The following is a 115,343-nucleotide window of genomic DNA, read 5'->3' as shown; positions in this document are numbered from 1 at the left end:
AGCATTCATAGAGAAACTAATAAGGGAGATAACAAGAATTATATATTTTTTCATGGATTAATTTTTTTTATAAAATTACTAAATACTTTAGTTATTTGGGTTACCAAATGAGGAAAATAATTTTAGAGCTAAATGATTTTAAATTTGCCAATCGTTTTATCGAAAGTAATAGCTTCATTTTGAAACAATTCGTTAAAAACATTTTGTTCAATTAAATTACAAGGCTGATCTTTTACTAGTTTATTAGGTGTTAAAACAATCATTTCATCACACAATTGAATGGCTAAATCAATATCATGAGTAGAATATAAAATTGTTTTATTCGTTTCTTGAGTAAGTTTTTTTAAAAGTTTTATTAAGGAAACTTTATGTAATAAATCGAGATGTGTGGTAGGTTCGTCTAAAATAATGATAGCCGTATCTTGTGCTAAAGCTCTTGTTATTAAAGCTTTTTGAAGTTGACCATCACTTATTTCATAATGTTTTTTGTCTATAAAACTTTCTATTCCAGTTAATGCAATAGCATGATCAATTTTTTCTTTATCTTCATTTGTTAAGGTACCTAACCAATTGGTATACGGTTGTCTGCCAAGAGCCACAATTTCATAAACCGTTAAATTACTTGGTGGCAAATGTTCGGTTAAAACAATGCTTAATTCTTGCGCTAATAAGTTGGGATTGTAATTTTTTAGCGGCTTACCCTGTAATATTATTTCCCCTTTTAAAGGAGGAATAATACCTGTTAGTGTTTTTAATAGTGTGGATTTACCTATACCATTAGCACCAATAAGTGCTACCAATTGGCCTGCTTCTAACTGAATATTGCAACATTCAATAATGGTTTTAGCTTCATTTTTATGCGTGTAACCGATAGATAAATTGGTACTATATAAAACAGTAGGTGTCATTGAAAAAGACTAATTGTTGTTTTGCAAAGTTAAAGGTTTTTAAAGATATATGATATTATCTGGTCTTGTAGTGTTATTATGATTTATAATTAAATCATAATAATCCTCAATTAATACACGTGCAACAGAGACTTCTTTTTCAAATAAGAAAGTTGAAATACTTTTTTCCATATTTTCATCTGCGTCTAAAAGAATTTGAATTCTATTTTTAATTTCTGAGAGCTCTTCTTCTGTAATTGGGAATGCATGCCTAGGTACAGTTAAGGTAAGTCCGAATGCTAAATCTTCAGCAGAAGTATAACCCCAATATTCATAGATATCTTCTTTATCAATTTCTTTATCAATTAAAAGATTAATCTGATCTATTATATCATCCATTTTTTTTACATTAAAATCATCGAAAGCCTCATCAAATTTTGAGAGGAGATCTAATACTTTTGGGAATAATTGTTCCGATTTTTCAATATTGGGTTCTAGTTCTTTCCTAAATTTCATAAGTAATAGTTAGTTTACTTTTTAAGTATTTTCTATAACTATAAATTTAATCAAATGAATGAGTATAAATAATTAGTTAGTATAACAAATATAATTTGTTTAATCAAAACTATAGTTTAACGCGAAAGAAAAAATGGAGATGAACAAAGTTACTTAATCATTTTTTAGGTTGGTAATAAAGAATAATAGCTCCATTTGTAAAAGTTTTGTGTTTTACTAAATTAAAAACCATGCGTTCGTTGATGTTTTCAAATAAGGATAAACCTTTACCTTCAACCATTGGATGAATGCAAAGTTGGAGTTCATCAATTAAATTTAGTTGTAAAAGTGCAATTATCAAACTGCGACTTCCAACAAGAATAGCTTTTCCAGATTGTTTTTTTAACGCAATTACTTCTTCTTTTAAATTATTTTGTGATAAGGAAGCACTTTTCCAATTGATTTCTTTAAGCGTATTTGAAAAAACAATTTTTGGAATGGTATCAATAGCCAGCGCAAATTCATTCATAGTTTTTTCTTCGGATGGATTTTCTAAAATAGTTTGCCAATACGTCATTAACTCATAGGTTTTTCTACCATAAAGAATGGCATCCCCTTTTTGTAATAGTTCCGTATAATGCATATGTATTGCTTCATCAGGAATTCCTGCTGTATGATCGCAAATACCGTCTATGGTCATGTTAAGCGCTCCAATTATTTTTCTCATAAATACGGTATTGTTTTTATATTTCTTTCTTGGCGGTTACAACTGTATGGATATCGAATTCGGTTTCTGAAATTTTATATGGCACTTTAAAAATTGTAATTTCATTAAATTTAGAGTTACTAAGTTGCGTTTTTACATTTTCCAAATCATGATAATAAAAAAATACACGACCACCATTTCCCACTTTAAATTCTGATTTTTCAGATTCCCCTTCTACAAAACTTAAATAGAGTAACCCCTTTTCGTTTAATAAATTGTAAGCATTAGTTATAAGTTCGGTTGTATCTTTAGGTGACAAATACGGTAAGCAAAACCCCACAACAATACCATCAAACTTTTCTTCAAGAGTAGAAATTGCTCTCGAGTCCATAACTTCAAATTTTGCAGTCGGATTATTTTGTTTGGCTAATTCAATCATGTTGGGAGCAATATCAATGCCAAAAATTTCAAAATCAGGTCTTTTGGTTAACAAATACTTTGTGATATTTCCAGGACCACAACCTATTTCCAAAAGTTTTGATTTAGGATTCTTAATGGCATTACAGATGTAATCGTAGGTATCGTTGTAAATGTCTAAATCCATAAACTTATCTTGATAGAGCGCTGCAATATTATTCCATGTTTGATAGGTTTCTTTGTATTTGTCCATGAGTTGCATTGTATTTGTTTTAAAAATACATTTTTATTTGTAAAATAGAATAATTTGTAGGGTATTATTCCTTAATCTCTTGCAGGAATAATTTGTTTGTCCAATAGGTTTCCATTTTTATCAAAAGCCAATAAATAGGTTGCTTTGCTTAAGTCTACAGGTACTTCCAGTTTTTTGCCAGATGTAACTATTGTTGTAAAATACGGTATTTTTTTGCTGTAATCGTATGGGTTTTTAATTTCATTTCCCAAGAGCAAAGCGATTTGAATATCAGTCTTTGTATTATTTTGGTATTCATAGGCACTAAAAGGATCTTCAATTGGTTCTTTTGTATTGTTATTTAATACTAAGTAATCCACAGCATTCCATCGGGTATCTTTAAAATTTTTACTATTGAGGATTCCATAGTTGTAATCAATTTCATTTCTGTAAGCATTTAAATGAGTTTGGCTGATGGTTAGAGGATCAATTTGGTATTTATTTTTAAAAACAGTAGCCATCCATTCTTTTCCTTGACTAGTTGGTTTTTCTAAGATATGATCAATTCCTGCAAGTACGACAACTTTCGCATTTGGGTCGATTAAAAAGCTTTTGTTGTAGATGTTTTCGGCTTGACCTACTTCTCGGTCTTGATTAGTGTCCGTATTTTCGTAAGCGATAAATCGAAAGTCTAATGCTTTCGCTTTTCGAATGAGATTTGAAAAATTTTGTTCACTGGTATAAAAACCAGTTTCTAAAGTAGGATAGGAGTTGGGTACATTTAAAAGGCTATCTTGTTTTGTGTTTAACGCTTCCAAAGCCAAATAGTGGTAACCAATGGCTTTTAGTTTTTCCAATACATCTGAAACCAATTTTCTATGATTTGGATAAAAATGATTTTCATTAATCATTATCATGCGATGTTTTTTGGCTTCTTGAAGTATAGTATCCAAAGCTTGCGCATTATAAACTGTTTTTTCTTTAATCGTTTTAACAACTGTATCGTTGGGTTTAAATCTGGATTCGAGTTGACTTAAATACGTATTGTAAAGCTTATTTTTCCCTAGAAAGGAAGAAAAAGTCAATTGCATTTGAAGTTTTGACCATTCTTCTTGTTTATCATAAGAAGGAAAATCACTAATTTCTTGAAGTGCGGTATAAAATTTATTGGAAAGCTGGTATTTTTGTACAACATCAAAAATGGTTTGAATTTGCTTTCTATAGGTAGGTCCTACTTCAAGACTTTTAAAACAATTTTTCAAATCTATTTCCAAGGTTTTCTTGGCATTTTTTTCAAGAGCGTTACCAATAAAACGAATGGTTTGATTTTCTACTAAAGTATCAAAAACCACTAGCTCTTTGGAATAGTTGGAAAGTTTGTTTTCTGAAACCGTTACAAAATATTCGTAAGGAGGATCATTGGTGCTGCCATAAATTAAAACAGGATCAGCTAGTTTAATTTTTGAATTGCGAATGCGCTTTTTTAATTCTTTTGTGTCGGTTACATAAGAAATATCTGCAGGAGTTTTAAAGTAGAGTTGTAAAGAATCATTTTGTATATGAATGCTATAATTCCTGATATAATGATTTTGTTCAAAATACGGGCTTATTTTTGGGGTACAACTTATGATAACTAAAAATAGGATTGCGTAAACTATTTGTTTCATGTTTTTATTTTTAAATCCTTACCAATGTAGATTTAATTTCTGTTTTATTACAAATATATTCAAATTGCTAATAGCTTTTAAAAGATAAATAACAGGGGATTTCAAGAAAAAATATAACTTTTATAATATCACAGCCATTTTTTAATTATGCATTTGTAATACTCCTTGAAATAAAGTTTCTTTCCAGATTTTAATAGCGTGGTGTAATTGAAGAAATAGAATTTCTTCTTTAGATTGGAATAGTTTTTCATCAGTCCAATGTGAACTCATATTTATTGAAAACGGATTGATTGGATGATTAATTGTGTAAGTATCTTCGGAAATACCTTCTGGACTATATTGTTCAGATTTACTAGTATATAATTGTTTTAAAGAAACATTTGGAAAAGAATTAAAAGCCTTGATAATTTGAAGTATATTTTCAGGTAATAAGTTGCTTTGGTAAAAGGAAAACAATCGATTTTTTACGAATGGTTTATACCAAAACAATTTCACTTCAAAACCATAATTTTGATCGATAAATATGTCCAGCATATGTGGTATTTCACTCCAGTTTGGTTTAAAATGATAGTGTAATAGATATTTTGAATTTAATTTTTTACCACCTGATTCAAAATATTTAGTAGTATCACAATATTCTTCTTGTGTCATTTTTTTGGTTTATAATTTTTGTACTCTTTGATAAATTACAACTTGTTTTAGCAATAGAAATAGTAATAATAGTTTTTATTCCATTTTTTTCATTTCCATTATAATTCCAGTTTCGTCTAAGTTAAATAGTATTTTACCATTAGTTTCTTTGACAAATATTCCCATTATTGAATAGTGGTTTGTTTCATTACCAATTAGTAAACATTGTTTTGCCTTTTCAAGTTTCCATTTAGTTCCATTAGTCATTTCAGTTATCATTCCGAATAGTTCAGATTGAGACGTTGTGGTAAGTTCGAAATTTCCGTTTGGATTAAAAGTGAAAGTTGCATTTTCAAACCCTTTAAACAAAGGAGCTAATTCAGGTTTTGTTGATTTTACAATTAGTTTTACAACTTTCCATTTTCCGTGTATATTCTTTTCTGTTAAAGACTGTCCAAATACAGAGGAACTTAAGGAAGCTAAAAATAGTACGATTAAAAAATTTTTCATATAAAATTTAAATTGTTTATAAATTTTTAGGGTTAAAAATAGGCGCATGAATCAAAATCAAGTCGTAGCAAATATAAAATAAACTTTTGGTTACTAGAGACAGGATCACAAATTGCAAACTGGTGAAGTAATTTTTAAAAATTTTCTGGGACTAACTATTATTTAAAACTTCTATTAGCAGCAGGTTTTTTCATTCTACACTAAACCCATATTCGTTACCGCCATTTTTTGAACATGGTACAAAAAATTTTTCCGGTAATCCATTTTCAAGATTAATAAAAAAATCTTTTCGCATAATACAATCTTTTGAATTTTCCCAAACCAAATTTTTATTTTGTGTTATTCTATCAGGTAATTCCTCAGGCATACCAACATAATATTTTCCGACATATTTGTTTTTCATATCATAAATTTTGATATTGCTAGTTCCTTTACAAGTAGAATTTGATTGAAATACGTAAAATGAATTTAGAATTTTATATTCTTTTCCATTTTTTGTTTTTATACTTCCTAAGTATTTGATTGTAGTTTTGTTGCAGTCTTTTAATTTAGTTAAATCATAAACATAGCTTTTTCCAACTACATTTTTTCTTAGAGCTTTAAGTTCTAAGGTTTCTATTTGAGTATTTTCTAAATTTGAGTTTACATGTATCGTAAATGAACTTAGCAAGACTAAGAAAATAATAAGTTTTATATAACGAATTTTTGTCATAAATTTGGTATGTACCTGCAATTACTATAGGCATTGTTGTGCATAGTTTTTTCAATCATTTAATAATTCCTCTATTGGTTTATTAAGAACTTTCGAAATTCTAAATCTGTTGAATCTCATTAAAAATATAGGATATAAATTTACGAGTATGTTTGTTAAAAAAAATAATACTGCTGTGACAAATAATTCCTTAAGTATACAGAATGCAACTACAACGAACAATATAAATAAAGATACCAAATGCGCAATTTCACCAGCAATTGTATCCTTAAAATATTTTTTCAATTCAGTTTGGTTTTTCCTTTTTATCGTCACAGTTTTCGTGTTTTTAATTTTTCCAATTAATTCAAAAGGTGTTATACTTTTAAAATAATCTACTCCAAGAGTTTGGTATAATTCACCATTGAGTTCAATTTTTTTAGGTTTTAAATACCAATACAAGAAATTCATCTTTAATTTCATTTATTGAATTCAGAAATTTGTTTTTAGATTAAGCATAACGTTTCGTGGCTAAAAAAAGTGGCTTTTATCAAGAACAAGCCATCACAAATATAAGCTTATTTTAGAAAATTCGGAGAAACGAGTGCAAAGTGCAAACTGGTGCAACAATTTTCGGAATAGTACTGAACTAGCCATTACTTGTAACCGCTTTTGTAAGCTGGTTTTCTATAAAGTTTCAGTTATTTTTTCGTATTCAGTTGAATTTAATAAGTAGTTATATTCACCTTCAATTTTCGAGATTTTTTTAGTTTTCACTTTTCCCTTTGGTCTTAAAATTATTACTTTCTGTGCGTTTTGTCTTTCACACCAATCAAACAAAGATTTTTTTAAAGTATTTTTATTATCCCAAACATAAACGTTTCCAAATGATTTTTCAATTATTCCAATTTCGTCAAATTCATATTCTTTGTTACTAAAATACTCTTTGCTACATTTCAAGATTAAATCGCCATCTTCAGCTTTCTCTTTTACATAAACTAAATCACCATATTTATCTTCGTCAAACATTAAATATAAACCATAAAAAATAAAGCCAACTATTAAGGTAATTGATAATAATATGATTGCAATAATGGTTTTCTTTTTAGCACTCATTTTTAAACTTGCTTACAACGCTTCGTATAAACGTCAGTTATAGGAGTAAAGTTTCTAATTTTTGGTTAAGAACAGAAGTTAGCAATTCCGAGTGGATTCTAGTCAGCCCTGAGGTTGTCGAAGGGTAGTCGATTCCGCCGTAATTGCGGTTATACATTGTTAGGCATTATGTTATTTTCCATTTAGATATCTTTTGGCATCACGTAAATTCATTTCCGTTTCGTTTACAGTTTGTCCAGACCGGTTTTTATTAAACACAGATTCGTCAAGTCGGTCAAGTCCGATTAATATTTGAAAAACTGCTATTCCATTTTCGTTTTCCAATTCTGTTCGCAACCACTTTTTATATTCCGCTATCAAATTGCGATTTCCGATTTTTGATAAACTCCAATATCCGCTAACTCGCTCTTCCTCGGTTTTATAAATTCCAGCGTTTAGTCCGTCGACAATTATCTGTTCTAAATCAGACGGTTTGTATTCGGTCAGTATTGATTCTGCAATTATTTCTTTTTCAAAGTCCGAGTGTGAATTTCCGTTCGCTTTTTCAAAAATAAATGCAGCTTCAGTAAACTGTTCGTTTGTTAATTTAAGTTCTGTTTTCAATTCGATATAGCGATTTTCTTAAATAGTGCACACGTTATGCCGCTTGTGGCAGTTGCGTAAATTTAGCCTAAAAATTTACAATTACAAAACTCCTCATGGAATTTTCGGAGACCCGAGCACAGAGTGCGAACTGACGAAGTAAAATTCCGAACACAAGCCAAGCCTAGCAATTGCAACAAACGGCTGTTAGGCAACTTTATTTCAATGTGCTTTTGGCATTAATAAACTTAATCCATAAAAATAAATTATTCCAATAATTAAAATTGCGATAAAATTTAATTTTAAAGTTTTACTTTTAAAGTCAGACCAGATAGTTTTTAATTTTTCTTTTTCAGAAATGACAACTTTTGTATTGGCTAAAAAATCACCAATTCTCCTTTCAGGATTATATAATGCAACAATAACTTCTAAAGGCCAAGCAATTGCTATTGTTAAATTTCGTACAAAGCATTGTAATTCATTTGCTGCTTTTCCAGTTTTTCGATTTATAATTTGATATCCTAAAAGTCGTTTTGCAGGACTTTTTGCATTGAAAAAATCTTTATTGATATATACAAATATCAACAAAAAGAAAATTATGAAAAAAGTTCGGTTTTCAAATTCTAATATTCCGCTTATCATTAGAATCATGGGTATAAACATTATAGGAACTATAAATATACACATAAGAATATGATCCAAAAGCATACTCAAGATCCTATGAAATATTGGATTTATTCTTGAAAGTTTATTAACTTCTTTGTGTAAAATTCCTTTATATTCAGTATCGTTCATTTAATGTTTGCTAACGGTTTGGCTATGGGAGGTTGCGAACTTCGGAACCGTAGACTTTCTGCTAATATAGAATTTCTTGCGGGAGAAAAATGTGATTTTTGCACATTTTTCGCAATCTCGCAAAACCGCTGTTAGCAGTAGTTTTTTTGGAATGTTCCGTAAGTTAAAATAATTGCTTAATGTCTGAAAATATTATCGAAAGAAAGAAAATTGCTAATAACGAAAAAAAGACATGACCGAGAAAGTATCTCATATGTTTTCTAGAATTGCTTTCTTTTTCTTTATGACTTTTCCAGCTAAAATATAAGCCGAAAGGAGCTAATATAATCATTCCTAAGATTGGAAAACCTATGATAAAGTCTAAAATAAAGTATTGTTCCCTAATCAAAGGTTTTAAAATTAAGACGGTCAAAAAACTTACTAAAAGGCCATAGCTATATATTCGATAGATTTTTATTGATTTACTTAAGTATCGATATTTTTGTAATTCAAGTTCAGACATTTTAATATCATTTAGTTTGGTTTAAAATTACTGCTAATGTTTTGCGGCTACAAGTATTGGCGTAAACCAGCACCAAGCCATAACAAATATAAACTTATTTTAGAAAATTCGGAGACACGAGCACAAAGTGCGAATTGGTGCAACAATTTTCGGAATAGTACTTACCTATCCATTACTTGTAATCGTTGTTAGCAGTAGGTTTATTTCTTTAATTTGGATTCAATTAATAATAAAATATTTTCGTAGTTTTCTTCTCCAGCTTCTTCTTTTCCAATTATATATGGTTCGTAATTTTTTGTAAATAGAAATATATTATCTTCTATGATATTATACGTTAAAAAATCTGTCCAATTAAAATCTCGTTCATTATTGTAATCTTTGTATTTGAATTCAGTTTCCGTAAATTCTAAAATAACTTTTGGATTTTGAGTATAAATTGATACAATATTGTCTTGTTCAAAAACTAAGTTTTTTAAAACTTTCCTGTTCTTAAAATAAAATATAAAATATGGGATTAATACTCCTAACGCAAAAACAATAAGTGCGTAACCAAAATTTTGTCCGTTTATTATTGAGCAAATTCCGATAATTAATAAAACAAAACCTAAATAATGTGAATTTTTATAATATTCTACATTTTTACCAAAGCCAGAATTATAAAGTAATTCCATTTGTTTACGGTAAATACTTTCATTAAAGTTTAATTCAAGTTTCATTTCTATGAAGGTTTTTCAAAACTTACTGCTAACGGTCTGCCGCTTGCTCTCAGTGGCGTTGCACCAGCACCAAGCCATTACAAATATAACAAAACATTCCATCCAGCAGCGGATTTTCCTACGGAAAATCCGGAAGTAACCATTGAAGTAAACCGCTGTTGTGCATAGGTTTTATTTTTTCATAAGATTTAATGTAGCATCAAATTCTTCTTTTCGGTTAGATTTTACATTTCCATAAATTATTGAAAACCCATTGTATTTCTCTTCTCTTGCAAATTCATTTTCTTTTACAATTTCTTGTTTATGAAATTCTACATCTCCACACAAAATTGACAGATAACTCTTGTCGGGATAAATGTAAGTTTGTATGAAGCCTTCATCAATCTCAAGTCGGTCTGGAGTACTCCATCCTTTTGGTAACATTAACTCAATTGTCTTTCCGTTGCAATCTGATACATAAGTTTTTTCAAGTAAAATATTAATATTATTTTCCTGAGCAATTAAGCTATTTGAGTAAAATATAAAAGTGACAAATGTAAATATGATTATTCTCATTTAATACCAAATATGATTTTTGTACTTTTTTAGGCTTGTGCACAACGGTCCTTGGCTAGCTGATGTTGTGGTGTTTTGTTACTAGCCAACCCAAATATACGAATACTTTCAGATTTTCGGAGAAAATTCGGAAGTAGGCAAGAAGCCACAATAATAGCTAACCAATGTTAACGTCTGGCTTTTGTTGGTAGTTTATAATTTTCAATTCTATCTTCGATATATATATATTTATTTTTTTCAATTCTACAATCTGAACTTCCTAAATATCCAAAATTTCCAAAGTGTAAATACGCATAATGATGAAAATTAGGTATTTTAAAATATAATGTAGATGTTTTGACAATTATAGTGTCAGTTTTCAAAAAGTATTCAAATGGGATTTTAAATGTCTTGTAAGTTCCATCTGAGCTGCTATATTCGGGAATGAATGTTTCTTTTTCTTCTATTATTTTGTTTTCTCTGATTAAGTAAAAATTAATTCTTTCTAATTCATTAGTTTTAAACTCATCGAAAGTAATTGTCGGCTGTTCAGTTATAGCTTTAATTGTATCACATATTTTTGATAGTTTAATTTCGTCAATTTCTGCCTTTTTAGTTTTGTCGGATTGATTTAAAAAAAATACTCCAATGAATATTGATACTGTTAAAACAAATAACATGAAAATAATTATACACCCTTTTTTTAGCATGAGTTTTCTTTTAAGCTTGCTGCTAACGTTTTGCAGCTAGCCTTAGTGGCGGCGATTCAAGACTAACATTAACAAATATAAAATTATTTTGGTTACCTGCAGTTTTTTCGAAGGAAAAACCAAGCCCGAGCCATTGAGGCTAACTGCTGTTACCACACGTTTTTAATTAATTAATATTTCTTCCTCTATAATCTCACCAAGACTATCGATCACATAAATAGCTTTTAATTCTCCATCCTCTGTATAAGATTTTATTTTTCCAATTGGTTTGTCAATGTTCCAATTTCCCTCAACAGATAATTTCCCATTTTTATAATATTCTCTATAGAGTCCTTTCATTTCTCCATTCTCGAAGTTATTTTGTCCAGCAACATTACCATTTTCCCAATAAGTAGTCATAAATCCGTGTTTCAAACCATTTAAAGAACTTCCTTTATTCATTAATTGTCCATTTGGATAATAATTTTTGACTAAACCATTTAGAACACCTCTTATATAATCAGCTTCCTGTTCCAATTGTCCTGATTCATAATAGTATTTCCAAGTTCCTATTTCTTTTCCTTTCTCATAGTTTCCTTGTGAAGCTATTTTTCCATTGGTGAAATATTGTTTCCAAAATCCATCTTTTTCTCCTTCAAACATTTTTCCTTTTGACATTAATTCGCCAGATTCATGATAAAATTTCCAGTCACCAGTTTGTCTTCCGCCTTTATAATCTCCTTCGCTTTTTATATTTCCATTTACGTAATATAATTTCCAATAACCTGTTTCTAAACCTCCAATCTTTAGAATACTTCCTTCTTTTTCAATTTTAGTTTTTTCTTTGTCGTAAAAGATCTTCACAGTTTCTATTTTTCCTATTTCCTTTTTACAGGACGTTGTAATCAAAATTATAAATATTATATAAGCTGAATATATTCTCATTTTTTTTGAAATGTGTGGTAACGTTCCGTGGTTTGTAAAAGTTGCGACGATTAATTACTGATGATACCAAAGTTAAAATTACTTTTTGAATTTTCGAAGAAAATTCGGGACAAACCCAAGCCTAGCAATTGTTATAAACTGCTGTTAGGCACTGTTAATTTCTGATTTGTAATTCGCCTTCTTTTATTTGAGAAAAATTTGTTCCATATTTCTTTTCAGTTAATATTAAACCTGCAACCTTTGGATTATAATTAACTTTTCTCTTCATACGAATCGCAACAACGCCATTTTTTGCATTTCCACCAAATAGAGTTGAAGCTTTCTCCTTTTCTATAACTTCAATTGATTCAATCTTTTCAACGTCTAAAATTTCGTTTATAAATTCTAACACGAGTTTGCTTTCTATTATGTCAAGTTTATATAAATATTGTCCATCAACAATATAGACTTTTGAGTATGGTTTCAAGTTTTCTCTTCCTAAAGCTGTGAACACTATATCTTTTTTGTCAAACTTAATCGTATCTAAATAAATCTCACTTTTGAGGTTTTCTAAAACTTGTTTTTTTTCAAGCTTTTGACCAACCATACAAATAGGAAAGAAAAATAAAATAGTTAATATTGTTTTTAGCATTTTCGTGTGTTAATAGTGCCTAACGTTCCGGCGCTTGGCGAGGTTGCAAACTTCGGAACCGATTATTTTCTGTTAAAGATAAAATTTCTTGCGAAAAGTAAAAGTGAATTTACTACAAAATTCGCAATCTTGCCAAACGCCTGTTAGCCACAGTTTTTATTCTTCTTTTGTTAGTCGGTCAAGTTCTTTAAGTAAAGTTGGAATCCTAAATTCTCCATCCATATTTTGTATTTTCTGTACAGCATCTTTAAGTTCAATTCCAATGGCTGTAATAAATAGAGGTTTTTTACTTTCCCCTCTTAAAAGACTCTTTTTGTTTTTCTCAATTGTTGCAAAATTTGTTTTGGCAACACCTATAACAGGAATTTTACGATCTAATTTTTCATATAGATAACCACCCAAACCAAATTTATTTTCATCATTCAAATAAACAAATCCATCAACTATAATTACTTCAATATTCTTTAAATCATATTTATTGAGTAAACTAATGATACAAGGCAATTCTCTTTTGTAGAATTCACCTGGGATATATTCTTCAATATTGTCTGTTATTTCAGTTTGAAATTTATAATTGCTATCATTCCAATCAGTAAATTCAACACAAACAGTTTTTGCTTTGTTATCAAAGTAATATGTGTCAAATGCTAAAATCATTCTCTTTTTACTTCTCTTAATTTTGGGCCATTTTCATCATAAATATATATTTCCCATAATACGTAATCAAAACCCGTTTTATCATCATATCGATATGGTATTATAAAATCGTCTTTGCGTTCTTCATTGGTTGGGAGTTCAATACAATCCAAATCCAAATCATAATTTAAATTCCAACCTAAAAACTTTTGATATTCAATAATTCCTTTTTCTGTAATTTCGATAATTTCCTTCTGATAATTTATAAAATAAATAATTCGCCTTTTAATATCTTCCCAATCTATAAACTCTTTATTATCAAACGAGAATTCAAAGTTTTTGTTATTTATATTGATTTCGCCAAACCATCCACCAACTGAATCGTTTTTAAAAATAATTGTTTGTTTATTTTTGATTTCAAGTTTCATTTAAAATTACGGCTAACGGTTTGCCGCTTGTAGCAGTTGCGTAAATTTAAGCCAAAAGATTACAAGTACAAAACTCCTCGTGGAATTTCCGGAGACCCGAGCACAGAGTGCGAACTGACGAAGTAAAATTCCGAACACAAGCCAGGTCTAGCAATTGCTACAAACGGCTGTTATGCAACGGTTTTTCTTAAGTTTCTATTCATGAAGTAAATTCCAAAAATCAAACCAACAAAGCCTCCAATATATCCAAAGTTATGAATTGATCCTACATTTATGAAGCTTTGAATGTTTTCTGTTTGTTCTGGAATATACCAATTAATTTTTTCAGCGTTTAAAAATAAAAAACCATAAATGAAACCTAAAATTCCAAAAATGAATGTAATTCCAATATTTAAGAAAATTGAATTTAAAGTTATTTTTAATGTTTTTTTCGAATCGTGAAATAAAGAAATTATTGCGTAAATAACACCTAGAATGAGACCTACCCACCAAGTTGCCAAATATCCAATTATTCCAACTTTCAACCTTTCGTTAGATAAGTTCCAATTATTTATTCCAAATTGTTCGAATTTGAATAATGTATAATATTCATTAGAAATAGAATATGTTATTTGGTCATGAAGTATTCCATATAATCCAGCAATAAAAATTGAATAAAATATTATCAAAAAGAAGTTTAAAACCTTTCTCATTTATTATGATTTGAGTTTAGTTAATTGTCAATTTCTTGAAATTTAATTTATATAGATCAAGAATGATAAAAGAACCTATTAATAATGAGCTAACCCCAAGAATTGTTGTCAATTCATTAGCAAGTTCAATAAATTGTAGGATAATTGAACATAACCATATTATGAAAATATTTATACTAAATATTCCGCTTAATATATAAAAGAAATTTATTTTTAATGGATTTGAATTAATTTTTCTAAAATAAAAATACGCTCTTATTAATAATAATAATGAACCAAATACGACATTAAAAATTTGACTATAAACAAAATCAATTAGTAAACCAAATCCATTAAAAATTCCTTTCTCTTCACTTAAATAACCAAAAAATAAATATAGTGTCCATATATTTATTAGTATAAAACTTATTGTAGAGTATTTAAAATTTTTTTCTGTCATACTATAAATTAGGTTCTGTTTTATAAACTGTTGCATAACTTGTTTATATGTCTGACTTCGTCAGACCTATACAACAACCATTTGTTAGATAGGTCTGAAAACAGTCAGACTTTTTTCTTACCCAAAAATAATAATTATCTATTACAAATCATCAAAAGGGCTTTTTATTTGTTCTAGACTTTTTGTGCTTACATGAGTATATATTTCCGTTGTTCTACTACTATTATGACCAAGCAATTCTTGTATGTATCTTAAATCGGTACCGCTTTCTAATAAATGAGTCGCATAACTATGTCGCAACCAATGCAAGGTGACAGGTTTTGAAATTTTAGTTTTCTGCAATGTTTGTTTTAAAACACTTTGTAAACTCTTTTCAGAATATTTAACACCTTTATTTTGTCCTTCAAACAGCCAAACCATAGGTTTGTATTGTACATAATAGACTCGTAGCATTTCTAAAATTTTGTTAGACAAAGGTACAATGCGGTCTTTTTTTCCTTTACTTTGTCTAATGAGCACAATACCTCTTTTGGAATCAATATCTGTAGGTTTTAAATGCAATAATTCGCTACGTCTTAAACCGCAACTGTAAATCATTGAGAGCATTGCTTTATGTTTTAGATTGCTAGGTGCTTCTAAAATGAATTTTATTTCTTCCTTACTCAAAACATTAGGCAATACTTTTTCTCGTTTCGGACGATGAATTTTATCAATAATCAATACTTCATTACGTATGGTTTTAAAATATAATTTGATTGCATTTACAATCTGATTTTGATAGGAAGTGGAAAATTTGTTTTTTAGAATGTGTTCATTGGTAAACCATATGACATCGTCATTCGTAATTTCTGAAACAGTTTTGTGAGTATAAAACGTTAAAAACGATTTTAGTGCATCTGCATAAGTTTTAATGGTATTTTCACTATACCTTTTCGCTTGTAACCATTGTTTAAATTTTTCTAATTGCCGAATGCCTTCCTCCGATAGAATTGGAGTTGGAGGTATTTTAAAATGTGCTCTGTTTGCTATAGTATCAGGCAAATGCCAATATTTTTTAGAAGCACTCCAAGTTGCTCCTTTAAAAGTTTTAATACGTTCAATTAAACGTACGTCTTTATCAAAAAATACAGCAATACGAGGTATTCCTTTGTGAGTAATTAATTTGGCTTTCCAATACATTTTGTGTGGCTTATATACTTTCAAAAATACTATTATTTACTTATATATTTTAAAAAAAGCTTTTGTTTTAAAAATAAAACCAAACACCATCAACCATCAACTAACCCGTAACCTCAACAACTTCCATAACACCTTTCGATATCGTATAAAAACTACCATTTATTTCTTGAAAAAAGCGCCCAATAGCTACAACAATACATGAATCGTAATCGGGTAGTACTGGTACAGCTATCTCTATTTCTCCTGAAAAACTACGCTCTAGTACTACTTTTTCACTTTGTACAAACGAAAATTCCCCATTTGCATCAACTAAAACATAGCGTAAAACCAATTCCATTTGGCTGGCTACTGTACCCATAAATAAAGGAGTAGCGTTGAAATGAGGTACCTGGAACCCAATATGCTCATCAAAAGTATAGGCTTGTTGCAACAAACTTTGTAAAGAACCGTTTTGGGTAAGTACATAACCACGCAATAAATCGCGACCAATAGCTGTAGTTAAACCTTTCGCAATAGTGCGTTGCCCTCTTACTGAAATAGGATCAAAAGCTTTCAATTGAGTAAACACGCGCACCAACCGCTGATGTAACTTACCATCTTTTAAAAGCTGTAAATAGGGTTGGAGCATTTGCTTAAAAGTAGCCACCGCTTGCATACATTCTTTAAATTCCGAACTGTTCTCTCGCACACGCACCATAGAGGCTTTGGTCTTTATGGCTTCTCCATTAAAACCGCCTCCCGCAGTACGCACCACTTATTTGCCATCTAAAAGATAAAATGTTAATCCTTGTAAGGTTCCTGTTAATTGTACAATGCCTTTTCCTTTTGCCATAATAAAGTCGCTTAAAAGTCTAAGATACTAAATATTTATTATAAATGTATATTAAATATATGATAAGTATATAGCTAGTATATGGTAAGGTTATAGTAACTATATAGTGAGTATAAGTGCAATAAAAATGCTGGGTAAGTGTACAGTAACAGTACATTATGTCGTGTGAATAACGGAGTAAAGTTAGCGAAATGAAAACTAAAAAAAGGAATATAAAGAGGGGTTACCCAATTCTTTTTTTGCGTACCAAAAGCCAAACCACTATGGGGGCTCCTATAATGGAAGTAATGGCATTGATGGGTAAGGTAATATCATTTCCAGGTAATTGGGCTACTATATCACAAAACAATAACACGATGGCTCCTAATAAAGAGGTGCTCCAAAACAAGATAAAATGATTGCTGGTTTGAAACAACAACTTGGCCATATGAGGTACCGCTAACCCAATAAAGGCTATTGGACCCACAAAAGCTGTTATGCTACCAGCTAAAATACTCGTAGCAAATAAAATGATATACCGGGTGCGCTTAAAATTAACGCCTAAACTGCTCGCATAACGTTCTCCTAATAATAAGGCATCCAAAGGTTTGATGACTAAAAAACTAAGGCTTATCCCAATACAGGTTATAATGGCTAAAAAACTAACGTTGGACCAACTCAAATTGCCCAAACTGCCCATCTGCCAAAAAGTGTATTTCTGTAATTGCTCGGCTGTGGTAAAATAGGAAAGTACCGAAACGATAGCGCTAGTTATACTTCCAAACATTAAGCCTACAATCAAAATAGACATGGTGTCTTTTAACCGTTCTGAAACTAATAACACAGCCAGTAATACTAAAGAACTGCCTATTCCAGAAGCCAATACTAATCCTAATGATGAGGTAAATACTTTGGAAAGCCCTAAAGGTAAAATACCCGCTCCTAAAACTACCATAGCTACACCCAAACTGGCTCCCGAACTCAACCCTAAAACATAAGGTCCTGCTAAAGGATTTCGAAATAATGTTTGCATCAATAAGCCACTAATGGATAAGGCAATACCCACTAAAATAGCGGTGATCGCTTTGGGTAATCGAAAGTTTACTATAATATAATCCCACGAAGTTTTTGAAGTAGCATTACCCATCAACGCTTGGGCTACTTCTTTAAAAGGGATCTTAATCGAACCTAAACTGATATTCAATAGGGTTAAAAATACTAAAACCAGTACTAAACAAATCAATAATATGGTAAACTTCTTGGTCACTTTAGTCTAATTTTTTGGCAAAGGTAAAGGTATAATCGGGTAAAACCGTAGGATGAAAAATTTTAATATAATCTTTTAAAACTAAATCGGGTCGGCTAGGTGCAGTCTCATAATAAATTGTGCCTCCAGTAGCTCCTTTTTGACTTTCAAAGGAATATACATTTTTTTTCTGAAAAGCATCAAACTTGGCATAATGATGATTCTCTTCTAAAAGTTGATCCAAACTCATAATCGCTCCATTGGTAATCCACACATCGGCATGTGCTGCCGTATCAAATACACTTTCAAAACTTAAGGGTTCACTTCCCATACCGGCTAAGTCTTTCCATAAATAATCGGCTTTAGCATCTTGTAGAAACTGAGCAATCCAACTATTTCCTCTGGCTACAAACCATTGGTCTTTGTACAACGATCCATACAATACTTTTTGTTCGGCAGCCAAGTCTTTTACTAGGGTAAGGGTTTGTTTGTAATTATTTGCAATGGAGTTAAAGATAGCGTCGCCTTCTTTTTCTTTTCCTAATAGGGCTGCATAAAACTTAATCCACTCGGCTTTACCTAATGGAGATTGCTCCATCCAATCGCCTTGAAAGAATACTTTTAAACCGTTAGAAGTCAGTTTATCAACCATAGGATTGGTGTTGTCTACTCCAAAGGTTACGATGGCATCAGGTTGCATATCAAAAAGTAATTCAATATTTAAACTTTCATTCTGTCCCACATCTCTTACTTTGCCACTGTCAATTAAAGCTCTAGTTTTTGTTGACGAAATATAATCGGTATGCGGAAATCCAATAAGTTTCGTTTCACTGTCTAACATTTCTAAAAACGGAATAATCGTAGTGGATGTAACGACTAATTTTTGTAAGGGAACTGTAACCGTTGTAAATACCTGTAGACTATCTGGCACTACACTGTTTGGCTGTTTTAAAATATAGGTAAAGGCTTTTTCGGCTTTTGGCCAAGGATTCAAAACTTTTACCACACTATAGCCTTCGTATTTGTAAATGGCTAAACCACTAGCATATTGAATTTCATTTTTAGGAGCTTGGCTAACAACAGATGTTTTTTTAGTAGTTTCTTTACAACCCAATAGCAAAAAAGGAAGTAACAATAGAAGTCTATAAGCGAATTTCATGTGGTTTTTTTGTTTGCACAAATGTATGAAAAATTCTACGCTTCCATTTTATTAAAATTTAGAAACACTATCTTTACGACATGAATACCGTAAGAGAAAAAACATGTGCACAATGCCAAACTGCTTTTGATTGTGGCAATTTATCAGAAACAATCAAATGCTGGTGTAATGATTTACCGCCTATTTTTTCTCTAGACAATCATTCCGACTGTTTGTGTCCCAATTGTTTGAAACAAGCAACTATTACAAAAATAAACGAATATGTAGCTACCATAACTCCTGAAAATAGTAAAACCAATAAGGCAAAAGACTTGCCCAAAACCACGCATTTAGTGGAAGATATTGACTACTATCTGGAAAATGGAAAATATGTGTTTACCAAATGGTTTCACCTCAAAAGAGGTACTTGCTGTGGTAATGGATGCAGACACTGTCCCTATTAATTAGAAATTATGAATTACGAGTCCTACTAAATAATATAAAACACAACAACTGAAACAACTAGTCACTAATTATTAACTACTAATCACTAATTACTAAAATGATATACTTAATAACAGGAGGGGAACGTTCTGGAAAAAGCGGATACGGACAAAACCTTGCCTTATCTTTATCTGAAAATCCAATGTATGTAGCTACCGCTAGAAATTGGGACGGTGATTTTCAAAAAAGAATAGATCGTCATCAAAAAGACAGAGACGAACATTGGATTAACATTGAAAAAGAGAAACACTTAAGCGAAATAGATTTTTCTGAAAAAGTAGCTCTAATCGATTGTGTCACACTTTGGTTAACCAATTTCTTTGTCGATACTAAAAATGATGTAGAGGCTTGTCTAGAACTAGCTAAAAAAGAAATTGAGCTCATCTTGAAACAAAAAGATATCACGGTCATTATTATTACGAATGAAATCGGAATGGGAGTGCATGCTGCTACACACATAGGAAGAAAATTCACCGAGTTACAAGGTTGGATGAATCAGTATTTAGCAAAAAAAGCAGATAAAGTAGTCTTAATGGTTTCTGGAATTCCAGTGCCAATAAAATAAAATACATGAAAGTTTTAAGTTCGTGGAGTGGAGGTAAAGACAGTTGCTATGCTTTAATGAAAGCAGTGCAACAAGGATTACAACCTACAGCGCTCCTCAATATGATGAATGAAAACGGTAAAGTATCACGCTCGCATGGTATACCGTTAGCTATTTTAGAACAACAGGCTGCTCAAATGCATTTGCCTTTAGTGGCGGTGCCAGCCTCATGGTCACAGTACGAAGAAAATTATATTGCTACTTTACATCAAATAAAAGAGAAATATGCTATTGAAGGAGTCGTTTTTGGTGACATTGATTTGGAACCACATCGAGAATGGGAAGAAAAGGTGTGTGCTGCGGCCAACATAAAAGCGTTTTTACCTTTGTGGCAACAAGAGAGGATTCTTTTAGTAGATGAAATGATAGATAACGGGATTGAAACACTAATTGTTTCTTGTAATTTACAAATGGGAGAAGAGTATTTAGGAAAGATACTTACCAAAGAATTAGCTTTGGAATTACAACAAAACGGGATTGATCCATGTGGAGAAAATGGGGAGTTTCATACCTTAGTAATCGATTGTCCTTTATTTGAAAATAAAATTCAATTACCTAGTTTTAAAGTGAAAACCTATGAAAAGTATTGTTTTATAGTTTGGAATGACTAACATTAGATATGATAAATTACAATCGTGATTTTTCATCAATTCGAGTGTTTTTTATTGAAAGAAATGAAATAAAAAATGTATCAGAACAATTGAAACAAAGATTACTATGTATTAAAAATAGAGAGTTAATTCCTCGTCAGTTCGAGTGTTTTTTATTGAAAGAAATGAAATAAAAAATGTATCGAGAACCCATAACAAGATTTTAAAAGCAGTAATGAGAGATTTATATGACATTATAACATCAAGAAGAGATACCCGTCATTTTACTAGAGATGCCGTTCCTGAGGAAGTACTTGACCAAGCAATTGAAGCAGGACATCATGCTCCTTCTGTTGGGTTAACCGATGCAACGCGCTATTATATCATCAAAACAGCTGAAATTAAAAAGCAAATCAAAGCCTTGTTTCTAGCATACCATGAAAAAGCGGCTGAAGCAACAGATACCAAAGCTCAAAAAGAAGCCTATCTTAACCTAAAATTAGAAGCTATTGAGGAAGCTCCTGTTGGAATGGTGATAGCTTACGATCGTTCGGTCTTAAACGCTTTTACCATTGGAACAGTAGGAAGTAATGAGGCAATTAAGTTTAGTGCAGTATGTGCCGCTCAAAATATCTGGTTATCCCTAACGGAACAAGGTTATTCTATGGGTTGGGTTTCTATTCTAAATTATTATGATTTCAAAACCTTATTGAATATACCAGAACATATCGAGCCATTAGGGTATTTTTGTATTGGTAAACCCGCTACCGATTATGGGAAACAACCCATGCTCCAACAATTGCACTGGAAAGATAAAAGTAGGGTTGCCAATGTAATACACATTAAGGATAGCAAACCTATACCCCAAACAAATGGAGTTAAGAATACCGTTGTCACATCGTCAAAGGAAGCGCTAAAAAACCAATTGCAATACAAAATAGATCAGAAAACCAAACCAGAAGGAGCATTAGGTCTTTTAGAAAAACTGGCCTTACAAATAGGACTAGTCTTTGAAACTGATACACCTCAAATAATTGAACCGCACATTGTAGTCTTTGCAGCGGATCACGGGATTGCCAATCATGGAGTTAGTGCATATCCGCAAGAAGTAACCCGACAAATGATTGCGAATTTCTTAGAAGGTGGTGCCGCAATTAATGTTTTTTGTAACCAACATAATATCGCTTTGGAAATTGTAGATGCAGGGGTAAATTATGACTTTCCTACAAATACAAAACTAGTAAATAAAAAAATTGCAAAAGGCACTCAGTCCTTTTTACACACGGCAGCCATGAGTCCTAAAGAAAAAGATTGGTGTTTTCAAAGAGGCGCTGAGGTGGTGAACCAAATCCACACAAATGGTTCTAATTGTATTGGTTTTGGGGAAATGGGTATTGGTAATACTTCAACAGCTTCAATATTGATGGCAATGCTAACGCCTTTTCCAATTGATGCCTGTGTTGGCCAAGGAACAGGAGTAGCTAATGAAAAACTAAAGAGTAAGTTGGCTATTCTTTCAAAAGCCATTCAAAACTATAAAGGAACAACTGATTTAGAGGCGATTATCACTTATTTTGGTGGTTTTGAAATCTTGCAAATGGCGGGTGGTATGTTGCAAGCCTATCACAACAAAATGCTCGTCTTAGTAGACGGATTTATTTCTAGTGTAGCCTATTTAATTGCTTTTAAAATGAACCCAGCTATTAAAGAGAACGCTATTTTTTGTCATTGTTCAGAAGAAAAAGCACACAAAGTATTATTAGAATATTTACAAGTAACTCCTATTTTGCAGCTACAAATGCGATTGGGTGAGGGTAGTGGTTGTGCCGTAGCTTACCCAATCATCCAATCCGCAGTAGCCTTCTTAAATGAAATGGCTAGTTTTGAAAGTGCAGGAGTAAGTAATAAATAATTTAGACATTTAAATGAAAAAAGAAATCGCTATATTTTTTACAGCAGTTATGTTTTATACTAGAATTCCTTGTCCTAAAAATATAACGCACAATCCTGATTATTTAAACAAAGCCACACGTTATTTTCCTTTAATTGGATGGATAGTTGGTACTATTTCCGGATTTGTATTTTATGGGTTTTCCCAAATCGTGTCAGTTTCTATATCGGTTATCTTAAGTATGATAGCTGGTATTTTGGTAACAGGAGCCTTTCATGAAGACGGTTTTGCTGATGTATGTGATGGTTTTGGTGGTGGTTGGACCAAAGAAAAAATATTAAAGATAATGAAAGATAGTGCTATTGGTGCTTATGGTGCCATTGGAATACTACTTTTATTGCTTTTAAAATATGTTGCGCTTGTAGAGGTGCTGACTTCTCAAACCAATCTAATTCGTATTCTGTTTCTTTTTATTGCTGCTCACGCCATGAGTCGATGGGCTGCGGCTACGATTATCTTTACACACGACTATGTTCGGGAAGATGAACTAAGTAAAAGCAAACCTATTGCCAAAGCCTTTACTTGGAAAGAAGTAGTCGGTTCGGCTTTTTGGGGTTTACTTCCTTTAGTGTATTGGGTGTCTATAAATTATAAGATAGTTTTTATTCTTTTACCTGTATTCACTTTTAGAGGACATTTAGCACGCTATTTTAAAAAGTGGATTGGTGGTTATACAGGAGATTGTTTAGGTGCTACCCAACAAGTATGTGAAGTGGTTTTTTATATTTCGTTATTAGTAATATGGAGATTTATTTAGTTAGACATACAGAAACTGTCTGTGAAAAAGGAATTTGTTATGGGCAAGCCGATGTAGCTTTACGAGAGCCTTATTTGCAAGAGTTTGAAAAGATAAAACAAAAACTTCCTTTACAAGATAAAATTCCTATTTTTTCAAGTCCGTTAAAAAGATGTACCCAATTAGCTGATTTTCTTTCAAATGGTAATTTTCAAATAGATGCTCGTCTCATGGAAATGCATTTTGGAGATTGGGAATTACACTCTTGGGATGAAATACCTAAAGAACCACTTAATCATTGGATGGAAGACTTTGTTTCAGTTCAAGTGCCTAATGGAGAGTCATTTGTTTTACTATACAAAAGAGTGCTTTCTTTTATAGAAGACTTAAAGAGAAAAGATATTAAAAAAGCCATTATTATTACCCATGCGGGTGTGATTCGAAGTTTTTTATGTTACCAACAAAATTTACCGTTACAAGATGCTTTTCAAAATAAGTGTAACTTTGGTGCAGTTTTTAAAATAATATTGAGATAAAATGAATACAGATTCAAGAGAATTTATGGCAGCCGTATATACCATTATTGCTTTTCATGTAATTGTTGGAGTTGTCCTTTTGATTAGAAAAATGAGAAAAAAGAAGTAAAAAACAATTTTCTTTGGTATAAATAAAAAAGAAAGATTGATTTTGATTTCTTATTTAGGAAATAGTTAAAAAATACCTACATTTGCACGCGAATTTTGGTTGTTGTCTAGAAAAGTCGAAACAACATTAAAAGGGAATTAGGTGAAATACCTAAGCTGTACCCGCAACTGTAAGCTACTATGCTTGTTATTATCTACATTACCACTGTTGGATAATTTAGAATTTAGAGTTTAGAACTTAGAAAGTTTTTTACATCAGCATTCTAAATTGAAACGGGAAGGTCAATAACAAGACGCAAGCCAGGAGACCTGCCTTTATTCAATGAGTAACAAACTTTCGGGAAAAAAAGTTTGAGTATGGGTAAATTCTGTGCTTTTCTCCCTTTTATTAAAAATTATTTATTAACTAAAATGAACGCAACGTTTATGAAATGGAGTGCTTGTGCAGCATTCTTAACCTCACTTTCTTATGCACAAGAAATTGATACTTTAAAAGTAACCAATTTAAAAGAAGTAGTTGTTTCTGATACCAAATTTGAACAACAAAAAGAAAAATCAGGTAAAATTATTGATGTAATTTCTGCAAAAGATTTAGAAGCAAGAAAAGGGCAATCTGTGGCTCAAGTATTAAATCAAGTAGCTGGGCTAGAAATTAATGGAAGCAATAGCGCTGCTGGTAAAAACTTAGAATATTACATTAGAGGTGGAAGAAGTCGTCAGGTTTTAATTGTAATTGATGGAAATCCGGTGAATGATGCCACATCTATAGCGTCTATTTATGATTTACGATTATTACCCGTAGAACAAATTGAAAAAATAGAAGTGTTAAAAGGATCTTCCAGTGTTTTATATGGTTCTGGTGCAGCTACAGGAGTTATCAGTATTACTACGAAAAAAGCAAGTAAAAAAGGATTAAGTGGTACGGCTTATTTTAACGTTGGTACACAAAACACAACAGAAAAGACCAACTTATATGGGCAAGAGTTCAATCAAGGATTTGCAATAAACGCTAAAACAAGTAAGTTTAATTTCAATACGGCTTTGAATAGTACTGAAGTGGACGGAATTAGTGAAGCAAAAGGAACTAATTTTGAAAGAGATCCTTTTTCTAGAATCAATTTAAATCAAAAAATAGGATTTAAAGCTTCAGACAAACTAAACGTAGAATCATTTGTAAATTACGATAAATTCAGATCAAGTTATGATGCAGGTGCTTTTCAAGATTCTGAATTTAACAAATATACAGCAGATCAGGTTAGAGTTGGTTTGAAGCCTCAATACAAATACAATAAAGGAGAAATCTATTTGAATACCGCTTTTGCTAATTTAGAGCGTTATTACGATTCCTATAGCACTTGGACCATGTCTTTAGATGAAATATATTATAAATCAAGAACTGTGAATGCAGATTTAGTAAATAAATTAGAGGTATCAGAAGGCATACACTTAATTACAGGTGTGCAATCGCAATTTATGGATATGTATCAAACAGGTGCATGGGGTGAAGTAGATAATAGAGCGACTAAATTTAATGTAATTGACCCTTATTTTACGGCAGTTTATAATAGTGATTTTGGTTTGAATGTAAATGCGGGTGCGCGTTTAAATATTCACAGCGAATATGGAAGCAATTTAGTTTATAATGTAAACCCTTCTTTTTATTTAGAAGATTACAAGTTGAGAGTATTATCTTCTTTTAGCACTGCTTATATTACTCCTACTTTGTACCAATTGTATTCTGCTTATGGAAATTTAGATTTAAAACCAGAAGAAGATAAAACCGTTGAAGTAGGTTTTGAAAAAGGTTTTTTTGATAATAAATTCGTAATTAATGCTGTTGGATTTTATAGAGAAGAAGTAAATAAAATTGATTTTATTTCTCTAAATGTAGCACCTTGGGGGCAATATCAAAATATAGAGGATAAAATTAATGCCAAAGGAATCGAATCCAATTTTACTTATGTTCCATTCGAAAAAATAAAGGTAACGGCTAATTATACCTTTACTCAGGTGGAAACCAATGTAAGTCAACTGCAATTAATACCCAAACACAAAATCAATGCAGGTTTTGATTATGCTGTAACTCCAAAATTAACTTGGACAGCACAATATCAATATACAGATGATAAAATTGATTTATTTTATAATTCCTCAAGTTTTTCAAATGATGAGGTTGTTTTAAAATCGTATCAAACCATACATTCAACCCTCTCTTATAAGCTGAATAAGCATGTATCTTTCTTTGGGAATGTAACCAATTTACTAGATATAGATTTTACAGAAAAATATGGTTATTCTACTAGAGGTAGAAACTTTAAATTAGGATTGAACTTACAATTCTAATACATTTGTTTTAAACTTAGTTAAAGAAAAACGCTCCATTCGGAGCGTTTTTTATTTCTATTACTTGAAATCGGGAACTTGATCTAAATACATTTCATCTCTAAAAGGCAGTATCGATTTGGTGTCCTTAACATATTCAAATTGATGTTCTGGTTGAGAAATGCTAAAGCGTCCATTGGTATCAATATAATTTAAAGTCGTTTCTAATAACGGATCACTGGTTTCTCCTAAAACGCCTAAATTCCCTAAATCTTCTAATTGATTCACATCAGCTGGTAATCCATTTACATAATCACTAAAATCATTTTTATTTGCAATTTTCAAAACAATAGGTTGCATCGCATATTTATGAGTAGGATTAACATTCTCTTTTCTAAATGTTGGGGAATCATAAACGGTAATAGAGCCTACGTTTTTCCCTGTAGTGGCATCACCAATTTGGGTCACATTGATATGAGCATCTAAACCATTTATAACCAATTCACTAGCAGAAGCCGTTCTTTTAGATGTAATGACATATAATTTATCAAGATTTAAACTTTGTAAACCAGCTCCATTTCCTAAAGTTGTGGTAAATCGATTTAATAAATCTTCTGGATCAAAAAGAGCTTGTAGTTTGTAATTCCATTGTTGTTTGGCAAAAATAGCATCGTTAAATTGCCCAGTAATCATACTGGCTAGTCTAGTAGCTGTATTTACAGAACCACCAGAATTATATCTCAAATCTAGGACAAGATGCGTAATGCCTTCTGAAGCAAAATAAACAAAGGCGTCATTTAATTCAGACTCATACTGCGAATAAAAACCATTATACATTAAATAGCCTATTTTTTTAGTACCAATGGTAAACGTTTTTTTGATATGAACAGGATTTTCTGAGAAAGCAGTTTTGGTAAGCGACACCGAATTTCCGTTGGGAGTAATATTACCATTATCATAATCGGCTAAATTTAAGGTATAGGTGTCATTAGATAATAAACTACTATAATTGGTATTGGTTAAGGGAGTCCCATTAACAGCATAAAAAATGTCACCTCTTTGGATGTTTTTTGTAGCTGCATCAGAATTAGGTAATATATACCTTACCCAACCAAAAACTTCTGTAGTACTACCACTTTTATAACGCAATTCATAATCTACTCCATTGTTCTTTTGAGTTCCTGATAAGGCTTGTTCTAAGAGGGTGTAATCAGAAAAAAGCACACTAAAGCGATCGGTTTGAGAATCCACTAATAAATGGTCAAATAAATCTTGGGGTGCTGAATATGTACTTAAAAATGCTTGAAAATCACCATCAGAAGCAAAGCGGTTGTCTGCTAAATCAGGGGAGTCTTCTAGCCAATAATAATGTTGGTTTAAGCCTTTCCATATAAATTCATTTACAGATCGACTCTGTGGAAAATCATCAAAGTCATCTTTGCAGCTTAGTACTGCAATACCTAAAAATAACAATCCTGAAAATAAAACAATTTTCTTTTTCATACTAACAATTTGTTTATTAATAGTGAGGTAATCATTTAAAATAATAAAATATTATTCAATAACGATACCTTTTCATAGCTCATAAATAATAGTAAATAAAAATAGGGTTATTTTTTAATGTAACAAAATTAATTTACATTCGTCTTTACTTTAAACCAAGCTAATCAAAATGAAACAACAGGAGTTTTTACAAATTATATCTCCTTTTAAAGACAAGATTTTTAGGGTAGCTAAACGGTTGTTAGTTAGTATTGAAGAAGCTGAAGATGCCACGCAAGAAGTTTTAGTTCGACTGTGGAATAAAAATGAAGGACTTCAGAAATACAATAGTGTTGAAGCCTTAGCAATGACAATGACTAAAAACTATTGTTTAGACCAATTAAAATCAAAAAGGGCATCAAATTTGCAATTAGTACATAGTAATTACGGAGATCATTCTCCTGGTATTGACAAGCAAATTGAAGATAGAGATAGTTGGAACTGGGTAGAAAAAATTATTAATGATTTACCAGAACAACAAAAGATAATCATCCAAATGAGAGATGTAGAAGAATATGAATTTAACGAAATAGCTTCTTTTCTCGATATGAATGAAACAGCAGTAAGAGTAGCGCTTTCAAGAGCTAGAAAAACGATTAGAGAGAAGTTATTAGAAAAGCATAGTTATGGAATTAAAAGCAGTTGAAATAGCAATAGAAAAATATTTGGAGGGCACTTCAAGTATCCAAGAAGAAAAACAATTAAAGGCCTATTTTTCTTCTAATGAAATAGCACCACATTTGGTTCAGTACAAGCCATTGTTTAGCTATTTTGAATACCAAAAGAGTGAGCAATTTACTAAAGCACTACCATTACAAACTCAAAAACAATCGTATGTGAAATGGATAGGCGTTGCAGCGGCAGTTGCTGTTCTTTTAGGAACCATGCATTATTTTTATAGTGAAGAATCAAATACTGATTTAGGAACGTATACCGATCCAGAAGAAGCATTTGTAGAAACACAAAAAGCATTGGAAATGCTCTCTGAAGAAGTGAATCAAGGAGTCGAGAGTGTAGCCATTTTAAAAGAGTATGATAAAACAACAAAAACAATTTTTAAATAAAAAGAAAATGAGAAATTTAATTTTAAGTATAGTATTTATTGCCTTTACATCGGTGACCTTTTCACAGTCCATTTTTGATAAATATGAAGATAAGGATAATGTAACTACGGTTATAGTGAACAAGAAAATGTTTGAGTTAATGAGTAAAGTAAAGGTAGATGTTAAAGATTCAGAAGCACAACAATATATGGATTTGTTGAAAAAATTAGAGAATCTAAAAGTATTCATGACAGGTGATGTTAAATTGGCTGGTGATATGAAAAGTACCGTAACCAGTTATTTGAAATCAAATCCATTGGAAGAATTAATGCGTGTAAATGATGATGGTAAAAAAGTTAATATTTATGTAAAATCAGGTGCTTCAGCTAATATTGTAAAAGAATTATTAATGTTTATCGAATCACCTGGTGATAAAGACAATCAAGCTATTGTATTGTCGTTAACAGGGAATTTTAATTTAGATGAAATTTCTGCGCTTACAGAAAAAATGAATTTGCCAGGTGGTAAAGAATTAAAGAAAGCATCTAAAAAATAAAATGTAGTCAATAACTTTGCTATAACAGATAACAATGTGTTTGTAATGAAATACATTGTTGTCTTTTAAAATTATAAAAAATGAAATCATATATAGTGTTACTACTTAGTTTGTTCTTATTTAGTTGTAATAATGAACCAAGTTTACAAAAATATTTTGTTGAAAATTCTGAGTCTTCTGACTTTATTGCTGTGGATTTAGGGTCTTCGGTAATTAATACAGAAAAAATGACCTTATCTCAAGAAGATAAAGATGCCTTACAGTCTTTTGAAAAGATGAACATCATTGCGTTTAAGAAAGATTCTTTAAATGATGCAAAATACCAAACAGAAAGTCAAAAAGTAAAGTCGCTTTTAAAAGATGAAAAGTATCAAGAATTAATGCGAATGGGTTCTGGAAGTAATGGAGGTGCTATTTATTTCGTAGGAGAGGAAGAACACATTGATGAGTTTGTACTTTTTGCAACGGGAAAAGAAACAGGTTTTGCTGTTGTGCGTATTTTAGGGAATGATATGAATCCAAGTTATATTGTGAATCTAATGGGGCTTCTCCAAAAAGCTGAGGTAGATTTAGAACAATTAAAGCCTTTACAAGGTTTTATGAGATAATTTAATATATTAAATTATAAATAAAAAAAGTCCCTAATGGGACTTTTTTTATGTTTTCAAGTGACCATGATCAGATTCGAACTGACACGTCTTGCGACACCACCCCCTCAAGATGGCGAGTCTACCAATTCCTCCACATGGCCCAAAACAAAAAAAGCTATTCGAAGAACGAATAACTTTTTTAGTGACCTGGCTGGGGCTCGAACCCAGGACCCCATCATTAAAAGTGATGTGCTCTACCAACTGAGCTACCAAGTCGAATGCATTAAGGAATAAAATTAGTGACCTGGCTGGGGCTCGAACCCAGGACCCCATCATTAAAAGTGATGTGCTCTACCAACTGAGCTACCAAGTCATTTTGTTTCCTTGAATGCGGGTGCAAATATATTAACTAAAATTTATTTTCCAATGGTTTTTTCTTATAAATTTGTCTTTTTTTTAATATTATTTTTTAACTGCTTAATTTTAAAGGAATTATTAAATCATGAAAATAATTTTAGTGGGTTATATGGGTTCAGGTAAATCGACAATAGGTAAAGAATTATCCAAAATTGTAGGAATTCCCTTTTATGATTTAGATGAAATCATTGAAGAAACAGAAAAAGAGAGCATAAAAAATATTTTTAAAAGGAAAGGAGAAATCTACTTTAGAAAAATTGAAAGTATTCTTTTTAGAAATTTTGTAAATAATAATGAAAGCTTTATTTTGGCTTTAGGTGGAGGAACTCCATGTTATGCAAATAATCATGAAATCTTACAACAAAACAGCGTGCAATCGTTTTATTTAAAAGGTTCTGTGAGTACTTTAACGAATCGATTATTGAAAGAAAAAGAAAATCGTCCATTAATCGCTAATTTGACAGAAGCTGAATTAGATGACTATATCAAAAAACATCTTTTTGATAGAAGCTATTATTATCTTCAATCCAAAGAAGTGGTTTCAATCGATGCTAAGAATGTTGAAGTAATTGTAAAAGAGCTACAAGAAAGATTAACTTAAATAGGCATAGCTATTTTCTTCTTCAAAAACAACATGTATGTGTTCCTGTAAAGAAGTAGAGAGTGATAATCCTTTAAAATCTGCTTTTACAGGGTATTTTTTATGATTTCGGTCAACTAAAACGGCAGTTTTAAACTTTCGTAAAGGAACTTCTAAAAAATGTTTTACACCGTAAATTAAAGTGGTTCCTGAATTTAATACATCGTCCACTAGAATTATAGATTTATTAGCGTAAACGGAACTCGAAATCGAAGTGGTAATTGCTTCCTGCGGATTTTGTTTATTGAGATGCACTTCACACAAAATAACATTTAAATCCGATATTTTTTTTAACTCAAATGCAATTTTTTCTGCTAGAATATATCCGTTTTTTGTAATCCCAGCAATAATAACTTCCTTTTCATCAACAAAGGTTTCAAAAATTTGATAACTAATACGTTTTATTTTATGTTCAATTTCTTGATGTGTTAAAATGATATTTTGCATGGGTGTTATTTTTTTTCAAAGATAAAAAAGAGTTCTCTACCAGCACGAGGTTTTATAGAATTATATGCTTTTTCTATTTTTTTGATACTAAATTTTTCAGAAAAAAGAGATAGGTATTCTTCTTTACTACCTCCAAATGGTGGTCCCTCTTGAGTTAAAGGGAAATCGAACAATAAACCGACTATTTTTCCTTTGGGAAAAAGTAAAGAATGCATTTTAGAGACATAGTTTTTTCTCATTTCTGGATCCAAAGCACAAAAAAAAGTTTGCTCTATGATAATGTCATATTGGGAATCGTGAGCAAAAAAATCTCCTAATAGAATTTTTTCAATCAATTGTGGATATTTAGATTGTAGTTTTTGAATAGGTTGATCAGCAATATCAATCACCCAAACATTGGTAAAACCATGTTCAACTAAATAATCAAATTCATGCCCATTACCTACTCCTGGAATTAAAATTTTTAAATTTTTATCGGTAATTTGATCAACATATTCTTTCAAAGGTTGGGTTATTGAACCTGTGTCCCAACCGGTATCATCATTCTGATATCTGTTTTTCCAATATTCTTTATTCAATAGCATCATCAAAATCAATATCATTAGTGTAATCGTCTATATCTCTTCGATCTTTTTTAGTGGGTCTACCTTCTCCTTTAGCACGGTAATATTCTTTGCTTAATTTTAGCATTTCTAAATGAGCAAACGCTTCATCTGGAGTGGTGTCTTTACGGTAAACATCAACTAATTTCGCTCCCACACGGCTTTGAGGAATATCTAAAATAGTCAATTGATAATTGATTTGGTCTTTACGTAAAACTATTTTATCGGTGGCATACACTTCTCTTGAAGCTTTAGCTACTTGACCGTTTACGCTAACATGCCCTTTTTTAATAGCTTCTGCAGCCATATTACGTGTTTTAAAATATCGCGTACACCATAAAAATTTATCTACTCTCATTAGATTCAAAAATCAATGTTAATTTTTGTACAAAAATAAAGGAAAATTGTATCTTGCGACTCAAATTTTATGAAAATGAAGAATATTTTAAGAATTATTATTTTTTTAGTTTTAGTAGGTGGAACGATTTCTTGTAAGAAAGATGATGGCGCTTCAAATGAAGTTGTTTTAAGAGATAGGCAAGAAGTTTATGATGAAGATATTTTAGAAATAGAAGCGTACTTAAAAGATAATTATTTAGAATTGGATGCTAATTTAAATGCAACTGTAAAAAAAATTGATGCAGGTCAAACTTCTATTTGGGATGATACCGCTTACCCAGTTCAATTCATAACGGTTAAAAATGATGTAAGAACTTCAAATTTTACTGATGGTGTTTCTGCAGATGTGGTAGATTATAAATTGTACTACATTGTGTTAAATGAAGGAGGAGGAGTTAATCCTACTCATGTGGATTCTGTTTTTACGGCTTACAAAGGATGGAATTTAAGTAATGAAGTTTTCGACCAAAACAATCAAGGTATTTGGTTTACTTATCCTCAAACGACAGCTTTTGACCCACTTTCAATTTCTGGTTATAGACAAGTGTTGACTAAGATAAAGACAGAAGAATCTTCTTCTTTAAATGGCAATGGAGTAGTTGTTCATCAAAATTACGGTAACGTTATTGTGTTTATACCTTCAGGGTTGGCTTATTTTAATGGTGTAATTGGTGGGGCAAGTTATAGTCCGCTTGCTTTTCAAATTAAATTATTCTACAGGAAAGAAAATGACCATGATCGCGATAGAATTAAAAGTAATAATGAAGATTTAAACGGAGATGGAGATTTTTATAATGATGATTCAGATGGAGACAAAATACCTAATTTTCTAGATATTGATGATGATGGTGATGGTGTAGTGACAAAAACAGAGATTAAAAAGCCTATTGGGGAATCTGGGATATTAGCTTATTATCCATTTAATCCAATTGCTGATGATCCTTCAACGACTAATATAGATGAAACAGAATTAAAAGCAATTCCAAGTTGTTCAGGTGATTATACAACTCCAACTAGATTAAGAAAACATCTAGATCCTTCCTGTCAGTAAAGGTTAAATCATATAAATATAAAAATGGCTCAATGTAAATTGAGCCATTTTTGTTTTAAATAAATTATTTAGATAATTATTTTCTATTTATAGCTTTTTTAGCAGCTTTAATTATAGCGTCGGCATTTAAACCATATTTTTCCATTAATTGAGCAGGAGTTCCACTTTCACCAAAACTGTCATTTACAGCTACAAATTCTTGTGGAGCAGGATTGTTTAATACTAAAGTTCTAGAAACACTTTCTCCTAAACCTCCTAAAACATTGTGTTCTTCAGCTGTTACAATACAACCTGTTTTAGCAACCGATTTTAAAATTGCTTCTTCATCTAATGGTTTTATAGTGTGAATATTGATCACTTCTGCTGAAATACCTTGCTCTTCTAATTTTTCAGCTGCAATTAATGCTTCCCAAACCAAATGTCCAGTTGCTACTATAGTTACATCAGAACCTTCATTTAAAAGAATTGCTTTTCCAATTACGAAAGGTTCATTTTCTGGAGTGAAATTAGCAACACTTGGTCTTCCAAAACGTAAATAAACAGGTCCGTGGTGGTCTGCAATTGCAATAGTTGCTGCCTTAGTTTGGTTGTAATCACAAGGATTAATTACGACCATGCCAGGCAACATTTTCATTAAACCAATATCTTCTAAAATTTGATGCGTTGCACCATCTTCTCCTAAAGTTAAACCAGCGTGAGATGCACAGATTTTTACGTTTTTATCGGAATAAGCAATAGATTGACGAATTTGGTCGTACACTCTACCTGTTGAGAAATTAGCAAATGTACCTGTAAAAGGAATTTTTCCACCAATTGTTAAACCAGCAGCAATTCCCATCATATTGGCTTCTGCAATTCCTACTTGAAAGAAACGTTCTGGGTGATTTTTTTTGAAATCATCCATTTTTAAAGAACCAATTAAATCTGCGCAAAGTGCCACTACATTTTCATTTTTTTGACCTAATTCAGTTAGTCCTGCGCCAAATCCTGAACGAGTGTCTTTATTTCCTGTATTTGTATATTTTTTCATTTTAATTTTGCTGTATGCTGTAAATGGTATAAATAAGTTGTACTGCTTATCTATATAAAACTTACATTATTAATAATCACCTAAAGTTTCTGGGTTTTGTGCTAAAGCATTTGCTAATTGCTCGTCATTTGGAGCTTTGCCATGCCATGCATGTGTATGCATCATAAAATCTACTCCGTTACCCATTTCAGTATGTAATAAAACACATACAGGTTTTCCTTTACCTGTTCTTGATTTTGCATCTGTCATTCCGGCAATAATGGCATCAATATTGTTCCCTTCTTTAATATCTAGGACATCCCAGCCAAAAGCTTCAAATTTAGCTTTCACACTTCCCATGTTCAAAACTTCATCAGTAGAGCCATCGATTTGTTGTCCATTAAGATCAACAGTTGCAATTATATTGTCTACTTTTTTAGCAGCTGCATACATAATAGCTTCCCAATTTTGCCCCTCTTGTAGTTCTCCATCACCTAAAAGTGCATATACTAAATTTAAATCTTTATTTAGTTTTTTTGCTTGAGCAGCACCTAATGCAACACTTAATCCTTGTCCTAATGATCCAGAAGCCATTCGAATTCCTGGTAAGCCTTCATGCGTAGTTGGATGGCCTTGTAATCTCGAGTTTAATAATCTAAAAGTGGCTAATTCGCTAACTGGAAAATAACCGCTTCTAGCTAAAACACTGTAAAAAACTGGTGAAATATGTCCGTTTGAAAGGAAGAAAACATCCTCGTTTTTGCCATCCATATCGAAGCCTTCTTTTCGATTCATAAGATGTTGATAGAGGGTTACAAAAAATTCTGTACAGCCTAATGATCCTCCAGGATGGCCTGAATTTACAGCATGTACCATTCGTAAAATGTCTCTTCTTACTTGAACTGTTAATTCTTGTAGTTGTTGTGTGTTTGGTTTCATTTTTAATGTTAAAATTTAAAAGCACAAATATAAGTAGATTATTATTATTAATTTCAAGAGAATAGAGAGGACTTTTCAAAAGTTATCTACAATAAAATGCAACTTATAGTGTTGAAAAATAGGATTATAGTCTTTGTTGTTCAATTAGTTAATTCTTAAAATAGCATATTTTAAAATACAATATAAGGCTCTAAAACCATCTTTCCATGATATTTTCTTGCCTTCTTGATAAGTTCTGCCATAATAAGAAATACCTACTTCATATATTCTAATATTGGATATTCGCGCAATTTTTGCAGTAATTTCTGGCTCAAAGCCAAATCTTTTTTCTCTTAAATGCATGTTTTTGAGGATTTCAGATCTAAAAATTTTATAACAAGTTTCCATATCTGTTAAATTGAGATTGGTAAACATATTGGAGACAAAAGTTAAAAATTTATTTCCAATGGTGTGCCAAAAGAATAAAATTCGGTGGGGTTTTCCTCCTATAAATCGTGAGCCATAAACTACATCAGCAAAACCTTCAACTATAGGTTTTAAAAGTATATTGTACTCTTGTGGATCATATTCTAGGTCGGCATCCTGAATAATGATATAAGTACCTGTAGCTTTTTGTATTCCTGTGTGTAAGGCAGCTCCCTTACCCATATTGTTCTCATGGGTATAATATTGAAGTGTTACCTCAGGATTTTGCTCTTTATAATTTTGAATGACGCGTTCTGTATTGTCTGAGGAACAATCATTCACAATAATAATTTCCTTCTCTATGGAACCTAGTAAGTAAACATCTTTAATTTTATCTAAAATAAGATGAATGGTGTGCTCTTCATTGTATGCCGGAATAATAATGGATAGTTTTTCCATTTTTTATTGATCTATTTGGATTAAATATCGGTAATTTAAAACCTCTTTTCTCTTATTTTCTAATAAAAAATTGAGTTTTAAAATGGTGATACGATATTGATTAAATGTTTTTTTTGAAATTATTTTCAAATTGGAATTTTCGATGTCTTTTAAATCTTCTTCATTAACATAGAGCCAAATCTTTTCGTTGTACTTTTTTAATTTCTCTTTATCTATAACTTTGTTAAATGGGTTTTGGGAATAAAAATTAAATAGATGTGAAGGTTTATTATATAACGCTACTTTTTCTAAAGGATGATTTTCTTTCATCCATTTTGCGGCCATAGCATCCGATTGGAAAGTGACTAATTTTGGATAAAATATAAAGGACATAAATACATTTAAAATAAGTACGGGACTAATGTATTGTATGATAAAATCTTCTGGTTTTTTTCTAAAAAAGAAAAGAATGAGTATTTGTAATAGTATTAGAATAATTATTAAATAATAATTTTCTTTAAAAAAAAGAATAGGATATATAATAAGGAGTGCCAAAATTATATAGCCGAAAATTACATTCACTACAATCCAATTTTTCATGCTTTTTATTGAAATTTTGGATAGATATTCAGCAACTAAAATAGCTGCAAAAGGGAAGGTCACAAAAACATAATGTGGTAATTTGTATTTAGATAGTGATAAAAAGAAAAATAAAGCGGTAAAACCAACAAAACTGATAATTTCAGGACTTGCTTTTTTATCAAAAAATAATTGTTTTATCTTAAAGTATACTGCAAATAGTAAAGGAAAAAACCATGGGAAAAAGTCCCATAGACTAGTTCCTATAAAGAAATGCCAAGGAGTATTGTTGTTCCAAATATTTTCTCCAGTAATTCTTCCGAAACTTTGCAACCAATAAAAGAAATACAATCCTTTTTGTCCTTTGATTCCATTTGTGATTTTATCGGGTTGTAAATCAAATTGATGGTACAAACCATAAGACATGGGAAATAATACTAAAGCGATAATAAGTACTACTAGAAGCCATTGAAATGAAAATAGTTGTTTCCATTCTTTTTTGTAAATAAGATGTATGCCAACAGGAAATAATATGGCAACCAATCCAATTGGGCCTTTCGCTAACATAGCAAATCCTATAAATAGAGAAGCAAAAATGAGATGTTTTATTTTTCCAAAAGAGAAATACAGTCCAAATAACCAACAACTAATAATAACACAAGAGGTTAAAATGGCGTCTGTTCGTACATCATTGGTCATTAAAAAATAAGCTTGAGAAGTTGCTAATATAAGTAAGGCATATTTGGCTATTTTTAGAGTATAATAAAGGATACAAAAGCGGTATAAAGCATACAAGGAAAACAGTAAAAATAGAAAAGAAGGTAGTTTGTAAGCAAAATTTGAACTACCAAATATCTTTATACTAGCACTTGAGAGCCAAAACAATAATGGAGGTTTATCTAAATAATCCTTTCCAAATTCTTTGACTTCTAAATAGGAATTGGTTTGAGCCATTTCAGCTGAAATTCCTGCATATTGTGCTGCATCTACAGCCATAACATCTAAAAACAAGTTGTGTATATATACAACGAATATCGTTAGAAGAATGATTTTTTCAAATTTGGTAAACGACTTCAAAAAAGAAAACATAAAATACAATTGTTATGTTGCAAAGAAACAAATAAAAAAAGGATTGTATTTTATGTTTTTTGAATTTTACTTTAATTAAAATTTATGAAAGAAATTCTTTATAAGCTTTCACCTTCTTTAAGAACGCGAATTAATTTTTTATTTACGAATTCATCAATACCTAACGGTGACATTTCTCTTCCATAACCAGATTTTTTGGTTCCACCAAATGGAAGTTCCACCGAAGATTTAGTTGGATGATTAATAAAAACCATTCCAGAATCAATTTGATGCGCAATTTCCTTCCCTTTTTCAATATCTTTAGTAAATACAGAACCTCCTAAACCAAATTCAGTATCATTCGCTAAAGCTATGGCTTCTTCTACGGTTTTCACAACATAAAAACTAGCAACTGGTCCAAAAAGCTCTTCTTTATAGATTTTCATTTTTGGCGTTATATGACTAATAATGGTAGGCTCTATAAAAGCTCCTTTTTGGTTCGCTCTTTTTCCACCAATTTCAATTTTAGCACCTTCTGATACAGCAGTTTCTACTTGTTTTAAGATAGTTTCAAGTGCATCTTCACTAGATAAAGGACCTAATTCAGTATCAGTATCTAAAGGGTTTCCAAGTTTTAACTTGCCCATGGCAGCTTTAAATTGAGTTAAAAATTCGGAAGCTATTTTTTCCATCACAATAAATCGTTTGGCAGCAATACAGCTTTGTCCGTTGTTAACTGTTCTTCCTTTTATAGCTAAAGAAACGGTTCTTTCGATATCGGCATCTTCTAAAACAATAAATGGATCACTTCCACCTAACTCTAATACCGATTTTTTAATATATTTTCCTGCCATCATGGCTAATTCAGATCCTGCTTTTTCACTTCCTGTTAAAGAGGCTCCTTGAATACGTTTATCAGCAATAAGTTTAGTCACTTTCGAACCTCTTACAAATAAATTGATATATATTCCTTCAGGTGCACCAGCTTCTTTGAAAATATCTTCAATAGCTTTCGCACATTGAGGTACAATTGAGGCATGTTTTAATACAATGGTATTCCCAATCATTATATTTGGTGCAGCAAATCGCGCAACTTGATAAAATGGAAAGTTCCATGGTTCAACCCCTAATAAAACACCAATTGGAGACTTTTTTATATAAGCTTCACCTGAATCAACCTGTATTTTTTCATCTTTCAAGAATGCTTCTCCATGTTTAGCATAATATTCAAATATAGAAGCTGCATAATCAATTTCACTTTCAGCTTGTGCTAAAAGTTTTCCCATTTCTAAGGTAATTAATTTGGATAATTCTGTTTTTTTGGAACGTAAAATAGCCCCTACTTTGTTCAAAATAGTGGCTCTTTCATCGTAACTGGTTGTTTTCCATTTTAAAAAAGTGGAATGTGCTTTTTCAAGTGCATGATCAATTTGTTCATTAGTCATTTCGTCAAATGTTTTTAAAACTTCTAATGAAAAAGGATTGATTGATTTTATTGACATCATTAATTAGTTTTATTTAGTGTCAGCTTGACTATAGTAATTGTTTTCTTCGTCTTCACTTCCAATGGCTTCTTGTTGATCATCTAAGGAAGCTCCTGGAACATCTAAATCAGAACCTAAAGCTACAGTTTTATCAACAGGTTGAGGATTTTTTTTAACTTTAGAAGTGTCTTCTGGATCCACATCTATTTCTTTTTTGTCTTGATTAAAGATGTCTTCAGATGCAGGGTAATTCAAATCTTTTAAATTAGACTCAATTTCATTTTCTTTTGGATTTTTTATATTTTTCATGATAGAATATTTAAATAAGTTTATCACAAAGTTCCTACTTTTTTAAGTTTTTTAAGTTACATATTTTTTGTCAAATCTTCTATAATTATGATGTGATTTCTGTTTATATCTGTTAAATAATAGTATAAATTATAAATCTTAGTTTGGAAAACAATTATATTTGCCCTGTAAAATTTTTATATGAAGTTTGAATTATTAAGTAAAGACCCAAAAAGTAAAGCAAGAGCTGGAAAAATTACAACTGATCATGGTGTTATTGAGACACCTATTTTTATGCCAGTTGGAACAGTAGCATCGGTGAAAGGGGTGCACCAAAGAGAATTAAAAAACGATATTAATCCAGATATTATTTTAGGGAATACCTATCATTTATATTTACGACCACAAACAGATATTTTAGAAAAAGCTGGAGGTTTGCATAAGTTTATGAATTGGGATAGAAATATTTTAACCGATTCAGGTGGTTATCAAGTATATTCACTGTCTTCGAATAGGAAAATTAAAGAAGAAGGTGTGAAATTTAAATCTCATATTGATGGTTCCTATCATTTCTTTTCTCCTGAAAATGTAATGGAAATTCAACGTACTATTGGAGCAGATATTATTATGGCTTTTGACGAATGTACACCATACCCCTGTGATTACCGATATGCGAAACGTTCGATGCACATGACGCATCGTTGGTTAGACAGATGTATTACTCATTTAGATAAGTTGCCTTTTAAATATGGGTATGAACAAACTTTTTTTCCAATAGTTCAAGGAAGCACATATAAAGACTTGCGAGAACAATCTGCTGAATATATAGCGAATGCTGGTGCACAAGGAAATGCTATTGGAGGATTATCTGTAGGAGAACCAGCTGAAGAGATGTATGCCATGACTGAAGTTGTTACTGCAATTTTACCTGAAGAGAAACCAAGGTATTTAATGGGAGTTGGTACACCCATAAATATTCTAGAAAATATAGCCTTAGGAATCGATATGTTCGATTGTGTAATGCCAACCAGAAACGCTAGAAATGGAATGTTATTTACGGCAAACGGTTCCATCAATATTAAAAATAAAAAATGGGAGGCTGATTTTTCACCCATTGATGAAATGGGACATACTTGGGTAGATTTAGAATATTCAAAAGCCTATTTAAGACACTTATTTGCTGCTAATGAATTTTTAGGAAAGCAAATTGCAACCATTCATAATTTAGGGTTCTATATGTGGTTAGTTCGTGAAGCGAGAAGACAAATTCTTGCGGGTACTTTTAGAGAATGGAAAGATAAGATGGTTATTCAAATGAGTCAACGATTATAAAGCAAATTACAAAATGAAATTAATAGACAAATATATTTTAAAACGTTATTTGGTTACATTTTCTGTAATGTTACTTTTATTCATTCCAATTGGGATTGTTATTGATGTTTCAGAAAAAGTAAACAGAATGATTGAAAGGAAAGCTCCTTTTAATGAAATTGTTGTCTATTATGGGGATTTTATAGTTTATTTTGCTAATTTATTATTTCCAATTTTTCTTTTTTTATCGGTTATTTGGTTCACTTCTAAGTTGGCGAATAATACTGAAATTATTGCCATTTTAAGTTCTGGCATCTCTTTTCAGCGTTTTTTGCGTCCTTTTCTAATGGGAGCAACCATTGTTTGTATTTTCGCTTTATTAATGGGATTTTTCTTAGTTCCTAAAGCTAGTAAAGGTTTTTTAGATTTTAGAAATACTTATTTGAGGGGAAATAGTTATAAAACAATGGAAACCCAAGATATATTTAGACAAATTGGTGATGGAGAATATATTTATATTAGTAATTATAATTTTTTGTCTAAAACAGGATTTAATTTTACATATGAAAAATTTAAAGGGAATAAGCTCATAGAAAAAATTACATCTAATCGTATTAAATATGATGAAAAGACTAAAAAATATTCACTTTTTAATTATTTAAAGCGAACGGTTGGTCAAAATAATGACAAATTAGAAGCTTTAGATAAAAAAGAGGTGCAATTTAGCTTTGAACCTGACGAATTAACGCCCGTGTTTTACATTGCAGAAACGATGACAATTGGTGAGCTCTATACTTTTATAAATAAAGAGAAAGAAAAAGGGAATACTAGGATTAATGCGTATTTAGTAGTTTTATATAAAAAGTACAGTTTGCCTGTTTCTGCCTTTATTTTAACGATTATTGCTGTAGCCGTATCTTCAATGAAAAGAAGAGGAGGAATGGGTGTTAATTTAGCTATTGGAATAGTAATTGCATTTACATTTATATTTTTTGATAAAGTTTTTGGTACAATAGCTGAAAATTCTGATTTTTCTCCATTATTAGCGGTTTGGATACCGAATATAGTATTTGGTACATTAGCCTTTTATTTATTACGCAATGCAAAAAGGTAACTATTTAAAAAATTACTTACATCTTCATTTAATTGTATTTATTTGGGGATTTACGGCTATATTGGGAAAGTTAATCTCTCTAAAAGCTTTAGATTTAGTGTGGTATCGTATGTTTTTTGCGACAATTTTTATAATACTATTTATCGTATTTAAAAAGCAAGCTTTAAAGGTTCCTCTAAAAACTTTTATAGGATTTGCAGTGTCAGGAATAATAATTGCGGCCCATTGGTTTACTTTTTATGAAGCTATAAAAGTATCTAATATTTCGATCACTTTAGCCTGTTTATCTACAGGAGCATTCTTTGCTTCTCTAATCGAACCTATTTTATATAAAAGAAAGGTGGTGGGTTATGAAGTCTTATTTGGAATCATAACAGTAATAGGTTTGAGTATTATTTTTGAAGTTGAAACGCAATATAAAACAGGTATATATCTTGCTGTAACATCCGCTTTTTTATCAGCACTTTTTTCAGTAATTAATGGTAAATATGCAAAAGAATATGATGCTAATATTATTTCTTTTTATGAATTAGGTGTTGGAGTATTATTTTTGAGCTGTATTATGTTGTTTACTCAAAAGTTTGATACCGCATTTTTTTCTTTATCTACTAAAGATTTAATTTGGTTACTGGTACTTTCATCAATATGTACTGCTTATGCTTTTTCGGCTTCTGTTAAAGTAATGAAAGTCATAAGTCCTTTTACGGTTATGTTGACCATTAACTTAGAGCCGATTTATGGTATAATTTTAGCGTTACTTATATTTAGTGATTCCGAACATATGAATTCTATGTTTTATGTAGGCGCCTCTATTATTTTGGCAACAGTTATTGCTAATGGTGTTGTTAAAAATTATAAAAAAAGAAAACTAAATCAACGTCAATACAACGTTAATTAATTTGAATATTTTATCTTTGTAAAGACAAACGAAACCCAAAATTTAGTCCAATGGAATATTTAGATTTTGAATTACCTATCAAAGAACTTGAAGACCAGTTAGATAAATGTGTTATCATAGGTCAAGAATCTGAAGTTGATGTTACGCAAACATGCAAGCAGATTGAAAAAAAATTAGAAGAAACTAAGAAGAATATATATAAAAATTTGACAGCATGGCAACGTGTTCAAATGTCAAGACACCCTAATCGTCCGTATACTATGGATCATATTAAGGCATTATGTGGTGATACCTTCTTAGAGCTTTTCGGAGACCGTGCTTTTAAAGATGATAAAGCAATGGTTGGTGGTTTAGGAAAAATTAATGGTCAATCGTATATGATTATTGGCCAACAAAAAGGATATAATACTAAAACACGTCAATATCGTAATTTTGGAATGGCAAATCCAGAAGGCTATCGAAAAGCATTGCGACTGATGAAGATGGCTGAAAAATTTGGAATACCTGTAGTTACTTTAGTAGACACTCCAGGTGCTTATCCAGGATTAGAAGCTGAAGAAAGAGGTCAAGGTGAGGCTATTGCTAGAAACATTTTAGAAATGATTCGTCTTAAAGTACCAATTATTACAGTTATTGTAGGTGAAGGTGCTTCAGGTGGTGCTTTAGGGATTGGTGTAGGAGACAAAGTATTTATGCTTGAAAATACATGGTATTCTGTAATTTCTCCAGAATCTTGTTCGTCTATCTTATGGAGAAGTTGGGAGTATAAAGAGCAAGCTGCAGAAGCTTTGAAGTTGACGGCAACTGATATGAAAAAACAAAAATTGATTGATGATATTATTCCAGAACCTCTAGGAGGAGCTCATCATGATAGAGAAACTACTTTTAAAACAGTAGAAAAATATATTACAAAAGCGTATAATGAATTGAAAGAGTTATCAACAGAAGATTTGATTATGCAGCGTATGGATAAATATAGCAAAATGGGAGAATTTAAAGAATAATTCATTTCCAATTGAAATTTTAAGTCCGAAGCTTAAGGGTTTCGGATTTTTTTTGTGTTATAAACAAAAATAACAAGGTTATGAACAGGTTTTTAACACTAGACTATTAACAAATAGAAATTGAAATAATTAAATTTTGGTTAACTTCGCGCTATGGAAAATATCAGAAAGAGTAGCCCATTAAAAGTGGATAAAACCACGATAATCAACTTGGAGAAAGGGAAACTTCCTCCTCAAGCTGTTGATTTAGAAGAGGCTGTAATAGGTGCTATGATGATTGATAAGAAAGGAGTTGATGAGGTAATTGATATTTTGCAACCCGATGCCTTTTACAAAGAATCACATAAACATATTTTTGAAGCTATTGTAGAATTATTTAATGATACTCAGCCTATTGATTTATTAACTGTATCCGCACAGTTAAAGAAAAATGGTAAATTGGAATTGGCTGGAGGGGATTTTTATTTAATTCAACTAACTCAAAAAATATCTTCTTCTGCTCACATTGAATTTCATTCGAGAATTATTTTGCAGAAATTTATTCAAAGAAGTTTGATCAAAATTTCAAGTGAAATTATTGAAGAGTCTTATGATGAAACTACAGATGTATTCGACTTGTTGGATAAAGCAGAATCTAAATTATATGAAGTAACACAAGGAAACATCAAAAGGAGTTCAGAAACGGCTCAAAGTTTGGTTATTCAAGCCAAAAAAAGAATTGAAGAAATTGCAGGCAAAGAAGGTCTTAGTGGTGTGCCTACTGGTTTTCATGACTTAGATAAATTAACTTCAGGATGGCAACCTTCCGATTTAATTATTGTTGCAGCTCGTCCTGGTATGGGTAAAACCGCTTTTACACTATCTATGGCTCGAAATATGGCTATCGATTATGGTGCGCCAGTTGCATTTTTTTCTTTAGAAATGTCTTCTGTGCAGTTGATTACTCGTTTGATTTCTTCTGAAACCGGATTGTCTTCTGAAAAATTAAGAACTGGTAAATTAGAAAAACATGAATGGGAACAATTATCTATAAAAGTAAAAGATTTAGAAAAGGCACCTTTGTATATAGATGACACACCTTCATTATCTATTTTTGATTTACGTGCCAAAGCCAGACGTTTGGCTTCTCAGTACGGTATTAAAATGATAGTTATTGATTACCTTCAATTGATGACTGCTGGAGGAAATGGAAAAGGAGGAGGAAATCGGGAGCAAGAAATTTCTACTATTTCTAGAAACTTAAAAGCTTTAGCAAAAGAATTAAATGTTCCAGTCATTGCTTTATCTCAGTTATCTCGTGCAGTTGAAACACGTGGTTCAAGTAAAAGACCCTTACTTTCTGATTTAAGAGAATCCGGAGCTATCGAGCAAGATGCGGATATAGTATCATTCATTTATCGACCAGAATATTATAAAATTGATGAGTGGGATGATGAAGAACGAACTCCAACTCAAGGTCAGGCTGAATTTATTGTAGCTAAGCACAGAAATGGAGGATTGGATAATATCCGATTGAAATTTGTGGGGAATTTGGGTAAATTTGACAATCTTGATGATTTCAGTTCGCCTTTTGACGAATTGCCTTCTAAAATGAATTTGGATGATCAAAATCCATTTGCAACTCCTAATCTTCCATCACCAAATGATGCTTTTGGAAGTAGTTTTAATTCCGATGATGATGATTCTGATGTTCCTTTTTAATGAGAAAAGGAGAATAGAAAAGAATATGCTATATAAAAAAAGAGGTTTCCATTTTGAAACCTCTTTTTTATTCTTTTTCCTTTAATTTCTCTTTAGTTGAAAATTGAAATTAGATACTGTATAATTACCATGTAAGCTGTTTTTGGGAGTATCCTCAATTTTTAAATTTGGATTATAGTCCCAAATTGAACAATGTATATTGCAACCTAATCGAGATAAGTATAATTGAGTTGAAAGTGTTTGGTAACCTTCAGCAGTTATTTCAACAGTCACTTTTTCAATTACTTTTTTATCTACAGTTGAAAAACCAGTCTTAATTTCATAAGAACCGTTTTTTGATTCTATAGTTTCTTTAAATGAGAACAATCGGTTTTTATTTACTTTAGTTTTCATAGAAACCCCTTGAATCGTTTCTAAAGTTTCAACATCTATAAAGTTTCCTTTTAAAATGATTTCACTATCATTAAAAATTAAAGGAGACAAGTCTATGGAATTACGTTCTACTTCATTTTCTTTTTCAAATGAATATAAATTAGATCCAGATAATAAAAGTGACCCAGTTGTAAAGGCACTCATTTTCTTAACAAAATTTCTTCTTTCCATAATGTTTGAATTGGTTATTAATGCAGTAATACTAAAAAAAATAAAAAAAGGGTTGCTACGAAAATTCGTAACAACCGCTTTTTAAATTTTCATAAGTTAAAAGTAATCATTATTTTTTAATTATAAGTCTCTGAGCCTTAATTTGATTGCTCGATAAACCTTTGATAAAATAGATGCCATCTGCTAAATTCTCTACATTGATAATGTTTTCAATATTTAAATTTAGATTGAATGTTTTCATGGTTTGACCTAATTGGTTTACAATAACAAATTCACCACTTGTATTGGTTTTAATAATTACCAATCCGTTTGTTGGGTTTGGATAAATCGTAAACTGAGTTTCATTTTCAAATGCTTTAGTGTCTAAAGCTGTAACAGTATAACAAGCAGATTCTACTGTACATCCATTGAAAGTGATTACAACTTTATAATCTCCAAGGCTTGAAGGTATAAAATCTTGATTGGTTTCACCATTTAATAGTGTATTTGGACATTCATACCATTGGTATGTCATACCAGCATCTGTAGCATTTGCTGTTAGAATTCCTGTTGTGTTTTCAGAAATTGTATTGTCAATTGCTGTTGGTTGCGTAATTGTAAAGTTTTGAGAAGTGGTACAACCGTTAGCGTCCGTTACGGTACACGTCCAAGTTCCAGCTGTCAATCCTGTTACTGAAGTTGTCCCGTCACCAATAGGATTACCAGGTGTCCAATTATAAGTATAACCACCAGCACCACCAGTTGCAACATTTACAGCTGCCGCACCATTAGCACCGCCATTACAAGCAACATTCGTTTGTGAAGCTGGAGTTAATGATAAAGCTGTTGGTTGTGTAATTGTAAAGTTTTGAGAAGTGGTACAACCGTTAGCGTCCGTTACGGTACACGTCCAAGTACCTGCTGTTAATCCTGTTACAGAAGGAGTCCCATCACCTGTTGGGTTACCAGGCGTCCAATTATAAGTATATCCACCAGCACCGCCAGTTGCAGTATTCACAGCTGCAGCACCGTTAGCACCTCCGTTACATGCTACATTCGTTTGAGAAGAAGGAGTTAATGATAAAGCAGTTGGTTGCGTAATTGTAAAGTTTACCGAAGTAGTACAAGCATTTGCATCTGTTACGGTACACGTCCAAGTTCCAGCAGTTAATCCGGTTACAGAAGGAGTGCCGTCACCCGTTGGGTTACCTGGAGTCCAATTATAAGTATATCCACCAGCACCGCCAGTTGCAGTATTCACAGCTGCTGCACCATTAGCACCTCCGTTACATGCTACATTCGTTTGAGAAGAAGGAGTTAACGATAAAGCAGTAGGTTGCGTAATTGTAAAGTTTTGTGAAGCAGTACATCCATTAGCGTCAGTAACGGTACAGGTCCAAGTTCCAGCTGTCAATCCTGTTACTGAAGTTGTCCCGTCACCAATAGGATTACCAGGTGTCCAATTATAAGTATAACCACCAGCACCACCAGTTGCAACATTTACAGCTGCCGCACCATTAGCACCGCCATTACAAGCAACATTCGTTTGTGAAGCTGGAGTTAATGATAAAGCTGTTGGTTGCGTAATTGTAAAGTTTTGAGAAGTGGTACAACCGTTAGCGTCCGTTACGGTACATGTCCAAGTTCCTGCCGTTAAACCTGTAACAGAAGTTGTCCCGTCACCAATAGGATTACCAGGCGTCCAATTATAAGTATAACCACCAGCACCACCAGTTGCAGCATTTACAGCTGCCGCACCATTAGCACCACCATTACAAGCAACATTCGTTTGAGAAGCTGGAGTTAATGATAAAGCTGTAGGTTGTGTAATTGTAAAGTTCTGTGAAGCTGTACAGCCGTTTGCATCCGTTACGGTACATGTCCAAGTTCCAGCTGTTAATCCTGTTACAGAAGTGGTTCCATCACCCGTCGGGTTACCTGGTGTCCAATTATATGTATAAGGTCCCACACCACCAGTTGCAACGTTTACCGATGCCGCACCATTAGCACCACCATTACAAGCAACATTTGTTTGTGAAGAAGGTGTAAGAGATACTGTGCTAACATTAATAGTTATAGATCCACAACTTCCAGGGGTTACACAACCACCTTCACCTCTAACATAATAGGTTGTACTTGGTCCTGTTGGAGTAACCACAAAAGTAGAAGTAGCAGTAGTTCCAACTAAACTTCCGCCGCAAGAACCAGTATATATTGCCCATTGTGTAGCATCATTTAAAGTACCTGTAATATTTAAAGTAGTAGAAGCACTATTACATACTGGATTCGCAGATGCTGCTAAAGTTGGTACAGTTGGATTAGTACATACTGGAGCTTCAAATAAACGAAAATTATCAAATGCAATTTCTTCACTACCACCATTAGTAAATACTCGAATTCTAAGGTTAAGAATTGTTCCTGTTGCAGGAATTGTTTTTGTAAATTCTCCAAATGAAGTAGTAAGGATTGTTCCTTCTCCGATTTCATCTCCACTTAGCTCTTCAGCAAGTGATTTATTATTTACTCCTGTACCTACACTGTTGTTAGCAAAAAACCGAATCAATGGTACATAAGGACCACCATCGATTTGGTATTCAACAATAATATAATCGGAATGAGTAAATCCAAATGCAAGTGATTCAAAAGCTGCATTTTGATTATTTGCTGCAAATAAACCTTTAAATGACAAGCCTGTTTTTCCTGAAATATTAATATTTGTGAAATCAATTTGTTGTTCTTCATTACCTGACCCAAAAGCTCCGTCATTATCTTCTGCTGCCCAGAATTTACTACCTTCTTGACCTGAATAACTTCCAAAGAAAAGGTCAATATCACTATTAGTCACTCTTGCAAAATAAGATGGGTAAGGTGTTGAAAAAACTCCACCGCCATCATTTTCAGGTGTACGAGTACCACTGCTAGGGGCACCTACATCTTCAAATGTATCGCTCCAAAACTGAGTTTGTGCATTTCCTTCCCAAGATAGAAAAGAAATCATAAATAAGAGTAAAGTAATTTTTTGTTTCATATTAGTCATTTTTGTGTTAATTTTTATACAAATATAGTGTTTAATTAAATGCTAAATTCATCAGATTTAATTTTCTATGTAATTGTTTTACAGTTTGTATGCCTTCTTGTGTTTGTAATATTGTAACCGCAATTTGTTTATTATCTACTGTGGCAATACAAATTTCATTTTCATCTAAAATTTCAATTATTGTTCCTGGTCGATTTTGATTAGATGATTTATTGATAATTCTAGCATCTATTAATTTTGCTGGATTTCCAATAAAAGTGGTGTCTGCGCCCGTATTCCATGGATTGCATGCATTTATTAAAGCAACTATTTCCGCAGCATCCATTCTTTTCCAGTTGATATAAGTGTCAGATAAAGTTGGTTTTTCATAATAATAAGCAACATCTTCATCTTGAACAATCCGAGGAATTGAATTAGCAAATTGAAGCATATTTGCCATATTAAGAGCTACTTGCCCAACCCTATTACTTAATTTAACAGTTAAACTACCATAGGTTTCATTCTCGTTAATGAGAATAGGATCATTAAAAATAATATCACCTTCATCAAAATTTGCGTTCATGAAATGAGCGCATATAGCAGTATGACTTTCTTGATTTTTTAGGACTTCAAAAATAGGCATAACCCCTCTATATTGAGGTAATGGACCTGGATGGAAATTGATGAATTTTTCAGTTCCGTATGCTAAAACATCTTCTGGAATTAAAAATGGAAAGGATATGGAAAAAATAAAATCTGGCTTAATTTCATGTATCCAATCTTTCATTTGCCCTATTTTAGCTTTGTTTGGAAAATGCTTGAATTTTATTTGATTATTAGCACATTCATTTTCTAATGCATCAACTATATTTTCAGAAGCTTTTCCAATAGCTACTCCATGTAGAAATTTTTCAAAAGCTAATAATTGTAAAGCTGGAAAAGCAAATCTCCCACCACATAACAATACTATTTTTACATTATTTTCCATATTATATACAAGTATAACTATTGTACCAAGCCGAGTTTATGTTTTCTAATTGGAAAGAGGCTAATTTCTCAAATTCTTCTTTGTAATTTGTAATTTCTTTTTCTATTTCAATATCACAATAGCCGTTTTTGTCAACTACTTTGGCTTCAAATAAAGGACTTAAAGTTGTGTTTGTTTTTTGATCAAAGGAAATTATCCCTCTTGGAGTTTTAAATTCAAAATCTTTTAAAGCGGAAGAAATTTCGTTTAAGTTCGCCTTATGAATATCTAATAAAGAAATTATTTTTTCGACTATCGCTGCGCTTTCCCAACTGATAAGAGAAAATAAATTTGGTGTTTTACCTTTTGCTTCTAAAGCTTCAATGAAATGTTGGTTATGCGAATTTTTAATTTTTTTTGACCAAGCCGTAATTCCTTTGATGTGTTCACTTGCAAATTCTGCTTTTTCGAGCATGGTTTCTTCCATTCCAAATGGAGTTAAATAAATTGGTAAATTCTTATTTTTAAATTTTTTATTAATTTCGGCAAAATACCATTGTACAAAATCTCCGCTAAAGATGGATAATAGGGTTGTATTTGGAAATTGATCTAAATGTGTAGCCAATGGATCCATGTTAAAATCATCTTCTCTATAACCCGTTGCATGATTAAAAACGATTTTTCCATTACTATCTTCGAAACTTTTACTAATACTATAGGTGTGTAGATAACCGCCATCATAATATCCTGTAATTAACGCACCTTGATTATATCCCTCTCTGATGGCTTTTTGTGCTGATAATCGAGCACCTAGAGAATTGTGTAAGGAGTGGTAAATGATATTAGGACAAGTTGGCCATTCAAGGGGTAAGTTGGCACCTGCATCAAGTACTATTAATATTTTATTTGCGGCTAAAAATAATGGCCTTAATAGCTCTGCAGTTCGATGACCAATGTAAGCTACAACTAAGCTAACATTTTCTTCTAATAATAGTTTTTCTGCAGCACGATAGCATTGTTGCTTATCTGCTCCAAAACCAATATTTTCAGTAATAATTTGATATTCTTTTTTTTCTAAATTTTCTAAACCCGATTGAAGACCTTGAAAAATATCAAAGCTAATGGTTTGATAGTAAGTTGATCTTGGTAAAAGGATTCCAATTTTTTGCATTTTGTTCTTATATTTATAAAGGAAACATCATAATCTTAATAATGTTTCCTTTATTTTTTAAAATTTATATTTGATTTAGTTTCTACTTGGAAAAATTCCTACGGTTGCAATTGAATAATTTATCGTTAAATAAGGATTCATGATACTAAAAGGAATATTAGAACCAGTTATATCCGTTGTGCCAGATACTTGTGTTCCTCCCATAAAAATATTTGGAGAAGCAACTGGGCTGTAAGAATCTGATCCAGTTACTGCAGGATAATTTCCGCTTGGAGATTGTTCTTCACCTAATCCTGAACTTGCTTGAATTTTAACATTTACATTGGTTAAAGTATGCATGTGAGCAGGAAGATTAGATGATATAAGAGTCACTGTATTATGTCCGCTCCTTTCACCAATTGAATAATCAGGTAGACCAGGCCCTTGTCCTTGTCCAATAGGCATTCTACCTTGTAAATCTGGAAGAGCAAAAGTGGTTTGTCCATTACCTCCATAGGTTGTACCAATTAATGAAAATAAAGCTGTGTTTTGAGCGATTGAAAGGATTTGACCAGCGCAAAGCATGTATCCTCTAGGTGCAAAATAAAATCCAAAAATTTTAATTTCTCCTATGAAAGGTTCTGTAGACATAATATTTATATTTTAAAGTTATACTCAATTGAATTAATTCCTGCTAGGGAAAATTCCGTATATAGCAATAGAATAATTAATAGTTAAGTATGGATTTTGAATATTTACTGGAATATTAGAACCAGTTATATCTGTTGTTCCTGATACTTGTGTTCCACCCATGAACACATTTGCTGTGGAAACTGGACTATAAGAATCTATTGCTGTTACTGCTGGAAAATTTCCATTAGGATTTTGTTCTTCAGCTAAATTAGTGGCTGCTTTAATTTTTACTTGCATAGAATTTAAAGTATGCACGTGTGCTGGAATATTTGATGTTAAAAGCGTCACATTCGTTGTTCCGGATAATTGCCCCATAGTATAATTTGGTAAACCAGGTCCTTGGCCTTGACCAATTGGCATTCTTCCTCTTAAATCGGGTAAAGCGAAAGTGGTTTGCCCGTTACCTCCATAAGTAGTTCCCATTAAAGAAAACAAAGCAGTGTTTTGAGCGATTGACAAGATTTGACCCATGCATAATTGATAACTCTGAGGTGCAAAATTAAATCCGAAAATTTTGATTTCTCCAATAAAAGGTTCTGTTGACATAATTGTAAAAATTTAATAGTTAATAATATTTTTACTAAAGTAATCAAAATTTGAATAGGTTTATACTTACAAAAATTCATTTTCTTAACACTTTGCTAAATTATAGCATTCTTGTAAACCCTATACCCGTAAAAATACCTGTTTTGTGATTTAGGTAATTATTTATAACTTTTTAATTCTAAATTTGTCTTTAAACAAATAACTTAAAATTTTTTATTATGGCAAATGAGTTACCACAAGACGTGATTACATTAGAAACCGCTCAAGAATGGGCTTCTAACTGGAACAATCAAGGGGCAAGTTTCTTATCTAAGAATGCATTAAAAGCTTTTTTAATTCCAGCAGAAGATGTACAAGGAATTATTAGTGATGATAAAACCTATCACATTAGAGGCTATTTAGGTCTTGAACAAAAAACGGATGGAACTTTAGAACCTCATATGATGGTTGTAGGAGTTGATAGTAATCAAAATGATATGATTGACTACGAAAATGGTTATTATATTTATGATTTTACAAGCCCATGTCCAAATACATGTAATACAACTGCTCCATTTATTAATTCTGCAAAATAATTTTGTTAGATTTATTAATACATATAGGGAATTTGCTTCTAGGTATTAACTTTATTTTATTTTTTATAAAAATGAAGAAAATATCTAGAGCAATCCTTGTATTTACTTTGTATTTATTATGTATTTTAATTATACAAATTACATCCGTTTATTTAAGAAGTCAATCTATAAATAATCTTTATTTATCTCATTATTATTTTATTCTTCAATTCATATTTTTAAGTATTTTCTATTTAGAAATCATTAATAATACTTTTCAAAGAAAAGTAATTAAAATTTCGGTACCTATTTGTTTAATTTCACTGACTGTTCAATATTATTTTAATCATGATTTACTAGTCAAATTTAATTTATTCGAAATTTTTATTACTTCTTTTTTAATTATCATTTTTTCGATGTTTCATTTTTATAATATTTTAAATGAAAAGAGGAAATATTATTATTTAAACACTGGAATACTACTATATTTGTTTGGTAGTACAGTACTGTTTATTTCTGGTAATTTAATTACAAGATTGGATTTGGCTCCTAGCAAAATTGTATGGATATTAAATTCACTTTTATACATTGTGTATCAGTTTTTTATATTATTAGAATGGAGAGAAATTTTTTTAAATAAAGAAAAATCAAATTATGATAAATGATAGAGAACTAGTCTTGGCAATAGTTTATACTTTTATCGCTTTCATTTTGTTAACGGTTTCCATTTTAGTTTTTTTCTATTATTCAAGAAAAAAAATTATTCAAAAAGAAATTGAAAAAAAAGATTTAGAGATTACGTATCAAAAGGAAATGCTTAATGCGGCTATACTTACTCAAGAAAAAGAAAGAAAAAGAATAGCAAGAGATTTGCATGACGATATTAGTTCAAAAATTAATATTATTTCTTTAAATAGCCATTTTTTAACAGCGCCTAGTTTATCAGAAATAGAGATACATGAAATAACTTCTAATATAATTGAGGTTTCAGCTAAAGTATTAGAAAGTACAAGGAGAATTTCACATGATTTATTGCCTCCTATATTTGAAGAATTTGGAATTCATGTTGCTATCGAAGAACTTTGTTGTAATTATACAAAATCGAAAGAATTGATCATCAATTATAAAAACGAATACCAACAAGAAATATTTAATGAAATTGAAACCAAAAATCATTTGCACCTTTTTAGAATTATTCAAGAACTTGTAAATAATTCCATTAAACATGGTCATGCTTCAAAAATTGATATTGTATTGGAAAAAAAGAAAAATAAAAGAATTTTAAAATATACAGATAACGGTAAGGGGTTTGATTTAGAAAATAGTACCGTTAAAAAAGGATTAGGAATGAAGAACATCGAAAGTAGAGTAGAATTTTTAAATGGAAATTTTAAAATGAATAGTGCTATTGACCAAGGAGTACAAATACATTTAAACTTTTAAAAATCAAATTTTGTTAAGAAACATACTTTTAACAAAGCTAAATTTAAAATCTATCTGCAAATGAAAACTATAAAAATTATTCTAACAGATGATGAACTTCTTTTTAGAAAAGGAATTCTATTTATGTTGGAACGTGAAAAAAATATTGAAATTGTTTTTGAAGCTTCAAATGGGGAAGAATTGGTTACCTATTTGAATGAAAACCAAGATAATTTACCCGATATTATTCTTATGGATTTGAAAATGCCCATGTTAAATGGAGTAGAAGCCACTAAGAAGATTCATAAAAAATTTCCAGGTGTCAAAATTATTGCTTTAACAAGTTACGACACAAAGCCATTTATTATTAATATGATTCAAGAAGGAGCTTCTTCTTATTTAATCAAAAATGCTTCTCCCAAAGAAATGGTCTTTACAATTAATGAAGTAGCTTCTAAAGGTTTTTATTACAATGATTTAATTATGAATATTATTCATGAAGGACTTATTTTTGGTACCAAGAAGACAAAAAGCACCTTCGATGAAGAATATTTAACTACTCGAGAGAAAGAGGTTCTGGAATTAATTTGTGAACAATTAAGTACGAATGAAATTGCTGAAAAATTATTTATTAGTCCGAGAACAGTTGATGGACATAGAAATAACCTTTTGTTAAAGACAGAATCTAAAAATATTGCTGGTTTAGTAGTCTATGCTATCCAAAATAAAATCGTTACTCTTAAAAATATAACCAATAAAATTTAGAAACGGTATTACCCTCTAATTTTGATTTGCTTTATAGTGTTTTATCATACTTTTAACCTCTTTACAAATAGTATTTAGTATCTTTGAAAAAACTATTTTAAATTGAAAAAATATTTTTGCTTACTATTTTTATTGTTGTCTTTTTCTACAAAGGCTTCATTTATATTAATACCTATGGAAGCAGAAGGTCAGCAAAATCACCTTAAAGCTTATGGTATAACCTACTGGGCATTGGATAAAAATTATAAAGCCAGTTGGTTATTAAATTATCGTGGTGGTTCTTTTTTATTACCAGATGATACTTCAATTAGAAGAGAATGTCAAATAAGAGGAGTTACATTTGAAATACTATCAGATGCTGCCGCAAATGCTATCTTAGAAGAAATTAGTAGTCCTTCTCAAAATATGGAAACGGTAGTTTTAGAAAAAGCACCTAAAATTGCTGTATACACACCAAAAGGGAAACAACCATGGGATGATGCAGTAACTATGGTCTTAACTTATGCTGAAATACCTTATACAGAAATTTATGATGAAGAGGTGCTAACAGATCAACTGGTTTTGTATGACTGGTTACATCTACATCATGAAGATTTCACAGGGCAATATGGGAAGTTTTTTGGAATGTATCGTAATGCACCTTGGTATATCGAACAAAAAAAACAAGCGGAAGATTTAGCTAAAAAAATGGGTTACAGCAAAGTGTCAGAAGAAAAGTTAGCTGTTGCTATTAAAATTCGCGACTATGTTATAGGTGGAGGATTCATGTTTGCGATGTGTTCTGCAACTGAAACTTTTGATATTGCTCTTGCTGCTGAAGGTGTTGATATTTGCGAACCAATGTTTGACGGAGATGCCAGTACATCTAATTATCAAGCCAAAATTGATTACAATAATGCTTTTGCATTTAAAGATTTTATATTGGAAAGACAACCAACAATATATGAGTTTTCAGATATTGACACTTCTAAAGACAGAAATAATAATAATAGAAAAGTCCCTTTTGAAAAAGATTATTTTACTTTGATGGATTTTTCAGCAAAATGGGATCCTATTCCAACAATGCTTTGTCAAAATCATACCCAACTTGTAAAAGGTTTTATGGGACAAACAACTGCTTTTGCTGAGCATACGGTTAAAGCCAATGTTTTAGTACTAGGTGAATGTAAGATTAATGGAGAAGCTAGATACATCCATGGAACAAAAGGAAAGGGAATGTTTACTTTTTATGGAGGACATGACCCTGAAGACTATCAACATCATGTGGGAGATGCTCCAACAGTTTTAGACTTGCACCCTACTTCACCAGGATACCGACTGATTTTAAATAATGTATTGTTTCCTGCTGCAAGAAAGAAAAAACAAAAAACCTAATGTTTCATTACAAGTTTATAATATGAATGGTAGAGAAATGATGAACAGTAAATTATCTGAAATTACTAATACTGGAACATTTCTAATTTAAAAACAGGAGTATATGTTTTGCAATAGCTTCTGAAGAAGGAGCAACCACTCAAAAAGTAGTAAAAAAAGTAAGAGGAAAGTTTTTCAAAACAGGTTTCAATTATTAGAAGCCTTTTTTTATTCCCAAAGAATAATCGCCCAATTTTCTCTTTGTTCTTCAGTTAAAAATGTCCAAGCAATAAAACGACTTATTTTATTTCCTTGTTCCATTTCAATAGTCTTAACTTCGAGAGCATTTACTTTTTTCAAATGATTGTAAAAAGGCTTTAGATTTTCTTTTTTTGAAACCAAAGAAGTAAACCAAAGACATTGTTTCTTAAAATGAGCACTTTCATAAATCATATTGGTAACAAATGCAAGTTCGCCACCTTCTGTCCATAATTCATTATTTTGACCACTAAAATTTAAGACCGGTTTGCCTTCTTTGGCTTTGCCAAGATTTCTTAGTTTTCTTCGAGTACCTTTAGTTGCTTCTTCTCTCGAATTATGAAAAGGAGGGTTGCAAATTACAAAATCAAATCGATCATTTTCTAATATGCTATTTTTAAAAATATTTCTTTTGTTGGATTGTATTCTTAATATAACATCCTTCTGTAAAGACTCATTTTTTTCAACAATTTGAGCACACGATTTTAATGAAGGAACATCGGTTTCTGTTCCTACAAATTGCCAGCCGTATTCTGAATTTCCTATGATAGGATAAATGCAATTGGCACCTACACCAATATCTAGACCTTTAATATTTCTGCCAGTTGGTATTTTTCCTTTATAGGATGTTGCTAGTAAATCTGCTAAATAATGAATATAATCTGCTCTGCCAGGAATGGGCGGACAAAGATTTGTTTTTGGGAAATCCCAAAAATGAACCTTATAATACGTTAATAAAAGACTTTTATTTAAAGCTTTGACAGCATCAGGAAGCGAAAAGTCAATTGTTTCCTTTCCATACGCATTGATAAAAACATAATCTTTTAATTTAGGATATGTGGCTATTAGTTCCTCAAAAACATAACCTTTATTATGTTTGTTTCTAGGATGTAATTGTTTTTTTGTTTCCAATGGTAAATTGTAAATAATTTAAAGTATAATTTTAGATTCTAAGGAACCTAATTCTTTGAAAAGATCTTTTGTATTTAAATCGATAAAACGAATCCCTTTACTATAGGTAAATGGAAATTTTTCTTCGGTAACATCCATTTCTTCAGTCATGGTGTTGTTTATTCTAATTTTCACAAGATCATTATCTACTAGATATTCTCTTTCAATTTGCGCTCCAGCACCTGCATCATAAGTGGAAAAATGATGTAGTACTAAATCATCATTACGTACTATAAAGTCTAAAAAGGTATTACCACACGGTCCATAACAATACAAATTAATTTTAATATGTTGTTTGTCAATTTTTATTTCTTTAGAACTATTGGTATGTGCATTCGTAAAATAATATTCTTCTGTAATAATAGAGCGATTATGAGCCATCAAAGTATAATTTGTACTATTATTTCTAAAGACTAAGATACTTTCTGATGGTTTCATGCTTGTTTGATCTTGTATAATAGCTACTGCATCCTCTAAAGTATCATTGTCTAATTTTCCAAATGCCACATGAAGTATTTCTATTTTTTTTCCTTCAAATTCATTTTGAATAAGTGTCAATAGTTTTTGAGGTATTTTAAGCTGAACCGTATCTCTTACGGTAATTTCAACTTCTTGGTTTGAAATGGTATCAATAGTGATTTCAGTAAAACTATCAGGAGTAGGAGTTGTAGTTTCTTTTTTGCAACTAATTAAAAGTATTAGAAAAAGAAAAATTGAAAGTAACTTTTTCATTTTTTATTCAAATATAAACAAAAATCCCAATCAAAAGATTGGGATTTCTATATAAGTAAGATAAACTGGTTTGACGTATTATTTAATTTTTTTAACGATAGCTGCAAAAGCTTCTTGGTGATTCATCGCTAAATCTGCAAGAACTTTACGGTTCAATTCGATGTTGTTAGCTTTGATTTTACCCATGAATTGAGAATAACTCATTCCGTGTAATCTTGCACCTGCGTTGATACGCATAATCCATAAAGCACGGAAATTTCTCTTTTTTTGCTTTCTGTCACGGTAAGCATAAGCCATTGCTTTTTCTACCGCGTTTTTAGCTACTGTCCAAACGTTTTTACGTCTTCCAAAGAATCCTTTGGCTTGTTTTAATATTCTTTTTCTTCTAGCTCTACTAGCTACTCTATTTTTTGCTCTTGGCATAATTTTAAATGTTTTTTGTAGTAAGGCGGTTTTTTAACACTTTTGAATTGTAATTTCAATTCGCCCACTCCAGGGTTATTAATTTATTTTAACCTAAACAACGAATTAAATAATATTCAATTGTTGTTTAATACTTTTCTCATCTGTCTTGTGAACCAAAGTAGAATGAGTTAAAGCTAATTTACGCTTTTTAGATTTTTTAGTCAAAATGTGACTCTTAAAAGCATGCTTTCTTTTAATTTTTCCAGAACCAGTAACTTTGAATCGTTTCTTAGCACTAGATTTTGTTTTCATTTTAGGCATTTTCTTCCTGTATTTAATTTATCTTACTTATTATTTTTTTGAGTTGGCAAAGCTAACTCTTTATCTTTATAATTAGTCATGTAATAACTAATTAATTTAATAACATTTTATTTTGCCTTTTTCTTTGAAGCTAAATACATAATCATACGCTTACCTTCTAATACAGGTAATTGTTCCACTTTTCCATACTCTTCTAATTCTTGTGCTAAACGCAGTAAAAGAATTTGTCCTTGTTCCTTATAAATAATTGAACGTCCTTTGAAGAATACAAAAGCCTTTAATTTGGCTCCATCTTGTAAAAACTTAATGGCATTTTTCTTTTTGAACTCGTAATCATGCTCATCGGTTTGTGGTCCAAAGCGAATCTCTTTAATAACAACTTGAGATGATTTCGCTTTAAGCATTTTTTCACGTTTCTTTTGTTCATAAAGAAACTTACCATAATCCATTAATTTACAAACTGGAGGCTCAGCATTTGGAGAAATCTCCACTAAATCTACTTCTTGCTCTTCTGCAAGACGTAATGCTTCATTAATTTTGTAAATACCTGGTTCGATGTTTTCACCTACTAAACGTACTTCTGGTACACGAATTAAATTGTTAATTCGATGTGCTGATTTCTTTTCTTCGCGAGGTTTGAAACCTCTGTTGTTTCTAATTGCTATGGCTTTAAAAATTTAAGTTAAACTTAGAATTGTTTTAATGTTTTGTTTATTTCTTCTGTAACTAAGGCTGCAAAGGCATCAATAGTCATAGTTGTATTAGATTTTCCATCGTCTCCATGACGTCTTACAGAAATTGTACCATTTTTCTCTTCTTCTTCTCCTACAATTAACATGAAGGGATACTTTTGCGTTTCTGCTTCACGAATCTTTTTACCAATAGTTTCGTTTCTATTATCTAATAGGGCGCGAATTTCGTGATTTTCTAGCAAATTTAAAACTTTTTCGGCATATTTTTCATATTTCTCACTCAAAGACAAGATAATAGCTTGCTCAGGCATCAACCAAATAGGGAAATTTCCTGCCGTATGCTCTAATAAAATTGCAATAAATCGTTCCATACTACCAAAAGGCGCACGGTGAATCATTACAGGTCGGTGTAATTCGTTATCGCTACCTTTATATGTTAATTCAAAACGTTCAGGTAAATTATAATCTACTTGAATCGTACCTAATTGCCAACTTCTGCCTAACGCATCTTTAACCATAAAGTCTAATTTCGGACCATAAAATGCAGCTTCACCAGGTTCAATTACATAATTTAAACCTTTATCTCTTGCAGCACTAATGATTGCATTTTCTGCCTTCTCCCAGTTTTCTACACTTCCTATATACTTGTCAGGGTTGTCTAAATCTCTCACAGAAACTTGAGCTGTAAAATTTTCAAATCCTAAAGAACCAAAAACATAAAGTACTAAATCAATTACATTTTTAAACTCAGCATCTAATTGATCTGGTGTACAAAAAATATGGGCATCATCTTGTGTAAATCCTCTTACACGAGTTAATCCGTGTAATTCTCCACTTTGCTCATATCGGTAAACAGTTCCAAATTCTGCATAACGTTTTGGTAAGTCTTTATAAGACCATGGACGCGCATTGTAAATTTCACAATGATGCGGACAATTCATTGGTTTTAATAAAAACTCTTCTCCTTCAGCTGGTGTATGAATCGGTTGAAAACTATCGGCTCCATATTTAGCATAATGACCAGAAGTGACATATAATTCTTTTTGACCAATATGTGGAGTAACCACTTGTTCGTAACCCGCTTTTTTTTGTGCTTTTTTCAAAAATTGCTCTAAACGATCACGTAAGGCAGCTCCTTTTGGTAACCATAAAGGCAAGCCTTGTCCTACCTTTTGGGAAAAATGAAATAATTCTAATTCTTTTCCTAGTTTTCTGTGATCTCTTTTTTTAGCTTCTTCTAATAATTGAAGATATTCCGTTAAATCTTTTTGCTTAGGAAATGAAATTCCATATACACGTGTCAATTGTTTGTTTTTTTCATTTCCTCTCCAATAAGCACCTGCTACAGAAAGAATTTTCATAGCTTTAATAATTCCCGTATTTGGAATATGGCCACCTCTACATAAATCTGTAAAAGTAGCATGATCACAAAAGGTAATTGTCCCATCTTCTAAATTCTCAATCAATTCGGTCTTAAATTCATTGTCCTTATATATAGCTAGAGCTTCTGCTTTGGAAACAGAACGCATTTTAAATTCATGCTTTTCTCTCGAAATTTCTAAAACACGATCTTCTATTTTCTTAAAATCAGCATCTGTAATTTTTTTATCTCCAAAATCCACATCATAATAAAATCCATTATCAATTGCTGGACCAATCGTTAATTTTATTCCAGGATACAACTCTTCAAGCGCTTGAGCCATAACGTGTGAAGTGGAATGCCAAAATGCTTTTTTGCCTTCTTCGTTATTCCAAGTATATAGTACAAGAGAACCATCGGTGGTTAGTGGAGTAGAGGTTTCAACGGTTGTACCATTAAACGCAGCTGAAATTACATTTCTTGCTAAACCTTCGCTTATACTCAAAGCGACATCCATAGGAGTTGTACCGTTTGCAAACTCCTTAACCGAACCATCCGGTAAAGTAATCTTTATCATTTGTTAAAATTTAATGAGGTGCAAATATAATACAATAGAAAAACAAACACAATATATATAGGTATACTATTTTATTAATTTTCAGGAGCAGAGGTTTAGTAGTATCAAGCTATCTGTTCCCGCTTTTCGTTCTATCTTTTTATTTTTTAGGGGAAAAAAATAAAAAGGATGCCACTACAATCGGGGCTATTAGAGGTTTTTTGTTATTTAGGAGTTATTTTTCTTTTTACCTTATATATATAGTATGTTTAGAATAGTTTTCTAGAATTCTTCAAAAAAGCATTTGTTTTTGTGATAGGAGTTATACAAGTTGTTTTTTTTTGTTTTGTAAGTATCTTGTAATCAGTGCGAAGAAAAAAAGATAAAAAAATAGTTAAGAAAAGGTTAGGATTGTAGCAGATGGTACTGCAATCTTGTGGGAGAGTATGTCGTCGCCTTTCTTTTGAAAACCCTTATCTATACGATAAGGGTTTTTTGCTTTTATACCATTTATTAAAATAATAATCCATTATTGGATTTAATAGAAACTCTTTTTTTTCTCTTCTGTTTTGATTTATATTTGCTTATGCGATATTTTATAGATGTTATTTTGCCATTGGCTCTCAAAAAAACTTTTACTTATGAAGTTTCTGAGGCAGAATTTAATTACATTCAAACAGGCATGCGTGTAGCAGTTCCTTTTGGTAAGAATAAAATTTACACCTCGTTAGTTTTAAATATGCATAATAATCCTCCTTTACATTATGTAGCTAAACAAATTGAAACTATATTAGATATTGCACCTATAATAAATTTATATCAGATTGAACATTGGAAATGGGTTTCGGAGTATTATATGTGTTCTTTTGGTGAAGTTTTTAAAGGAGCTTTACCTTCGGGTTTATTGTTAGAGAGTGAAACCATAATATCTAAAAAAAATGATTTATCGTTTCCTATTTCTGATTTAAAGGATGATGAGTATTTAATTTATGAAGCATTACAATTGCAATCTTCAATTTCTGTTGGAGAAATTATAAAATTATTAAATAAAAAAAATGTTTTTCCTGTTATTAATGGGATGTTGTCTAAAGGCGCATTAGTAATTCAAGAAGAAATAAAAGAAACCTATAAACCTAAAAAAATAAAATATGTAAAAATTCAAGATGAATTTTTACAAAAAGAAAGGTTAGAAGAATTATTACTTCTTGTTTCTAAAGCTAAAAAGCAGCATAATCTGATATTGAATTATTTTCAATTGAAAGCTATTGAAAAAGGAGATGTTAAAGTGAAATACTTACTTGAATTTTCCAATTCTTCTACCTCAGTTTTGAAGTCATTAATTGACAAAGGAATTTTTGAAGAATTTTATTTAAATCAAGATAGGATTATATTTGAAAAAGATGATGCCGCTAATTTTAATTTAAGTATTTCTCAAGAGAGAGCTTTAACAGAAATTAAAGAAGCAAACAAAAAGTTCGATATCACTTTGCTCCATGGAGTTACTTCTTCAGGTAAAACGGAGATATACATTAAGTTAATTGAAGAATATCTGGTTCGAAAGGAGCAAGTTTTATTTTTATTGCCCGAAATTGCTCTAACAACCCAATTAGTTCAACGATTAACAGCTTATTTTGGGAATCAAATTTCTGTATTTCATTCAAAATACAATGTCAATGAAAGAATTGAAGTATGGAATAATGTGTTAGAGAATTCTGAAAAAGCCAAAATAGTTATTGGTGTTAGAAGTGCTTTATTTTTGCCTTTTTCAAATTTAGGCTTGGTGATTATTGATGAAGAGCATGAGCAAACGTTTAAACAACAAGATCCTGCCCCGCGATATCATGCAAGAGATACAGCAATAGTATTAGCTAAATTGCATCAAGCTAAAGTTTTGTTAGGCAGTGCAACTCCAAGTTTAGAATCCTATTATAATGTAAAGATTAATAAATATGGTTTAGTGGAATTACATGAAAGATATGGTAATGTAGCCCTTCCAGAAATTAAAATAATTGATTTAAAAGACAAGTATTTTAGAAAGAGAATGCAAGGTCATTTTTCAGATGAGTTGTTAGAACTTATAACAGAAAAATTATCTTTAGGGGAGCAAGTAATTCTATTTCAAAACAGAAGGGGTTATTCTCCATTTGTTGAATGTCTTACTTGCGGACATGTACCGCATTGTCCTAATTGCGATGTAAGTTTGACATATTATAAATTTAAAAATCAGTTGCGTTGTCATTATTGTAGTTATTCCATTGCAAATCCTTCTCATTGTCATCACTGTCAATCAGTTGATATTACCACTAAAGGCTTTGGTACTGAACAGATTGAAATGGAGTTAAAATTATTATTTCCAACTAAATCAATTGGTAGAATGGATCAAGATACTACAAGAGGTAAATATGGTTTTGAAAAAATTATTGATGCTTTTAAAAATAAAGAGATTGATATTCTAATTGGTACACAAATGTTAGCTAAAGGACTTCATTTTGATAATGTTACTTTAGTAGGTATTTTAAATGCGGATAATATGTTGAATCAGCCTAATTTTAGAGCATACGAAAGAGCTTTTCAAATGATGACTCAAGTAGCTGGTAGAGCTGGTAGGAAAGAAAAAAAAGGAATTGTTCTAATTCAAACCTACAATCCTTACCATAATACCATTCAACAAGTAGTTAACAATGATTATAAAGCCATGTATGATGAGCAGATATATGAAAGACAGAATTTTAAATATCCACCCTTTTATAGATTAATAAAGCTCACACTCAAGCATAGAGATTATGAAAAGCTAAAAGAATCATCGCTTTGGTTATATAACGTTCTTGTTCAGCAATTACATATACCTATACTAGGTCCAGAAGAACCTGTAATAAGTAAAATTAGAAATGAATATATACGTTCTATAATTATTAAGATTCCTACTACTATTCATTTGGGTAAAACAAAAAAAACTATTGAAAAAATAATTCAAAGTTTTGATGCAATTTCACAATATCGTTCAGTAAAAATAACAGTTAATGTTGATCATTATTAAATAGCTTCTATGGCTTTGCTAATAACATCTTTCTTGTTTCTACTAATTGGGATTTTCTGTCCATCAATTTCTGCAAACTTACTGTTGAATTTTTCTACTCGATCTAAATTTACAATGTAGGATTTGTGAACTCTAATGAATTTTCCTTGTGGAAGTTCATTTTCAAATGATTTCATAGTAGATAAAACCAAATGGCTTTCATCGTCTGTAACTACTTTGATATAATCCCCATAAGCTTCAATCCATTTAATTTTATGGGTGAAAACTTTTAATTTTTTCAGATTGCTTTTTATAATAATAGCTTCACCTAATTCTTCATGAGATTCATTTCTTAATTGATGTAATTCTAAAGCTTTCTTAACTGCTTTTAAAAAACGATCTTTGGATATTGGTTTTTGAAGAAAATCAGTTGCTTCATAATCAAATGCTTTCACAGCATAATCTGCTTTCGAAGTAATAAAAATAATTTGTGGTTTAACTTTTAAGCCATCTAATAAATCAAACCCACTAATTAAGGGCATTTCTATATCTAGAAAAATTAAATCAACATTATTATTATTTAGGGAATTTTTTGTTTCTAAAGCATTAGCAAAATCTCCAACTAAATGTAGATTAGTTGATTCATTAACTAGTTTGGTAATTGTCATTCTCTGTATCGCACTATCATCAACGACTATACAATTCAACTTCATAGGTCTAAATTTAAAGCTAAAAGTATGCTAAAAAAATTAATAGAACAAATAAAAACGTAAATAAAACAAATAAAATCGTAAATAAAACACAATTAATCGCAGATATGTTGTTATTTAAAATAAATTTTATATTTTTGCACCCAATTTAAACAAAATTAATATAATTATTATGAATCATTATGAAGCTGTTTTCATCTTGAATCCCGTTTTATCTGAACAACAGATAAAGGAAACAGTAAGCAAATTTGAAGATTTTCTTACTTCTAAAGGGGCTGAGATGGTATCAAAAGAAGATTGGGGCTTAAAAAAATTAGCTTATGAAATTCAACACAAGAAAAGTGGATTTTATCACTTATTTGAATTTAAAGCACCAGGAGAAATTATTGCAAGTTTTGAAACTGAATTTCGTCGTGACGAAAGAGTAATGCGTTTCTTAACAGTTACTTTAGATAAACATGCAATTTCTTGGGCAGAAAGAAGAAGAGTAAAATTAAAAGCTAAATCAAACTAATTATGTCAACTTTAGAGCAATCTGCAAAAGGAAAAAAAGAAGGAGATATCAGATATCTTACTCCTTTAAATATAGAGACTAACAAACAAAAGAAATACTGTCGTTTCAAAAAATCGGGTATTAAATACGTAGATTATAAAGATCCAGATTTCTTATTAAAATTCGTTAACGAGCAAGGTAAAATTTTACCAAGACGTTTAACAGGTACTTCTTTGAAATACCAAAGAAAAGTTTCTGTAGCTGTTAAAAGAGCACGTCACTTAGCTTTAATGCCTTACGTGGCTGATTTATTAAAATAATTATCAATAATAAGTTGTTGCTGCGAATTTTTCGGAGCTAACTTCTAAAATAAAAGGACATCAACATGGAACTTATCTTAAAACAAGACGTTCAAAATTTAGGATTTAAAGATGACGTAGTAACTGTGAAAAATGGTTACGGACGTAATTATCTAATTCCTCAAGGGTTTGCTATTTTAGCTACTCCTTCTGCTAAAAAAGTTTTAGCTGAAAATTTAAAGCAAAAAGCACACAAAGAGCAAAAATTAGTTGACGATGCAAATAAAATTGCTGAAGCTTTAAAAGCTCTTGAGATTAAAATTAGTGCTAAAGCAGGTGGTGATAAATTATTTGGTTCTATTACCAATGCGAATATCGCTGAAGCTTTAGAAGCTAATGGTCAAGCAATTGATAAAAAATTCATCACTAGTGGTATCGTGAAACGTGTAGGTAAATATACTGCAAACGTTAGACTTCACAGAGATGTTATCGTTGAATTACCATATGAAATTATCGCTGAAAAAGCATAATTTTTTTATAAAAAATATTTTATAGCCCTTCCTTTTTGGAGGGCTTTTTTTTTATATTTACAACATGAAGTATATACGACTTACGAAAGAGCAATTAGAAGAGCTTCATCCTGAATTTGTTACTTTTTTAGCAACACAATCCATTGATAAAAAGGAATGGGATGAATTAAAAAAAAATAAACCTGAAATAGCGGAACAAGAAATAGATGTTTTTTCAGATATGATTTGGGACAGAGCTATTTCCAATGTAAATTTTATTGACCATTTTTCAAAAAACTATATTTTCTTATTCAAATGTGTTGAAAACACAGTGTATTCATACGTTATCAATAGTAATGTTTCTCATGTTGACTTTTTAACTTCTGATGGAATCAATTGGTTAAGTGAAAATATATTTTCTGATGATATTGAAATAAAGAAAGGTAAAAAAGACATTTCTGATGATAGAAATGGTTCTTTGTTTTCAATTATTAAACAAGGAGGAATCATAAGTAAAGGGGAATTGTTTACAAAATTAGATTATCTTTTAAATCAATAGTTTGTTTATGAATATCATAGAAATCGTACAATCTTTAAGAGAAGAATTAAATCAACATAATTATAATTATTATGTTTTGGATAAACCTACCATTTCTGATTTTGAATTTGATACCAAATTAAAACAATTACAAGATTTAGAAGCAAAATATCCAGAATTATATGATGAAAATTCCCCAACGGTTAGAGTAGGAGGTGCAATTACGAAAAATTTTGAAACGGTACCTCATGAATATAGAATGTATTCCCTAGATAATTCGTATTCAAAAGAAGATTTGTTAGATTGGGAAAAAAGATGTCAAAAAATTTTAGGTGATGTTCTTTTAGAGTTTACTTGCGAACTTAAATATGATGGTGCTTCTATTAGTATTTTATATGAAGGCGGAAAACTAAAAAGAGCGGTTACAAGAGGTGATGGATTTCAAGGAGATGACGTGACCAATAATATAAAAACAATTAAATCTGTTCCAATTCATTTGAAGGGAAATTATCCAGATAAATTCGAAATTAGAGGAGAAATCATTTTGCCTTTTGCAGGATTTGAAAAGATGAATCAAGATTTAATTGAAATTGGAGAAACACCTTATTCTAATCCAAGAAATACCGCTTCAGGTAGTTTAAAATTGCAAGATAGCGCTGAAGTTGCCAAAAGACCTCTGGATTGTTTATTGTACACATTAGTAGGTCCAAATTTACCTATTATGAGCCAATATGAAGGACTTCAAAAAGCTAGAGAATGGGGTTTTAAAGTTCCTCAAGAATCAAGATTGGTAAGTAACATTGAAGAAGTTTTTGAATTTATTAATTATTGGGATACGCATAGACATAATTTGCCTTATGAAACAGACGGTGTGGTTGTGAAAGTGAATCAAGTTCAATACCAAGAAGAATTAGGATATACTTCTAAATCTCCAAGATGGGCCATGGCTTATAAATTTAAAGCGGAGCAAGTAACCACAGTTTTAAATTCGATATCCTATCAAGTGGGAAGAACTGGAGCTATTACACCAGTGGCAAATTTAGAACCTGTTCAGTTAGCTGGAACTATTGTAAAAAGAGCTTCTTTGCATAATGCAGATCAGATTCAGAAACTGGATATTAGAATTGATGATACGGTTTTTGTAGAAAAAGGAGGAGAGATTATCCCTAAAATTATTGGTGTTGATTTAAATCAAAGACCATTAACTAGTCAACCAACAACATATATTACACATTGTCCTGAATGTAATACTGCTTTAGTAAGGATGGATGGTGAAGCCAATCATTATTGCCCTAATTTTTATGGGTGTCCGCCTCAAATCATAGGAAGAATTCAGCATTTTATTTCTAGAAAAGCCATGGATATAGATGGTCTTGGAGGAGAAACTGTAACGTTGTTATATAATGCTAATTTGGTTGCAAATTATGCGGATTTATATGATTTGACCAAAGAACAAGTAATTCCTTTAGAAAGAATGGCTGATAAATCGGCAGAAAATCTCATTAATGGAATAGCAAATTCTAAAAGTATTCCTTTTGAACGAGTTTTATATGCTTTAGGTATTCGATATGTTGGAGAGACTGTTGCTAAAAAATTAGCAAAACACTATAAAACAATTGATGCGCTAGCTAAAACCACTGTAATGGATTTAGTACTAGTTGATGAAATTGGAGAAAAGATTGCGCATAGTGTGGTGCAATTTTTTGAAAATGAAGCAAATCAAGTACTTGTTGATAGACTTAAAAGTTACGGAATTCAGTTGGAAATAAGTGAATCGGATAATGCCTCGATTTCTGATAAATTAAATGGTAAGATTTTTGTGGTTTCGGGTGTTTTTGAAAGCTATTCTAGAGATGACTTGAAAAAAGCCATTGAAGATAATGGAGGTAAGGTAGGAAGCTCTATTTCATCTAAAACACATTATGTAATTGCAGGAGCTAATATGGGACCTGCGAAATTAGAAAAGGCGAATCAATTAAATATTCCCATTTTAGACGAATATGAATTTAATAAAATGATTGATGCCTAAACTGAATGCTTCTTTGGGATTGTATATTCTCGCTGGTGTTCTTTATGTTGTTTCCTCTTGTTTGGACAATGAATGGATTACATTAGTGACTAAACCCGTAATCATTCCTTCAATTGTTTTTTATTATTTTACACAAATTCGAAGAAAAAGTGACGATTTATTTGTCTTGTCATTAGTGCTATTCTTTTTTGGTGATATCTTATACTTAATCAATTTAGAAGATTATTATTTTTTTGGGCTTTTTTTGTTTTTGATTCCCTATTTAATCATTATTTATTTTATTTATAAAGATTTAAGACTGTTGTTACAAGTAAGACCAATAAAAAAAATAGATATTTCATTAGTTATTGTATTGTTGACCATGCTGTATTTAACGTATAGCTTGCTAACTTTAATTGAATTTAGTTCTAACAAGGAATTTGTTTATATTTTATTATTTAGTATAGAGTTGTTTTTAATGACCTTGCTTACAGCTCTTGTTTTTCTTTATTCCAGTTATAGAAAAAATGCTTATCTAGCTTTTACTATCGTCTCATTTATTTTATCAGACGTTTTTTTTATGCTAGATAAGCAATTTAATTTAGTAGTTTTTAAATTGGTAAACACTTTAACCCAAACTATTTCGTATTATTTCTATGTCATGTATTTTTTGGAACGCACTTCTTTAAGAAGAAGGTATCTCAAATAAATACTTTCCTAACCTAGAATGATATTTTTTGTAGTGCTATCATAGGTAACATCATCTGTTAGATAAAAATCAATTCTGCCAAGATTGATACCAAAACACCCAACTTGATTAATGATAACATCTTTACCCTCTAAGTTTTTTTCTAAAACAGGTTTGTCTAAAAAAGTATGTGTATGTCCCCCGATAATTAAGTCAATATTTTTTGTTTGTTGTGCCAAGATGATATCACAAACTTTTTCAGGTTCGTTTTTATATTTAAACCCAATATGTGATAAACAGATTACTAAATCGCATTTTTCATCTTCTTTTAATGTTTTGGTCATACTTTGAGCTACTTCTATGGGATTGTTATAGACAGTTTCTTTGTATAGTTTTTTGTCAACTAACCCATCAAGCTCTACTCCAAGTCCGAAAATACCGATTTTAATTCCGTCTTTAGTAATAATTTTATAAGGTTTAACGATGCCGTCTAAAACGGTATTTTTAAAATCATAATTTGCTGAGACAAAATCAAAATTCGCATGACCTAATTGCGCATGAAATCCATCGATACCGTTATCAAAATCATGATTTCCCAAAGTTGCTAAATCATATTGCATCATACTCATTAGTTTGAATTCTAGTTCACCGCCATAATAATTGAAATAAGGGGTGCCTTGAAAGATATCGCCAGCATCTAAAAGCAAAACATTTTTTTCTTCTTTTCTGATTTGCTCAATAATACTAGCTCTTCTTGCGGCTCCACCCATATTTGGATTTCTAGGATGGTCAGCAGGAAATGGATCAATATGACTATGTACATCATTGGTATGTAAAATAGTTATTTTTTTAGTTTCTAAAGTTGAAAAGCTGCTTAATGATACCCCTCCTAATGACAATAAAGCGGAACTCGCAACTGTTTTTTGTAAAAAATCTCTTCTTTTCATAAGGTATACTTTATTGAATTACTACTCTTTCAGTGGTTATATTAGGTAAGGTATCTACTTTTTTAAAATAATCAATAAATAGATTTCGCAATTTATAATCTAAGTAATATTTAATAGAACTGTCTCTAAAAAAGGTCATATTATCACCTCCATTAGCTAAATAATCTGAAGTGGCTACGTAATATATTTTTGAATCATCGACCGTATTTCCATTTACTAAAACATTTTTTAAGATAGTTTCATTCTCATCTGTAAAAATGGTTAAACCAGCTAAAGGATGTGGTTTTTTTTCTTTTAAAAAATAACTAGCTAATGTTTTTACTTCTTTTCCAGTTAAACCGACAATCATCACGCTGTTTTCAAAAGGCATAATTTCAAACGCCGTTCTTGTAGTAACATTTCCTTCAGGAATAATAGATCTAATTCCACCATGATTTAATAAACAAAAGTCGATTTCTTTGTTTTCTCTCTTTTTAAAAATTGGATTGCTTAATTCTAATGTGGTTTCTGCAAAAAAATTACCAATATTGGTTTGCCATTTTCCTTTACTCTTTTCTTGTGTTACTGGATTGTAAGCTAAAACACTATCTAAATCATTGGTTATATGTTGTCGATAAGGAGCAATAAACTTCTCAATAGCATCATCAGTTGCATACTGTTCATTAATGTTTATTCTTTTGCCTTGTACTTCATAAATAGTATTCTTATTTGTTTTGCAAGAGGCTAAGCTTATTAATGTTAATAATATAACAAAATAACTAGTATTTACTCTTTTCTTTTTTACATTTACCATCCTTTAAATAGGTTTAAATATTTATTTTTGTCAAACACGTAAAATTACTATGTTTTCTAGAATTATAAAGGACTTTTTCCTAAAAAAAGATATTAATAAAAGGTTAACAAAAATTACAGAAGGTTCAAATGAAAAAATAAATACTATAGGAATACTAATTGATTCAACTTACTTCTTTGATACAGAGAAAGTAGTGGAAGAAATTAAATCAAAACAATTTAATTTTAAAGAGATTAAGGTTTTGTATTATAATGATAGTATTAGTCATAAAGACAGCTTATCACAATTGAGTTTTTCATATAGAGATATCAGTTGGTCAGGAAAAATTAAAGTTATTGAAGTCCAAGATTTTATTTCCTATCCTTTTGATTTGTTAATCAATTTTTATGACAAAGAAAAATTACCCTTGTTGTATGTTTCTCTGTTTTCAAAAGCAAAATTTAAAGTAGGTTTTGATGATATTGTAACAAATGTGGGTAATCATTTAATAATTAAATCAGATATTAAGGACTATCGTGATTTTATCTTCGAACTGTTTAAATATTTAAAAATACTTAATAAATTATAGAATGAAAAAATTTGCTGGTACTGGTATTGCACTAGTTACTCCCTTTAAAAAGGATTTCTCAGTTGATGTTGAAGGCTTGAAAAAAGTGGTTGAATTTGTAATTGAAGGAGGAGTGGAATATTTAGTAGTTTTAGGAACTACAGCAGAAACAGCTACTTTAACACCAGAAGAAAAAGAAGTAGTGATTGCTACAGTAGTTGAAGTAAATGCAGGAAGATTACCCTTGGTTTTAGGTGTTGGTGGAAATAACACCATGAAAGTAGTAGAAGAATTAAAAACTAGAGATTTTTCTAAATTTGATGCGATACTTTCTGTTTCTCCCTATTATAATAAGCCGACACAAGAGGGTATTTATCAGCATTTTAAGGCAGTAGCGGAAGCGTCTCCTGTCCCAGTAATATTATACAATGTTCCGGGTAGAACGGCAAGTAATGTTCTTCCGACTACAGTGTTACGTTTAGCTACAGATTTTAAAAATATTATTGCCATTAAGGAAGCAGCGGGTGATATCGTTCAAGCAATGCGTTTAATTCAGCACAAACCAAAGGATTTTCTAGTAATTTCAGGTGATGATATGATTACTTTACCAATGGTTCTCGCGGGTGGTTCAGGAGTTATATCGGTTATAGGTCAGGGTTTCCCTAGAGCATTTTCCGAAATGGTTCGTTTGGGATTGGAAAGAAAGGTGAGTGAAGCCTATGAAATTCATTATCAATTAGCAGATGCTATTGATATGATTTTTGAACAAGGCAATCCAGCAGGTATTAAAGAAATATTTAAAATTAAAGGGATAACCGAAAATACAGTTCGATTGCCTTTAGTAAATGTTGATAAAAATTTAGCAGAAAGATTGTCTGATTTTACTATTAAAAATAGCTAAAAAAAGATTTTTGTAGTATATAAATAATACCTAAATTTGCAGTTGCTTTTTTAGGTGGCTAATGTTGTGAATTTAAAAGAGTAAAATAAATAAATAGATGAATAAGATTATTAGTTTTTTCCTTATTGTAATTTTTCTTAGCTCGTGTAGTGAATATCAAAAAGCGCTAAAGAGTGAAGATTTAGCTGTGAAAAATAAGGTAGCAAATGCAATGTACGATAAAGGGAAATATAGTAAAGCCCTACGATTATATGAGCAAATAGCTCCAGCTTATAGAGGGAAACCTAATGCTGAAAGACTTTTTTATTTGTACTCAAAATCCTATTACAATACAAAACAATATTATTTAGCAGGGTATCAATTTGAGAGTTTTGCGTCTAATTATCCTAAAAGTGAAAAAAGAGAAGAAGCTGCTTTTTTATCTGCCGAATGTTTTTACAGATTATCACCAAGGTATAGTTTAGATCAAACAGATACGGATAAAGCTTTAAATAAATTGCAAGCTTTTATTGATTCTTATCCAGATTCTGAATATTTGCCAAAAGCAAATGAATATGTGAAAGAATTACGTGAGAAATTAGAGAAGAAAGCTTTTGAAATAGCAAAACAATATTATACTATTTCTGATCATAGATTAGAATATAATGCAGCATTAACAGCTTTGGATAACTTTATTTCGGATTACCCTGGTACTCCATTTAAAGAAGAAGCCTTGTTTTTAAAATTTAGTACCGCTTACAAATTAGCGATGAATAGTGTGCAATATAAAAAGGAAGATCGTTTAATTTTAGCAAAAAATGCGTATGCAACTTTTACAAAATTTAAATCGGATTCTGAATTTAAAACTAAAGCTGATGCAATGTTAGCTACAATTAATCAAGAATTACAACAATTTTCTAAATAAGTTAAATCATGGATTTAAAAAAGACGACTGCTCCAGTGAATACAATTACGTATAACAAAAATGTAATTGAAGAGCCAACGGGTAATATATATGAAGCCATTACAATTATGGCTAAAAGAGCAAGTCAAATTAATTCTGAAATTAAAAAGGAATTAATTGAGAAATTGGAAGAATTTGCAACTTACAACGATAGTTTAGAAGAAATCTTCGAAAACAAAGAACAAATCGAAGTTTCAAAATTCTATGAGAAATTACCAAAACCTCATGCTTTGGCAGTTCAAGAATGGTTAGAAGGTAAAATTTATCACAGAGAAGCAAAATAATACATGAACAGTTCTGTATTAAGTGGTAAAAAAATCTTGCTAGGAGTTTCTGGGGGAATTGCCGCTTATAAAACAGCACATTTAGTTCGACTTTTTATTAAAGCAGGTGCTCATGTACAAGTAGTAATGACACCTGCTTCTAAAGATTTTGTAACTCCTTTAACTTTATCTACACTTTCAAAAAAACCGGTGTATTCTTCTTTTTTTGAAGAAGAGGCTGAGAATGGAGTTTGGAATAATCATGTTGAATTAGCACTCTGGGCTGATTATATGCTTATCGCTCCCGCTACTGCAAATACCTTATCTAAAATGGCAAATGGGAATTGCGACAATTTATTAATTGCAACCTATTTGTCAGCAAAATGTCCTGTTTACTTTGCTCCAGCTATGGATTTAGATATGTATAAACATCCATCCACTTTAGATAGTTTTCAAAAATTAAAAAAGTTTGGTAATACCATTATTCCTGCCGAAAGTGGCGAATTAGCCAGTGGACTTTCTGGAGAAGGCAGAATGGCTGAACCTGAAAATATTATTCGTTTTATAGAAAGTGATATTCTTTCGAAGTTACCATTAGCTGGAAAAAAAATATTAATTACCGCTGGTCCAACCTATGAAGCGATTGATCCTGTTCGATTTATCGGAAATCACTCATCAGGTAAAATGGGATTCGATATTGCTAAAATTGCAGCACAAAATGGAGCTGAAGTTGTTTTAGTGTCAGGACCTACACATTTGGATTTACAACATCCTTCAGTTTCTTTAAAGCGTGTAAAATCGGCAGAAGAGATGTATGATGCTTGTTTTTCTTATTTTTCTACTATGGATGTAGCTATAGCAGCAGCAGCTGTTGCAGATTATAAGCCAAAAAATGTTGCAAATCAAAAAATAAAGAAAGACGATTCAACGTTTATAATAGAGCTAGAAAAAACAAAAGATATTTTAGCTTCTTTAGGTAAAGTCAAAAAAGACCAATTTTTAATTGGTTTTGCTTTGGAAACTGAAAACGAAATTGAGCATGCTAAATTGAAAATTCAGAAAAAAAACTTAGATTTGATAGTTTTAAATTCTTTAAATGATAAAGGAGCTGGTTTTGGTCATGATACCAATAAAGTCACTTTTATAGATAAGCATTTTACAATTGAAGCTATGGATTTAAAATCAAAAGAAGCTGTTGCTCAAGATATTATCAATAAAATTATTCTATATTATGATGCGTAAATGGTTAACAATAGTGTTTCTGTTTTTTGCCTTACAAATGGTAAAATCACAAGAATTAAATGCAACAGTCTCTGTCAATGCAGATAGAATGACCGATGTTAACCCGCAAATATTTAAAAATTTAGAAAAACAAGTTGGTGAATTTTTAAATAACACTAAATGGACTAATAGAGAATATCAACTGCATGAGAAAATTGCCTGTAATTTTTTTATAAACGTATCAGAATTTAATTCTAATAATATAGTTGCCACTTTACAAATACAATCTTCTAGAATTGTTTTTAATTCTAGTTATAGTGCTCCAGTACTTAATTTAAATGATAAAGATTTTGGTTTTCGTTTTATCGAATTTGAACAATTAATTTATGACCAAAATTCTTTTAATTCAAATCTTACTTCCGTTTTAGCGTATTATGCGAATATTATTATAGGAGTTGATATGGATACCTATGGAGAGTTAGCTGGAACAAAATACTTGGAAATTGCTGCAAATATTATGAATCTTTCACAATCAAGTGGTTATAAAGGTTGGTCGCAATCTGAAGGGAATAATAATAACCGTTATTTTTTAATTTCTGATTTATTATCTAATACTTACGCACCCTATAGAAAAGCATTGTATCAGTATCATTTGAAAGGATTGGATTTAATGGCTGATGATTTAAAGAAAGGAAAAGAAGGAGTAGCGGAGTCAATTGACATATTAGCTCAAATTCAAAGATCACGTCCTAATGCACTTTTAACGAGAACATTTTTTGATGCTAAAACAGATGAAATTGTGCAAATTTTTACGGGTGGACCACTAACCAATAATGCTAATTTACTAGCAAATCTTAATAGAATTTCTCCTTTGAATTCTATGAAATGGAATAAAATAAGATAGTTTCTTAAACCTAATTTACATCAAAAAATTATGCTTTTATCTCTTTCGATAAAAAATTATGCATTAATCGAATCATTAGATATTACTTTTTCGAATCAATTTTCTATTATTACTGGTGAAACTGGTGCAGGAAAATCTATTTTGTTAGGTGCTTTAGGACTTGTTTTAGGAAATAGAGCTGATTTGTCTGTACTTAAAGATAAAGATCAAAAATGTGTTATTGAGGCTACATTTTCATTGACTAATTATAATTTAGAGCGTTTCTTTCAAGAGAATGATTTGGATTATGAAGATCAAACTATTATTAGAAGAGAAATCCTTCCTTCGGGTAAATCAAGAGCATTTATCAATGATAGCCCGGTAAATTTAAATGAATTGAATGAATTAGGTTTTTTTCTAATAGATATTCATTCACAACATGAAACGAGAGAGCTTCTTAATGAAGCCTATCAATTTGATATTTTAGATGCTGTAGCTCAAAATGACAAAAGACTTACAAGTTATAAGAAAGGATTGGAAGTTTTAAATCAATCCAAAAAAGAATTAAAACAGCTTATTGCTGAGAAAGAAGCTTTATCTAAAGAACAAGAATATAATAATTTTCTAGTAGAAGAATTAGTAGCAGCTAAATTAAAAGAAGGCGAACAAAAGGATTTAGAAGAAGAGTTAGATCAGTTAAGTAATGTAGAATTGATTAAAGAAAATTTAGATAAAGTTTTAAGTGTAGCTAACGAGGAGCAATTAGGAACATTAGTAACTTTAAATGAAATAAAACAATCGCTTCAAAAAATTGCTGTTTTTTCAAAAGATTATCATGATTATCATGAGCGTATAATTAGTGTTTCAATCGAACTACAAGATATAATAGATGAGTGCTTTTCTAGTGCAGAAAAAATTATAAATGACCCAGAACGTTTGGAATTTGTCTCTACTAAATTGCAAACCATCTACACTTTACAAAAAAAGCATAATGTAAGCACTGTAGAAGAATTACTTGCGATTCAGAATCAATTAGATGGCAAATTAGTTCGTTTTGAAGATTTAGATGCAGAAATTATAAAAAAAGAACAAGAACAAGTTGATATAATTGAAAAACTAGATCAAGTTGCGAATTTGCTAACTAAAGCTAGGTTAGACGCTGTTCCTATTTTATCTGAACAAATTCAATATATTTTAACACAATTAGGCATGCCAGATGCTAAAATTGTATTTGAGATTCAACCCACAGATTCCTATACAAAATTTGGAAAAGATACTATTTCTTTGTTGTTTTCGGCAAATAAAGGAATGGCAATAGGACCCATTAAAAAAATGGCTTCTGGAGGAGAAATGTCTCGTATAATGCTTGCAGTAAAAGCAGTTTTGGCCAATTATTCGAAACTACCATCTATTATTTTTGATGAGATAGATACAGGAGTATCTGGTGAAATAGCAATAAAAATGGGGGAAATAATGAAAGAAATGAGTAAAAATATGCAAGTTTTTGCTATTACGCATTTACCTCAAATTGCAGCCAAAGGAGATCAGCACTATAAAGTATTTAAATACAATGTAGAAAATGATACGCTTTCCGAATTAAAATTGCTTACTGCTGAACAACGTGTTGTTGAAATTGCAGAAATGCTTTCGGGCAAAAATATTTCTGATTCAGCAATTAATCATGCTAAAGAATTATTAAATTAAAAAGGACTTCATGGAAAATTTAAGCGTATATGAAAATCTCTTTATTAAAGCAGATAGCTTAATTAGTGAAGGAAAAGTGGCAGAAGCGAAAGAGTTATTAGAAGATATTTTAGAACAATGTCCCGATTTTGGTAAAGCACATAACCATTTAGGATGGATACACTATAATAAGTTGAGTAATCATGAAAAAGGGATTTACCACTATAAGTTAGCCATGAAATTTGATCCAAAATATCCTGCACCTTATCTTAATTATGCTTACTTATTAGTCGATTTAGGAAAGTACTCAGAAGCAAAAGAACATATTCGTCTTACTTTTGCAACTGGAGATAATATAGATTATTGCAATTTTTATAGTGAATTAGGTCGAATTGCAGAGTTAGAAGGGGAATATACATTGGCTTACCAATATTATAAAAAATCGAAAGACTTGGCGTTTAACCCTCAGTTTATTGAAAATATGAAGATCAATACACGGAGAGTTTGTGATAAAATGTCTATTTTTGAAAAGTTAAAAATTAAATTCAATAAAAAAATATAAAGATGGTAATAGAACCTAGAATGAGAGGATTCATTTGTTTAACAGCTCATCCAGTGGGTTGTGAACAAAATGTAAAAAATCAGATAGCCTATGTTAAGTCTAAAGGTGAAATTGATGGGCCTAAACGTGTTTTAGTAATTGGTGCTTCTACTGGTTTTGGTTTAGCTTCAAGAATTACAAGTGCTTTTGGTTCAAACGCTTCTACAATAGGTGTTTTTTTTGAAAAACCACCTATGGAAGGTAAAACAGCTTCTCCTGGATGGTATAATTCTGCTGCATTTGAAAAAGAAGCTCATAAAGCAGGTTTATATGCTAAAAGCATTAACGGGGATGCCTTTTCAAAAGAAGTTAAACAACAAACTATAGATATGATTAAATCGGATTTAGGTCAGATAGATTTAATTATTTATAGTTTGGCTTCACCCGTTCGTTTACATCCTGATACAGGAGTTTTACATCGTTCTACTCTAAAGCCAATTGGTAAAACGTTTACAAATAAAACGGTAGATTTTCATACTGGAAAGGTAAGTGAAGTATCTATTGAACCTGCTACAGAAGAAGATATTGCAAATACTGTTGTTGTAATGGGAGGTGAAGATTGGTCGATGTGGATAGATGCTTTAAAAGAAGCTGATGTTCTAGCAGATGGAATAGCAACCATTGCTTATTCTTATATTGGTCCTGAAGTAACTGAAGCCGTTTATCGAAAAGGAACTATTGGTCGAGCAAAAGATCATTTAGAGGCAACCGCTTTCGAAATTACTGAAAAATTAAAGAAAATTAATGGTAAAGGATATGTTTCTGTAAATAAAGCATTGGTTACCCAAGCAAGTTCAGCTATACCTGTGATACCTTTATATATATCATTATTATATAAAATCATGAAAGCAGAAGGAATTCATGAAGGTTGTATCGAACAAATCCAACGTTTGTATGCTGATAGATTGTATACTGGAAAGCCTGTACCTACAGATGCAGAAGGTAGAATACGTATTGATGATTGGGAAATGAGAAGTGATGTTCAAGATCGAATTGCAAAATTATGGGAGGATTCAACAACAGAAACTTTAGTTGAATTAGGAGATTTAGCAGGTTATAAACAAGACTTTTTAAATTTATTTGGTTTTGGTTTTGAAGGTGTAGATTATTTAGCCGATGTAGATGAAATGGTTCAAGTGCCTAGTATAAAATAAATTATATTCTGATAATATGAAAAGTTGCAAGATATTTCTTGCAGCTTTTTTTTATTTCTAAAAAAATGAAAAAAAAAGCAATCCTTTATAAAATAAAACAAAAAAAAATACGTTTTAAAAACGTATAAATAAGATTAATCTATAGTATTAAAATATTTTTTTAGAGTTAGTTATTATCTAAAATTAAATTTTCATTATAAACAAACAAACAGTAATGAGAAATAAAAATCCCAAGAAAGTCTTGGGATTTTTTTATTTTAATCGATAAAATCTTCATTTTGAAATACTCGAAATGAAAAACGATAGCCTTCATAACCAGCTATTGCATAAAAAAATACGTCCATAAAACTAAAACCTTCTTTCATTAACTGAGGAATATAAGAATAATCCATATACAATAAAGTATTGAAAAAGGAGAGTTCTTGGTATTCAGAAATAAAACCAATAATACTGAGTAAGTTTCCTAAAGCACAGCTAAAAACAGCAATGATAGCTCCAGCAATTCCAAATTTTTGATCAATACCTTTGCCAATATAGCGCATCGTAAATCCAACACCTGCTCCGATTGCAATTGCCATATAGCCAATTTGAAATTTGGTTGCAACTGTAATTAAAGCCCAAAGTATCGCTCCAATAGTTCCTACTAATAAGGATAAAATAATACCAAGTGAAAAATTTTGTTCTGATTTAAATCTTTCAATATGTTTTTCTGAAAAATTCCCACTTAAGTCTGAATGATAAATAATTCTTTCTTCTTGATTGGCTGCTTCAATTGAAAGGTCTTCATTGTAATCAGCACAAGTACTTGTAAATGTTGCTTTTTCATTGGTTAAATCACATAAAATCCCTTGGTTAAGATCCATTTTGCGATGGGTGCATTTTTCGCAAAAAAGCAATTGTTCTTTTCTTGTCATAAGGTTAAGTTTTAACAAAAATAGAATTTATTATGTTTTAAAAAAGTGTAAATGCTTATTTAAAGACTATCTAAATTAATAAAAATCTTTTGGCTCATTGGGTTTAAAAAAGACCTTTAAAAGTCCAACTAATGACACAAGAGTCCAACAGGCTTCTAGTATAATAAAAGGTAAATAATCAAGAAGAATAGAAGCAAAGCAAGCTAAACCTGCGCCTAAGCAATTTAAAAAAAGGTAAACGATGCTCTTCTTTTTTAAATAGTTACTTAAGTTTAAAAAATAGGCAACTAACAAAATACTTACACCTATAAACCCTATCCAATCGGTTGTATTCATAAATAGTAATTTAGGTATCTAAAACGAATTGTGCTATTGTAAAAATAGTTTTTTTTACACTTTTAAACAACCTCTAAAACCTCTAGCTGCATAATATGATTGTGCTCCATTATGATAAATAAATACATGGTTGTATCTGAAATCTCCAAAAATAGCTCCGCCTAACTTTCTGATTTCATTTGGAGTTTTCAACCAACTTGAAGTTTTTAAATCAAAATCGCCTAATTTTTGTAAAAAATGATATTGTTCTTCATCTAAAATTTCAATTCCCATTTCTAAAGCCATATCAATTGCACTGCCATTGGGTTTAAATTCTTTTCTAGCATCAAGAGCTTCTTTATCATAACAAATACTTCTTCTCCCTTTCGGACTTTCAGTAGCGCAATCAAAAAAAATATATTCTTTTGTGTGGGCATCAAAAGCTACCACATCTGGTTCTCCTCCAGTACTTTCCATTGCATATAAAGCTTTGTATGCCTGAGGGTTTTTGGTTAACTTATCTTGAACCTCTTGCCATACAATCCCTTTATGTCGAAGAGGGTTTTTCTCAAAGCGTTTTTTTAGAATTAATAATAATTCTTCTTGTTGTTCTTTATTGAAATTCATTGTTTTTTGCTTTTATGGGTTAAATAGCTTCCTCGTTTTCAAAATATTCTTCAATAATTTTTGATAATATTTCTAATGTGAGCGGTTTAGTTTTAAATTCTTTTAATGGAGGATTAAATTTTTTTGCTTTTGCAATATCTTCTGGATTAGAAGAGGTTGTGAGCATGGAGATAATCACTTTTGTTTTGTATTCGTTTTCTAATTTTTCATAAGCTTCCAAAAATTCCCAACCATTCATAGTTGGCATATTAATATCTAAAAAAATTAAATCGGGATGAATTGTTTCATTTTTTAAATATTCTAAAGCCTTAGTCGCAGAGTCATAGGTAATGATTTCCTTGGTAAACTCACTTTTTTTAATAATTCTTTCATGAAAAAAATTATCAAATTTACTGTCATCAATTAACATGATGCTGTTTAATTGTCTATTCATTGGTTTGAGATAATAAATTAAAATGAAATGTGGTACCTTGGTCAATTACTGATTCTACCCAAATCTTGCCATTGTGTAGCTCCACAATTTTTTTACAATGGGCTAATCCTAAACCATAGCCTTCATACTGTAAAGTTTCTTCTGTACGTTGAAAGATATTGAAAATTTTATCAAAGTTTTTAGAATTTATACCAATGCCATTATCTTGTATTGAAAACTCCCAATGGTTCATTCTTTTTTCGCAACCAATGATAATTATAGGTGCTATGTTGTCATTAGTGAACTTAATTGCATTGGTTATTAAATTAAGAAATAATTGATGTAATTCAACTTTATAACCGATTATATTGGGTAAATTTTTGGGATAATGGACCGTTGCTTTTTTAGACTCAATTAAAGATTTTAAATCGGTTAAAGTCGCTTTGAGGATTTCATTTAAGTCTACTGAAGTAGTATTTGATTTTATACCTAATCTAGAATGGTCTAATAAGCCACTTACAAGTGCTTTCATGCGCATGGCAGCCTGATCAATTATCGATAAATATTCTTTCCCTTGTTGGTCTAAGAATGCTCCATAATCTTCTTCGATAATTTGGATATAATTGCTAACGGTGCGAAGAGGTTCTTGTAAATCGTGAGAGGCAATATAGGTAAACTGCTCCAGTTCTTTTATTTTTAATTCTCTTGCTTTTAATGCTTTTGCCAATTCATTTTTTTTGAATTCGGTTAAATCTCTAGTTAGTTTACCAAAACCAATAACTTCATTCATTTCATTATGAATTGCCGTGATGGTGATATTACCCCAAAACCAAGTGCCGTCTTTTTTTACGCGCCAACCTGTATCGGTTGCTCTGCCATACTTTGTAGCTTGTTCTAATAATTTAAGATGTTTTTTGTTTAATTGGTCTTCATGAGTGTAAAAGAGACTGAAATTCTTACCAATGATTTCATCAGAATGATACCCTTTTATTTTTTTAGCTCCTGAATTCCAGTTTTGAATTGTGCCCTCTTTATCTAAAAGGATAATGGCATAATCCTGAACTTCCTCAATCATTTTCAAAAGAGTATAAACCTTGTTCTTATCGGTTAAGTACATATTTTATAAGAAAAGTTAAAAAATAGTCTGGGGTTAAAGCAACTTTTTAAACTCTTATTCTTTCAAATTTAACAAAAAAAAATTGATAACTTACTGCTAATACATACAATTTAATCGGTACAAACATAAATCAATAGAAATAAATATAGAATGAAACTAAAATTTGGATAAAAATTATTTTATGATAATTTCATATTTGGCTAATAAACCTGATAAACCTTCTTGGGCAAATTTGGCTCTCTTTATCTTATTTAATTCCGGATCTAAAACATAATTAAAACTCGTGGTAAAATCAGCTTTACTTAAATTGGTTTCAATAAAAACGGCTCTTCTTAAATCACAATGATCAAAAATAGCCTCTGTTAAGTCGGTTTTCATAAAATCAGCAGCGACAAGGCTACAGCCTGTAAAACGAATCTGTTTTAATTTTAAAGTATAAAATTTAGTGTAATCTAAAAGGCAGTCTGTGAAATTAAAAGCATAAATGACTTGGTCGGTCATGGCAAAATTAACATTTGTAAAGTCACATTTCATGAATTCAACTCCTCTTAAAGAAACGTAGTTGATTTTGGTATCATTAAAATTACAATTCGTAAAGATACAATCAATAAAATAGACACTTGTAAAAAAGCAACTTCTAAAATCGCAATTAATAAAATGGCAATTTTCGTATTCTTTAAATTTAATATCCTCTTCTTGAAAAACGATATCGACAAATTGTTGGTCTTGAAAAAAATCGTTAGTCATCTCTTATTTTTTCTTTCTTTTTGCTGCTTTTTTTGCTTCTGCTGCGCGGTTTCTTGGCGCGGTTTTTCTAGGTTTCGTTTTGCTTGGACCGCCTAAATTTACTTTTTTATTTTTATCTTTCTTTTCATGAAAAGCTGCTCCTTTATTTTCAAGATTTATTTTTTTACCAATAGATTTGAATCGGCGTTTGTCTTTTTCGAATTCGAGTTTCTTTTCTTCAACAGCAACAGTTTCTGGCATTTCTAAAACATCTATCTCCATATCCATAAGCATTTCAGCTGCTAACAATTGTTCTTCTTCATAGGGTGCAACTAAACTAATCGCCATTCCTTCTTTATCAGCACGACCTGTTCGGCCAATTCTGTGAATATATTGTTCTGGAATTTCTGAAAATTGTAAGTTGAACACATGAGTAATATCTGAAATATCTAAACCTCTTGCCATGACATCAGTAGTGATGATACCTCTTATTTCAGAATTTTGAAAATTAGCCATAGTGGTCAAACGATAGTTCTGAGACTTATTAGAATGAATCACACCAAATTGTCCGGGAAATTCTTCTTCTAAAATTTCAAAGGCAACATCTACAATTCGTTTGTTATTCACAAAAAGTAAAACTCTTTCTGTGGTTTCATCCGTTGCCAAAAGATGTTTGACCAAATTCATTTTCGTAAGGAAATTAGGAACATGATACACCTTTTGCGTAATTTGTTCCAATGGTGTTCCACTTGGCGCTAAGGATACTTCTTCTGGAAATTCAAAAAATTCATCTAAAACATCATCTACATCTTCTGTCATGGTTGCAGAAAACATAATGTTTTGTCTTTTACTTTTCATCATCGATAAAATAGAAGTCAATTGTACCCTAAAACCTAAATTTAGGATTTCGTCAAATTCATCTATAACTAATTTTTGTAAAGCATCAAAACGCAAAACACCATCTAAAGCTAAATCCATGGTTCTTCCTGGAGTACCAACTAAAATATCCACTCCTTGTGCTAATTCTTTTCTTTGGGTATTAATATTAACTCCACCATAAATACCAAGTGTTCGAACCGACATAAACTGTGTTAGTTTTTCCACTTCTTCTACTACTTGAACGACAAGTTCTCTGGTTGGAACTAAAATTACAACTCGTGGGGATTCTGAATTTTGAAATTTCCATTGTTTTAAAATAGGTAGTAAATAGGCAAATGTTTTTCCAGTACCTGTTTGTGCAATTCCCATCATATCTCTTCCTGAAAGGATCACTGAAAAGGATTTTTCTTGAATGGGTGTTGGAGTAACAAAGCCCAATTCATCTAATGCTTTTTGTAGTGATTTTGGTAAATCGAAATCTAGGAATGTCTTCATCGCAATTGTAATTTTGGCAAAGGTACGTAATCTATTTTTATTGATTTATAGCTTTTGTTTCTCGAATGCAATTCAATTGAAAAAAGGTTGAAAATAAAAGTAAGATATAGTATGAAATGTTTTTGTGTAACATTGATTACAACCACAAAGGGAAAGATTTTGTAATTTTACAATAAAAAAGAAATGAATGAAAAGTTTTCTAATTTAATTCATCAAAACGAATTGGTTTTAGTTGATTTCTATGCCGAATGGTGTGGTCCATGTAAAACAATGTCGCCAATTTTGCAAGAAACCAAAAGTGTTTTAGCAGATAAGGTGCGAATTATAAAAATAAATGTGGATCACTATCAAGATTTAGCGAATGAATTTAGTGTAAGAGGTGTGCCTACTTTAATTTTGTTCAAGCAAGGAAAAATGTTGTGGAGACAATCGGGAGTGGTTTCTTCTAGAGATTTAGTAAGTATTATACAATCTCATTTCAATTGATTTTTGTACTTTCGAGTTTTAATACGTTATTAATTAATTTAATTCCAATACAAAGATGAAGGTAAAATTTGGTGTGGTGATGCTATTGTTTTTTATGGCAACTTCTTGTGTGAAATCACAAACGGATAAGGTTCAGGTTGTAAATGCAACTATTTTTGAAGAAAAAATGAAAGAAGAAGGTGTACAACTTATAGATGTACGAACACCGCAAGAATTTGCTTCAGGTCATTTGCCAAATGCCATAAACATTTCTATTAACGATCCTAATTTTGAAGAAAAAATGCAACAATTGGATAAATCTAAACCTGTTTTAGTGTATTGCAAATCGGGAGGAAGAAGTGGTAGAGCTTGCAGTCAATTGAAAGATTTGGAATTTACTACCATCATAGATTTAGATGGAGGAATAACCGATTGGCAAGCAAGTGGGAAACCAGTAGAAAATTAAAATTTAAAAAGCCGACTTAGATGTCGGCTTTATTTTTTAGAAGTTAGGAGATAAATTGTATTTTTTATAGAAAGTATCTAAAGCTTCTAGTACTTCATCTTCGTTATCTACAATTGTAAACAAGTCTAAATCACCAGGACTAATATTATGGAATTTATCTAATAAGGTAGCTTTCACCCAATCCATTAATCCAGTCCAAAATTCGGTACCTACTAAAATTATCGGAAATTTGGCTATTTTTTTAGTTTGAATTAAAGTAATTGCTTCGAATAATTCATCCAAAGTTCCAAAACCACCAGGCATTACGACAAATCCTTGTGAGTATTTTACAAACATTACTTTTCGGACAAAGAAGTAATCAAAATTTAAGTTTTTATCTCTATCAATATAAGGATTGAAATGTTGTTCAAAAGGTAAATCGATGTTTAAACCCACTGAAGTTCCACCACCATGATGTGCTCCTTTATTACCAGCTTCCATAATACCTGGACCACCGCCTGTAATAACACCGTAACCACCTTTGCTAATTTTATAAGCAATTTTTTCTGCTAACAAATAGTATTTGTCTTCTGGTTTTGTACGTGCGGATCCAAATATTGATACACAAGGGCCAATTCTTCCCATGGCTTCATATCCGTTTACAAATTCAGACATGATTTTAAAAATTGCCCAAGAGTCATTCGTTCTTATTTCGTTCCAAGTTTTTTGTTTAAACTTTTCTTGTATTCTGTGATCGTCGTTTTCGTATTGATCTATTGCCATCTTCTTTTCGTATTTTAAAATTAAACAAGCCTGCTAAGATAATTCTTTTTTCAAAAACTGAGCAGTGTAGCTTTTTTTATTTGTAACAATTTCTTCGGGTGTTCCTTTGGCTACTAATTGTCCGCCACCTTTACCACCTTCGTAGCCAATATCAATTACATAATCGGCTAGTTTTACCACATCTAGATTGTGTTCGATAATTAAAACCGTATTGCCTTTGTCTACTAGTTTGTTAATCACATCCATTAAAACTCGAATATCCTCAAAATGCAAGCCAGTTGTAGGTTCGTCTAAAATATAAAAAGTATTACCCGTATCTTTTTTGGATAATTCTGTAGCCAATTTTACCCTTTGAGCTTCACCACCCGATAAAGTGGTACTTTGTTGTCCTAAGGTAATATAACCTAAACCTACATCTTGAATGGTCTTTACTTTGCGGTAAATTTTTGGAATATTTTCGAAAAAATCAACGGCTTCGTCTACTGTCATGTCTAATACATCAGAAATGGATTTTCCTTTGTATCTTATTTCCAAAGTTTCTCGGTTAAAACGTTTTCCTTGGCAGGTTTCACATTCTACATATACATCCGGTAAGAAACTCATTTCAATGGTTCGTACTCCAGAACCTTCACACGTTTCACAACGACCTCCTTTTACATTAAAGCTAAAACGACCGGGTTTGTAACCTCTAATTTGTGCTTCTGGAGTTAAAGTAAATAAGTTCCTAATTTCAGAAAAAACATCGGTGTAAGTTGCTGGATTACTTCTTGGAGTTCTTCCAATCGGACTTTGGTCGATATCAATTACTTTATCAATATGTTCCAAACCTTCAATTTTTTTGTAAGGCTGAGGTTTCTTTACAGCATTGAAAAAATGAGCGTTTAAAATGGGATATAAAGTCTCGTTAATTAAAGTAGATTTTCCACTACCTGAAACACCAGTCACACAGATTAATTTTCCTAATGGAAATTCTACGGTTACATTTTTTAAATTGTTTCCAGAAGCCCCAGTTAGTTTTAAAACTTTACCATTACCTTCTCTTCTGGTTTTTGGAACTTCTATTTCCATTTTACCATTTAAATATTGAGCCGTAATCGTGTTGTGTGATAAAATTTCTTTAGGTGTGCCTTCACTAATGATTTTACCACCAAAACGACCCGCTTTTGGTCCAATATCAATTACATGATCCGCTACTAAAATCATGTCTTTATCATGTTCTACAACAATGACTGAATTTCCTAAATCACGAAGGCTTTCCAAAGATTTTATTAATCTTTCATTGTCTCTTTGGTGTAAGCCAATGCTTGGCTCATCTAATATATATAATACACCAACTAATTGGGAACCAATTTGTGTGGCTAAACGAATACGCTGCGCTTCTCCACCGGAAAGTGTTTTAGAACCGCGATTCAATGATAAATAATTTAAACCAACATCCAATAAAAATTGAAGTCTAGCTGTAATTTCTTTTAATATTTCAGTAGCAATAGTGCTTTGTTTTTCTGATAAATGGTTGGGTAAATCAGCAAACCAAGTAGCTAATTCAGAAATGTCCATTTGTACTAAATCACCAATATTCTTTCCGTTAATTTTAAAGTAAAGTGATTCCTTTTTTAAACGCGAACCTTCACATTCTGGACAACTATTTTCGTCCATAAAATCTTTAGCCCATCTTTTAATAGAAGAAGAGCCACTTTCATCGTATTGATTTTTTATAAAATTAGAAATACCTTCAAAATCAATTTTATAATCTTTGGTTATTCCCATTACTTTGGAAACTACCGAAAATTTTTCATTTCCTCCATACAAAATCATTTGCATGGCTTCTTCAGGAATGGTATCGATAGCATCTGTTAATTTGAAATTATACTTTTGCGCAATAATTTCTAATTGTTTAAAAATCCAAGAGTTTTTATATTCTCCTAATGGTGCAAAACCACCACTTTTGATGGATGCTTTCGGATTAGGAATAATTTTAGTTAAATTAATTTCATTGATAACACCTAAACCATTGCATGTTGGACAAGCTCCTTTGGGAGAGTTGAAAGAAAAATTGTTGGGTTCCGGATTGGGATAGGATATTCCAGAAGAAGGACACATCAAACTTCTACTATAAAAGCGTACTTCTTGACTTTCTTGTTCGATTACCAGTAAAACATCATCACCATGATACATGGCGGTGTTAATGCTTTCTGCTAATCTTTTTTCAGTTTCTTCATTGTTTTCAATTGCCATTCGATCGATTACAATTTCGATATCATGGGTTTTATAACGATCTACTTTCATGCCAAATTCTAAATCGCGAATTTGTCCGTCTACGCGTACTTTTAGAAAGCCTTGTTTGGAAATTTGTTCAAATAACTCTCTATAATGTCCTTTTCTAGAACGCACTACAGGAGCTAAAATATTGATTCTTTTCCCTTGAAAATCTTCAATGATGAGGTTTTTAATTTGCTCATCGGAATAGGAAACCATTTTTTCTCCAGTATTGTAACTGTAAGCATCCGCAGCACGCGCATATAATAATCGGAGGAAATCATAGATTTCTGTAATCGTACCTACGGTAGAACGCGGACTTTTACTGGTTGTTTTTTGTTCGATAGCAATTACAGGTGAAAGTCCGTCAATTTTATCTACATCAGGTCTTTCTAGACCACCTAAAAATTGGCGTGCATAGGCAGAAAAGGTTTCAATATACCTACGTTGTCCTTCAGCATAAATAGTATCAAAAGCTAAGGAAGACTTTCCAGAACCTGATAAACCAGTTATAACCACTAATTTTTCACGAGGAATAACAACATCAATATTTTTCAGATTATGAGCTCTCGCACCAATAATTTCTATAGTTTCTTCTGTGTTTAGCATAATTTTTTGGCAAAACGCAAAGATACCAATTTGTAAGGATAAAAGCTAATAGCCTTATTCAGAATTAAATGTTAATACTTTGGGTTAAAGAATACACTATTTTTTGTAAATTTAATAAAACATTTAAACTAAGATGATTACTATTGAAGCTTTGCGAAAACTCCTTTTTTCTTTTCCAGAAGTGGAAGAGGCACCACATTTTGAGAAAATTTCTTTTCGCATTAAAAAGAAAATCTTTGCAACGTATTCTTATTCTACTCATAGTGTAACACTCAAACTATCCTTAGAAGAACAAGATGTGTTTTCATCAGGAAAAGGCAATGCTATTTTTCCTGTTCCAAACGCATGGGGTAAACAAGGTTGGACAGTTGTAGATTTAAGTATCGTACATGAAGATTTATTTCATGATGCAATTACTACTGCATATGGTAATGTTGCACCAAAGAAATTAGTGCAATTAGTACAAAAAAATTAGCTTAAAACGGGTTCGTATTGAGTAAGGTCTTCACGTAACCAATTGGGTATTTCAACAGATTTTCCAACAGAAATGTCCACTAAAACTTGTACGCTTTTTCCTTTTGCGTGAATAATTTCGTTGTTTTCCCTATCTAAACTAGTAATCAAATATTCAATTTCAAAACTTTTTGAGCCAATAGAAGAGGTGCGTAATTTAATGGTTGGTTCTTTGGCTGTTAGCTTCAATTCTTTGTAATAATCACATTCAATATGAGCGATTACAAACATGTTTTTAGTCCAATCCCATTGTTTACTGGCCTCTAACATGTAGTGGCCACGACCAACTTGAAAATATTCAAAATAAAATACATTATTAACATGGTTTAAAGGGTCTAAATCATTCCAACGAATAGGAAGTGCCATTGAAAATCTGAAATCGGTTGTGTTTATTGAATTCATTTTATAAAAATTATCTTGCAAATTTAATATATTTGAGTTTTAAAGTTATTTATATTATGAAATTATTAGGAATTGGTTCTCGAATTAAGCACGAAGATCATGGCATAGGAGTTGTTACAAATGTAACCTCAAAATATTATTGGGTAACCTTTATAGAAAAAGGGGTAGAGACTATTGAATTAGACGAAACTATTGAAATAATTGAAGCGGTAGAGGATGAGGTAGATACCGTAAGTTTGTTTGAAGTAGAAAAAATGCTAAAAGGAATTCTTGAAAAATATAGCGATATAGGCCCGAAAGTTTCTATTGCTGACAAATGGAAAGGTGGTAAATTAATTTTGGAACCAGGAACAGCGACTCAAAATAAAGAAGTCCCTATTGATACTTTTTTTAATAAAATTGTGATGGTGAGAGATCGAGTACGCGTAATGGAACAAAAAATTAATTCTAGTAATTTGGAGCAAAATGAAAAAATTGAATTACAACAATATATTACTAGAATTTATGGTAGTCTAACCACTTTTAATGTTTTGTTTAAAAATCAAAGCGATTATTTCGTGGGTGAAAAATCGAAGTAGTTCTTTTGAAATAAAAAAAAAGCTCCAAATCTAAAAATTGGAGCTTTCTAATTATTGTTGGGTTTCTACTAATTCAACCTCAAAAATTAAGTTGGTATTCGGTGGAATTACGCCACCACCAGCACCAGTTTTTCCGTAACCTAATTCAGAAGGGATAAAAAGGATTACTTTATCACCTAAACTCATCGAGTTTACGCCTTCAAGGAAACCAGGAATTAAACCACCTTTGTTTCCATATTGAAATGGGAAAGGGGCATAACCATTGGCATTGGCTCTGTTTTGATCAAATTTTCCATTCGCTCTACTAATATCTTCGTAGCTACTGTCAAATAAACGACCGTCTTCAAAATAACCGGCATAGTGAATGAATACTTGTGTTCCTTCAGCAGGTTTTACTCCAGTACCTTTTTGAATAACTGCATATTTTAAACCAGAAGGTAAAGTTATAGCTTCCTTACTTTTTGCTTCAAAAAACGCTTTTTTATCAGCAATAGTTTGTGCAAATTTAGCTTCTAATGCTTTTCTTTTTTTAGCTTCTATTTTGTCTTTTTCTTCTTTTTCTTTCATGTAATTTTCAAAGACTTTTTCAGCTTTAAATTTTTTAGCTAATTTACCTTTACGAATAATGGTTACTTTTTCTATTACATCGTTTTGTGCGATGCTATTAACAACGTCTTGTCCTTCGATTACATGTCCGAAAACGGTGTGTTTTCCATCTAACCATGGAGTTGCTTTGTGTGTAATAAAGAACTGACTTCCATTAGTAGCTGGTCCAGCATTAGCCATAGATAAAATACCTGCATTGTCGTGTTTTAAATCGCTAACAATTTCATCTTCAAATTTATATCCTGGATCACCTCCACCAGTACCTAGTGGGTCACCTCCTTGAATCATGAAATCAGCTATAACTCGATGAAATTTTAAACCATCATAATATAGTTTTCCTTTGTATTGTTCTGCTACAAAAGGATTTTTTCCTTCTGCTAAAGAAACAAAATTAGCTACCGTAACTGGTGTTTTCTCAAATTCTAATTGTAATAGGATTTTTCCTTTTGAAGTAGTAAGTTCAGCAAATAAGCCTTCATTTTTTTGAGCATTTATAGTGAAGAAACTAAATAAGAAAGCGAATACTGCTACTATTTTTTTTGTGTTCATGTGTATTAAAATTAATTAGGCATATTTTCAAGGATATCTATTTCGAAAATGATATCCGTGTTTGGTGGAATTACATTACCAGCACCTTGAGCACCATATCCTAAATTTGAAGGAATGTAAACCATGATTTTATCTCCAAAAGATAACAATTCAATTCCTTCTATAAAACCAGGAATTAACCCTTGTTTATTTCCAAATTCAAATGGGAAAGGCACATATCCGTTTTGTTGTGCTCTCATAGGATCAAATTTTCCATACATTTTAGATACCTCTTCATAATTAGAATCAAATAATTGTCCGTTCTGAAGAAAACCAGCATAATTAACGTATACTGTAGTTCCTTTTTTAGGTTTTGCTCCATTTCCTTTATTCAAAAACTGATAGATTAATCCCGATTTCGTTTTGGTACCTTCTTCTTTTAGTTTCGCAATTTGGTCTGCTTTTAGTTTTTCAGTAGCTTCCACTTTTAAAGCTGCCAAACGTTGTTCTTCCGCTTCTTTCTTTTGCACTTCAGCTTCTACTGTGTAATAGTCTTTAAAGATTTTTACAGCATCAAATTTTTTAGCATCAGCCCCTTTTCTAATAATTGTTATTTTACGAATCGTGTCATTCATTTGAATAGAATCCACTACATTTTTTCCTTCCATAACTTCACCAAAAACGGTATGTACATTATCTAACCAAGGCGTTTCTTTATGTGTAATAAAAAACTGACTTCCATTTGTTTTTGGACCTGCATTTGCCATAGAAAGAATACCTCCTTTATTGTGTTTTAAATCAGGGTGGAATTCATCTTTAAATTTATAACCTGGGTTGCCTGAACCATCACCATTAGGATCACCACCTTGAATCATAAAATCAGGGATCACACGGTGAAAGGTTAATCCATCATAATAAGGCTTCCCTTTGTATTGATCAGCAACAAATGGGTTTTTCCCTTCTGTTAAGGATACGAAATTAGCAACAGTAATAGGTGTTTTTTCAAATTCTAATTTCACAATAATGTCTCCTTTATTTGTTTCGATATCCGCGTACATTCCGTCATCGAATTTTGAAAACTTGTCATTACAGGAAGTAAAAAAAAGTAATACAATTGCTGAAAAGCTCAAAAGATATTTCATAAAATTGGTTTTTTATTTGTTTTATAGTATGTTTGTTTCGACTTATTTTGGAGTAGTATCTTTTTTAATGTCTTTTAATTCGACAGTACAAATTAGAGGTACATTGGATTGTATTTTATTGTCATCTCCATGATAACCAAACCCCATATGAGATGGGAATAAAAAAGTAACGGTTTCTCCTTTTTTCATTAATTTAATTCCATCTCGAAGCCCCATCATGATATTTTGTTTATCCACTAAATAGGTTTGTGGCTTTAATTCTTCTTTAGAATAAATAACTTGATTGTTAAGATCGTTAATTTCATAATTAAAATAGGCAATGTCACCTTTTACTGGTGAGGCTGTTTCTTCTTCTATTTTAGTAATGTATTTGTACCAATATCCTTTATTAGAAGCAATATATTCTTTTAAAGTGTCTTTTTTTATAATGGAATCAATTAATAGTTCTTCGCTTGCGATAAGCTTTTTATTTCGTTCGATAGACTCTTTTATGAAATTGCCATCCGTTTTTGATATGGGTTTTCTTGCTTGTTGTTTTGAACAACTCGTAGCAATTAGTAATGTGGTAATGATTATAAAGAATTTTTTCATTTCTCTTTTCTTTCTTTTTCTTCTGCTAAAATAGTAATAAATTGATTGACTGTTTCTTCTAAACTTGAAAAAGATTTTCCTCCGGCAGCATTTATATGTCCACCACCGTTAAAATACTTTCTTGCAAATTCATTTACATCAAAATCACCTTGTGAACGGAACGAAATTTTAATGATTCCTTCTTCTTTGTTTTCTATAAAAATAGCTGTTACAATTATGCCTTGAATACTTAAACCATAGTTTACGATTCCTTCCGTATCTCCTTTTTTATAATTAAAGGTATTTAATTCTTCTTGGCTTAGTGTAATATAAGACGCTTTGTATTGTGGTACTATTCTTAAATTTTGTAATGCTTTTCCAAGTAGTTGTAAGCGTTCGTAACTCGAATTGTCAAATAATAAATTATGAATTTCACTATTGTTAATTCCTTTATCGATTAAATCAGCTACACATTGATGCGTTTGAGGTGTAGTTTTTGGAAAACGAAAACTCCCTGAATCGGTTACAATGCCAGTATATAAACAAGTGGCTATATCTTTATTAATAAGGTGATTATAACCTAAAGCATTGATAAAATCATATACCATTTGACAAGTAGAACCATAATTTACATCTGAAAAAGTATATTTTGCATAGGAATCTGGTAATTGATGATGGTCAATCATAATCATTGGATTCGATAATGTTTCTAGAACTTTTTGCATGGCATCACCCGTTCGGTGTAAGGCATTAAAATCTAAGGTAAAAATAAAGTCACTATGTTGTAAAAGAGGTAATGCTTTGTCATATTCTCTTTCAAAAATAACAGTTTGATTGGCATTGGGTAACCAAGCTAAAAAATCAGGGTACTCATTTGGAGCAATGAAAGTAACCTGATGCTGAAGTTGTTTTAAAAAAAGTAGTAATCCCAGTGAAGACCCCATGGCATCTCCATCGGGATTTCGATGACATACAATAGTGATTTTTTTTGGAGTACTTAATAAAGTTTGTATTTCAGTTAATTCGGTAGTTGAAAACATTTTATTTTGTTAGATATATGCCTAAGCCTACAAAAGTGATACCAATTCCAATTGATAATAAAATGTAGCCTAGTGTTAGTATATAATTTTGGGATTGTAAGAGATTAAAGTTTTCTAAACCAAAAGTAGAAAATGTAGTGAATCCTCCACAAAGACCAGTTATTAATAATAGTTTGAAAGCTTCATTTTCGGTTTGGTTTTTTTGGAAATACCCAACAAACAATCCGATTAGTAAACAGCCTATCATGTTTACTAAAAACGTAGCAATATACGCTTTATTTGGGTAGGTTTTAGCGAGATAGCTATTGCATAGATATCTAAGTGAGCTTCCAATGCCACCTCCTAAAGCAATAAAAAGAAGATTCTTTAACATGATTTATCGTTTCATTGAAAAATGGTTTCTTATCGTTTTACCATTACTTAGTTCGAGAACAAACCAATAATCGGATGAAGGTAATAATTCTCCATTATAAGTTCCGTTCCAACCATTTCCAAGTGGGTTAATTTGTTTTAATAGTTTACCAAATCTATCAAAAATATAGATATTACTATTTTCTAAACCATTTTTATCTAAATTTTCAATTTGCCATGTGTCATTATAACCATCTCCATTAGGGGTGAAAAATTTAGGATAATCTAAGATATAAAAAGTTTCAGTAACATAACCACAATTGTTTTTATCATTAACATAAACGGTGTATTTCCCCGGAAGTAAGTTCTCAAAAACAGGACTGTCTTGGTAATCAAATCCGTTAAGAGAATATTCATATAGTCCACTTCCTAAAGGAAAAATTGTGGCAGTGTTGTTTTCTGAAAAATCATTAATAACGATGTTTTCAATGGTAGCTATTTGAGATCCAATAACGTGAAAAGTTTTTGTTTTAAAACAGCCTGAAGCATTTTCTAAGGTAACTGCATAATCTCCTTCTGTAGACACCACTATAGATTGAGTGGTTTGAATAGGAGTAGTGTTCCAACTGTAGGAACTAAATCCGCTTCCTGCATCAAGAACGATACTATTGTTTTCACAAAGCCCTAAGGTTTCATCACTATAATCTTCTGTAAAAGGAATCACTTCTAAAAGTATTGGATACACTTCATTGTCATAGCAGTTATCGATATTGATGACTTTTGCGTATAAAGGCTGTTGATACGGAACTGTGTTTTGATATAATAAAGGAACTGGAGTTGTAGCAGTTGGACTATCAAAGAGAGCTAATTCATAATTTGCAGGAAGGTTGCTAATAATTTGAGGTAATATGAGACTCAAATCAAACATGGTTATTCCATCTTGTATGTCGTCTGCATCACATTCTGTAAAAGGATCATTGGTATTTTGAACAAGCGTTGGTGCAAATTCAATACTAATGTCATCTGTTGGAGCTTGAGAACAACCAGGAATAGAAACAATAACGGTATATGTTCCATCTTGCGTTACCGTTAAAGTGGAAGTCGTTTCTCCAATAATTTCATTACCATCTAAAAACCATTGATGGGTACCATTTAATTGGGTGTCCAAAAGTATAGACTCACAAGCAGGGTTTCCATTGGCTATAGTTCGATCTTCTCCAAGATTTACACTAGTATTGAAACTACCAGCTTTAAGAAAAATAGCAGAATCATAACGATAATTTCCTTCATCTGCAATGACTAATTTTATGTGGTATTGATGGCCTGGTGTAACCGTTGCTTGAGCCGTCAAAGTTTTGGTTTGTCCATTAAAATTTGTGGGATGATTGATGTCATTGAAGCTATCAAAATATTGTTCATTTTGTGGTCCACAACCTCCAGGAATATTTGGGTGTACAGTGGTTACTTTAACAGGGATATTGGTATTCGGTATTAAGGCTAAGTTTTGGTAATTTGTTGAGCCAACTTCTCTTAATAGAAAGGCAAATCCGTCTGAATACTGACAAGTTGCTGTTCCATGATATTCTTCAGAAGAAAAAATATAGTCGAAACTGATACGATTTCCTAAAGGGGTGAAATCAAACTCAAGTATAGTAGCATTAATTGAATTGGAAATATTTAACGCTTGATTTAAATCGGTATCACCTGTCCATCCAATTCCATTTCCATCATCTGAAATATAGGCATTAGGTCCTGGAGCATTATATATTCTACCTGTGCTTAGAATAATTCCATCTTCAAAAGGAAAAGAAGATCCGTCTCGATTAAAATAACCATAGGATTTGTCTCCTGATGGAAAATTTCCACCTGAAACAGTCACATTGGTTACCGATGCACAACCACTATTAATTAATATATCTTCAACTAATTGTTGTGGCGTGAAAGAGTTTTGATCCACACTGATACTTTGTGCCTGATTCTTTTGAATAATCAATAAAAAAACTGCAATTATAAAATACCTCATTCTTTACTTTTTAATAGCAAAGGCAAAGATACTATAAATCTCTTTTTCTCAATATATAATACGATAAATATATGAAAAGGAAAGTCCAAACACAAACAATGGCTATTTCTGAAAAATGAACACCATAGTCCCTAACTACCTCTTCACCCGTAATGGTAGTTTCAATGTTTTTGATAGCAGATAATCTAGAAAAGGGTTCTTTGATTAAATTACTCATCGATTCCAAAGGGAAAAATTGATTTATTTTAGCATAAATGTCGGTTTGAGGAAAAAATTGCCATCTCAATAATCCTGAAACTATAGCTTCTCCTATATTCCATATTAATAAAAAACCTAATGCAAAGGCACTTCTTTTTACCAGAATTCCAAGGAATAAACAAAATGAGAAGAAACCAACCAATTTAAAGAAGAACGCAATCAAATAGTTTAAATCTGAAAATACAATTCCAAATTCAGTATAAGAAGAAAATGAATATCCTAATATCAAAGACATTAAAAAAATAAATATGGTTGAAACTAGAGCAAAAGTCACGACAGTTAGAAATTTGGAAAGAATGAATTCTTTTTTACTTAATCCGTCAATTAAATTTTGTTTTAGAGTACCATAGGTATATTCATTAGCCATCATGGAAACAATTACAATGGCTAAAAATAATTTAAAATAACCTGCAATATAGGTGTTAAAGTGCCATATGTATGGAAAATTAAAAATACCTTGCTCTGCAATATGAAATTTTAGTTTGCCAAAATCAAATTTAATGGAAGCAATTAAAGCGATAAAAGAGAGTAAGACAAAATAGGAAATAATGAGGAACTTACTGGCTCTATTTTTTAATAATTTTTGAAATTCTATTAGGAGTAAACGTTTCATTTTTTAGTTTTTAGTTAGTTTTTGTTAGTTGTAAAAATTGCTCCTCTAAGCTGTTTTTTCTTTTTACTAAGTGTTGGAGTACTATGCCATTTTCAAACAAATACTGATTTAGTTCATCTGCTTCTAAATGGTCTTTTAGGTAAACAAATACCTTATCTTCTTCAATTTTTATATCCTTAACAGCGGTATGCTTTTGTAAACGTTCTTTTAATAATATGATATTGTCTGATTTTAATTCGAAAAAACCTTCGTTGGATAACATACCATCTACGGCACCATGATATAAGGTTTCACCATATCGTAATACAACCACATGGCTACACACTTTTTCAACTTCGTCTAATAAGTGCGAGGCTAATAAAATGGTAGTGCCTTGTGAGGCAATTAATTTAATTAAATCTCTAATTTGTCTTATTCCTTGAGGATCTAATCCATTGGTGGGTTCATCAAGAATTAAAATTTCTGGATCATTTAATAGAGCGGAAGCAATTGCTAATCGTTGTTTCATACCTAAAGAAAAGGTTCTGAATTTGCTATCTTTTCGTTCTAAAAGTCCAACCAACTCGAGTTTTTCAAAAACTTTAGAATAAGGAATCCCTTTAATTTTACATACCAATTTCAAATTTTCTTCTGCAGTCATATAAGGATAAAAATTGGGACGTTCAATAATAGCTCCCACTTTTTTGAGTGCTTCATGAGTAGGTAGGCTTCCATTAAACCATTGGTAATCGCCAGAAGTTTTATTTACCACATTCAAGACAATTCCTAAGGTTGTTGATTTTCCAGAGCCATTCGGACCTAAAATGCCATACACATTTCCTTTTTTGATTTCAAAAGATACGTTTTTAACAGCATGAACGCGCTTATTAAAAATTTTATTGAGATTGGTAATTGTAAGTATTGTTTCCAAAATATAAAGTTTTATTAAAAGTAGACGATACTTCGCAAAATTTGTTACAAAAAAAAGAGCTTGGATTAAAAATGGTATTTCCTTTATTTTATTTTTTTTAGTCGTAAATATGAGTATTTTTATAAAGTCTTACAATAGACACATATGCTATGGAATTTGTTTTATATATACTTTGTTGTATTGTCTTAGTGGTTAATATTTTGCCTTTTATTCCACACCAACATTGGTTTTTTAGAGTATGGGATTTTGGTAGAATTCAGCTGCTTTTCTTGTTAATTATCTTATTCTTATTGAGCATATTTGTTTTTTCGGATTTTACAGTTTTTTCAAGGGTAGTACAGTTTTTTTTGCTAGTTTTTATTGGATATAATTTAAAAGTATTGCTGCCGTATACACCTCTATATAGCCAAGAAAATAAATGTAATAGAAGCAATGAGGAAGATTCGGTAAGTATTGTTTCTGTGAATGTGTACCAATTTAATAGCGAATACGATAAATTAATCCGTTTAATAGAGGAAGTAAATCCAGACATTATTCTAACGATGGAATCCAATAGAAATTGGGAAGCATATTTAAAGAAAATTGAAACAAATTATCCAAATACGCACAAAGTTACTTTAGAAAACACTTATGGAATGCATTTTTATACACACTTAAATGTTATTCAATCTAAAACCAATTATTTTGTAGCAGATGATATTCCTAGTTTTGAAATTATCTTAGAAACGAATTCAGGAAAACGGTTTACTTTTTTTGGAGTTCATCCACCACCTCCAAGTCCAACGGAAGAAGAGAATTCTAAGGAACGAGATGGAGAATTATTATCGGTTGCTAAAAAAGTAAAAGAAAGTAATTATCCAGTTATTGTTTCAGGAGATTTTAATAATGTAGCTTGGGCCAATTCTTCTGTTTTATTTAAGAAAAAATCACAATTAATTGATCCTCGAATTGGGAGAGGTTTTGTGTCTACTTTCCATGCAAAATATCGATTATTGCGCTTTCCAATTGATTTGTTTTTTCATTCTGAAACCATACAAGTGAATGAATTTAAAACTTTGCGAGCAATTGGTTCGGATCATTTACCCTTATTTTGTAAATTTTGTATCGTTACCGAAAATAAATCGGAAAACTTATCTGAGAATACGAATGTAGCAGAAGATGTAGAAATTGAAGAGATTATTGAAGAAGGTAAAAAAGAAGAAGGCGATAGAGATGCTGTAGCTACAGAATAAAATAAATCCTGTAGATAATTTAGTTTATAGTAATTTATCTACAGGATAGGTAATATTTTTCTTTTTCTTAAACTCTGCTTCTTCCACTAATAAGTGATAAAATAAATAGTACAATAAAAATAAAGAATAAAATTTTTGCTATACTAGCAGCACCAGCTGCAATTCCTCCGAAACCGAATATTCCAGCAACTATTGCTAAAATAATAAATGTGATAGTCCAACGTAACATAATAATAAATTTTTAGTTTGTAAATCGTTTAATTAGAATGAGAATCTGTTCTTCTCATTTTCTATTACAAATTTAGAATGAAGCTACTATTTCTTCCTTATAAGATTTTTGAAATCCGTTATACTATTGCCATATTATTGTTATTTAGACTTTTAAATGAGGATTTTGCAATATAAAGCGTATATTGTATAAAAGAATTTAAAGAGTGAGTCACTACTTTTGTTGGTAAAATATCTTTAAATTATAAACTATGAAAATCAGCACGTATACCAAAAGGGCGTTGTTAGGAGGCACTATTTCATTAGCTATTATTTTAACTGGAACTTTTCTTTTAGGCAAATTAAGTGGTTATGAAGCTAAAATTTTAATTCGTAACTCCCTAACTGGGATGAATACCTTATGCAATACAATTGCTTTAGCATCGGCCACCATTCTAGCTTTATTACTTACATTATTAGGAATTAGTTCGAGTTCCAAATCGAAATTAAAAAAAGACCATTACCGACATATTTTGCAAATTGCCAAATTGGATACTTTTGTATTTGTGGCAGCTGTAATTACTTTTTTACTTTTTAATTTACCAATAACCGAATCGGAGAGCGTGCCTTACAACTGGTTTAATTTTGTGTATTATATTTCTTTAGCCATTTCTAGTGTCTTAAGTTCGTTATTGATTATGGTTGTACTCATGTTATATAATACTATTGTAAATATTATAAAAATTGTTGGGCTTGGAATTTTGGATCATCCATTGGTTAGTAGAGAAGATGAAGAAGAATAATTTCGCTTAGAATTTTTCGAATACACCTAATCCAAACAATGCAAAATCATATTTTACAGGATCTGTTGAATCTAATACTCTTAAATTAGTATCTAGTTCGGCTAACGCTTTTGCGTCATTTTGTTTGCGAGTAAGGAGTTCTAACTTTCTTGCAACATTCCCAGAATGGACATCTAGTGGACAAGATAAGGCTTCAGGCGAAATACTATTCCATATTCCAAAATCAACTCCTTTATTGTCATTTCGAACCATCCACCTTAAAAACATGTTGATGCGTATAAATTGTGCGGTTAATTAATATTTGCTATATCATAAATTTTGATAGGATATGAATTCGTATTCATATCCCTTACACATTGAATCAATGAATACTTAGCAATATTTGAACGAAGAGTTGCTATATCATTACGTATATCTAAATTTGGAGCAATCTTTGATTTAAATGCAATCACAAAATAAATATCTTTAGTATTTAAAGAATTCAAAAATTCATCTCTAATAATTTGTCTTGTTATATTTTCACTTTTTGCATTATATCCATCAATAATCCCGTTGACAAACTCATACCCTCCCGATGCTTTATCATTCCAAAATCTTGTTGCTGATAAAACAACTTGATTTGTTAAATCTCTGATTTTGCCATCAAAACCATCCTTTACATGAATAAAATAAATTGAACTTTCATCTTCAAAAAATATATCACAAAGTTCAACACCTTGATTTACAATAGTATCAAAATTTTTAAAGTTTGGTAGACTAGCATATTCTCTATTATAATTTGTTTCTGTAAGAGAACTTGACCAATTGACTGTCAAAATGTTTTCTCTCAAATAGTTTTTTGATAGGATACTTATACATGTGTTATTAATTGTTTCAATAAAATTATTTTCCACTTTATACCAATTATTATCAATTAGAAATATTGGTCTAGAATTTATTGAAATTTCACATGTTAAGTGCATTGTAAACATAGCAATAGTTTTTTCAATACTACCTCTGAAACCTTTTACTTTTATTCCTGATAATGCATAATTGAAATCTAATCCTGCATGATTATTAAATAACCACTTCAAACCTTCTATATAAATCTTACTTTTATCTGTTAATGTTATAAATGGATTTTGTGCTCCTCTAGCATAAAGCTCATATTTATCACATTGATAAAATTCTTGAAGTCTAGAGGGATGTACAAAATCAATATCAAATTTCGGAGGATTAACAGCAGATGTAGGAACTAATCTATCAAACATGTCTTTTCTAATTCTGTAATATAACTCCATTCTGAAATCATTTCCAATAATATGCTTATCTTTTATATGGATAAATGAAGTAAGTGAATGATGAGCATCAGTTTCTAAAACTTCCGAAATTATTTTAAAAACCTGATGAAGTTCCTGAAATGTAACTCTAATTTTAATACAAAAATATGAAGCTACTTCTAAATTTATTTTTTCTGTAGTTAATTCAAGAAAATCAAACAAAGTATCTTTTAAATCCTGTCTCAATATTAGATTAATACAAGTTGGGATATTAGTAAAATTTAGAGTATCACTTAACTTTTGTCCATAAGTAAATGTTGTTTTTTGTTCACTTAAATTACCAGAAATACCCCTTGTGACAATAAAATTAATAATATCTTCATTTGGGTCAGATAAGTATTCATATAATTCTAAACCAAAACGATGATTGATAAATCTTAAAATTGCTCTAATCCCAGTACCTCCGATGAATAAAAAAATTTGATTTCCAACTTCGGCAAACAAAACAAGTGATAATTGTTGAATTGTAAAATTATGCTCTGCTACTAATTCTGATGGCAAGAAGGATGCCCAATATGAATCTTTTTGTTCTTCGTTATAAACGTATGTTGTATATCTGACATTATCATGAATTCTAATAGGTAATGGTATTCCTATATTTTCTTCATCATTAATTTTACGTCTATGTTCATCCACAATATGTTGAATGATTTGAGTAGATGTATGAAAATCTTTAAATTCATAAAAAGTCTTATCTACTTGAAATATTTTAATTTCATATTTATTGTCTGAATCAAAAAAATCGTTCATCAATTGAATGGTTTTATTCAAATATAAAAATTATTTTTTTCAATAAGCTCTATGAATTTATTTGAGAGTAAATATATACTTGTCGACGAGCTAAATTATTTATTTTTGAAGAGTTAAAATTTTTACTATTTATGCTAAATTATTTTGAACTTAAACAGTTTCTTGACGAAAAAGTTGAATTGTATAACAATCCTAACTTCATTGAATCTGACCCAATTCAAATACCTCATCAATATACATTAAAAGAAGATATTGAAATATCAGGTTTTCTAGCTTCAACTATAGCTTGGGGTAATCGAAAGATGATTATTAATAATTCAAAAAAGATGATGGATTTAATGGGAAATTCACCATATGATTTTGTAATGTCTAGTAATGAAAATGATTTAAATCGTTTGGAAAATTTTGTGCATAGAACATTCAATGGTCAAGACTTTGTAGGGTTTATAAAGAGTTTAAAGAATATTTATGAAAATCATGGAGGATTAGAATCAATTTTTGATAAACATCAAGGGAACGATTCAATGCAAAACGCTATTGTTGAATTTAAAAAGATATTTTTTGAAATTCCTCATCATAATAGAACTGAAAAACATATATCAGACCCTAGTAAAAATTCTTCAAGTAAAAGAATAAATATGTGGTTGAGGTGGAATTGTCGCCAAGACAATAAAGGCGTAGATTTAGGTATTTGGAAAAGTATTAGTCCTTCTTTACTTTCTTGTCCTTTAGATATACATTCTGGAAATGTGGCGCGCAAATTAGGTTTACTGACTCGTAAACAAAACGATGCTAAAGCATTATTAGAACTTGATTTTAACTTAAGAAAATTAGATAAGAAAGACCCAGTTAAATATGATTTTGCTTTATTTGGTATAGGTGTTTTTGAAAAATTTTAAGAAATTAAATTTATATTAGATAAAAGGTTAAAAAATACTTTTTTACACCAAAATAGAATGGCATATTTCTGTCTTAATCTTTATATTTGCCAAAATTGATTACTACTTTAAAATTATATGATAAAAACAATAGAATTATTTGCTGGTGTAGGTGGATTTAGAATTGGATTAGAAAGAACTAATAAAATTTTAGAAAAAAGTGTTTTTAATATAGTTTGGAGTAATCAATGGGAGCCTTCTACAAAAACCCAACATGCTTCTTTAATATATGAAAGAAAGTGGGGGAATTCTAATCACAGTAATATAAATATTGAAGACGTTGAGGTAGTTGATATACCTGACCATGATTTGTTGGTAGGAGGATTTCCTTGTCAAGATTATTCTGTAGCAACAACCTTAAAAAATTCAAAAGGTCTTTTAGGAAAAAAAGGGGTGCTCTGGTGGTCTATACATAGAATACTTAGTGAGAAAAAAAATAAGCCAAAATATCTTATACTTGAGAATGTGGATAGGTTGTTAAAGTCTCCTAGTAACCAAAGAGGAAGAGATTTTGCAGTAATGTTAAAATGTCTAGATGAACTCGGTTATGCGGTTGAGTGGAGAGTAATAAATGCCTCAGAATATGGATATCCTCAAAGAAGAAGAAGAGTGTTTTTTATTGGATATCATAAATCTACTTCAATCTATAAAAAAATTCAGAAAGATTCGCTTGATGAATGGATTACTAAAGATGGAATTATGGCTAAATCATTTCCAATATCTAATAATTTTATCACCGAAAAACAATTTGATTTAAATGCTGATTTAAAAGATGTGAGTGATAATTTTGGAATTGGAGAAAAAATATCTCCATTTCTGAACTCTGGAGTTTTATATAAAGGAAATATTTTTACTGCTAAAGTCAATTCTAATTTTGACGGAAAAAAAGCTACTATAAAGTCAATTCTGATAAAAGAGAAAAGTGTACCAAGTGAATACTATATTGACAAAGATGAATTGGATAAATGGGAATATCTTAAAGGAGCAAAAAAAGAAATAAGAGTTAGTAGTAGTGGTTTTGAATATAATTATGCTGAAGGAGGTATGATTTTTCCTGATTCAATAGACGAACCATCAAGAACAATTATTACAGGTGAAGGAGGAAAATCACCATCTAGATTTAAACATGTAATTTCTACACCGAAAGGTTTAAGAAGATTAACACCAATTGAACTTGAAAGATTAAATATGTTTCCTGATGACCATACAAAGCACGAACTTGTTTCAGATACTAAAAGAGCTTTTCTTATGGGAAATGCTCTAGTTGTGGGTATTGTTGAAAAAATTTCGTTGACTTTAGCTAAAGAGATTGATTAATGTACCTTTTTTGCAATTTTAGTTTTTAATAAAAAATCTAAATATAAAACAAGATTAATAGGCATTTCTGCTTTGTTGTTTTTTGAATAATACATTTTACCTTCAAGTCTTGAATCTAGTTCAGATATGAAAATATTTTTTTCTTGGGTACCGTTACGAATGGAATGATTTATTTCTAATATTTTTTCAAAGTTTAAACCTCTTGACTTTAAAAATAAAATTAGTTTGGCTCTATCTACAGAAATTATTTTACAAGATTTAAATCCTTTTTTTATATCATGTTCATCATTTAAAAAAATTCCAGTAATTAAAAAATATTTATCGGTTATCTTAGATTTATCATACAACCAACCCAATTTTTGTAAGTTATCTTTTATATAAGAAATTTCAAAAGCAAAAGTTGGTAAATCTAAATTTAAGTAATCTAATTGAGCCTTTTCATCTATATTAAATTTAAGCTCATCTTTTGATATAATCAAATCAATCCCATTGTTTTGACTAATAGAGTCAAGTTTCCTTTCTATTTTGAAATCCTTAAAGACGTCTGAATAAATTGTATCTAAGTATTCACCAAGATATTGCTCTTTTTTCAAATCATCTTCAAAGTTAGATTTCATAACTTAATATTTAAGTAATAGGAATAATTCTACCAATCTTTTTCCTAGGAGCTAATTGGTATTGTTCTACTTTGAATGATGTAGGAGCTTCTAAACCAAAAATGAAAAGAGGCACTGTAAGAACATTATTTAAGGGGGGTAAGTACTCAACATATTTTTCAAAAGTCCCAATTGCACCATCAAAGCCTCCATTTCTTTTCATCTCTTCTGTTGCCGTAATTAATACTCCTATTTTAGTTTGAATAGCTTTATTAACATGATTTAATTCACTAGCTAAAACTGGTTTCAATAAATTCCAAGCAATAACTGAGCTATGATTGAAAGCAACTTCAATTGACACATCTGCTTTTGCAAAATCTAATCTCCAAGTGTCACCTTGATATGCAGTATCTTGAAATATACCTGATTCTTCAATCCATCCAGCTTCAACAAATCTATCTTTCAAAAGATTATTTATGGCTTTAGATAAACTCATAGGTGTTCTCTCAATATTTGCTGCACCATAACTATTGTGTTTTGCAATTAAATCTTCTTCGGATATTCCTTCAATGATTGATGTAATTTCATAAAATTGGTCAATAAACTCAGGCTCTTGAAAAATCACACCTGCATGTCTAAATGAATGGTGTTTATAATTCATTTTCTATATTTTCTAGGATTGTGGACATTTTGATATCAAGAGCTTTAGAAATTTTAAATAATATGTTAATTGAAATGTTTCTCTCACCCTTTTCAATACTTTGCATATAGGTTCTATCTATTTCAGACAACCCAGCAAGTCTTTCTTGAGATAGATTCTTTTCTAATCTTAATTGTTTAATTTTTTCTCCAATTCTTTTATTCAAATCCATAGATGTAAAATTGGCTAAATGCATTCTATAATACAACGGACTATTGTCATCTATTGTTGAATTTATTTGTTAATTTTGAATATAAGTATTTATCAAATAATAATTAATTTTAACTTAGTGAAAGATTTAGTTCTTCTTTTCAGTATAAAAAAAAATAATTGATTTATGTATTTCGAACAAACTAAAAACAAAATATTTTTTGCCAACAGCAATAAATTAAGTGAATGGACTAATGAAAATATAGAGCAAGGAAAAATTGTTGACAAAATAAAATTAATGTTGAAGAACTATCTTGAACTTGATAATGTAAGTTTTCTATTTGGTTCTGGCACATCTATTCATTTAGGAGCAGTTTCTATTAGAAATTTTCCATATGAAGTAGAGACTTATATTGTAGAAAAAAATAAAGAAAAAGATTTTGAAGGTATTTATGATGAATTTGAATCCACTGTCAAAATTTTACAAAGTGATTTTCTAACTTTTGGTAAAGCTAATCTTTTAGAAGGTTCAGATGATACCTTTAAAAACGATAAAGGCTGGGAATTTTATATAGAAGATGATTTTGTAAGAGACGGAATTTCAGGTGAAATAGTTTTAGAATATGAGTTCTTACTTAATTATCTTATTGCAAAAGATTTTGTACTTGATAAGGATAGGAGTCAAGAAAGAGTTGACAAATGTTCTAAATTAATAATTACAATTAAAGAAGGTTTATTTAATGTTTGTAACCTTGAAAAAAGAAAAGTATCTCAAACAATTATTGACAGGAAAAAAGCTAGCAAATTTGAAAAAGAACAAGAACAAGGTAATCTTTTAGCAACCAAAAATAAATATATATTTCATGAAAAATTTATAAAGGCATTACTTCAAAGGCCTTTAAATCTAAGAAGAGCAAATATTTTCACATCAAACTACGATTTAGCTTTTGAATATGCTTTTGACAAACTTGGAGTTCATTATATAGATGGTTTTGCAGGTTTTCATAAAAGGTTGTTTAAGCCTGAAACTTTTGAATACGATATTTTTTATCCTGGCTCTACAACCTCTGGAAAAGTTCAACGTATTGAAAAGGTTGTTCGTTACTTTAAATTACATGGTTCATTATCATGGGTGAACTCTGATGCAAGGGATGCAAACAACCTGTATGGTATTGAAGAAAAATCACTTGAAATTATTGAATCATTAAAAGAAAAAGGTGAAATTATAATTTATCCTTCTGCCGTAAAAAAATCTTATACACTTGATTTACCTTATTCAGAACTATTTCGCCAATTTGCGTCAACAATAAAACAATCACAATCAGTCTTAATAACTGTTGGTTATTCATTCGGTGACGACCATTTTAATGATATTATTTACCAAGCATTATCTAATCCAACATTCACCCTTATTGTTGTAGATTATCAAGGTACCCAAAATGAATATATAAATAACCTTAAAGAACTTAATGACCCAAGAATTATTATTCTTGAGGGCGAATTTTTTGGTGACTTTCTTACTTTCTCAGATACTCTTATGCCTAATTTCAACAATGTAGATAATAATGAAAAAGTAGCAAATACCTTGAATGAATTATTCAGTTCTAAGGTAAATCAACAAGAATCATCTAAAAATACAGAATAATGAGCGAGAGAAGTATTGGTAAAGTAATTTCTGTAGATAGTTTCAGATTATATATTAGATTGGATGATGACCTGAAAAGCTTATATAAAAGCGGTTACGAAGATATTTACGAAGTAGCAAGAATAAACTCCTATGTTATCATTCCAATTGGTTCTGATAGAATAGTTGCTATGGTTACAAGTGTTAGGGCAATTGATGAAACCGAACTCGGTAAAAACAAGGAAGCTATATTTTTAACTAAATCAGCTAGGTATTTAGTTGCAACGATGATTGGGACAATTGAAAATAGTGGAAAGTATATCCAAGGTGTCTATAATTACCCTATTTTAGATAATCCTGTTTGGTATGTAACAAGACAGGATTTAGATAATATTTTTGACCAAAAACAAAAGTCAGAAATAAATTTTGAAGATGACTATTATTTACCTATTGGAACATCTCCATCATTTTCAGATTATAGAATAAAAATTAATCCCGATAAATTTTTTGGGAAGCATGCTGCAATTTTAGGTAATACAGGTTCAGGTAAATCTTGCACCTTTGCTTCAATCATACAAAGCATGTTTGAATTTGATTACAATGGAAAACACCTTCAAAATGCTCATATTGTAATATTTGACACTAACGGTGAGTACAGGCAAGCATTTCAAGGGACAAAGGAGAACCCATACAAAAAATTAAATGAGATAAATGCTTTCCATATTGACAAAAATGGAATGAAAGTTCCATTTTGGTTTATGAATTTTGCGGACTTTGATTTTTTATTTGAACCAACATCTGGTACACAAGCACCAGTATTTAAAAGAGCACTAGGATTGGCAAAAAATCAAAAAGTTGTTGAAGAAAAACCTATTTTAGATAAATTTTCTGAAAGGGGTATATTAACATTATTTGACTCTTCGCCAGATGATATAAAGAAAAAGAAAAAATATAATGATTATGGGACTTGGAAATACAAAGAAGACAATGAAATTCTTGGACTTGCAAATACAATAACAACTTATGGAAATCAACTATTAGTAGACATTCAAAAAGCTCTTCTGAAATTAGGAGCTAATAATACATTGAATGATGAGAAAAACGCTTTAGTTGAATTAGAAAGTAAGTATTTAGAATATTCTAGTTCTCAAAACATTGAACAGATTGCTATTGAAAAAAATATTGATTTACCAATTTGGTTTAATTTCCAAGACCTTATAACTAGATTCTTCGATGAGGCAATAAATGAACAAGAAAATTCAGGAAATAGGTTAAGGGAATTTGTTTCAACTTTAAGATTAAGATTACAATCTTATTTAAGTGACGAAAGGGTGTCCCAACCTTTATTACTCAGTCAAACTGATGAAATTACAGATGCATTAGCTAAATTCATTTCGTTTATTTTGGGTGATTTCTGTAAAGTATACAAAACCCAAGACACTGACTTATTTACAGATTTTTACAATGCACAACTTGAAAAAAAAGATGTAGAAAAGCTTGAAACTGAAAAGCCAAGTCAAGTGACAATTATTGACATGTCCTTATTGCCTTTTGAAGTATTAGAAACAATCACGGGATTAATAGGGAGGCTTATTTTAGACTTTGTATCTCGTTTTCCTGAAAATGATAGAGGTAAACTTCCAATGGTAATAGCCTTAGAGGAAGCACAAAACTATATTCCAGAGAGAAATAGAGGTGATAGAGAATCGATTGCTAAAAAAGTTTTCGAAAGAATTGCAAGAGAAGGGCGAAAATATGGAATATCATTATTAGTATCTAGTCAAAGACCTTCTGAATTATCAAAAACTGTTTTATCTCAGTGTAATTCTTTTATTATTCATAGACTTCAAAACCCTGAAGACCAAAGATACGTAAGGCAATTGGTATCAGCGGCTAATGAAGATATATTACAGCAATTACCAATTTTACCTCAGCAACATGTGGTAATTATGGGAGATGCAGTTAGAACACCTGTACAAGCAAAAATGAATACTGCAAACCCTAGACCAAATAGTAATAATCCAAAGTTTATTGAAAATTGGACTAAGAAATTAGATATGAATTTTCCAAAATATAAAGAAATTGCTTCGGCTTGGGAAAAAGGTGAAAAGTATAAACTTCCTGAAGACAAACCTGATGAGGTTAAAGAATGATAAATATTTATTCTAGAAGTTAAATAAGTAAAGTATGTTGGATAAAGATTATTACTCTATAGAGAATCAAATAAAAAGAATAGAAGAAAATAAAAGAATTGATTCTGAAAAGAAGAAGTTTAAAGAAATGCTAAAGAATTTAGACTTTAAATTGATTCCACAATGGCATTTATATAAGTCTGATATTGATTTCGAATATTTAAAAAGCGATTGTCATATTTCACTATGTAAAGGTGAAGCTTATAGTTTATATTGGGTTAAACGATTAGAATTATTTAGAATTCTTGATCCAAGCTATAGCAGAGTTTTTGTGAAAGAAAAAATTTGGAAAAGTCATGATGAAATTAAAATAACTAGAGTTTTAAGTAATTGGGAATCTAATAGAAAGCTTATACCTCCTGTTTTAATTCCTGATTTAACAAAGAAAGTGTTTTTAATTCAAGATGGTAAGCATCGTTTCGCTGTTTCAAATTTTTTTGAAGTTGAAGAGATACCTATAATTGTACTTAACTTAGATGAAGAAATATTTTTGAAACTTGTAAACAAAAAATACATTAAGAAAATAGAATGACTTATTAAATTTAAAAATCCTAACCGTTGAGATAGTTAGGATTTTTTATTTAATCAATTGGATTTTCTAAGAAATCACTCAATTCAGTTTCAAAATCTACAGGTCTGTCAATTCGATATTTCATTTTATACATCAAAAATTTTGCATTGATATTAGCAGTATTTTGCGAATATAGGTTTGTTACTTTTTTCTTATCAAATACCTCAACTTTTAGCCAATCTTTTAACGCATCAAATGCTTTTTTATTCGATTCAGGATTTTTCACTTTAGAAAGTTCATCGTTGTAAAACATCTTCAAGTATTTATTAGCGACTTTTTCCATGCCTTTAATATTCTTATTGTTATAGAATGGAATAACTTCCTGAACAAATTCAGATTCTTTACCATAATAATCAATTAAACTTGATAATGTTCCTGCATAATTATCAAATTCTTCTTCATCAATTGAATTATCTGTAACCGTTTCAATATTCTGCTGTTCTACATCAGTTTCTTGCAATTGAATTTCGTCGATAATTTCCTCCAGCTCTTCACTTGGTTTTAAATCCGTTTCATTTTTCAGATTGCCGAAACTTGAAATCGTATAATGATAGCTAAAGCCATTTCCTTTGCCTTTTTCTTTTTTGGTAATTTTTAAGAATCCATTTTCTTGAAGATTTTTAGTTGCATTAGCCAATTTATTTTTCGACCAGCCTAACAATTCACGATAATATTCTAAGCTTACTTTTTTATTACTTGGTGTGTCCAGTATCAACTGGAATAATCTAACTGCTGAATCTTTTAGTTTTGCATTAGTGATAACGTTTTTCGGAGTTTGGATAAAACCGTTATCCAGTCCAACAATAGCCGTGCTATTAAGAGTTTTTCTTTCCATAATTTTTTTATTTCCTCTTTATTGTAATTTCCTATTTTAGCTTAAACTCGGGAGGAAACCTTGAAGGAATGACCTTCAAGGAACCGAGTACGCAGTATTCCTGCTTTTGTATAGATATACACATTAATTGAAAAAAAGTAAAGAAAATTGAATGATATTTTTTTCTTATTGAAAAATTATTTAATATCAATTTGGATTATAATAGTGAAATTGAAGTAGATTTTAATAATTGAATTGGAATAGACTTCCCTCATTTTGAGGGAGGAAATTGGATAAAGTTCCCTCATTTTAATTGAATAGTTCCCTCTTTTCGCAACCTTATAACATATAGTTATATTACATAGCATGTATGCGCTATGTGCAATACATAAAATCAGAAAAAAAAAGAGAATCGCCCAGTAGGGGCTCATCATCTTTTTTTCTGAAAACAAAAAAAGTTAATTGAAACACTTCAACTGCGTATGCATAATTAATTTAATTCATTCCAATTGCCGTAGGCTTGAAATAAAGCTATATGCTTCAATTATATTAAGAAAATAAAGGAAAATCTACACCAACGAAAATAAAGCCCCAACGGGGCTATAAATAGGTATATAAAGAATTACCTCAACGATTTATACAGATTGCGGAGCAATCCAAAAATTATAAGAATAAGTCCAAAGAAAATTTGGAAAAAAGCCGAAATCAATATGAATACCCCACCAACAGAAGCCGAATTGTTGTATTGATTTCGTTGATGGTTCTCAACTCCAGTCATAAATTTGGAAGCGACCAAATCATATTTTAAATTGGTCCTTGATGAATTGTCAGTAGGAAAAAAATCATTAAAACTTGTCTTATTACTCATGGTTACAGGCTTTTATACTCTGTGAATGTACCAAAACCTTATGAATATACCAAGTAAATGCGCATAAAACCAGGTGTTTTGCGCATCTAATTGACAACTCATTGCTAGTTAGGAACATTTTTATTTTATAAAATGAATATATCCCCCCTCCTGTTTGTAACTTCAAGGTATAAAAGGTTTTATTATCTTTAAGTCTGCGGTGACCTCCCTCTTGGGTAAATTTTATTTCTCCATTTTTTGAAGTACTTAGATTGGTTTTCAAAATTTCTAAAAATTTTTTTCTAAAAATTTTGACCAATTCCTATGGGGAAAGTATTTATTATTAAAGTATTTTATGAAAAGAAAGATAAAAATCAAGTTTTCACAACTGAAAGAAATATTAAAAACAGAAGAGCCTAAATTTCCATTGATATTGATTATGGAAGGGATAACTGATAAAGAATTGGATGAGTTGTATAGGATATTAAAAAAGAAAAAGAGGAATTAGTTTTTCTTTTTAGGTATTAAATCATCAAGTAATTCACTTGTTGAAACATTTAACGCCCCTGCAATTCTTATTAGTGTTGTAACCTTCATTTCTTGAGAGCCACGAATATACTTTCTAAGATTAGTTGCATCAAGATTGGCATCGTGTGCCACATTCATAACAGTTAGATTTTTTTCAACTATTAACGTCTTTATCTTTTTCCCGAGAAGTATTACTTCATTTTTTTGCTTTTTTTCCATAGGTGGAAATTAGATTAAAGATGTCGTAAACAACTAATTTGTTACGACAGGTTGATTATAACCTATTTTTCATATATATTTGCTCTGTAACTATAAAATTGGAACAATGAAAAAAATCTTAACTCTATTATTTTTTGGAATCTTTTTCTCTTGCAGTAATGACGATTCTACTACTAATGACAATACAAATCCTGACCCGAACCCAACGCCTACTTCATATACTTTAGGTGGTATTGGTCCAGGGGGGGG

At 30.8% G+C, this 115,343-nt stretch carries 126 protein-coding genes, 3 tRNA genes, 1 pseudogene and 1 riboswitch (1 of these 131 running past the window's edge); of the genes and pseudogenes, 50 read left to right on the top strand and 80 right to left on the bottom strand.

Annotated elements, in window-relative coordinates:
- The 25 genes from NHF47_RS14730 to NHF47_RS14610 all read right to left on the bottom strand — a co-directional run.
- Nucleotides 1-54, bottom strand: partial view of a dienelactone hydrolase family protein gene (locus tag NHF47_RS14730; RefSeq protein ID WP_252765646.1) — the start only. The gene continues 711 nt to the left of window position 1, outside the view; 54 of the gene's 765 nt are visible here — the first part of the coding sequence; it begins with the start codon at nt 52-54; its stop codon lies beyond the left edge, outside the window.
- Between the two features lie 74 nt (nt 55-128).
- Nucleotides 129-908 (bottom strand): ABC transporter ATP-binding protein, encoded by a 780-nt coding sequence (locus NHF47_RS14725; RefSeq protein ID WP_252765645.1) that lies wholly within the window; start codon nt 906-908, stop codon nt 129-131.
- 39 nt (nt 909-947) lie between these two features.
- Complete coding sequence (locus NHF47_RS14720) at nt 948-1,403, bottom strand: hypothetical protein (RefSeq protein ID WP_252765644.1); 456 nt, start codon at nt 1,401-1,403, stop codon at nt 948-950.
- Nucleotides 1,404-1,560: 157 nt separating this feature from the next.
- Nucleotides 1,561-2,109, bottom strand: coding sequence for a dihydrofolate reductase family protein (locus NHF47_RS14715; RefSeq protein ID WP_252765643.1), 549 nt, complete (start codon nt 2,107-2,109; stop codon nt 1,561-1,563).
- 16 nt (nt 2,110-2,125) lie between these two features.
- A complete protein-coding gene (locus NHF47_RS14710) occupies nt 2,126-2,758 on the bottom strand; it encodes a trans-aconitate 2-methyltransferase (RefSeq protein WP_252765642.1) in 633 nt (210 codons plus the stop codon).
- A 71-nt stretch (nt 2,759-2,829) separates the two neighbouring features.
- On the bottom strand, nt 2,830-4,404 hold the full coding sequence (locus NHF47_RS14705; RefSeq protein WP_252765641.1) for a hypothetical protein: 1,575 nt from the start codon (nt 4,402-4,404) through the stop codon (nt 2,830-2,832).
- A gap of 141 nt (nt 4,405-4,545) precedes the next feature.
- Nucleotides 4,546-5,055 carry a hypothetical protein gene (locus NHF47_RS14700; protein WP_252765640.1) on the bottom strand — a complete coding sequence of 170 codons (510 nt, stop codon included), beginning with the start codon at nt 5,053-5,055 and terminating at the stop codon, nt 4,546-4,548.
- Nucleotides 5,056-5,130: 75 nt separating this feature from the next.
- A complete protein-coding gene (locus NHF47_RS14695; protein WP_252765639.1) occupies nt 5,131-5,544 on the bottom strand; it encodes a DUF5004 domain-containing protein in 414 nt (137 codons plus the stop codon).
- Nucleotides 5,545-5,734: 190 nt separating this feature from the next.
- A complete protein-coding gene (locus NHF47_RS14690) occupies nt 5,735-6,256 on the bottom strand; it encodes a hypothetical protein (RefSeq protein ID WP_252765638.1) in 522 nt (173 codons plus the stop codon).
- Nucleotides 6,257-6,307: 51 nt separating this feature from the next.
- The gene (locus NHF47_RS14685) at nt 6,308-6,718 is read right to left on the bottom strand and encodes a hypothetical protein (RefSeq protein WP_252765637.1); all 411 of its coding nucleotides are present in this window, start codon (nt 6,716-6,718) and stop codon (nt 6,308-6,310) included.
- 204 nt (nt 6,719-6,922) lie between these two features.
- On the bottom strand, nt 6,923-7,351 hold the full coding sequence (locus NHF47_RS14680; RefSeq protein ID WP_252765636.1) for a hypothetical protein: 429 nt from the start codon (nt 7,349-7,351) through the stop codon (nt 6,923-6,925).
- Nucleotides 7,352-7,522: 171 nt separating this feature from the next.
- Nucleotides 7,523-7,954 (bottom strand): hypothetical protein, encoded by a 432-nt coding sequence (locus NHF47_RS14675; RefSeq protein ID WP_252765635.1) that lies wholly within the window; start codon nt 7,952-7,954, stop codon nt 7,523-7,525.
- A gap of 201 nt (nt 7,955-8,155) precedes the next feature.
- Nucleotides 8,156-8,728: an RDD family protein gene (locus NHF47_RS14670; RefSeq protein ID WP_252765634.1), complete on the bottom strand. Its 573-nt coding sequence runs from the start codon at nt 8,726-8,728 to the stop codon at nt 8,156-8,158.
- A gap of 702 nt (nt 8,729-9,430) precedes the next feature.
- Entirely contained in the window at nt 9,431-9,946 is a 516-nt protein-coding gene (locus tag NHF47_RS14665) for a hypothetical protein (RefSeq protein WP_252765633.1), read from the bottom strand.
- Between the two features lie 171 nt (nt 9,947-10,117).
- Nucleotides 10,118-10,501: a hypothetical protein gene (locus NHF47_RS14660; protein ID WP_252765632.1), complete on the bottom strand. Its 384-nt coding sequence runs from the start codon at nt 10,499-10,501 to the stop codon at nt 10,118-10,120.
- A 167-nt stretch (nt 10,502-10,668) separates the two neighbouring features.
- A complete protein-coding gene (locus NHF47_RS14655; RefSeq protein WP_252765631.1) occupies nt 10,669-11,190 on the bottom strand; it encodes a hypothetical protein in 522 nt (173 codons plus the stop codon).
- Between the two features lie 162 nt (nt 11,191-11,352).
- Nucleotides 11,353-12,033, bottom strand: coding sequence for a toxin-antitoxin system YwqK family antitoxin (locus NHF47_RS14650; protein WP_252765630.1), 681 nt, complete (start codon nt 12,031-12,033; stop codon nt 11,353-11,355).
- A 235-nt stretch (nt 12,034-12,268) separates the two neighbouring features.
- Nucleotides 12,269-12,745 carry a hypothetical protein gene (locus NHF47_RS14645; RefSeq protein ID WP_252765629.1) on the bottom strand — a complete coding sequence of 159 codons (477 nt, stop codon included), beginning with the start codon at nt 12,743-12,745 and terminating at the stop codon, nt 12,269-12,271.
- Between the two features lie 156 nt (nt 12,746-12,901).
- Entirely contained in the window at nt 12,902-13,402 is a 501-nt protein-coding gene (locus tag NHF47_RS14640; RefSeq protein WP_252765628.1) for an endonuclease V, read from the bottom strand.
- On the bottom strand, nt 13,399-13,809 hold the full coding sequence (locus tag NHF47_RS14635; RefSeq protein ID WP_252765627.1) for a hypothetical protein: 411 nt from the start codon (nt 13,807-13,809) through the stop codon (nt 13,399-13,401). The genes NHF47_RS14640 and NHF47_RS14635 overlap by 4 nt, the downstream gene beginning before the upstream one ends.
- A gap of 170 nt (nt 13,810-13,979) precedes the next feature.
- Nucleotides 13,980-14,501 carry a hypothetical protein gene (locus NHF47_RS14630; protein WP_252765626.1) on the bottom strand — a complete coding sequence of 174 codons (522 nt, stop codon included), beginning with the start codon at nt 14,499-14,501 and terminating at the stop codon, nt 13,980-13,982.
- A gap of 580 nt (nt 14,502-15,081) precedes the next feature.
- Entirely contained in the window at nt 15,082-16,119 is a 1,038-nt protein-coding gene (xerA, locus tag NHF47_RS14625) for a site-specific tyrosine recombinase/integron integrase (protein ID WP_252765625.1), read from the bottom strand.
- A 100-nt stretch (nt 16,120-16,219) separates the two neighbouring features.
- On the bottom strand, nt 16,220-16,873 hold the full coding sequence (locus tag NHF47_RS14620; protein WP_252765624.1) for a hypothetical protein: 654 nt from the start codon (nt 16,871-16,873) through the stop codon (nt 16,220-16,222).
- Between the two features lie 301 nt (nt 16,874-17,174).
- On the bottom strand, nt 17,175-18,197 hold the full coding sequence (locus tag NHF47_RS14615) for an iron ABC transporter permease (RefSeq protein WP_252765623.1): 1,023 nt from the start codon (nt 18,195-18,197) through the stop codon (nt 17,175-17,177).
- A 1-nt stretch (nt 18,198) separates the two neighbouring features.
- Nucleotides 18,199-19,335, bottom strand: coding sequence for an ABC transporter substrate-binding protein (locus tag NHF47_RS14610; protein WP_252765622.1), 1,137 nt, complete (start codon nt 19,333-19,335; stop codon nt 18,199-18,201).
- A gap of 80 nt (nt 19,336-19,415) precedes the next feature.
- Between NHF47_RS14610 and NHF47_RS14605 the strand changes: the two genes are divergently transcribed.
- The 7 genes from NHF47_RS14605 (at nt 19,416) to NHF47_RS14575 (ending at nt 26,686) form a co-directional block, all read left to right on the top strand.
- Nucleotides 19,416-19,778 (top strand): DUF5522 domain-containing protein, encoded by a 363-nt coding sequence (locus NHF47_RS14605; RefSeq protein WP_252765621.1) that lies wholly within the window; start codon nt 19,416-19,418, stop codon nt 19,776-19,778.
- A gap of 98 nt (nt 19,779-19,876) precedes the next feature.
- On the top strand, nt 19,877-20,383 hold the full coding sequence (locus NHF47_RS14600; RefSeq protein WP_252765620.1) for a bifunctional adenosylcobinamide kinase/adenosylcobinamide-phosphate guanylyltransferase: 507 nt from the start codon (nt 19,877-19,879) through the stop codon (nt 20,381-20,383).
- A 5-nt stretch (nt 20,384-20,388) separates the two neighbouring features.
- Entirely contained in the window at nt 20,389-21,033 is a 645-nt protein-coding gene (locus tag NHF47_RS14595; protein WP_252765619.1) for a diphthine--ammonia ligase, read from the top strand.
- Nucleotides 21,034-21,247: 214 nt separating this feature from the next.
- Nucleotides 21,248-22,924: a nicotinate-nucleotide--dimethylbenzimidazole phosphoribosyltransferase gene (gene cobT, locus NHF47_RS14590; protein ID WP_252765618.1), complete on the top strand. Its 1,677-nt coding sequence runs from the start codon at nt 21,248-21,250 to the stop codon at nt 22,922-22,924.
- Between the two features lie 13 nt (nt 22,925-22,937).
- Complete coding sequence (locus tag NHF47_RS14585; protein WP_252765617.1) at nt 22,938-23,720, top strand: adenosylcobinamide-GDP ribazoletransferase; 783 nt, start codon at nt 22,938-22,940, stop codon at nt 23,718-23,720.
- A complete protein-coding gene (cobC, locus tag NHF47_RS14580; RefSeq protein WP_252765616.1) occupies nt 23,705-24,235 on the top strand; it encodes an alpha-ribazole phosphatase in 531 nt (176 codons plus the stop codon). Before NHF47_RS14585 ends, cobC begins: the two co-directional genes overlap by 16 nt.
- Before the next feature lie 188 nt (nt 24,236-24,423).
- Nucleotides 24,424-24,675: riboswitch (cobalamin riboswitch) on the top strand.
- A 79-nt stretch (nt 24,676-24,754) separates the two neighbouring features.
- Nucleotides 24,755-26,686 (top strand): TonB-dependent siderophore receptor, encoded by a 1,932-nt coding sequence (locus NHF47_RS14575; protein WP_252765615.1) that lies wholly within the window; start codon nt 24,755-24,757, stop codon nt 26,684-26,686.
- 60 nt (nt 26,687-26,746) lie between these two features.
- On the opposite strand, the gene NHF47_RS14570 is transcribed toward NHF47_RS14575, so the two are convergent.
- A complete protein-coding gene (locus NHF47_RS14570; RefSeq protein WP_252765614.1) occupies nt 26,747-28,168 on the bottom strand; it encodes a S41 family peptidase in 1,422 nt (473 codons plus the stop codon).
- Between the two features lie 169 nt (nt 28,169-28,337).
- Between NHF47_RS14570 and NHF47_RS14565 the strand changes: the two genes are divergently transcribed.
- The 4 genes from NHF47_RS14565 to NHF47_RS14550 all read left to right on the top strand — a co-directional run bounded on the left by NHF47_RS14565 (nt 28,338) and on the right by NHF47_RS14550 (nt 30,414).
- Complete coding sequence (locus NHF47_RS14565; RefSeq protein WP_252765613.1) at nt 28,338-28,853, top strand: RNA polymerase sigma factor; 516 nt, start codon at nt 28,338-28,340, stop codon at nt 28,851-28,853.
- The gene (locus NHF47_RS14560) at nt 28,834-29,271 is read left to right on the top strand and encodes a hypothetical protein (protein WP_252765612.1); all 438 of its coding nucleotides are present in this window, start codon (nt 28,834-28,836) and stop codon (nt 29,269-29,271) included. The genes NHF47_RS14565 and NHF47_RS14560 overlap by 20 nt, the downstream gene beginning before the upstream one ends.
- A 7-nt stretch (nt 29,272-29,278) precedes the next feature.
- Nucleotides 29,279-29,806 (top strand): DUF4252 domain-containing protein, encoded by a 528-nt coding sequence (locus NHF47_RS14555; protein ID WP_252765611.1) that lies wholly within the window; start codon nt 29,279-29,281, stop codon nt 29,804-29,806.
- A gap of 80 nt (nt 29,807-29,886) precedes the next feature.
- Nucleotides 29,887-30,414 (top strand): DUF4252 domain-containing protein, encoded by a 528-nt coding sequence (locus NHF47_RS14550; RefSeq protein ID WP_252765610.1) that lies wholly within the window; start codon nt 29,887-29,889, stop codon nt 30,412-30,414.
- Nucleotides 30,415-30,475: 61 nt separating this feature from the next.
- Here the strand turns inward: NHF47_RS14550 and NHF47_RS14545 are convergent.
- The 3 genes from NHF47_RS14545 to NHF47_RS14535 form a co-directional block, all read right to left on the bottom strand.
- Nucleotides 30,476-30,557, bottom strand: a tRNA-Leu gene (locus NHF47_RS14545).
- Between the two features lie 42 nt (nt 30,558-30,599).
- Nucleotides 30,600-30,672 (bottom strand) — tRNA-Lys (locus tag NHF47_RS14540).
- A 24-nt stretch (nt 30,673-30,696) separates the two neighbouring features.
- Nucleotides 30,697-30,769, bottom strand: a tRNA-Lys gene (locus tag NHF47_RS14535).
- A 129-nt stretch (nt 30,770-30,898) separates the two neighbouring features.
- On the opposite strand from NHF47_RS14535, the gene NHF47_RS14530 reads away from it, so the two are divergent.
- On the top strand, nt 30,899-31,414 hold the full coding sequence (locus NHF47_RS14530) for a shikimate kinase (protein ID WP_254005721.1): 516 nt from the start codon (nt 30,899-30,901) through the stop codon (nt 31,412-31,414).
- Here NHF47_RS14530 and NHF47_RS14525 read toward each other — a convergent pair.
- Genes NHF47_RS14525 through NHF47_RS14515 form a run of 3 tightly spaced genes read right to left on the bottom strand, consistent with a single transcriptional unit; the run spans nt 31,406 to nt 32,860 of the window.
- Nucleotides 31,406-31,900: a phosphoribosyltransferase family protein gene (locus NHF47_RS14525; RefSeq protein ID WP_252765609.1), complete on the bottom strand. Its 495-nt coding sequence runs from the start codon at nt 31,898-31,900 to the stop codon at nt 31,406-31,408. The two genes, NHF47_RS14530 and NHF47_RS14525, sit on opposite strands and share 9 nt — an antisense overlap.
- A gap of 5 nt (nt 31,901-31,905) precedes the next feature.
- A complete protein-coding gene (locus tag NHF47_RS14520; protein WP_252765608.1) occupies nt 31,906-32,502 on the bottom strand; it encodes a TPMT family class I SAM-dependent methyltransferase in 597 nt (198 codons plus the stop codon).
- Nucleotides 32,471-32,860 (bottom strand): RNA-binding S4 domain-containing protein, encoded by a 390-nt coding sequence (locus NHF47_RS14515; RefSeq protein ID WP_252765607.1) that lies wholly within the window; start codon nt 32,858-32,860, stop codon nt 32,471-32,473. The genes NHF47_RS14520 and NHF47_RS14515 overlap by 32 nt, the downstream gene beginning before the upstream one ends.
- 75 nt (nt 32,861-32,935) lie before the next feature.
- Here NHF47_RS14515 and NHF47_RS14510 point away from each other — a divergent pair, with 75 nt between their 5' ends.
- Nucleotides 32,936-33,952: an FKBP-type peptidyl-prolyl cis-trans isomerase gene (locus NHF47_RS14510; protein WP_252765606.1), complete on the top strand. Its 1,017-nt coding sequence runs from the start codon at nt 32,936-32,938 to the stop codon at nt 33,950-33,952.
- A 76-nt stretch (nt 33,953-34,028) separates the two neighbouring features.
- Here the strand turns inward: NHF47_RS14510 and NHF47_RS14505 are convergent, their stop codons facing one another.
- The 6 genes from NHF47_RS14505 to NHF47_RS14480 form a co-directional block, all read right to left on the bottom strand.
- Nucleotides 34,029-34,982: a transketolase family protein gene (locus NHF47_RS14505; RefSeq protein ID WP_252765605.1), complete on the bottom strand. Its 954-nt coding sequence runs from the start codon at nt 34,980-34,982 to the stop codon at nt 34,029-34,031.
- Between the two features lie 69 nt (nt 34,983-35,051).
- Complete coding sequence (locus NHF47_RS14500; protein ID WP_252765604.1) at nt 35,052-35,900, bottom strand: transketolase; 849 nt, start codon at nt 35,898-35,900, stop codon at nt 35,052-35,054.
- 144 nt (nt 35,901-36,044) lie between these two features.
- Nucleotides 36,045-36,764 carry a glycosyltransferase family 2 protein gene (locus tag NHF47_RS14495; protein ID WP_252765603.1) on the bottom strand — a complete coding sequence of 240 codons (720 nt, stop codon included), beginning with the start codon at nt 36,762-36,764 and terminating at the stop codon, nt 36,045-36,047.
- Nucleotides 36,765-36,767: 3 nt separating this feature from the next.
- Nucleotides 36,768-38,411, bottom strand: coding sequence for a glycosyltransferase family 39 protein (locus NHF47_RS14490; protein WP_252765602.1), 1,644 nt, complete (start codon nt 38,409-38,411; stop codon nt 36,768-36,770).
- A gap of 98 nt (nt 38,412-38,509) precedes the next feature.
- Nucleotides 38,510-39,892 carry an NAD-dependent succinate-semialdehyde dehydrogenase gene (locus NHF47_RS14485; RefSeq protein ID WP_252765601.1) on the bottom strand — a complete coding sequence of 461 codons (1,383 nt, stop codon included), beginning with the start codon at nt 39,890-39,892 and terminating at the stop codon, nt 38,510-38,512.
- A 12-nt stretch (nt 39,893-39,904) separates the two neighbouring features.
- On the bottom strand, nt 39,905-40,183 hold the full coding sequence (locus tag NHF47_RS14480; protein WP_252765600.1) for a hypothetical protein: 279 nt from the start codon (nt 40,181-40,183) through the stop codon (nt 39,905-39,907).
- A gap of 180 nt (nt 40,184-40,363) precedes the next feature.
- Between NHF47_RS14480 and tgt the strand changes: the two genes are divergently transcribed.
- The 5 genes from tgt (at nt 40,364) to dnaB (ending at nt 46,190) form a co-directional block, all read left to right on the top strand.
- Nucleotides 40,364-41,494, top strand: coding sequence for a tRNA guanosine(34) transglycosylase Tgt (gene tgt, locus NHF47_RS14475; protein WP_140999501.1), 1,131 nt, complete (start codon nt 40,364-40,366; stop codon nt 41,492-41,494).
- 13 nt (nt 41,495-41,507) lie between these two features.
- Nucleotides 41,508-42,587 (top strand): LptF/LptG family permease, encoded by a 1,080-nt coding sequence (locus tag NHF47_RS14470; protein WP_252765599.1) that lies wholly within the window; start codon nt 41,508-41,510, stop codon nt 42,585-42,587.
- Entirely contained in the window at nt 42,574-43,485 is a 912-nt protein-coding gene (locus NHF47_RS14465; RefSeq protein WP_252765598.1) for a DMT family transporter, read from the top strand. The genes NHF47_RS14470 and NHF47_RS14465 overlap by 14 nt, the downstream gene beginning before the upstream one ends.
- A gap of 50 nt (nt 43,486-43,535) precedes the next feature.
- A complete protein-coding gene (locus tag NHF47_RS14460; RefSeq protein WP_140999504.1) occupies nt 43,536-44,489 on the top strand; it encodes an acetyl-CoA carboxylase carboxyltransferase subunit alpha in 954 nt (317 codons plus the stop codon).
- A 153-nt stretch (nt 44,490-44,642) separates the two neighbouring features.
- Complete coding sequence (gene dnaB / locus NHF47_RS14455; RefSeq protein WP_140999505.1) at nt 44,643-46,190, top strand: replicative DNA helicase; 1,548 nt, start codon at nt 44,643-44,645, stop codon at nt 46,188-46,190.
- 81 nt (nt 46,191-46,271) lie between these two features.
- On the opposite strand, the gene NHF47_RS14450 is transcribed toward dnaB, so the two are convergent.
- From NHF47_RS14450 to NHF47_RS14425, 6 genes are all read right to left on the bottom strand, one after another.
- Nucleotides 46,272-46,793, bottom strand: a complete 522-nt coding sequence (locus NHF47_RS14450) for a hypothetical protein (RefSeq protein WP_252765597.1) — start codon at nt 46,791-46,793, stop codon at nt 46,272-46,274.
- Between the two features lie 109 nt (nt 46,794-46,902).
- A complete protein-coding gene (locus tag NHF47_RS14445) occupies nt 46,903-49,800 on the bottom strand; it encodes a T9SS type A sorting domain-containing protein (protein WP_252765596.1) in 2,898 nt (965 codons plus the stop codon).
- A 40-nt stretch (nt 49,801-49,840) separates the two neighbouring features.
- On the bottom strand, nt 49,841-50,776 hold the full coding sequence (locus NHF47_RS14440; protein WP_252765595.1) for a methionyl-tRNA formyltransferase: 936 nt from the start codon (nt 50,774-50,776) through the stop codon (nt 49,841-49,843).
- Nucleotide 50,777: 1 nt separating this feature from the next.
- Nucleotides 50,778-51,926: an ABC transporter substrate-binding protein gene (locus NHF47_RS14435; protein WP_252765594.1), complete on the bottom strand. Its 1,149-nt coding sequence runs from the start codon at nt 51,924-51,926 to the stop codon at nt 50,778-50,780.
- A gap of 75 nt (nt 51,927-52,001) precedes the next feature.
- Nucleotides 52,002-52,556 carry a phage tail protein gene (locus NHF47_RS14430; protein ID WP_252765593.1) on the bottom strand — a complete coding sequence of 185 codons (555 nt, stop codon included), beginning with the start codon at nt 52,554-52,556 and terminating at the stop codon, nt 52,002-52,004.
- Between the two features lie 33 nt (nt 52,557-52,589).
- Nucleotides 52,590-53,144, bottom strand: coding sequence for a phage tail protein (locus NHF47_RS14425; protein ID WP_252765592.1), 555 nt, complete (start codon nt 53,142-53,144; stop codon nt 52,590-52,592).
- 218 nt (nt 53,145-53,362) lie between these two features.
- Between NHF47_RS14425 and NHF47_RS14420 the strand changes: the two genes are divergently transcribed.
- From NHF47_RS14420 to NHF47_RS14400, 5 genes are all read left to right on the top strand, one after another.
- Complete coding sequence (locus tag NHF47_RS14420; RefSeq protein ID WP_252765591.1) at nt 53,363-53,719, top strand: hypothetical protein; 357 nt, start codon at nt 53,363-53,365, stop codon at nt 53,717-53,719.
- Between the two features lie 71 nt (nt 53,720-53,790).
- Nucleotides 53,791-54,363, top strand: a complete 573-nt coding sequence (locus tag NHF47_RS14415; protein WP_252765590.1) for a hypothetical protein — start codon at nt 53,791-53,793, stop codon at nt 54,361-54,363.
- Complete coding sequence (locus tag NHF47_RS14410; RefSeq protein ID WP_252765589.1) at nt 54,353-55,141, top strand: sensor histidine kinase; 789 nt, start codon at nt 54,353-54,355, stop codon at nt 55,139-55,141. Before NHF47_RS14415 ends, NHF47_RS14410 begins: the two co-directional genes overlap by 11 nt.
- A 60-nt stretch (nt 55,142-55,201) precedes the next feature.
- A complete protein-coding gene (locus NHF47_RS14405) occupies nt 55,202-55,885 on the top strand; it encodes a response regulator transcription factor (protein ID WP_252765588.1) in 684 nt (227 codons plus the stop codon).
- A 174-nt stretch (nt 55,886-56,059) separates the two neighbouring features.
- The gene (locus NHF47_RS14400) at nt 56,060-57,259 is read left to right on the top strand and encodes an asparagine synthetase B (RefSeq protein ID WP_252765587.1); all 1,200 of its coding nucleotides are present in this window, start codon (nt 56,060-56,062) and stop codon (nt 57,257-57,259) included.
- Between the two features lie 207 nt (nt 57,260-57,466).
- Here the strand turns inward: NHF47_RS14400 and rlmF are convergent, their stop codons facing one another.
- The 6 genes from rlmF to thrS all read right to left on the bottom strand — a co-directional run bounded on the left by rlmF (nt 57,467) and on the right by thrS (nt 62,534).
- Nucleotides 57,467-58,408 carry a 23S rRNA (adenine(1618)-N(6))-methyltransferase RlmF gene (gene rlmF, locus NHF47_RS14395; RefSeq protein WP_252765586.1) on the bottom strand — a complete coding sequence of 314 codons (942 nt, stop codon included), beginning with the start codon at nt 58,406-58,408 and terminating at the stop codon, nt 57,467-57,469.
- Nucleotides 58,409-58,426: 18 nt separating this feature from the next.
- Nucleotides 58,427-59,179, bottom strand: coding sequence for a hypothetical protein (locus NHF47_RS14390; protein WP_252765585.1), 753 nt, complete (start codon nt 59,177-59,179; stop codon nt 58,427-58,429).
- Between the two features lie 78 nt (nt 59,180-59,257).
- Nucleotides 59,258-59,602 (bottom strand): 50S ribosomal protein L20, encoded by a 345-nt coding sequence (gene rplT, locus NHF47_RS14385; protein ID WP_159779200.1) that lies wholly within the window; start codon nt 59,600-59,602, stop codon nt 59,258-59,260.
- 105 nt (nt 59,603-59,707) lie between these two features.
- Nucleotides 59,708-59,905, bottom strand: a complete 198-nt coding sequence (rpmI, locus tag NHF47_RS14380; RefSeq protein ID WP_130736572.1) for a 50S ribosomal protein L35 — start codon at nt 59,903-59,905, stop codon at nt 59,708-59,710.
- A 107-nt stretch (nt 59,906-60,012) separates the two neighbouring features.
- Nucleotides 60,013-60,564, bottom strand: coding sequence for a translation initiation factor IF-3 (infC, locus tag NHF47_RS14375; RefSeq protein WP_290800134.1), 552 nt, complete (start codon nt 60,562-60,564; stop codon nt 60,013-60,015).
- Nucleotides 60,565-60,593: 29 nt separating this feature from the next.
- Nucleotides 60,594-62,534 (bottom strand): threonine--tRNA ligase, encoded by a 1,941-nt coding sequence (gene thrS, locus NHF47_RS14370; RefSeq protein WP_252765584.1) that lies wholly within the window; start codon nt 62,532-62,534, stop codon nt 60,594-60,596.
- A 565-nt stretch (nt 62,535-63,099) separates the two neighbouring features.
- Between thrS and priA the strand changes: the two genes are divergently transcribed.
- Nucleotides 63,100-65,550, top strand: coding sequence for a primosomal protein N' (priA, locus tag NHF47_RS14365; protein ID WP_252765583.1), 2,451 nt, complete (start codon nt 63,100-63,102; stop codon nt 65,548-65,550).
- Here priA and NHF47_RS14360 read toward each other — a convergent pair.
- Nucleotides 65,547-66,242, bottom strand: coding sequence for a LytTR family DNA-binding domain-containing protein (locus tag NHF47_RS14360; protein ID WP_130734981.1), 696 nt, complete (start codon nt 66,240-66,242; stop codon nt 65,547-65,549). The two genes, priA and NHF47_RS14360, sit on opposite strands and share 4 nt — an antisense overlap.
- A 169-nt stretch (nt 66,243-66,411) precedes the next feature.
- Between NHF47_RS14360 and rpsF the strand changes: the two genes are divergently transcribed.
- The 6 genes from rpsF to NHF47_RS14330 all read left to right on the top strand — a co-directional run bounded on the left by rpsF (nt 66,412) and on the right by NHF47_RS14330 (nt 70,795).
- Nucleotides 66,412-66,753 (top strand): 30S ribosomal protein S6, encoded by a 342-nt coding sequence (gene rpsF / locus NHF47_RS14355; protein ID WP_140998795.1) that lies wholly within the window; start codon nt 66,412-66,414, stop codon nt 66,751-66,753.
- Nucleotides 66,754-66,755: 2 nt separating this feature from the next.
- Nucleotides 66,756-67,052 (top strand): 30S ribosomal protein S18, encoded by a 297-nt coding sequence (gene rpsR, locus NHF47_RS14350; RefSeq protein WP_072785428.1) that lies wholly within the window; start codon nt 66,756-66,758, stop codon nt 67,050-67,052.
- A gap of 65 nt (nt 67,053-67,117) precedes the next feature.
- Nucleotides 67,118-67,561, top strand: a complete 444-nt coding sequence (gene rplI / locus NHF47_RS14345; RefSeq protein ID WP_140998794.1) for a 50S ribosomal protein L9 — start codon at nt 67,118-67,120, stop codon at nt 67,559-67,561.
- A 64-nt stretch (nt 67,562-67,625) separates the two neighbouring features.
- Nucleotides 67,626-68,099 carry a DUF6495 family protein gene (locus tag NHF47_RS14340; protein WP_252765582.1) on the top strand — a complete coding sequence of 158 codons (474 nt, stop codon included), beginning with the start codon at nt 67,626-67,628 and terminating at the stop codon, nt 68,097-68,099.
- A 7-nt stretch (nt 68,100-68,106) separates the two neighbouring features.
- Complete coding sequence (gene ligA, locus NHF47_RS14335; RefSeq protein ID WP_252765581.1) at nt 68,107-70,107, top strand: NAD-dependent DNA ligase LigA; 2,001 nt, start codon at nt 68,107-68,109, stop codon at nt 70,105-70,107.
- Entirely contained in the window at nt 70,100-70,795 is a 696-nt protein-coding gene (locus NHF47_RS14330) for a lysoplasmalogenase family protein (protein WP_252765580.1), read from the top strand. Before ligA ends, NHF47_RS14330 begins: the two co-directional genes overlap by 8 nt.
- A gap of 8 nt (nt 70,796-70,803) precedes the next feature.
- On the opposite strand, the gene NHF47_RS14325 is transcribed toward NHF47_RS14330, so the two are convergent.
- Nucleotides 70,804-71,721: a bifunctional UDP-sugar hydrolase/5'-nucleotidase gene (locus tag NHF47_RS14325; protein WP_252765579.1), complete on the bottom strand. Its 918-nt coding sequence runs from the start codon at nt 71,719-71,721 to the stop codon at nt 70,804-70,806.
- Nucleotides 71,722-71,731: 10 nt separating this feature from the next.
- Nucleotides 71,732-72,514 carry a 5'-nucleotidase C-terminal domain-containing protein gene (locus NHF47_RS14320; protein ID WP_252765578.1) on the bottom strand — a complete coding sequence of 261 codons (783 nt, stop codon included), beginning with the start codon at nt 72,512-72,514 and terminating at the stop codon, nt 71,732-71,734.
- 49 nt (nt 72,515-72,563) lie between these two features.
- On the opposite strand from NHF47_RS14320, the gene NHF47_RS14315 reads away from it, so the two are divergent.
- The 9 genes from NHF47_RS14315 to fabV all read left to right on the top strand — a co-directional run bounded on the left by NHF47_RS14315 (nt 72,564) and on the right by fabV (nt 80,710).
- Entirely contained in the window at nt 72,564-73,082 is a 519-nt protein-coding gene (locus tag NHF47_RS14315) for a hypothetical protein (RefSeq protein WP_252765577.1), read from the top strand.
- A gap of 1 nt (nt 73,083) precedes the next feature.
- Nucleotides 73,084-73,962 (top strand): 4-hydroxy-tetrahydrodipicolinate synthase, encoded by an 879-nt coding sequence (gene dapA / locus NHF47_RS14310; protein WP_252765576.1) that lies wholly within the window; start codon nt 73,084-73,086, stop codon nt 73,960-73,962.
- 97 nt (nt 73,963-74,059) lie between these two features.
- On the top strand, nt 74,060-74,866 hold the full coding sequence (locus tag NHF47_RS14305) for an outer membrane protein assembly factor BamD (protein ID WP_252765575.1): 807 nt from the start codon (nt 74,060-74,062) through the stop codon (nt 74,864-74,866).
- An 8-nt stretch (nt 74,867-74,874) separates the two neighbouring features.
- A complete protein-coding gene (locus tag NHF47_RS14300) occupies nt 74,875-75,189 on the top strand; it encodes a DNA-directed RNA polymerase subunit omega (protein WP_140998785.1) in 315 nt (104 codons plus the stop codon).
- A gap of 3 nt (nt 75,190-75,192) precedes the next feature.
- On the top strand, nt 75,193-76,410 hold the full coding sequence (coaBC, locus tag NHF47_RS14295; RefSeq protein WP_252765574.1) for a bifunctional phosphopantothenoylcysteine decarboxylase/phosphopantothenate--cysteine ligase CoaBC: 1,218 nt from the start codon (nt 75,193-75,195) through the stop codon (nt 76,408-76,410).
- Nucleotides 76,400-77,293: a DUF4835 family protein gene (locus tag NHF47_RS14290; protein WP_252765573.1), complete on the top strand. Its 894-nt coding sequence runs from the start codon at nt 76,400-76,402 to the stop codon at nt 77,291-77,293. The genes coaBC and NHF47_RS14290 overlap by 11 nt, the downstream gene beginning before the upstream one ends.
- A 30-nt stretch (nt 77,294-77,323) precedes the next feature.
- On the top strand, nt 77,324-78,976 hold the full coding sequence (recN, locus tag NHF47_RS14285) for a DNA repair protein RecN (protein WP_252765572.1): 1,653 nt from the start codon (nt 77,324-77,326) through the stop codon (nt 78,974-78,976).
- Between the two features lie 10 nt (nt 78,977-78,986).
- Nucleotides 78,987-79,517: a tetratricopeptide repeat protein gene (locus NHF47_RS14280; protein ID WP_252765571.1), complete on the top strand. Its 531-nt coding sequence runs from the start codon at nt 78,987-78,989 to the stop codon at nt 79,515-79,517.
- 2 nt (nt 79,518-79,519) lie between these two features.
- A complete protein-coding gene (fabV, locus tag NHF47_RS14275; protein WP_252765570.1) occupies nt 79,520-80,710 on the top strand; it encodes an enoyl-ACP reductase FabV in 1,191 nt (396 codons plus the stop codon).
- A 257-nt stretch (nt 80,711-80,967) separates the two neighbouring features.
- Here the strand turns inward: fabV and NHF47_RS14270 are convergent, their stop codons facing one another.
- The 7 genes from NHF47_RS14270 to NHF47_RS14240 form a co-directional block, all read right to left on the bottom strand.
- Nucleotides 80,968-81,624, bottom strand: coding sequence for a hypothetical protein (locus NHF47_RS14270; RefSeq protein WP_252765569.1), 657 nt, complete (start codon nt 81,622-81,624; stop codon nt 80,968-80,970).
- A gap of 75 nt (nt 81,625-81,699) precedes the next feature.
- Nucleotides 81,700-81,960, bottom strand: a complete 261-nt coding sequence (locus NHF47_RS14265) for a hypothetical protein (RefSeq protein ID WP_252765568.1) — start codon at nt 81,958-81,960, stop codon at nt 81,700-81,702.
- A 54-nt stretch (nt 81,961-82,014) separates the two neighbouring features.
- Nucleotides 82,015-82,566 (bottom strand): DUF4256 domain-containing protein, encoded by a 552-nt coding sequence (locus NHF47_RS14260; protein WP_252765567.1) that lies wholly within the window; start codon nt 82,564-82,566, stop codon nt 82,015-82,017.
- A 19-nt stretch (nt 82,567-82,585) separates the two neighbouring features.
- Nucleotides 82,586-82,999, bottom strand: a complete 414-nt coding sequence (locus tag NHF47_RS14255; RefSeq protein ID WP_252765566.1) for a response regulator — start codon at nt 82,997-82,999, stop codon at nt 82,586-82,588.
- Nucleotides 82,992-84,053: an ATP-binding protein gene (locus NHF47_RS14250; RefSeq protein ID WP_252765565.1), complete on the bottom strand. Its 1,062-nt coding sequence runs from the start codon at nt 84,051-84,053 to the stop codon at nt 82,992-82,994. Before NHF47_RS14250 ends, NHF47_RS14255 begins: the two co-directional genes overlap by 8 nt.
- Nucleotides 84,054-84,269: 216 nt before the next feature.
- Nucleotides 84,270-84,842, bottom strand: a complete 573-nt coding sequence (locus NHF47_RS14245) for a pentapeptide repeat-containing protein (RefSeq protein WP_252765564.1) — start codon at nt 84,840-84,842, stop codon at nt 84,270-84,272.
- 3 nt (nt 84,843-84,845) lie between these two features.
- Nucleotides 84,846-86,195, bottom strand: coding sequence for a DEAD/DEAH box helicase (locus NHF47_RS14240; protein WP_252765563.1), 1,350 nt, complete (start codon nt 86,193-86,195; stop codon nt 84,846-84,848).
- Between the two features lie 183 nt (nt 86,196-86,378).
- Between NHF47_RS14240 and trxA the strand changes: the two genes are divergently transcribed.
- Nucleotides 86,379-86,681, top strand: coding sequence for a thioredoxin (gene trxA, locus NHF47_RS14235; protein ID WP_252765562.1), 303 nt, complete (start codon nt 86,379-86,381; stop codon nt 86,679-86,681).
- 55 nt (nt 86,682-86,736) lie between these two features.
- Entirely contained in the window at nt 86,737-87,126 is a 390-nt protein-coding gene (locus NHF47_RS14230; protein WP_252765561.1) for a rhodanese-like domain-containing protein, read from the top strand.
- Nucleotides 87,127-87,162: 36 nt separating this feature from the next.
- Here NHF47_RS14230 and NHF47_RS14225 read toward each other — a convergent pair whose 3' ends face one another.
- Together NHF47_RS14225 and uvrA are read right to left on the bottom strand one after the other, a co-directional pair.
- Nucleotides 87,163-87,888 (bottom strand): TIGR00730 family Rossman fold protein, encoded by a 726-nt coding sequence (locus NHF47_RS14225; RefSeq protein WP_140998770.1) that lies wholly within the window; start codon nt 87,886-87,888, stop codon nt 87,163-87,165.
- Between the two features lie 33 nt (nt 87,889-87,921).
- The gene (gene uvrA / locus NHF47_RS14220; RefSeq protein WP_252765560.1) at nt 87,922-90,753 is read right to left on the bottom strand and encodes an excinuclease ABC subunit UvrA; all 2,832 of its coding nucleotides are present in this window, start codon (nt 90,751-90,753) and stop codon (nt 87,922-87,924) included.
- A 133-nt stretch (nt 90,754-90,886) separates the two neighbouring features.
- On the opposite strand from uvrA, the gene NHF47_RS14215 reads away from it, so the two are divergent.
- Entirely contained in the window at nt 90,887-91,228 is a 342-nt protein-coding gene (locus NHF47_RS14215; RefSeq protein WP_252765559.1) for an MmcQ/YjbR family DNA-binding protein, read from the top strand.
- On the opposite strand, the gene NHF47_RS14210 is transcribed toward NHF47_RS14215, so the two are convergent.
- On the bottom strand, nt 91,225-91,668 hold the full coding sequence (locus NHF47_RS14210) for a thioesterase family protein (RefSeq protein ID WP_252765558.1): 444 nt from the start codon (nt 91,666-91,668) through the stop codon (nt 91,225-91,227). The two genes, NHF47_RS14215 and NHF47_RS14210, sit on opposite strands and share 4 nt — an antisense overlap.
- A 56-nt stretch (nt 91,669-91,724) precedes the next feature.
- Here NHF47_RS14210 and NHF47_RS14205 point away from each other — a divergent pair, with 56 nt between their 5' ends.
- Nucleotides 91,725-92,246, top strand: coding sequence for a hypothetical protein (locus NHF47_RS14205; protein ID WP_252765557.1), 522 nt, complete (start codon nt 91,725-91,727; stop codon nt 92,244-92,246).
- Between the two features lie 51 nt (nt 92,247-92,297).
- Here NHF47_RS14205 and NHF47_RS14200 read toward each other — a convergent pair whose 3' ends face one another.
- The 8 genes from NHF47_RS14200 to NHF47_RS14165 are packed head-to-tail and all read right to left on the bottom strand — an operon-like array spanning nt 92,298 to nt 100,287.
- Entirely contained in the window at nt 92,298-93,401 is a 1,104-nt protein-coding gene (locus NHF47_RS14200; RefSeq protein WP_252765556.1) for a peptidylprolyl isomerase, read from the bottom strand.
- Nucleotides 93,402-93,412: 11 nt separating this feature from the next.
- Nucleotides 93,413-94,522 (bottom strand): peptidylprolyl isomerase, encoded by a 1,110-nt coding sequence (locus NHF47_RS14195; RefSeq protein WP_252765555.1) that lies wholly within the window; start codon nt 94,520-94,522, stop codon nt 93,413-93,415.
- A gap of 42 nt (nt 94,523-94,564) precedes the next feature.
- Nucleotides 94,565-95,113 carry a gliding motility-associated peptidyl-prolyl isomerase GldI gene (gene gldI, locus NHF47_RS14190; RefSeq protein ID WP_252765554.1) on the bottom strand — a complete coding sequence of 183 codons (549 nt, stop codon included), beginning with the start codon at nt 95,111-95,113 and terminating at the stop codon, nt 94,565-94,567.
- The gene (locus tag NHF47_RS14185; protein WP_252765553.1) at nt 95,110-96,132 is read right to left on the bottom strand and encodes a bifunctional oligoribonuclease/PAP phosphatase NrnA; all 1,023 of its coding nucleotides are present in this window, start codon (nt 96,130-96,132) and stop codon (nt 95,110-95,112) included. The genes gldI and NHF47_RS14185 overlap by 4 nt, the downstream gene beginning before the upstream one ends.
- A gap of 1 nt (nt 96,133) precedes the next feature.
- Nucleotides 96,134-96,505, bottom strand: coding sequence for a fluoride efflux transporter CrcB (crcB, locus tag NHF47_RS14180; protein WP_252765552.1), 372 nt, complete (start codon nt 96,503-96,505; stop codon nt 96,134-96,136).
- Nucleotides 96,506-96,508: 3 nt separating this feature from the next.
- Nucleotides 96,509-98,506: a T9SS type B sorting domain-containing protein gene (locus NHF47_RS14175; protein WP_252765551.1), complete on the bottom strand. Its 1,998-nt coding sequence runs from the start codon at nt 98,504-98,506 to the stop codon at nt 96,509-96,511.
- Nucleotides 98,507-98,537: 31 nt separating this feature from the next.
- On the bottom strand, nt 98,538-99,377 hold the full coding sequence (locus NHF47_RS14170; RefSeq protein ID WP_252765550.1) for an ABC transporter permease: 840 nt from the start codon (nt 99,375-99,377) through the stop codon (nt 98,538-98,540).
- Nucleotides 99,378-99,387: 10 nt separating this feature from the next.
- Nucleotides 99,388-100,287, bottom strand: coding sequence for an ABC transporter ATP-binding protein (locus NHF47_RS14165; protein ID WP_252765549.1), 900 nt, complete (start codon nt 100,285-100,287; stop codon nt 99,388-99,390).
- Between the two features lie 149 nt (nt 100,288-100,436).
- Here NHF47_RS14165 and NHF47_RS14160 point away from each other — a divergent pair, with 149 nt between their 5' ends.
- A complete protein-coding gene (locus NHF47_RS14160) occupies nt 100,437-101,519 on the top strand; it encodes an endonuclease/exonuclease/phosphatase family protein (protein ID WP_252765548.1) in 1,083 nt (360 codons plus the stop codon).
- A gap of 67 nt (nt 101,520-101,586) precedes the next feature.
- Here the strand turns inward: NHF47_RS14160 and NHF47_RS14155 are convergent, their stop codons facing one another.
- The gene (locus tag NHF47_RS14155; protein ID WP_140998756.1) at nt 101,587-101,748 is read right to left on the bottom strand and encodes a DUF1328 domain-containing protein; all 162 of its coding nucleotides are present in this window, start codon (nt 101,746-101,748) and stop codon (nt 101,587-101,589) included.
- Between the two features lie 250 nt (nt 101,749-101,998).
- Between NHF47_RS14155 and NHF47_RS14150 the strand changes: the two genes are divergently transcribed.
- Complete coding sequence (locus tag NHF47_RS14150) at nt 101,999-102,529, top strand: hypothetical protein (RefSeq protein WP_252765547.1); 531 nt, start codon at nt 101,999-102,001, stop codon at nt 102,527-102,529.
- Nucleotides 102,530-102,535: 6 nt separating this feature from the next.
- Here NHF47_RS14150 and NHF47_RS14145 read toward each other — a convergent pair.
- Both NHF47_RS14145 and NHF47_RS14140 read right to left on the bottom strand, forming a co-directional pair.
- Nucleotides 102,536-102,805: pseudogene (locus NHF47_RS14145) on the bottom strand (DUF2400 family protein); the annotation flags it as partial.
- Between the two features lie 14 nt (nt 102,806-102,819).
- Nucleotides 102,820-104,598 carry a DUF6119 family protein gene (locus NHF47_RS14140; protein ID WP_252765546.1) on the bottom strand — a complete coding sequence of 593 codons (1,779 nt, stop codon included), beginning with the start codon at nt 104,596-104,598 and terminating at the stop codon, nt 102,820-102,822.
- A gap of 131 nt (nt 104,599-104,729) precedes the next feature.
- Between NHF47_RS14140 and NHF47_RS14135 the strand changes: the two genes are divergently transcribed.
- Entirely contained in the window at nt 104,730-105,497 is a 768-nt protein-coding gene (locus NHF47_RS14135) for a TIGR02757 family protein (RefSeq protein WP_252765545.1), read from the top strand.
- Between the two features lie 117 nt (nt 105,498-105,614).
- A complete protein-coding gene (gene dcm / locus NHF47_RS14130; RefSeq protein ID WP_252765544.1) occupies nt 105,615-106,853 on the top strand; it encodes a DNA (cytosine-5-)-methyltransferase in 1,239 nt (412 codons plus the stop codon).
- Here dcm and NHF47_RS14125 read toward each other — a convergent pair.
- From NHF47_RS14125 to NHF47_RS14115, 3 genes are read right to left on the bottom strand one after another with little or no spacing between them, the layout of a single operon-like run.
- A complete protein-coding gene (locus NHF47_RS14125; RefSeq protein WP_252765543.1) occupies nt 106,850-107,470 on the bottom strand; it encodes a hypothetical protein in 621 nt (206 codons plus the stop codon). The two genes, dcm and NHF47_RS14125, sit on opposite strands and share 4 nt — an antisense overlap.
- Before the next feature lie 10 nt (nt 107,471-107,480).
- A complete protein-coding gene (locus NHF47_RS14120) occupies nt 107,481-108,110 on the bottom strand; it encodes a BglII/BstYI family type II restriction endonuclease (RefSeq protein ID WP_252765542.1) in 630 nt (209 codons plus the stop codon).
- Nucleotides 108,100-108,321 carry a helix-turn-helix domain-containing protein gene (locus NHF47_RS14115; protein ID WP_252765541.1) on the bottom strand — a complete coding sequence of 74 codons (222 nt, stop codon included), beginning with the start codon at nt 108,319-108,321 and terminating at the stop codon, nt 108,100-108,102. Before NHF47_RS14115 ends, NHF47_RS14120 begins: the two co-directional genes overlap by 11 nt.
- Nucleotides 108,322-108,486: 165 nt before the next feature.
- Here NHF47_RS14115 and NHF47_RS14110 point away from each other — a divergent pair, with 165 nt between their 5' ends.
- The 3 genes from NHF47_RS14110 to NHF47_RS14100 are packed head-to-tail and all read left to right on the top strand — an operon-like array spanning nt 108,487 to nt 112,647.
- Nucleotides 108,487-109,944, top strand: a complete 1,458-nt coding sequence (locus tag NHF47_RS14110) for an SIR2 family protein (RefSeq protein WP_252765540.1) — start codon at nt 108,487-108,489, stop codon at nt 109,942-109,944.
- Nucleotides 109,944-112,076, top strand: coding sequence for an ATP-binding protein (locus tag NHF47_RS14105; protein WP_252765539.1), 2,133 nt, complete (start codon nt 109,944-109,946; stop codon nt 112,074-112,076). The genes NHF47_RS14110 and NHF47_RS14105 overlap by 1 nt, the downstream gene beginning before the upstream one ends.
- 34 nt (nt 112,077-112,110) lie before the next feature.
- A complete protein-coding gene (locus NHF47_RS14100) occupies nt 112,111-112,647 on the top strand; it encodes a ParB N-terminal domain-containing protein (RefSeq protein WP_252765538.1) in 537 nt (178 codons plus the stop codon).
- A 49-nt stretch (nt 112,648-112,696) separates the two neighbouring features.
- Here the strand turns inward: NHF47_RS14100 and NHF47_RS14095 are convergent, their stop codons facing one another.
- The 3 genes from NHF47_RS14095 to NHF47_RS14085 all read right to left on the bottom strand — a co-directional run bounded on the left by NHF47_RS14095 (nt 112,697) and on the right by NHF47_RS14085 (nt 115,094).
- On the bottom strand, nt 112,697-113,521 hold the full coding sequence (locus NHF47_RS14095; RefSeq protein WP_252765537.1) for a hypothetical protein: 825 nt from the start codon (nt 113,519-113,521) through the stop codon (nt 112,697-112,699).
- A gap of 601 nt (nt 113,522-114,122) precedes the next feature.
- Nucleotides 114,123-114,368, bottom strand: a complete 246-nt coding sequence (locus tag NHF47_RS14090; RefSeq protein ID WP_252765536.1) for a hypothetical protein — start codon at nt 114,366-114,368, stop codon at nt 114,123-114,125.
- A gap of 483 nt (nt 114,369-114,851) precedes the next feature.
- Nucleotides 114,852-115,094, bottom strand: coding sequence for a helix-turn-helix domain-containing protein (locus tag NHF47_RS14085; protein ID WP_252765535.1), 243 nt, complete (start codon nt 115,092-115,094; stop codon nt 114,852-114,854).
- Nucleotides 115,095-115,343: the final 249 nt, after the last annotated feature.

It is taken from the genome of Flavobacterium sp. NRK F7, from assembly GCF_024054195.1.
Classification (GTDB): domain Bacteria; phylum Bacteroidota; class Bacteroidia; order Flavobacteriales; family Flavobacteriaceae; genus Flavobacterium.
This window is presented reverse-complemented; position numbering and strand designations above follow the sequence as displayed.

Bases quoted from the DNA above. Each gene is read 5' to 3' on its own strand.
- NHF47_RS14725 (WP_252765645.1), bottom strand. From the start codon at position 908: ATGACACCTACTGTTTTATATAGTACCAATTTATCTATCGGTTACACG.
- NHF47_RS14720 (WP_252765644.1), bottom strand. From the start codon at position 1,403: ATGAAATTTAGGAAAGAACTAGAACCCAATATTGAAAAATCGGAACAA.
- NHF47_RS14715 (WP_252765643.1), bottom strand. From the start codon at position 2,109: ATGAGAAAAATAATTGGAGCGCTTAACATGACCATAGACGGTATTTGC.
- NHF47_RS14710 (WP_252765642.1), bottom strand. From the start codon at position 2,758: ATGGACAAATACAAAGAAACCTATCAAACATGGAATAATATTGCAGCG.
- NHF47_RS14705 (WP_252765641.1), bottom strand. From the start codon at position 4,404: ATGAAACAAATAGTTTACGCAATCCTATTTTTAGTTATCATAAGTTGT.
- NHF47_RS14700 (WP_252765640.1), bottom strand. From the start codon at position 5,055: ATGACACAAGAAGAATATTGTGATACTACTAAATATTTTGAATCAGGT.
- NHF47_RS14695 (WP_252765639.1), bottom strand. From the start codon at position 5,544: ATGAAAAATTTTTTAATCGTACTATTTTTAGCTTCCTTAAGTTCCTCT.
- NHF47_RS14690 (WP_252765638.1), bottom strand. From the start codon at position 6,256: ATGACAAAAATTCGTTATATAAAACTTATTATTTTCTTAGTCTTGCTA.
- NHF47_RS14685 (WP_252765637.1), bottom strand. From the start codon at position 6,718: ATGAAATTAAAGATGAATTTCTTGTATTGGTATTTAAAACCTAAAAAA.
- NHF47_RS14680 (WP_252765636.1), bottom strand. From the start codon at position 7,351: ATGAGTGCTAAAAAGAAAACCATTATTGCAATCATATTATTATCAATT.
- NHF47_RS14670 (WP_252765634.1), bottom strand. From the start codon at position 8,728: ATGAACGATACTGAATATAAAGGAATTTTACACAAAGAAGTTAATAAA.
- NHF47_RS14665 (WP_252765633.1), bottom strand. From the start codon at position 9,946: ATGAAACTTGAATTAAACTTTAATGAAAGTATTTACCGTAAACAAATG.
- NHF47_RS14660 (WP_252765632.1), bottom strand. From the start codon at position 10,501: ATGAGAATAATCATATTTACATTTGTCACTTTTATATTTTACTCAAAT.
- NHF47_RS14655 (WP_252765631.1), bottom strand. From the start codon at position 11,190: ATGCTAAAAAAAGGGTGTATAATTATTTTCATGTTATTTGTTTTAACA.
- NHF47_RS14645 (WP_252765629.1), bottom strand. From the start codon at position 12,745: ATGCTAAAAACAATATTAACTATTTTATTTTTCTTTCCTATTTGTATG.
- NHF47_RS14640 (WP_252765628.1), bottom strand. From the start codon at position 13,402: ATGATTTTAGCATTTGACACATATTACTTTGATAACAAAGCAAAAACT.
- NHF47_RS14635 (WP_252765627.1), bottom strand. From the start codon at position 13,809: ATGAAACTTGAAATCAAAAATAAACAAACAATTATTTTTAAAAACGAT.
- NHF47_RS14630 (WP_252765626.1), bottom strand. From the start codon at position 14,501: ATGAGAAAGGTTTTAAACTTCTTTTTGATAATATTTTATTCAATTTTT.
- xerA (WP_252765625.1), bottom strand. From the start codon at position 16,119: ATGTATTGGAAAGCCAAATTAATTACTCACAAAGGAATACCTCGTATT.
- NHF47_RS14610 (WP_252765622.1), bottom strand. From the start codon at position 19,335: ATGAAATTCGCTTATAGACTTCTATTGTTACTTCCTTTTTTGCTATTG.
- NHF47_RS14605 (WP_252765621.1), top strand. From the start codon at position 19,416: ATGAATACCGTAAGAGAAAAAACATGTGCACAATGCCAAACTGCTTTT.
- NHF47_RS14600 (WP_252765620.1), top strand. From the start codon at position 19,877: ATGATATACTTAATAACAGGAGGGGAACGTTCTGGAAAAAGCGGATAC.
- NHF47_RS14595 (WP_252765619.1), top strand. From the start codon at position 20,389: ATGAAAGTTTTAAGTTCGTGGAGTGGAGGTAAAGACAGTTGCTATGCT.
- cobT (WP_252765618.1), top strand. From the start codon at position 21,248: ATGAGAGATTTATATGACATTATAACATCAAGAAGAGATACCCGTCAT.
- NHF47_RS14585 (WP_252765617.1), top strand. From the start codon at position 22,938: ATGAAAAAAGAAATCGCTATATTTTTTACAGCAGTTATGTTTTATACT.
- cobC (WP_252765616.1), top strand. From the start codon at position 23,705: ATGGAGATTTATTTAGTTAGACATACAGAAACTGTCTGTGAAAAAGGA.
- NHF47_RS14575 (WP_252765615.1), top strand. From the start codon at position 24,755: ATGAACGCAACGTTTATGAAATGGAGTGCTTGTGCAGCATTCTTAACC.
- NHF47_RS14570 (WP_252765614.1), bottom strand. From the start codon at position 28,168: ATGAAAAAGAAAATTGTTTTATTTTCAGGATTGTTATTTTTAGGTATT.
- NHF47_RS14565 (WP_252765613.1), top strand. From the start codon at position 28,338: ATGAAACAACAGGAGTTTTTACAAATTATATCTCCTTTTAAAGACAAG.
- NHF47_RS14560 (WP_252765612.1), top strand. From the start codon at position 28,834: ATGGAATTAAAAGCAGTTGAAATAGCAATAGAAAAATATTTGGAGGGC.
- NHF47_RS14555 (WP_252765611.1), top strand. From the start codon at position 29,279: ATGAGAAATTTAATTTTAAGTATAGTATTTATTGCCTTTACATCGGTG.
- NHF47_RS14550 (WP_252765610.1), top strand. From the start codon at position 29,887: ATGAAATCATATATAGTGTTACTACTTAGTTTGTTCTTATTTAGTTGT.
- NHF47_RS14530 (WP_254005721.1), top strand. From the start codon at position 30,899: ATGAAAATAATTTTAGTGGGTTATATGGGTTCAGGTAAATCGACAATA.
- NHF47_RS14525 (WP_252765609.1), bottom strand. From the start codon at position 31,900: ATGCAAAATATCATTTTAACACATCAAGAAATTGAACATAAAATAAAA.
- NHF47_RS14520 (WP_252765608.1), bottom strand. From the start codon at position 32,502: ATGATATTGATTTTGATGATGCTATTGAATAAAGAATATTGGAAAAAC.
- NHF47_RS14515 (WP_252765607.1), bottom strand. From the start codon at position 32,860: ATGAGAGTAGATAAATTTTTATGGTGTACGCGATATTTTAAAACACGT.
- NHF47_RS14510 (WP_252765606.1), top strand. From the start codon at position 32,936: ATGAAGAATATTTTAAGAATTATTATTTTTTTAGTTTTAGTAGGTGGA.
- NHF47_RS14505 (WP_252765605.1), bottom strand. From the start codon at position 34,982: ATGAAAAAATATACAAATACAGGAAATAAAGACACTCGTTCAGGATTT.
- NHF47_RS14500 (WP_252765604.1), bottom strand. From the start codon at position 35,900: ATGAAACCAAACACACAACAACTACAAGAATTAACAGTTCAAGTAAGA.
- NHF47_RS14495 (WP_252765603.1), bottom strand. From the start codon at position 36,764: ATGGAAAAACTATCCATTATTATTCCGGCATACAATGAAGAGCACACC.
- NHF47_RS14490 (WP_252765602.1), bottom strand. From the start codon at position 38,411: ATGTTTTCTTTTTTGAAGTCGTTTACCAAATTTGAAAAAATCATTCTT.
- NHF47_RS14485 (WP_252765601.1), bottom strand. From the start codon at position 39,892: ATGTCAATAAAATCAATCAATCCTTTTTCATTAGAAGTTTTAAAAACA.
- NHF47_RS14480 (WP_252765600.1), bottom strand. From the start codon at position 40,183: ATGAAAAATATAAAAAATCCAAAAGAAAATGAAATTGAGTCTAATTTA.
- tgt (WP_140999501.1), top strand. From the start codon at position 40,364: ATGAAGTTTGAATTATTAAGTAAAGACCCAAAAAGTAAAGCAAGAGCT.
- NHF47_RS14470 (WP_252765599.1), top strand. From the start codon at position 41,508: ATGAAATTAATAGACAAATATATTTTAAAACGTTATTTGGTTACATTT.
- NHF47_RS14465 (WP_252765598.1), top strand. From the start codon at position 42,574: ATGCAAAAAGGTAACTATTTAAAAAATTACTTACATCTTCATTTAATT.
- NHF47_RS14460 (WP_140999504.1), top strand. From the start codon at position 43,536: ATGGAATATTTAGATTTTGAATTACCTATCAAAGAACTTGAAGACCAG.
- dnaB (WP_140999505.1), top strand. From the start codon at position 44,643: ATGGAAAATATCAGAAAGAGTAGCCCATTAAAAGTGGATAAAACCACG.
- NHF47_RS14450 (WP_252765597.1), bottom strand. From the start codon at position 46,793: ATGGAAAGAAGAAATTTTGTTAAGAAAATGAGTGCCTTTACAACTGGG.
- NHF47_RS14445 (WP_252765596.1), bottom strand. From the start codon at position 49,800: ATGAAACAAAAAATTACTTTACTCTTATTTATGATTTCTTTTCTATCT.
- NHF47_RS14440 (WP_252765595.1), bottom strand. From the start codon at position 50,776: ATGGAAAATAATGTAAAAATAGTATTGTTATGTGGTGGGAGATTTGCT.
- NHF47_RS14435 (WP_252765594.1), bottom strand. From the start codon at position 51,926: ATGCAAAAAATTGGAATCCTTTTACCAAGATCAACTTACTATCAAACC.
- NHF47_RS14430 (WP_252765593.1), bottom strand. From the start codon at position 52,556: ATGTCTACAGAACCTTTCATAGGAGAAATTAAAATTTTTGGATTTTAT.
- NHF47_RS14425 (WP_252765592.1), bottom strand. From the start codon at position 53,144: ATGTCAACAGAACCTTTTATTGGAGAAATCAAAATTTTCGGATTTAAT.
- NHF47_RS14420 (WP_252765591.1), top strand. From the start codon at position 53,363: ATGGCAAATGAGTTACCACAAGACGTGATTACATTAGAAACCGCTCAA.
- NHF47_RS14415 (WP_252765590.1), top strand. From the start codon at position 53,791: ATGAAGAAAATATCTAGAGCAATCCTTGTATTTACTTTGTATTTATTA.
- NHF47_RS14410 (WP_252765589.1), top strand. From the start codon at position 54,353: ATGATAAATGATAGAGAACTAGTCTTGGCAATAGTTTATACTTTTATC.
- NHF47_RS14405 (WP_252765588.1), top strand. From the start codon at position 55,202: ATGAAAACTATAAAAATTATTCTAACAGATGATGAACTTCTTTTTAGA.
- NHF47_RS14400 (WP_252765587.1), top strand. From the start codon at position 56,060: ATGGAAGCAGAAGGTCAGCAAAATCACCTTAAAGCTTATGGTATAACC.
- NHF47_RS14390 (WP_252765585.1), bottom strand. From the start codon at position 59,179: ATGAAAAAGTTACTTTCAATTTTTCTTTTTCTAATACTTTTAATTAGT.
- rplT (WP_159779200.1), bottom strand. From the start codon at position 59,602: ATGCCAAGAGCAAAAAATAGAGTAGCTAGTAGAGCTAGAAGAAAAAGA.
- rpmI (WP_130736572.1), bottom strand. From the start codon at position 59,905: ATGCCTAAAATGAAAACAAAATCTAGTGCTAAGAAACGATTCAAAGTT.
- thrS (WP_252765584.1), bottom strand. From the start codon at position 62,534: ATGATAAAGATTACTTTACCGGATGGTTCGGTTAAGGAGTTTGCAAAC.
- priA (WP_252765583.1), top strand. From the start codon at position 63,100: ATGCGATATTTTATAGATGTTATTTTGCCATTGGCTCTCAAAAAAACT.
- NHF47_RS14360 (WP_130734981.1), bottom strand. From the start codon at position 66,242: ATGAAGTTGAATTGTATAGTCGTTGATGATAGTGCGATACAGAGAATG.
- rpsF (WP_140998795.1), top strand. From the start codon at position 66,412: ATGAATCATTATGAAGCTGTTTTCATCTTGAATCCCGTTTTATCTGAA.
- rpsR (WP_072785428.1), top strand. From the start codon at position 66,756: ATGTCAACTTTAGAGCAATCTGCAAAAGGAAAAAAAGAAGGAGATATC.
- rplI (WP_140998794.1), top strand. From the start codon at position 67,118: ATGGAACTTATCTTAAAACAAGACGTTCAAAATTTAGGATTTAAAGAT.
- NHF47_RS14340 (WP_252765582.1), top strand. From the start codon at position 67,626: ATGAAGTATATACGACTTACGAAAGAGCAATTAGAAGAGCTTCATCCT.
- ligA (WP_252765581.1), top strand. From the start codon at position 68,107: ATGAATATCATAGAAATCGTACAATCTTTAAGAGAAGAATTAAATCAA.
- NHF47_RS14330 (WP_252765580.1), top strand. From the start codon at position 70,100: ATGCCTAAACTGAATGCTTCTTTGGGATTGTATATTCTCGCTGGTGTT.
- NHF47_RS14325 (WP_252765579.1), bottom strand. From the start codon at position 71,721: ATGAAAAGAAGAGATTTTTTACAAAAAACAGTTGCGAGTTCCGCTTTA.
- NHF47_RS14320 (WP_252765578.1), bottom strand. From the start codon at position 72,514: ATGGTAAATGTAAAAAAGAAAAGAGTAAATACTAGTTATTTTGTTATA.
- NHF47_RS14315 (WP_252765577.1), top strand. From the start codon at position 72,564: ATGTTTTCTAGAATTATAAAGGACTTTTTCCTAAAAAAAGATATTAAT.
- dapA (WP_252765576.1), top strand. From the start codon at position 73,084: ATGAAAAAATTTGCTGGTACTGGTATTGCACTAGTTACTCCCTTTAAA.
- NHF47_RS14305 (WP_252765575.1), top strand. From the start codon at position 74,060: ATGAATAAGATTATTAGTTTTTTCCTTATTGTAATTTTTCTTAGCTCG.
- NHF47_RS14300 (WP_140998785.1), top strand. From the start codon at position 74,875: ATGGATTTAAAAAAGACGACTGCTCCAGTGAATACAATTACGTATAAC.
- coaBC (WP_252765574.1), top strand. From the start codon at position 75,193: ATGAACAGTTCTGTATTAAGTGGTAAAAAAATCTTGCTAGGAGTTTCT.
- NHF47_RS14290 (WP_252765573.1), top strand. From the start codon at position 76,400: ATGATGCGTAAATGGTTAACAATAGTGTTTCTGTTTTTTGCCTTACAA.
- recN (WP_252765572.1), top strand. From the start codon at position 77,324: ATGCTTTTATCTCTTTCGATAAAAAATTATGCATTAATCGAATCATTA.
- NHF47_RS14280 (WP_252765571.1), top strand. From the start codon at position 78,987: ATGGAAAATTTAAGCGTATATGAAAATCTCTTTATTAAAGCAGATAGC.
- fabV (WP_252765570.1), top strand. From the start codon at position 79,520: ATGGTAATAGAACCTAGAATGAGAGGATTCATTTGTTTAACAGCTCAT.
- NHF47_RS14270 (WP_252765569.1), bottom strand. From the start codon at position 81,624: ATGACAAGAAAAGAACAATTGCTTTTTTGCGAAAAATGCACCCATCGC.
- NHF47_RS14265 (WP_252765568.1), bottom strand. From the start codon at position 81,960: ATGAATACAACCGATTGGATAGGGTTTATAGGTGTAAGTATTTTGTTA.
- NHF47_RS14260 (WP_252765567.1), bottom strand. From the start codon at position 82,566: ATGAATTTCAATAAAGAACAACAAGAAGAATTATTATTAATTCTAAAA.
- NHF47_RS14255 (WP_252765566.1), bottom strand. From the start codon at position 82,999: ATGAATAGACAATTAAACAGCATCATGTTAATTGATGACAGTAAATTT.
- NHF47_RS14250 (WP_252765565.1), bottom strand. From the start codon at position 84,053: ATGATTGAGGAAGTTCAGGATTATGCCATTATCCTTTTAGATAAAGAG.
- NHF47_RS14245 (WP_252765564.1), bottom strand. From the start codon at position 84,842: ATGACTAACGATTTTTTTCAAGACCAACAATTTGTCGATATCGTTTTT.
- NHF47_RS14240 (WP_252765563.1), bottom strand. From the start codon at position 86,195: ATGAAGACATTCCTAGATTTCGATTTACCAAAATCACTACAAAAAGCA.
- trxA (WP_252765562.1), top strand. From the start codon at position 86,379: ATGAATGAAAAGTTTTCTAATTTAATTCATCAAAACGAATTGGTTTTA.
- NHF47_RS14230 (WP_252765561.1), top strand. From the start codon at position 86,737: ATGAAGGTAAAATTTGGTGTGGTGATGCTATTGTTTTTTATGGCAACT.
- NHF47_RS14225 (WP_140998770.1), bottom strand. From the start codon at position 87,888: ATGGCAATAGATCAATACGAAAACGACGATCACAGAATACAAGAAAAG.
- uvrA (WP_252765560.1), bottom strand. From the start codon at position 90,753: ATGCTAAACACAGAAGAAACTATAGAAATTATTGGTGCGAGAGCTCAT.
- NHF47_RS14215 (WP_252765559.1), top strand. From the start codon at position 90,887: ATGATTACTATTGAAGCTTTGCGAAAACTCCTTTTTTCTTTTCCAGAA.
- NHF47_RS14210 (WP_252765558.1), bottom strand. From the start codon at position 91,668: ATGAATTCAATAAACACAACCGATTTCAGATTTTCAATGGCACTTCCT.
- NHF47_RS14205 (WP_252765557.1), top strand. From the start codon at position 91,725: ATGAAATTATTAGGAATTGGTTCTCGAATTAAGCACGAAGATCATGGC.
- NHF47_RS14200 (WP_252765556.1), bottom strand. From the start codon at position 93,401: ATGAACACAAAAAAAATAGTAGCAGTATTCGCTTTCTTATTTAGTTTC.
- NHF47_RS14195 (WP_252765555.1), bottom strand. From the start codon at position 94,522: ATGAAATATCTTTTGAGCTTTTCAGCAATTGTATTACTTTTTTTTACT.
- gldI (WP_252765554.1), bottom strand. From the start codon at position 95,113: ATGAAAAAATTCTTTATAATCATTACCACATTACTAATTGCTACGAGT.
- NHF47_RS14185 (WP_252765553.1), bottom strand. From the start codon at position 96,132: ATGTTTTCAACTACCGAATTAACTGAAATACAAACTTTATTAAGTACT.
- crcB (WP_252765552.1), bottom strand. From the start codon at position 96,505: ATGTTAAAGAATCTTCTTTTTATTGCTTTAGGAGGTGGCATTGGAAGC.
- NHF47_RS14175 (WP_252765551.1), bottom strand. From the start codon at position 98,506: ATGAGGTATTTTATAATTGCAGTTTTTTTATTGATTATTCAAAAGAAT.
- NHF47_RS14170 (WP_252765550.1), bottom strand. From the start codon at position 99,377: ATGAAACGTTTACTCCTAATAGAATTTCAAAAATTATTAAAAAATAGA.
- NHF47_RS14160 (WP_252765548.1), top strand. From the start codon at position 100,437: ATGGAATTTGTTTTATATATACTTTGTTGTATTGTCTTAGTGGTTAAT.
- NHF47_RS14155 (WP_140998756.1), bottom strand. From the start codon at position 101,748: ATGTTACGTTGGACTATCACATTTATTATTTTAGCAATAGTTGCTGGA.
- NHF47_RS14150 (WP_252765547.1), top strand. From the start codon at position 101,999: ATGAAAATCAGCACGTATACCAAAAGGGCGTTGTTAGGAGGCACTATT.
- NHF47_RS14140 (WP_252765546.1), bottom strand. From the start codon at position 104,598: ATGAACGATTTTTTTGATTCAGACAATAAATATGAAATTAAAATATTT.
- NHF47_RS14135 (WP_252765545.1), top strand. From the start codon at position 104,730: ATGCTAAATTATTTTGAACTTAAACAGTTTCTTGACGAAAAAGTTGAA.
- dcm (WP_252765544.1), top strand. From the start codon at position 105,615: ATGATAAAAACAATAGAATTATTTGCTGGTGTAGGTGGATTTAGAATT.
- NHF47_RS14125 (WP_252765543.1), bottom strand. From the start codon at position 107,470: ATGAAATCTAACTTTGAAGATGATTTGAAAAAAGAGCAATATCTTGGT.
- NHF47_RS14120 (WP_252765542.1), bottom strand. From the start codon at position 108,110: ATGAATTATAAACACCATTCATTTAGACATGCAGGTGTGATTTTTCAA.
- NHF47_RS14115 (WP_252765541.1), bottom strand. From the start codon at position 108,321: ATGGATTTGAATAAAAGAATTGGAGAAAAAATTAAACAATTAAGATTA.
- NHF47_RS14110 (WP_252765540.1), top strand. From the start codon at position 108,487: ATGTATTTCGAACAAACTAAAAACAAAATATTTTTTGCCAACAGCAAT.
- NHF47_RS14105 (WP_252765539.1), top strand. From the start codon at position 109,944: ATGAGCGAGAGAAGTATTGGTAAAGTAATTTCTGTAGATAGTTTCAGA.
- NHF47_RS14100 (WP_252765538.1), top strand. From the start codon at position 112,111: ATGTTGGATAAAGATTATTACTCTATAGAGAATCAAATAAAAAGAATA.
- NHF47_RS14095 (WP_252765537.1), bottom strand. From the start codon at position 113,521: ATGGAAAGAAAAACTCTTAATAGCACGGCTATTGTTGGACTGGATAAC.
- NHF47_RS14090 (WP_252765536.1), bottom strand. From the start codon at position 114,368: ATGAGTAATAAGACAAGTTTTAATGATTTTTTTCCTACTGACAATTCA.
- NHF47_RS14085 (WP_252765535.1), bottom strand. From the start codon at position 115,094: ATGGAAAAAAAGCAAAAAAATGAAGTAATACTTCTCGGGAAAAAGATA.